Below are 111,288 nucleotides of genomic sequence, written 5' to 3'. Positions count from 1 at the left end.
ATCGGTGGCGTAGCGCAGGTTCTGGTTGACCTTGAGCACCGGCCCGCCGCCGACCTCGATCCGGTGCGCGGGCTCGTGCCGATCCGGATAGTTGGGGTGGGTGGCGTGGGCCATGTCGCCGGAGGCGACGACCGAACCGGCCAGCGCGGCGAGGTAGTCGGCACGACCACCGCCGCGGGCGAGCACGATCCGTTCCAGCACGGCGGGCAGCAGATCCGACTGCGCGCCCCGATCCGACTGGCTGCCGACCTCCTCGTGGTCGAACATCACCAGCACCGGCGTCGCGGCGCCGGGATCGTCGATGGCGGCGAGGAAGGCCTGCAGTCCCGCGTAGCAGGTGCCCTGGTTGTCCAGCCGGGGCGCGCTCACCAGGTCGTTGTCGCGTCCGACCAGCGTGCTCGGGGCCAGGTCGTGGGTCATCAGTTCCCAGCCGAGCACATCGGCGCCGTCGACGCCGGCCCGCTCGGCCACGAAGTCGAGGAACGACGCGGGCGCGTCACCGGTCCCCCAGATCGCGTTGACGTGCCGCTGCGGATCCAGGGTCACCCCGCGCCGGTCCTCGGACAGGTGGATGGCCAGCTGCGGTACCCGCAGGATCGGTTCGTCGACGCGCACCAGCACGTCCCGCATCCGCGCGCCCTCGCGCACGCTCAACCGCCCGGAGATCCCGAGTTCACGGTCCAGCCACGAGTTCAGCCACGCGCCGCCGTAGGGCTCGAGCCCGACCAGTTGCCAGCCCGAGCCTGCCAGGTCGGGGTGTTGCTTGACGCGCAGATTGGGACTGTCGGTGTGCGCGCCGACCACCCGGAACGGGTCGGTGGGCGCCGCGTCGTAGTCGGCCCACGCGATGAGCGAACCACCGCGCACCACATAGTGTTTCCCGCCCGCGCTCTCCCACGGCTGTGCCTCCGACAGCGGCGTGAACCCGTTCGCCGCCAATTCCTCGGCGACCGTCGCGCACACGTGGAAGGGCGACGGCGAAGCGTCGATGAAGGCGCACAGGCCACTCGCCGTGGCCGCGGTCAGAGATACGGGCATATTCGCGATCGTATCTTTCCCCTAGCCTGGAGTGGTGGGGACTGTGGACTTCGACCACCGCTCCGATGACGGCTGGGATTTCGCGGGTCCGGCCGCTGCCGTGCCGCCGGGCATCTCGATTATCGGGTACCGCGACACGGCCGGGACCGGCGTCGATCTGCGCGTGGCCGGGGCCGCGGTGGTCACCGTGCTGATCGAATTCGGCGAACGCGGATTGGTCGTCGACGATGTGTCCGGCACTCGGAACCTGGGCGGATTCGTCGCGGGAATGCCCATCGAACCCATGCGAATTCGTGGTGCGCGGGCGGCGTGTATCGAGGTTCGGCTCGCCCCGACCCTGGCGTATTCACTGCTCGGCGTCGCCCCCGCGGAATTGGGCCGTGGCGCACTCGACCTCGACGACCTGTGGGGCTCGCGCGCTCAGCGCCTCCGCGAGCGCCTCGCCGCCGCGCCGACCTGGGACGAGCGGTTCGAGTTGACGAAATCGTTTCTGACACAGGGCGATCGGCCCAGGCGAGTCGCCGACCCGGAGGTGCTCGCCTCCTGGGATCGCATCCTCAGCACCGGCGGCCGGGTACGCATCGGCGCGCTGGCCGAATCGCTCGGTTGGAGCCACAAGCGACTGTGGGCGCGCTTCGAGTCCCAGATCGGCCTGACGCCCAAGCGGGCGGCCATGCTGGTCCGGTTCCGAGCAGCGGTCGACGGCCTGCTGGCAGGCAGGCCCGCCGCCGAGGTCGCCGTGGAGTGCGGATACACCGATCAGGCGCATCTGTGTCGCGACGTGGCGATCTTCGCCGACCGGACACCGGGCGCGCTGGCGACGCACTATCTGCCCGACATCGCCAGGCACCGATACCGGGCATGGGGAAAATTCTTCCAATACCCGGCGGGAGCCACCGCCCGATAGTTGTGCCGTGACCACGACTTTCGATCCAGCAAAGCTCCAGATCGCCATGGAGACCATCCACCACGCGGGTCTGCCCGGCGTCTTCGCCGAGGTACGCGCCTGCGACGAGACCTGGCGCGGCGCCGCGGGCGTCGCCGATCTCGCCACCGGCCGCCCCGTCACGCCCGACCTGCGACACCGCGTCGGCAGCATCACCAAGACGTTCACCGCCGCCGCGGTCCTGCGCCTGGTGGAGGACGGCCTGCTGTCGCTCGACACGCCCATCGGGCACCACCTGCCGCACCTGGTGCCCGGCGACCGCGGCGCCGCGATCACGATCCGGATGTTGATCGACCACACCAGCGGCCTCGCCGACGTCCTGCCGCACGCCTACCCGTCCCTCGCAGCTTTCCCCGACCTGACGAAGACGACACCGGCCAGCCTCGACGACCATCGCTTCACCCGATTCGTCCCGGCCGACCTCATCGAACTCGGCGTCTCGGCGCCGGCCACGGGCGTGCCGGGCGGCCGACCCGGCGTGTACTCCAACACCAACTACCTGCTGCTGTGCGAACTCGTCACCGCCGTGACCGGACTGGACGCGCGGGAGTACATCGCCGCCGCCGTCATCGAGCCCGCCGGGCTGCGCGACACCGAACTCCCCACGGGCCCGGAGCTCGACGGACCGCATTCGCTGCACTACGAGTCCTGGTTCGGCATGATCGACCCACCGCGCGACTACAGCGTCTACGACATGTCCTGGGTGGGACCCGCGGCCTCGCTCATCTCTACCGTCGCGGATCTGAACCGCTTCTACCGGCTGCTGCTCGCCGGCGAGATCATCGGCGCGTCGTCGCTGGAACAGATGCGGCGCACCGGTCCGGTCGTCTCGTTCGAGGGCAAGATCATCGAGTACGGACTCGGCCTGCAGAAGATGACAGTGCCGGGGCACGGCGAATTCTGGGGCCACGAGGGTTCGGTCTGGGGCGGCGGTGCGCTGTCCTGGATCAGCGCCGACGGCACGCGCCAGCTGTCGCTCGCGGTGAACATGCAGCGCTGGAACAGTCTCGACGCCACGGGAAAACCACTGCCCCACCCCATCGACCACGCGCTGGGCGCCTTCGTCGAACTCGCGTTGAGCAGCTGATCCGGCGTTACAGGTCGGCGATGACAGCGAGCGCGGCGGCCAGCTCGCCGTAGCGGCGTACGCCCAGCCGCGCTCGCAATTCGTCCTCGGCGAGCTGTTCCTGCGTCCTGACCCGGTCGACCACTTTCGCGCCGAGACCGCTCAGACCGATCAGGATGCGGCGGCGGTCATCGGTCGCGGCGACCCGGAAGATCAGGCCGCGTTCGGCGAGATAATCGGCGTGCCGGGTGGCCGAAGACGGCGCCAAACGCGCGGCGGCCGCCAATTCGGACATGGTCATGCCGTCATCGGTGGAAAGCTGCGAAAGAATGGCCCAGTGATCGGCGGTGAGATTGTCGGCCGACAGCGCCGATTCCAGCCGGCGGACCCAGTTGCGTTCCGCCGAACGCAGCGCACCGTGCAGTGTGGAAGACCCACTTATGATGGACACCGATCGCATTTCCCACCTGCCGACATGATTTCAAAGCGATAGAGTACAGAATGCCAACGCGCGACGAGAGTCGGGACGAGACGATCGAGATTCTCTCGATCGTGCCGACGCAGGGCCCCGCGGGCATCATCGCCCCCTCCTGTACCGCCGCGATTTCCCTCGCCGTCGATGAAATCAATGGTGGCACAGGAATTCTGGGCCGCGAAATTCGGCTGACCACCATCGACGGCGGCCGTTCCCCGTATGCCGTCGCCGCCGAGGTGGAGGCATTTCTCGCGACCGGCATGGTCGGCGCGATCACCGGCTGGCACACCTCGGCGGTGCGCCGCGCGGTCGCCGACGCCGTCGACGGGCGGGTCCCCTACCTGTACGCGACCGACCACGAGGGCCTGCCCGACGAACGCCCCGGCGTCCTGCTGGTGGGCGAGCATCCCGATCACCAGACCGTGCCCGCCGTGGCGTGGATGGCGCGGGAACTGGGTGTGCGCAAGTGGGCGGTGATCGGCAACGACTACATCTGGCCCCGTCAGACGGTCAACGCGCTGCGCCGTGCGCTGCCCTCACCGGCCGATATCGTGCTCGAACAGTACGTCCCGCTCGGCACCCGGGATTTCCACGCGTTCCTGGACAGCCCCGCCCTCTTGCGCGCCGATGCGGTGCTCGTCCTGATGGTCGGCGCCGACACCGCCCGGTTCAACCGGCGATTCGCCGCGACCGGCCTGCCTGCGATCATGCCGCGCCTGAGCCCCGCCGTCGACGAGAACGTCCTGCTGAGCGCGGGGCCCGCCGCCAACGCCAACCTGTATGTCGCATCAAGCTTCTTCGTCGACGAGCGCACCGCCGACGGCCGCGATCGCCGGGCGCGCTACCGCAGACACCAGGGCGCGTTCGCCCCCGCGCTGACCACCTTCAGCAATTCCACGTACGAGGCGGTCCACCTGCTGCGCACCCTGGCCGACACGGTCGGCACCCTGGATGTGCCGACCATCGCGAGCCGCCTCGCCACCGGCATCATTCTGGACGGCCCGTCCGCCCGCAACGGCTTCCTCGGCAACCAAGCCGTCGGCCCGGCCCACCTCGCTCGCGCGGACGGCGTCGACTTCGACATCCTGGACCGGTTGCCCTAGTGACGACAACGCCCCGGCCTCATGGTGAGGTCGGGGCGTCGGTGGCGAGGGAGCGCCGGAAACTCAGGCTCCGACCAGGCTGTCGATGACGGAGTAGAACATGCCGAGACCGTCGTCGCTGGGGCCGGTGAGTGCCTCGGTCGCGTGCTCGGGGTGCGGCATCAGGCCGACGATCCGGCCGTTGGCCGAGGAGATGCCCGCGATCCCGCGCTGCGAGCCGTTCGGGTTGTCGCCGGCGTAGCGGAACACCACGCGGCCTTCGCCCTCGAGCTCGTCGAGCACCTGCGCCGAGGCCTGGTAGCGGCCCTCGCCCGACTTCAGCGGGATGAGGATCTGCGCGCCCTGCTCGTAGCGGGAGGTCCAGGCGGTGTTCGTCGCCTCGACCTGCAGCCACTCGTCGCGGCAGATGAAGTGCAGGCCCTCGTTGCGGGTGAGCGCGCCGGGCAGCAGGCCCGCCTCGCACAGCACCTGGAAGCCGTTGCAGATGCCGAGCACCGGCAGGCCCTGACCGGCGGCGCGCACGACCTCGCCCATCACCGGCGCGAACCGGGCGATGGCGCCGCAGCGCAGGTAGTCGCCGTAGGAGAAGCCACCGGGGACGATGACCGCGTCGACGCCCTTGATGTCGGCGTCGGCGTGCCACAGGCTCACGGCCTCGGCGCCGGCCAGCCGCACCGCGCGGGCGGCGTCGACATCGTCGAGCGTGCCCGGAAAAGTAATAACGCCGATACGCGCGCTCACTGGACCCGAACGACCTTCCAGTCCTCGATCACCGTGTTGGCCAGCAGCGCCTCGGCGATCTGCTCGAGCTGGGCGTCGGAGACACTCTCGTCGACCTCGAGCTCGAAGCGCTTGCCCTGCCGCACATCCGAGATTCCGGCGAATCCCAGACGCGGGAGCGCGCCGACCACGGCCTGTCCCTGGGGGTCCAGGATCTCGGCCTTCGGCATGACCTCGACCACGACTCGTGCCACGCGTTGCTCCTCATGTGGTGTGGGGGTTACGGAGAAATCCTAGTTGACCCGGCCGTCGTGCCCGCCTTCCGGGGTCGCCGCGGCTTAGCATCGGGGATATGCGCATCGCCCACTTCGGTCATTCCTGCATCCTCGTGGAACTGCACGGCACGAAAGTGCTCTTCGATCCGGGCACCTTCGCGCACGGCTTCGAGGGCATCACCGGACTGGACGCGATCGCGGTGACCCACCAGCATCCCGACCACATCGACCCGAACCGGATCGAGGCGCTGATCGAGGCCAACCCGACCGCGCGCCTGCTCTCGGACCCGCAGACCGCGCAGCAGCGCGCCGAGGGTTGGGAGCCGGTGTCGGCCGGCCAGGTGCTCGAACTCGGTGACCTGCAGATCACCGGTGGCGGCGGCAGGCACGCGGTGATCCACCCGGACATCCCGGTGATCGACAACACGGTCTTCCAACTCGGCACCGCCGCCGACCCGGCTCAGCTCGTGCACCCCGGTGACTCGCTGTGGGTGCCGCCGGTACCGGTCGGCGTGCTCGCCATCCCGGCCGCCGCACCGTGGATGCGGATCTGGGACGCCGTCGACTACCTGCGCGCGGTCAATCCACGGACCGCGCTGCCCATCCATCACGGCGTGATCGATCCGGCCGCGCACGGCATCTATTTCGGCAGGTTGACCGAGATGGCTCCGGCGGGCACCGAGTTCCGCGTCGTCGATCCGGAGAGCCAGGCCCAGTTCTGATCAGCGCCCGCGCCGATATCGTCCCGGCGCGATGCCGCGCTCCCGGGTGAACGCGCGGGAGAAGGTGTACTCGGAGGTGTAGCCGACCGCGGCGCCGACCTCGGCGACGCGCCGGTCGGTCTCCCGCAGGAGTTTGGCGGCCAGGCCGACCCTGACCCGGCTCAGGTAGGTCAGCGGAGGATCACCGACCAGCGTCTTGAATTCCCGCGCGAACGCGGGCCTCGACATGTGCACCTCGCGGGCCAGCCCCGCCACCGTCCACGGTCGCTGCGGCGCCTCGTGGATCAGTGACAGAGCGGCGCCGATCCGCGGGTCGCGGAGCGCGGTGAGCCACGACTGCGCGGTCGCGCCGTCCGCGGCGGCCAGCCACGCCCGGATCACCTGCACGAAAAGCACTTCGGTGAGCCGCGCGGCGACCGCGCGCGCACCGGGTCGCCCCTGTGTGCACTCCGCGGCGAGCAACCGGATCACCGCCTGCAGTTCCGGATCGGCGCTCATCCCGGGTATCCGGATCAGCGGCGGGAGCTCACCGAGCACCGGGTGTCCGGCGGCGTCGCCGTCGAATTCGAACTTGCCGCAGACGATCCGGGCGAGCGGCCCGGCGCCGCCGAGTTCGAGCACGCCGTCGCGGACCGGATGGGCCCGCTCGAGGTCGGCGTAGGGCAGCCCCGGATACCCCGGCTCGCCGGACAGGACGTGCGGTGCGCCCTGCGGCAGCAGCACCACGTCACCGGGCAGCAGTTGCCGCGGCGGCTCGTCGCGGTACCGCAACCAGCACGTGCCCTCGGCGATGAGATGGAACCCCGCCGTACCGGAACTCTCCACCGCACAACCCCATTCGGCACCCCGGCAACGCAGCTGAGTCAGCAGCACGCCCGCGAAACCCGTCGTCGACAGCACCTCGGCCAGCACATCCACGATTGCCAGATTAGCTCATGGAATCGTCGCGAGTGAGACGAAAGAGCAAGAATCACGCTACTTTCCGCCATTTCTATCCCGTTCCACAGCTCATACCGTTGTTCGCAACGGGCCACTCGGCTCGCAGCGACCACCGAGGAAAGCACGGACATGAACCACCTCTTCACCCCCTACGCGCTCGGCCCGATCCCCCTCGCCAACCGCGTCGTGATGGCCCCGATGACCCGGTCCCGCAGGCCCGACGAGGTGCCGGACGCAGGAACTGCCACGTACTACGCCCAGCGCGCCGGCGCGGGCCTGATGATCACCGAGGGCGTGTTCATCAGCCCCGAGGCGCGCGGCTACGGCGACGTCCCCGGACTGTGGACCGAACGGCAGGTCGCGGGCTGGGCGAATGTCACCGACGCGGTCCACGCCGCGGGCGGTCGCGTCTTCGCACAGCTCTGGCACGTCGGGCGGCTGTCGCACCGGTCGCTGCAACCCGGTGGCGGGGCCCCGGTCGGCCCGAGCACCACCAGGGCGGATGCGCGAGTGTGGCTGCGCGAGACCGGCATGACCGATGCCACGACCCCGCGCGCGCTCGAGACCGGGGAGATCCCGCGCGTGGTCGCCGATTTCGCGGCGGCGGCCGATCGCGCGATCCGCGCCGGCTTCGACGGCGTGGAAGTGCACGGCGCGCACGGCTTCCTGCTGGACCAGTTCCTCAACGCGCGGGTCAACGACCGCACCGATCGATACGGCGGGTCGATCGAGAACCGGGCGCGACTGCTGCTGACCACCCTCGACGCGGTCATCGCCAGGATCGGCGCGCACCGGGTCGGCGTGCGGCTGTCACCGTTCACCGTCGCCAACGACCTGCCCGCCGACGGCGAGACCGAGGCGATGTTCCGGTACCTCACCCCCGAGCTGGCCCGCCGCGGCCTGGCCTACACGCACCTGAGCGACCTGCACCTGTCCGGCGGACCCGATATCCCGGCCGCGTTCCTCGCCGGCTTCCGGGCCGCCTACGACGGCACGGTGATCCTGGCCGGTGGCCTGGACCGCGCTCGCGCCGAAGGCCTGCTCGACGCGGGCCTGATCGACCTCGCCGCGTTCGGAAAACCGTTCCTCGCCAATCCCGACCTCGTCGAGCGCATGCGGCGCGACCTACCGCTGGCGACCCCCGACCCCGCCACCTTCTACGGCGGGGACGCGACCGGCTACACGGACTATCCGCCCGCGCTCGTCGCGACGGCGGGCGCGGCTCACCGCGTGTAGCTGCTCAGGAACAGGGCCTCGGCCAGGGCCATGTGCTCGATCTCGCTCGGGTCGACGCTCTCGTTGGGGGCGTGGATCAGGCACTTGGGCTCCTCCACGCCGATCAGCATGATCTCCGCCTGCGGATAGGTGTCGGCGAAGACGTTGCACAGCGGGATCGAGCCGCCCTGGCCCTCGGTAGTCACCGCGCGGCCGTAGGAGGTCGCCATCGCCTGCTCGAGCGCCGAGCGCGCAGGCCCGTGCTCGGACGCGACGAACGGTTCGCCCAGCGCCTCGACCTCGATGTCGAGGCGAGCGTTCCACGGCACGTGCGCGCGCAGATGCTTCTCCAGCAGGTCGTAGGCCTGTTTGGGCTCGGTGCCGGGCGGGATCCGCAGGTTGAGCCTGGCCCGGCTGGTCGGCTGGATCGCGGCCGAGGACCCGACGACCGCGGGCACGTCCATGCCGAGCACCGTCAGCGCGGGCCGCGCCCACACCATGTCGGAGACGGTGCCGCTGCCGAGCAGGTCAACGCCGTCGAGCACGCCCGCGTCGGCGCGGAAGTCCTCGACGGGGTACTGCACGCCGGTCCACTTCTGGTCGTCGGTGAGACCGTCGATGGTGGTGTTGCCGTCGGAGTCCCGCAGCGAGGCCAGCAGCTGGATCATCGCCGCCAGCGCGTCCGGCGCCGGCCCGCCGAACATGCCGGAATGCATGGGCCCCCGCATCGTCTCCAGGGTGACCACCACATTCACGTTGCCGCGCAGCGTCTGGGTGAAGGTGGGCACGCCGACCGCGAAGTTGCCGCAGTCGGCGACCAGGATGACATCGGCGCTGAGCAGCTCGGGATTGGCGACGACGAATTTCTCCAGCCCGCCGGTGCCCTGCTCCTCCGAGCCCTCCGACACGACTTTGATCCCGATCGGGAAGTCCGGGCCGATCGCGCGCAGTGCCGTCAGGTGGGTGACGATATTGCCCTTGCAGTCGGCCGCGCCGCGCCCGTACCAGCGGCCGTCCTTCTCGGTGAGCGTCCAGACCGGCGTCTTCCATGCGGCGTCGTCGAGCGGGGGCTGCACGTCGTAGTGGCAGTACAGAAGGACGGTCGGGGTGCCGGGCGGGCCGGGCCGGTGCCCGATGACCGCCTTGCTCCCGTCCGGTGTCTCGTGCAGACCGACCTCGGTCAGCCCCGCCGCGGCGAAGGCGTCGGCCACCCAGCGCGCGGTCTGCTCGCACCCTTCGGCGGGGAACTGGCGAGGGTCGGCGACGGATTTCAGCGAAACGAGCTCGGTCAGGTCCTTTTTCGCCTGGCCCATCAGGCCGGCGATCCTGCCGCGCAGCGCGTCCACATCGGGGGCTTCGGTCATCGGTCCCGCCTCACTTCGTCGTGTCGTCCAGCTTCAGGGTGTCCAGATGAGAAAGGTAGTCCTGCAGGCGATCCGGGCAGTAGACGGCGATGGTGAGGCCGACGGCTTCGGCGGTGTCGCGCGGTCCGATCACCGGGCGCTGTCCCGGCCCGGACGCGCCGTTGCTCAGCGAGGCCTGGTATTTCGCCTTGATCAGTGGCGAGGCGGGGTCCTGGCACACCGAGCCACCGTCGTCGCCGAGCGCGTTGGCGATCACGTTCGGCTCCGGCGCCGGGAGCCCGGCGGCGAGCAGATTGTCGTGCAGCTGCTGGGCTTTGGTGTTCGCCTGGGTGTTCTCGCGAATCGCGGTGAAGGTGAACAGACCGGTCAGCGCGAACACCACGAGCAGCACACCCGCCGTGATGTAGATCCAGCGGCGCTTCTGTTCGGGAGCGTCTCCGGTCGTCATGCCTTCTCCCCTTCCGGAACGGCGAATTTCCAGCTGTCCCTGCGATTTCGGTAGAACAGATACGGAATGAGCAGACCGACGATGCCCATGCCGCCGCCGACGATGAGCACGTACACCCACGGGCTGCCCGCACCGAATTGCGAGGGCGGCACGAAGCCGATCGCGAAGGCGGCGATCGAGGACGCGGCGCCGAGCGCGCACAGCGCCAGCAGGGCGGGCGCTCGATAGCCGCGCGGATGATCGGGATCGTCTCTGCGCAATTTCGCCGCCGCCGCGAACATCAGCACGTACATGATCAGATACACCTGCGTGGTGATCACCGACAGAATCCAGTACGCGCTGGAGACATTCGGGATGAACGCGTACAGCAGCGCGATCAGGGTCGTGAAAATACCCTGGGCCACCAGCATGTTCTGCTGCACGCCGTGTTTGTTGAGCCGGGTCAGGATCGGCGGCAGATACCCCTCGCTGCGCCCGATCAGCAACAGCCCCTTGGACGGTCCGGCCAGCCAGGTGAGCATGCCGCCGAGCGCGGCCGCCACCAGCGCGATGCCGACGATCGGCGTGAGGAAGCCGACCCCGAAATGGCTGAAGAATCCGTCGAAGGCCTGCATCACACCAGCGGTGAGACTCAGGCTCGCCGACGGGACGACCCAGCTGATGGCCAGCGCGGGCAGAATGAAGATCACCAGCACCAGCCCCATGGCCAGGAACATCGCCTTCGGGAATTCCTTGGCCGGATTCCGCAGCGACGACACGTGCACCGCGTTCATCTCCATGCCCGCGTAGGACAGGAAATTGTTCACGATCAGCACCAGGCTGGCCAGGCCCGTCCAAGCCGGCAGCAGATGACTCGAATCCATCGGCGCCGCGGACGGATTGCCCTGCGCGAGAAACACCAGGCCGAGCACCACCAGCACCGTTCCCGGAATCAGCGTGCCGATCACCAGACCCATACTCGACAGGCCCGCCACCGTCTTGGTGCCCTGCGAGGACACGTACACGCCAGCCCAATAGACCGTGATGATCACGATCGCCACATACAGGCCGTTGGACGCCAGCGACGGATGGATGATGTAGGCGAAAGTGCTTGCCACATAGGCGAGCAGGCTCGGGTAGTAGAAGATCGTCATGGCGAACTGGCACCAGACCGCCAGAAAGCCGAGTGGTTTGTTCAACCCGTCGCCCACCCATTTGTAGACGCCGCCCTCCCAGCCCGACGCCAATTCCGCCGCGACCAGCGAGGTCGGTAGCAGGAAGAGAATCGCGGGAATCACATACAGGAAGACACAGGCCAATCCGTAGACGGCCATGGTGGGCGCCGAGCGGAGGCTGGCCACCGAACTCGTGGTCATCAGCGCCAACGTCACCCAGGACAGATACTTCGTCGTCGTCGCGGCTTTCGTCGCGGTGCCCGTCATCAACGCTGCCTCCTGCTGTGAAAATGCACAACCAACGGAAACCCTTGATCAACTGCTCAGCATAGTAACCGCTGAGCATCCTCCCGATACGCTCGAATCGAGCACTTTCGCGCCGAATCGTTGCAGAATTCCCTTGGAGCTAACACCTGGCAGTGCACTCTCTGACTGGAGCCCCCCATGGCCGAGAACCCGGACCCCCACGACCTTTTCAGCCTTCCCGGTTTCACCCGCCCCGCACCGCACGGCGGATTTCCCGCCTACGAACTCTTCCCCGAGGTCGCCTACGAGATCGTGCACGACGAACTGCTGCTCGACGGCGTCGCCCGCATGAACCTGGCCACCTTCTGCACGACCTGGATCGACGAACCCGCCCGCCGCTTGATGGCGGAATCGCTGGACAAGAACATCGTCGACAAGGACGAATACCCGCAGACCGCCGAGCTCGAGCACCGCTGCGTCCGGATGCTCGCCGACCTGTGGCACGCGCCCGACCCCGCGTCCACCCTCGGCACGTCCACCACCGGCTCCAGCGAAGCCGCGATCCTCGGCGGGCTGGCGGCGAAGTTCCGCTGGCGGGCGCGCGGCGGCACCGGCACCCCGAACCTGGTGAGCGGCCCGGTACAGGTGTGCTGGGAGAAGTTCGCCCGCTACTTCGACGTCGAGCTGCGGCAGGTGCCCCTGCGCGGTGACCGCTACACCCTGCATCCCGACGATCTGGCGACCCACTGCGACGCGAACACGATCGCGGTGGTGCCGACCTTCGGCCAGACGTTCACCGGTTTGTTCGAGGACGTCGCCGCGATCAGCGCGGCCCTCGACCGGCTCCACGCGAGCGGCGGGCCGGACATCCCGATCCACGTCGACGCGGCCAGCGGCGGCTTCCTCGGACCGTTCACGGCCCCGGATCTGGTGTGGGACTTCCGGTTACCGCGGGTGAAGTCGATCAACGCCTCCGGCCACAAGACCGGGCTCGCGCCGCTCGGCGTCGGCTGGGTGGTGTGGCGCGAGGCCGCCGATCTGCCGAGGGAACTGGTCTTCGACGTCGACTACCTCGGCGGCCACATGCCGACCTTCAACCTCAACTTCTCCCGGCCCGGCGGCCAGGTGATCACCCAGTACTACGACTTCATCCGGCTCGGCCGCGCCGGCTACACCCGCGTGCAGTCCGCGATCTATCTGGTCGCCCGGCATTTCGCCGAGGGGCTGCGCGCGCTGGGACCGTTCGAGCTGATCCACGCGGGCGAGCCCGAGCGGGGCATCACGGCGGTGGCGTGGCGGCTGGCCGACGGCGCCGACTACAACCTCTACGACCTGTCCGACCGGCTGCGGGTCCGTGGCTGGCTCATCGCCGCCTATCCGCTGCCCGCCGACCGGCAGGACGAGACCATCATGCGGGCGGTGTTCCGGCACGGTTTCACCGTCGACATGGTCCAGTTGCTGCTCGCCGACATCCGGCGCGGCCTGCGGCAGCTCTCGGACAACCCCCGGCGAACCCCGCTGACCAGAGCGGAAGCGGGCGGGTTCACCCACGACGCCAGGCCGGAGGTACCGGAACAAGGGCCACCGCCGCGCGCGTAATCGCCGATGCGCGCGGCGGTGGCGGTCAGGCAGCCTTGGCCACGGTGAACGGTTCCCAGCGGTACACGTCGCTGCGCGCGCCGTGGTAGAGCGCGAGGTCGACGGCGTCGAGCATCGCCTGGCGCGGGCCGGAGCGCTGCAACTGCGCGGCCGAGATCGCCAGGCGCAGGATGCCGCCCCGGCGGGCGGTACGGGCTGCGCCCATCACCAGCGCCCGGCACCACCACGGTTCGGCGCGGAAACCCTCGCCGATCCCGTACACCCTGGCCTTGCTGGTCGCGGCACGTTCGAGGTCGGTGATGGTGGTCAGGCCGAGCGCGAGCCGGAAGCCCACGTCGGGCAGGGCCGCCAGCGCGCCCGCCGAGGCGTCCCAGCGCGGCGCCGCGAACAGCCGGGTGCGCAGTTCCACCTGCTCCATCACCCGGTCGGCCGCCTTGAGCCGCAGCGTGGCCTCGTGCCGCGGCAGGCTCGCGAACTCGGCCCGCCTGCGCTTGGTGGCGGCCTGGTCGTACCCGTGCAGCACGATCGCGTCGCCCTCGTGCCGCCTGCCGCGCAGCCACGCCTGCGTCGCCGGATCGTCGACGAGCCGGTACTTGCCCTTCAACCGGGGCGCGACCAGCAGCGACAGCCGCACATCCCGCTGGTCCATCTCCGCCGCGAACTCGATCGCGGCGTCGCGCGTCGTGTCCCGGATCCCCGATACGGAAACGATCAGCTCAGCGTTCATGAACCAACGGTGTCAGCCCCAGGTGACACCCGCGTGCTCCACCGATGACGCCCCGACGAACATCACCGCACGCCTCTACGCGTCCGCCAGGCCCACCTTGTCGAGGACCCAGGCGTATTCGAAGGCGACTTCCTTCCACTTCTCGTAGCGGCCGCTCACGCCGCCGTGGCCCGCGCTCATCTCCGTCTTCAGCAGCAGTTCGCTGTCGCCGGTCTTGGTGTCGCGCAGCTTGGCGACCCACTTGGCGGGCTCCACGTACAGGACGCGGGTGTCGTTGAGGCTGGTGATGGCCAGGATGGCCGGGTAGTCCTTGGCCTCGACGTTCTCATACGGCGAGTAGGACTTCATGTACTCGTAGACGTCCTTGTCAGCCAACGGGTTTCCCCACTCGTCCCACTCGATCACCGTCAGCGGGAGCGAGGGGTCCAGGATCGAGGTGAGCGGGTCGACGAACGGCACGTTGGCCAGGACGCCCGCGAACAGTTCCGGCGCCAGGTTGGCCACCGCGCCGACCAGCAGGCCGCCCGCGCTGCCGCCGTCGGCGATCAGCCGGTCCGCGGCGGTCACGCCGGAGTCGATGAGATGCTGTGCGCAGGAGACGAAGTCGGTGAAGGTGTTCTTCTTGCTCAGCGTCTTGCCGTGCTCGTACCAGAGCCTGCCCATCTCGCCGCCACCGCGCACATGCGCCACCGCGAACACCATCCCGCGGTCGAGCAGCGAGAGCCGCGACACCGAGAACGACGGGTCGATGCTCGCCTCGTAGGAGCCGTACCCGTAGAGCAGCGTGGGCTTCGGGCCGTCGGCGGGCAGGTCGCGGCGCTTGATGATCGAGATCGGGATCCGGGTGCCGTCGGCGGCCACGGCCCAATCGCGGTGCTGTTCGTAATCTTTCGGCTCGTACCCGCCGAGGACGGGCTGTTCCTTGCGCAGCAGCAGCTCGCCGGTGGTCGGCACGTAGTCGAACACCTGCATCGGCGTGATGAACGAGGTGACGCCGACCCGCAGCGTCGGCTGCTCCCACTCCGGGCTGGAACCCGCTCCGGCGGAAAACAATTCGAGCCCGAAGTCGAGTTCGGTGAGCTCGCCGTAACCGTCGGCGGTGAGCGGCCACACCGACAGCCGGGGCAGCGCGTCGCGACGGTAGCTGAGCACCAGGTGGTTGGCGAAGGCGTCGATGTCCTCGAGCCGCACGTCCTCGCGGTGCCCGACCAGCACGGTCATGTCCGACGGATCGTCGGCGGGCGCCTCGGCCAGCACGAAGTTCTCCGCCTTCACGCCGTCGACCACGTCGTTGTGCAGGATCAGGAACCGGTCCGCGCCGCCGATCACCGCGTGTTCGGCCGAGTACTCGACGCCCTCGCGGCGTGGCAGCAGCACCCGGAACTCACCCTCGGGGTTGTCGGACTCGAGCACCCAGCCCTCGGTGGTGATCTTGGAGCCGAGCCAGATCATCAGGTACTTCTCGGAGCGGGTGGCGCCAACGCTCACCCAGTAGCGCTCGTCGGGCTCGTGGAACACCGTCACGTCGGCGTCGGACGCGGTGCCGACGCGGTGGCGCCACACCGTGTCGGGCCGCCAGGACTCGTCGACGGTCTGGTAGAAGATGTGCGTTCCGTCCAGCGACCAGGTCGCGCCGGGCGCCGCGCCCGCCACCTCGTCGGGCAGCAGTTCACCGGTGCGCAGGTCCTTGATGCGCAGGGTGTAGCGCTCGTCGCCGGTGCTGTCGACGGAGTAGGCCAGCAGGTTGCCGTCGTGGCTCAGCGAGAAGGCGCCGAGCGCGAAGAAGTCCAGGCCCTCGGCGAGCACGTTGCTGTCGAGCAGCACCTGCTCGCCCTCGATGACCGTGTCGACCTCGAGCTGCGGCGGCGTCCAGGCGTCGATCCCCTCGGCGTTCGCGTCGATCGGACAGCGGCAGTGCACCCCGTACTGCTTGCCCTCGAAGCTGCGCGAGTAGTACCAGTACTCGCCCAGCCGCGTGGGCACCGACAGATCGGTCTCCTGCGTGCGCGCCTTGATCTCGTCGAAGATCTTGTCCCGCAGCGGCTGCAGCTGGCCCGTCCGCGCCTCGGTGTACGCGTTCTCGGCCTCGAGATACGCGATGACCTCGGGATTCTCCTTGTCCCGTAGCCACTCGTACTCGTCGACGAACGTATCGCCGTGGTGCACCCGCTCGGTGGGCACCTTCTTCGCACTCGGCGCCGACACCGTCACATTCTCGCCAGCCATGCGCTCCACCGTAGCCGCAGCCGTGGTCACCGGCCCGCCAACTCGGCCGCGGCACGAACTCCGCTGTTCACTAGGTTGGACCGATGCGCACCGTTCTCGCCCGCCGTCTCGGTCTCGCCGTCGCGGCGATGTGGGTGGTCGCGCCGATCGCCTCGGCCGCCGCACCGCTCGGACCACTCGGTCCGCAGCCGCCGACGGCCGGCTTCACCAATGTGTTCCTGACCTGGGACGGACAGACCGAAACGCTGATCATCGACCCGTCGATCCAGGCCGAATCGGAACAGCTCGCGGTGGTGGTGCCGACTCCGGGCCCGGCGACCGTTGGGCCGGTCGAGTCGGGACTGTTCGGCGCGCTGTTCGATCTCACCGCGCCCGAGATCGTCGTGGAGCGGCACTGGTTCAGCTCCGCGGAATTGCCACCGGCCGAGCTGTACGTCACCGCTTTCGGCGGGATGTCGCCACCCGGCCCACCGACCGCCACCGGCTCGCTCGCCACCGTCGACACCTGGCTGTCGGAGCGCGACATCGCCGTCGACCCCGCGACGCGCGCAACGCTGGAGCAGTACGGCCGCGAGGGCTGGTCGTTCACCGCCATCCAGCTCGGTGCGGTCGAGCAGCGCGGGATCACCTTCGAGAATCCGGACGGACGCGTCTCCACCGAGCCGTTCCAGCTGCGCTTCGACACCGACCGGCTCATCTACCCCATGCGGGGCGACCGGGGCGCGACCGGCCCGATGGAGACCAAGATGCACGTGCTCGCCGATCATCGACTCACCCGCGGGGATGCCGACGCCAACCAGTACACCGTCGACATCGAGTTCGCCGGTCGCCTCGCGCCCACCGGACGAGCACTGCTCGACGACCCGATCCAACGGGGCGCCGACTACCTGACGGTCCTCACCACCACCGTCCCCGCCCCGTCGACGATCACCACCGATGCCACCTTCGTCCGCGCGGCGACCGACGAACCCTTCCGCCAGACAGTGACCCGCGTCGAGAACGTCGAGCTCTTCGGCGTGCCGCGCGGCTGGGTGTTCGTCGGCATCGGCCTCGCCGTGTGCGCCCTGCTCGGCGCCGTCGTGATCCGCCGCCACGCCGACCCAGACGCCTCGGCGACGTCCTGACTCGACACCGGCACTCGCCTCCGCGGACGCAGCGATCGGCTACTCTTCGCCTCGGCCGCCGCTGCCAGCAGGCGGCTGCGGTGGGTGTCACCCCGCGCGAGGGTGGGCGGAGATCGCCGAAGGCGTTGGGCGACCGGTAGTTCTCCGGATTGCCGCCGCCCCGGTCGTGCGGCCGCGGGTGTGGTGGCGCTGATGCCGGCGACGGCGGGGTCGTCGGCCCTGGTGGACCTCGCACTGATCAGCAGCGACCGGAATTGTTGGGCCGGTGGGTATTTCTACGGATTGCCAGGGCGCCGGGAAGACTTAACCTGCTGTCATGGGGATGCGTAACGCGGTTCGAGCACTCGTGGTGACCGCGGGGGTGGTGCTGGCGACGGGTGCGGTGGCGCTCATGCCGGCGACGGCCTGTGCGTGCGGTGGTGTGGTCGGCCGGGGTGACTCGGCGCAGGTCGACGGTGAGACCGCCGTGCTCGGCTGGGATGGGCGGCGCGAAACGGTGTTGATGCGCCTGGACATGCGATTCGACGGCGCAGATGCCGCTCTGATCATGCCGACGCCGACACCGGCGACCGTCATGGCGGGCAGTTCCGCCTCCTTCGCCGAGTTGTCGCGGCTCACCGCACCGGAGGTGGTCACCGATCGTCGCTGGTTCGGCGCCGACACCGGCGAGACCTCGGGCGCCGCGCCCGGCTCCGGCCCGGAGGTGCTCGGGCGGGTCCAGCTCGGACCGCTGGAGGCGACGACGCTGCGCGGTGGCGATCTGACCGGGGCCAGGGAGTGGCTCGACGCCAACGGCTATCAGCTCCGGCCGGAGGTCAGCGCGACCCTGGATCCCTATCTGCGGGAGGGCTGGTCGTTCGTGGCCATGCGCCTCACCAGCGCGACCCCGCTGTCGGGTGCGCTCGATCCGGTCCGCCTCACCTTCGACTCGGACCGGCTGGTCTATCCGATGCGCATGTCCGCCGCAGCGACCCGGCCACAGTCGGTGCACCTGTACGTGTTCGGCGACCACCGCGTCACCCGCACCGACCCGGACGCGGCGACGCAGTCGACGTTCACCGAATTCGCCGCTCCCGTAGGCGAACTCACCGACCCGGACCTGGTGTCGCTGGCCGCGGGGAAGAACTACCTCACCCAGCTCTCCGTGCGGATCACCCAACCGTCGGCCATCACCAGCGATTTCGTCCTCGGCGCCGCGCCGGACGACACGATCGTGCGCGACCGGGTGACGCGCCGCGAGTACGTCGAAATCCTCGGCTTCCCCGCGGGTTACGTGCTGATCGTCGTCGGGCTGTCGATCGTCGGTGTCGGCGCGGGCGCGGTGCTGCGCCGCCGATCGGCCCGGTGACGCGCGACGACCCGGCTCGTGGAGCCGGGTCGCCGGGACAGCGGTGTCAGGCGCCGAGCGCCGGGCCGATGGTCGGCCACGAGGCGTGCAGCGCGTCCTCCCAGTAGGACCACGAGTGGGTGCCGACCGGGTGCCAGTCGATCTTGGCGGGAATGCCTGCGGCGCGCAGCCGCTGTTCGAAGGCCACCATGCAGGTGTTGACGCCGAGTTCGATCGGACCACCGAGGAAGATGTTCTCCGCCAGCTGCGGCTTGAGCTCGGCCTCGTGCGGGCCGGGGATCCCGGTGCCGGTCGACATGTACAGGGCCTTGCCGCGCAGCCGCTCGGCCATCAGGGCCGGGTCGTGCGCGGCCCATTCGGGACTGCCCGGCGCGCCCCACATGTTGCCGGGGTTGCCGCCGCGGTTGGCGATGGAGAACATGATCGCGCCCGCCGCCATCGCACTGTCCGGGCACGCGCTGTACCCGGCGACCGCGCGGTAGAGGCCGGGGTGCCGGGCGGCCAGGATGTAGGCCGCGTTGCCGCCCATCGACAGGCCACCGATGCCGTTGACGCCGTTGCCGTTGAACTCGGCGTCGATCAGGCCGGGCAGTTCCTGGGTGAGGAAGGTTTCCCACTTGTACCGGCCGAAGCGCGGGTCGTCGGCGATCCAGTCGGTGTAGTAGCTGGCCTGGCCGCCGAGCGGCATCACGACGTTGACGTTCTTGCCACGGAAGAAGGCCTCCGCGTCGGTGGCGTTGGTCCAGGTGCTCTGGCCGATGCCGGGGTCCAGACCGTCGAGCAGATAGTAGGTCGACCGGGAACCGCCGCCCGCCGGGTGCAGCACCTGAAGGTCGATATTGCGGCCCATGGCGGGCGAGGTGACGGTGATGGCCGTCCGGGTGGAGCTGAGGTTGTTCATCCCGACGATCTGGGCCGCCGCCGCGGGGGCGGGGTGCACGATCGCGGGGCCGAGCAAGGCGATGGCGAATGCCAGCACTGAAGCAGCAACACCTGTACGACGCACAGTCCCACCCTCCATAACCGCATGCCAATGACAGTCCAAAGTAACCCACGGATGAACGATCAGAGAGCATTCGGCGATTTGGGCGTTTCGTCAGCAAACTCTCCGGTACGGGATGACCGGTTCGCCCGGAAGTCAGCGCGTGAGGGCGCCGCGAATGGACCCGGCGAGGTAATCGAGGTCGGCGCGCGGCGGTGAGGTCGGCCGCGCGCGCAGCCCGAATCCGTCGCCCGGCGTCCGCGGGATCACGTGCAGATGCACATGGAACACTTCCTGCCCGGCCGTCACGCCGTCGGCGAGAAAGAAGTTCACCCCGTCGGCGGCCACCTCGCTGGCGCGCAGCGCGGCGGCGATCCGCTGCCCCACCTGGAACAGCTTGCCGCCGAGCGCGGGATCGAGATCGGCCAGGCTCGGCGCGGCGACCTTGGGCACCACGAGCACGTGCCCCGGCGTCACGGGACGAATGTCCATGAAGGCCAGCACCTCATCGTCCTCGTAGACCTTGGAGGCGGGCGCCTGCCCGGCGATGATGTCGGCGAAGATCGTGTACGGATTCACTCGCGTACGGTAGCGAAACGCCGCCCGGGTACGCCGCGCGATCGCCCGCCGCCGGTGCTGCCACGGCGACAACGGCGGGCTGATCCGCATCGGGACTCAGAGAATCGGCGACGGCGTGTAGCGCGCGGCCTCCGGGTTGGCCTCGACCAGCTTCTGCACCTGCGCGATCACCTCGGACACCTGATCCGAGGCGGCGCCGATGAAGGCCGACTTGTCGGCCAGCGCGGCATCGAGCGCGGCGCGATCCAGCGGCATCCGGTCGTCGGTGGCGAGCCGGTCCAGCAGATCCGGTTCGCGGCCCTGCTCGCGCATGGCCAGTGCCACCGCGACCGCGTGCTCCTTGATGACCTCGTGCGCGGTCTCGCGACCGACACCCGCGCGCACCGCCGCCATCAGGATGCGGGTGGTGGCCAGGAACGGCAGGTACCGGTCGAGTTCACGCGCGACCACGGCCGGGTAGGCGCCGAACTCGGCGAGCACGGTCAGGAACGTCTCGGTCTGGCCGTCGATGGCGAAGAACGCGTCGGGCAGCGCGACGCGGCGCACCACCGAGCAGAACACGTCGCCCTCGTTCCACTGCGCGCCGGCGAGTTCGGCCGCCATCGAGCCGTAGCCGCGCAGCACGACCTGCAGCCCGTTGACGCGCTCGCAGGAGCGGGTGTTCATCTTGTGCGGCATCGCCGACGAACCGACCTGGCCGGGCTGGAAGCCCTCGGTGACCAGCTCGTGGCCCGCCATCAGCCGGATGGTGTGCGCGAACGAGGACGGACCAGCGCCCAGCTGCACCAGCGCGGACAGCACGTCGTGATCGAGCGAGCGCGGGTACACCTGGCCGACGCTGGTGAACACGTTCGCGAAGCCGAGGTGGGTGGCCACCTGCTGCTCGAGGGCGGCCAGCTTGCCCGCGTCACCGTCGAGCAGGTCGAGCATGTCCTGGGCGGTGCCCATCGGGCCCTTGATCCCGCGCAGCGGGTAGCGGTCGATCAGGTCGCGCAGGCGCGCGAGCGCGACCAGGACCTCGTCGGCGGCGGAGGCGAAGCGCTTGCCCAGCGTGGTGGCCTGCGCGGCGACGTTGTGCGAGCGGCCCGCCATCACCAGCGTCTGGTACTCGGCCGCCCGCTCGGCCAGCCGGGCCGCGGTGGCGACCCCGTGGTCGTAGACGTGCTCGAGCGAGAGCCGGATCTGCAGCTGCTCGACGTTCTCGGTGAGGTCGCGGCTGGTCATGCCCTTGTGCACGTGCTCGTGCCCGGCCAGGGCGTTGAACTCCTCGATCCGCGCCTTCACGTCGTGGCGGGTGACCCGCTCGCGTTCGGCGATCGAGGCCAGGTCCACGTGGGCGATCACGCGCTCGTAGTCCTCGATCACCCCGGCGGGGACGTCGATGCCGAGCGCCGCCTGCGCCCGCAGCACCTCGAGCCACAGCCGGCGCTCGAGCACGATCTTGTTCTCGGGCGACCAGAGCGCGACGAGCTCCGGGCTGGCGTAACGAGTGGCGAGGACGTTCGGGACAAGGCTCACGAACGCTCAGTCTAATTGGCGCGCGCGTTCCAGCTGCTGGGGCATCATGTTCGGCACGACAGGCGGGGCGACGATGTCGATCATCTCCAGCAGACCGGCCCGTGCGGGGCGGCGCGGTTCGGGATGACCCTCGATCAGCGCGGCCACGACGGCGCCGTCGACGACCGCGACCAGGCGGCGCAACTGCTCGGGGCGCACCACTCGATCGGAGCGGCGCAGCACGTCGGCGAGCAGTTCTTCGAGCTGGGTGCGTAGTCGGAGCTGGACCTCGCGTAACTCGGGGTGCCGAGCCGAGGCCACGGAGCGCTCGTAGCGGGCGATCAGCTGACCCCTGGCGTCGAGATCGCCGTCGTCGGGGCCGACGAGCAGGTCGAGGACGAGGTCGACCGTCGCCTCGGAGCCGCGGCGGCGGTGGCTGACCTCGCCGACGCGGCGGCGCATGGCGTCGAGTTCGATCGCGCCGCTGAACTCCACGGCGCGGGCGATCAGATCTTCCAGGGATGCGAAGTAGTAGGTGGTCGAGGCGAGCGGAAGATCGGCTCGCGACGCCACCGAGCGATGTCGCACCGCGTCGAAGCCGCCTTCGAGCAACAGTTCAGCCGCCGCCGCCACCAGGGCCTGGCGACGTCGTTCGCCTTTCGGGGTCGTCGCGGTGGTCACCGTGCCATCGTGCCAGTCATCATCAGTTCAACCGTGCGCAATCGTCATCGGGGAAACGCGGGAAATCGGGATAACTGAGTTTTACCGCATCCCGGCAAAGATGTGTTCGTACTAGGCAAAGTTGTTGTCGCACATCACTGTTGAGTCCAGACTGGTCAGTCCTTCAGAAACCTTCCCAACCGGTCGAGTGCTGCGGCGATGTCGTCGCCTGAGCCCGCGAAGGAGAAGCGAATCGTGCGAATGCCGTGCACGGTGTCGAAGTCGAGACCGGGGGCCAGCGCGACGCCGGTCTCGGCGAGCACGCGCTCACACCAGGCCAGCGAGTCATTGGTCAAGTGACCGATATCGGCGTAGGCGTAGAAGGCGCCGTCGGCGGGCGCGAGGTCGGTGATCCCGATGCTCGGCAGACCCTCCAGCAACAGGGCCCGGTTGCGCGCGTAGCGGCGCACGTGCCCGTCCAGCTCATCCTTGGCTTCCGCCCCGAACGCGTGCACCGCCGCGTACTGGGAGATGGCAGGCGGGCAGACCGTCATGTTCGAGGCCAGCCGCTGCAGGGCGGGCCGCAAATCGGCGGGTGCGAGCATCCAGCCCAGCCGCCAGCCCGTCATCGAGAAGTACTTCGACACCGAGCCGATCACCACCGCGGAGCGGGAGAACTCCCAGGCCGAGGCGGTCGGGGTCGAGTCGCCGAAGGTGATGCCGTGGTAGATCTCGTCGGAGATCAGCAGCGTGCCGTGCGCCTCGCACCAGCGGGCCAGCGCGGCCAGCTCGGCCGGATCGATCATGGTGCCGGTCGGGTTCGCCGGGCTCGCCACCACCAGGCCCGCCGGCGGCTCCGGTAGCGCCTCGAGCATGGCGACGGTCGGCTGGAAGCGGGTCTGCGGGCCGCAGTCGAGTTCCACGACCGTGCAGCCGAGCGCGGTGAGGGTGTTGCGGTAGGCCGGGTAGCCGGGCCTGGCCACCACGACGGTGTCGCCCGCGTCGAAGGCCGCCAGGAAGATCAGCGTGAACGCGCCGGAGGAACCGGTGGTCACCACGACCTCGTCCGGGTGCACGTCGTAGCCGTAGGTCTCGCTGTGATGCCCCGCGATCGCCTCGCGCAGCGGCAGGATCCCGAAGGTCTCGGTATAGCCGAGCAGCTCGTGGTCGATCGCGGCCCTGGTGGCCCGCAGCACCGGCGCCGGCGCCTGCGTCGAGGGCTGGCCCGCCGCGAGGACGAGCACGTCACCGTGCGTTCTGGCCCGCTCGGCCGCCGCCTTCCACACGTCCATCACGTAGAAGGGGGGAATGGTCGACCGGCGCGATTGTCTGGACACCCCGAAAACGGTAGAGCACCCGGATGCGCGCCTTCACCGATATGGTCGGCACAATGGCTCCGACAGCGAATACGCAGCCACCGACGCAGCAGGCGAGGCCGCGTCGGGGCCGGGGCGCGGGGGCAGCATGGAGTGGGTGAAGACGGCGCGGGCGCGCCGGCGCACGTCATCGACGGTCGACACCGCGGCGGCCGACGACATGTCCCCCGACGCCGAAACCACGACGGCACCGACCGAACCCCGGCACGGCCCCGCCGCGGAATCCGGCGTAAACGTCGACCGGGCACCGTCCTCGGATACAGACCCCACAGCCGACACCACACCACTCGCCGCGCACAGCGCGGGCGCGGACGCGGCGTCGACTGCCGGCGCCGCGCACGACACGACAGACCGCACCGAGGTCGACACGGCGACGACAGACACCACAACTCCCATCGCGCACCGCACCACCACGAACTCCGCCGCAGGCGCCGACCCGGCACCGACCTCGCATACATCGCTCACGGCCGACACCACATCTCCCGCCGCACACGGCACCGACCCTGCGGCGATCGCGGATGAGGGTGCCACGCCCGACACGGCAGCCCGCACCGAGGCCGACACGGCGGCCGACAGCTCGGTCGGCGACAGAACCACGGCCGACGACTCAGCCGGCGACGGGGCGGCATACGATGCCGCGGCGCACAGTGGTCCGCGGCGTCGGGTGTTCACCGCCAATGGGCATATCCTGCAAGCAGATTGGCGTGCGCAGTTGCGGCCCGAGATCGGTGTGCGTGAGCGGGCGCGCAGGTGGGTCACGGAACGTCCGGCGATCGGCGAGATCGCGGACGAGCTGCGCGCGGGCGAGGTGCGCAAGGTTTTCTGGATACGGCCAAGGGCGCTGACCGAGACGCTGTGGGAGCGGCGCCCGAGCCGGGAACGCGTGCGGCAGGTGCTGCTGGAGCGGCGGGTGCTGATCGCGGGGGTCGCGGTCGTCGCGGTGTTCGCCGCCGCCGACGCCCAGCGCGCCGACGTGCCGAGCGATCGACCGGTGGCGCTGGGCGAGGCGCAGCACGTCGCCATCGCCTACACCCCGCAGCTGCTGCCGAACCCGCAGTCGTCGAGCCGCCTGCTCGCCGCCATCGCCGCTGGCGAGAAGCGGCGCGAGGCCGCGGTGGTCGCCGCGGCGGCCCGCGCGACGCTGGAACGCGCCAAGGCCGAAGCCGCGGCCGCCGCCTCCGGCGAATGGCAGGACTGGATGGGCCAGCGCGCCCCCGTGGTCCCCGGCGTGCTGGTGCCGGGCTCGACCCCCTCGGGCGGCGGTTTCAGCCTGCCCGCCAAGGGCGCGTTCACCTCGGGCTTCGGCTCCCGCTGGGGCACCATGCACCGCGGCATCGATATCGCCGCCCCCATCGGCAGCCCCATCTACGCCGTCGCCGACGGCACCGTCGTCGAGGCGGGCCCGGCCCAGGGCTTCGGCCTGTGGGTCCGCATCCGCCACGACGACGGCACCATCAGCATCTACGGCCACATGTACGACTTCTTCGTCTCCCAGGGCGAACGCGTCCCCGCGGGCATGCAGATCGCCCGCATCGGCAACCGCGGCGACTCCACCGGCCCCCACCTGCACTTCGAGATCGTCCAGAACGGCCAGCACGTCGACCCCCAGGCCTGGCTGGCGCTACACGGCCTCAGCCTGACCTGAACCAACCCAGATGGCGACCATTCGCAACAAAGTCCTGGCTGCTGGAAATCCAGCCGCAAACAGGCTGACCCGGACCAGCCCATCACATGATTACGCGGTCGCGAACCGGAGAATCAGAAGTGCGCCCAGTCGGTCCCGCCACCCAACAATTATCTAACTGGACTTCCCCTCCCTAGCGGACCAGATGGCAAGCTCTCCCCCCGGCAGGCAGATAACTCGGTATCCATTCAGCCCTACGATCCCCCACGCTTCATAATGCTCGTCAACTGGAACGTTGAGCACTGCACCGGAGCTCAATTCGATACTCAAACCGTCGACTTCGCTCGCGTCGGCTCGCACCACTTTCGAGCCAACGATAGATTCAAGCTCCCCGCGTATCTCAACGTAGCTGTTGGATGGCGCACTCACCAGCCTCCCTTCTGCCGTGCGAACTGAAATTTCCCCCTCCACCTGCAGTTCATATTCAATTGGCGACCCGATTCGAATCGTTGCCGTAAAACCTAGCTCAACCTCTGAGATAGGTTTTCCAATGATTTCCAGTTGCAAATCCATAATCACCAACCTGAAGGTTTCGGGTACGTGCCATCAGAGTTCTTCGGTATGTGCGTGTCCGCGTTGCTCCCAGGACTTCCATCCAACTTTATCGGCTGGCCATGCTCGTTGTAGAAGCGAACATACCCGTTTGGATAGTCCTTTGTCGGCAGAGCGTCGCGGAATGTGTTCTGATTGAAGCTCGACCCCGGCTTCTGCCAAACCCAACCCTTCCCGTTATCCGCCAGCCGCACCTCCCAGTCATCAGGAACATGACTAGGACGCTTCGGGGAGCCTAGTTTGACTGCACGCTTGGCCAGATCGATTATACGCTGCAATTTCCCGCGAATGGTCGCCGGAGGTTTCTTCACCTTGATTGCCCGAAGAAGCTTGAAGGTGGCATAAATTCCCTTTATTTTTTCGGCGCAGGCTTGAACCTTGTCGTAGATCTTTTTAGCACGGTATGCGGCGACCGCAACAGCACCGTACCCCGCAGACAAGGCACCGGCGACCACCGAGATTATGACACCCTCAGCAGCATATTCGGCGATTTCCCTGGCCAGATCCTGAAGGAGTTTAGTCAACTCCTTGCGCATATCATCGATAGCAGTCTTTTGATCGCGACACGATTGCGCTATCTCCGCGAACAACGTGAGGATGTCCTCGGCCGCAGTCTTCATCTCCCGCAAGTCTTCGTCAATGAACGAAGCATCCTCTGCGGTAATAGCTTCAAAACACTTGGCTTGAGCTTCGATCCTGGCCGGTAGGTTCGCAGCTTTGCCTTTAGTTGCAAGTGACTCCCAGGTTGCGGCAGCCGCTAGCAACTTATCCGGGTCGCCGTCTGGGATGGTAACTCCAGCCTGCGCGGCGAGGTCGAAACCATCGTCTATGAGGCCGTTTCCCGGCCCTCCAGACGACGGTGGTGGGACCGGGCATGTACTCCAGGCTGGTGCGAATGGCGATGGTTGGATAGGTTCAGGTCGGCCATTACCTTTCGCGTAATCGGCGAGCGCATAGTTGTATCCGGCCTGCTGCAGAATTCCTGCATAGTTGTCGAGCGCCTGAATCATCGAACTCGCGAGACTGTAGGCTTCGCTAGCCATCTCGTCGTATGAGGCTGCCCATTCCTTACATTCTCCGACGCTTCCCCCCATATTCCCAGAGCCTGACAGTGCCGCCATCTGGGATTGAAAGTCCGCATGGAAGTCCACAGCCGCGGTATGGAGATTAGATGCGGCGCTGACATAGACGATTGGATCGACATTCAAGGTAGTCACGCTAGAGAATTCCCGCTGTCATAGATCTAACTATCGATTCGACAAGTAGGTAGCAGCGACACAGTTCTCAATTGGCCACAGATCTCGGCAGGGCGATCGGGTGAGGATCGAGAACAGCACCGTCCGCTTCAGCTACGATCGGCCGAGCATCGCCAAGTTCGTGGCGACGGCAGCGGAGTAGCGATCATGGGCTGCTTGCGCGGCTTGGCGCATAGCATCGATGCCCTCGGCGACATCTGTTGCGCCAGAGTGCCATTCACGATATGCCTGAGCTTGTGCATCGGCTGCCGCACCGCTCCAATTCTGCTGGACTGCAGCGATGCGCTGCTGCAGTCCATCGAGACTGTCGGAAAGGAATCCGACGAATCCTGATACGCGGGTGATGATCTGCTCGAGTTCGACGAGATCTACACGGAATTGCTGGGAGTTTTCGACCATCAGAACTCCGGTAGGTCAAGTGAAAGAGCCAGTGCGTTCGTGTTACTCGCCCATATCTGGTCTTGATCGTCCAATGTCTTGCTGGTAACGCCGAGCAATCCGGCTATATCTGAAAGAGCGTCGAGAACGGTGTCTGCGCCGTGTTTTGTCTCGGTCCACCCCGCTGAGAAGGAGTCGGCCGATACGCCGCGCCAAGTGCTCAGAAGCGTGGCGATATCGGCATCCAAGGACCTCAGCCCGTTGATCATGGATTCGGCAACTTGCTGCACAAACGTCCCGGCATCTGCGACTTCGTCGGGCACTATCGCGAAGCCGGCTTCTGATCCACTCGGTTCTGTAACCATACGTCCCCCTCCAGGTGTGACTACTGCTGGACGGTATCACGAGCGTGCGCACTCGCGATCGGGGAGCGATCATCCAGCCGGTCCGTCGGGATATGCATCGTTCGTCAACCCACCCGAGCGCGTGGCGGTCCCCCAGACTTCTCTACTCCGAATCGAATGCGACTCGCGCACCGCTCTTGCGCCAAGCACGCATCACGTCCCCGCTCACCGAAACACGGCACCAACACGTCGATCCCCAAGCTTGGCTCGCCTTCGACGACCTCAGCCTGACCTGAAACCTATCGACGACCGACATCCCCAGCATGCGGTAAACGACTCCGCGGCAACCGGCTTTGCAGGTCGTTGAAGGTCGCTGCGAGAGCCACCGGGCTGGTCAGCACAGGGGCGTCGGTGTGGGTGTGCCGATGACATACCGTCGGCCGGCTCAGTCGTGGCGGCACTCCTCGATTTCGGTGATGTGCTGCCAGTCCTTGTCGAAATGCACGATGCACCGAACTCTTCGGGCGCCCCCGGCGAGGAAGTCCTCGATGGTGGCCACCTGGGCTGAGGTCTCGCGTCGTGTCGACATGGCCTCAGCCCGGGTGAGCCTCGGCTGGCCCTTCACGGCCTCAGCCTGACCTGAGCGCCGGAACTACTCGGCCGCGACCGCCCGTTCCGGGATGACGACCTCGGTGGCGCCGATGTCGGTGCGGAAGTGGCTACCGGGGAGCTTGATCTGGGCCAGGCGCGTGTAGGCGCGTTCCCTGGCCTGGGCGAGGTCGGCGCCGACACCGACGACGTTGAGGACGCGGCCGCCCGCGGAGACCAGGGCCTTGTCCTCGCGCTGGCCGGTGCCCGCGTGCAGGACGAGGGTGTCGCCGTCGAGGCTGTCCTCGGCGCCGGTGATCACGTCGCCGGTGCGCGGGCGGGCCGGGTAGTTCTCGGCGGCGAGGACGACGGTGATCGCGGCGCCGTCCTTCCAGCGCGGCGGCTCGACCTCGGCCAGGCGGCCGGTGGCGGTGGCGTGCAGCAGCTCGGCGAACGGGCTGTCGAGCAGGGCCAGCACGGCCTGGGTCTCGGGATCGCCGAAGCGGCAATTGAATTCGACGACGGCGGGCCCGTTCGACCCGACCGCGAGCCCGGCGTACAGCAGGCCGGAGAACGCGCTGCCCCGGCGCACCAGCTCGGCCGCGACGGGCTTCACCACGTCCTCGACGATCTCGGTCAGCGTCTCGGCGGGCAGCCACGGCAGCGGGGTGTAGGCGCCCATGCCGCCGGTGTTGGGGCCGGAGTCGCCGTCGCCGACGCGCTTGTGGTCCTGCGCGGGCAGCAGCGGGACCACGGTCTCGCCGTCGACCAGACAGAACAGCGACACCTCTGGTCCGTCCAGGAACGATTCCAGCAGCACCGGATGGCCCTGTTCGAGCAGCTCGGCGCCGTGATCGCGGGCTGCGCGCCGATCGGCGGTCACCACCACGCCCTTGCCCGCGGCCAGGCCGTCGTCCTTGACCACCCAGGTCGGGCCGAAGCGATCGAGCGCCGCGTCCAGGTCGGCCGGGTTGTCGACGATCTCGCTGTGCGCGGTCCGCACGCCCGCCGCCGCCATCACGTCCTTGGCGAACGCCTTGGACCCCTCGATCCTGGCCGCGTCCGCGGACGGGCCGAACACCGGGAAACCGGCCGCGCGCACGGCGTCGGCGATGCCGAGCACCAGCGGCACCTCGGGCCCGATCACCACGAGGTCGGCGGCCACGTCGGTCGCGAGCGCGACGACGGCCTCTGCCGAGCAGGGGTCGACCTGGCGTAGTTCGGCCTGCTGGCCGATGCCGGGATTGCCGGGGGCCGCGATCACCGCCGTCACCGACGGATCCCGGCGCAGCGCCAGGACGAGGGCATGTTCACGGGCTCCGGAACCGATGACGAGTACGCGCACGGTCCACAGATTAGTCGCGCACTTCGCACGCACTTCGCACGCCCCGGCCTGCCATCGAGTCGCAATATCCGGTGACGGTGACCACGGTTCCCCTCCCCCGGCCCGCACCGGGAATTCACCCGCGCGGGGCACCCGCGGCGGGTTCGCTTGGGGGACAATGGGGTCGGCGGCACGTCACCGCCGGGAACGGGCGAGGGGAGAACGTCATGGGTCTGCTCGACGGGATGATGGGCAACGCGGGTCGCATCGACCCGGCCGCCGCCCAGCAGGAGTACGCCAAGCTGTTCGGCCAGGGTGAGCAGGTGTATTCGGCGTTCATCCTGGTCCGCGACGCGATGCTGTTCACCAATCGCCGTCTGATCCTGGTCGACAAACAGGGCGTCACCGGGCGCAAGGTGAGTTACCACAGCATCCCGTACCGCTCGATCACCCATTTCGCCGTCGAGACAGCGGGCACCTTCGACCTCGACGCCGAGCTCTACATCTGGATCGGCAGCGGCAACGAGCCGGTCAAGCAGCGGTTCAACCGCCAGGTCGACATCTACGAGGTCCAGGGCATCCTGTCGCATTTCGTCGGGATCTAGTTAGGCTCGCGGCTATGGCATCCGTCTTCAGCGCGATCATCGCAGGACAGCTCCCCGGCCGCTTCGTCTGGACCGACGACGAATTCGTCGCCTTCCTCACCATCGCCCCCGTCACCCAGGGCCACACCCTCATCGTGCCGCGCGCCGAGATCGACCAGTGGCAGGACGTCGACCCCGCCGTCATGGCGAGGATGACCGGCCTCGCCCAGACGATCGGTCAGGCCGTCCGCCTCGCCTTCGACGCGCCACGCGCCGGCCTGCTCATCGCCGGCCTCGAGGTCCCCCACCTGCACACCCACGTCTTCCCCGCCTACACCATGGGCGACTTCGACATCTCCGGCGCCGACACCGACCCCTCCCCCGAATCCCTCGACGAGGCCCAGTCCAAGATCAAGGCCGCCCTCCGCACCCTCGGCCACGAAGCCAACGTCCCCGCCTGAGCCGAGCGGGAACCGAACCGGCCCCGGCCGCGTCAAAGACTATCGAGTGGGTTGCGCGGAAAGGGAGAGACGATGCGACTGATCGGGTTGGCCGCCGGGGCCTGCGCCGTGCTGGTGCTCGCCGGGTGTTCCGAGGAGGTCAGTGGGCAGCCCGAGGTGAGTGGGGCGCCGTTGACGAAGGAGCAGTTGTTCGATCCGTGCACGGTGCCGGACGGGGCTTTGACCGCAGCCGGGCTGGACCCAGCGTCCAAGGACGACAACCTGTTCTCCGTGCCGCGCGCTGAATGGAAGGGATGTGGCTGGACTGCCGATGGGCACTTCATCTCCTTCATGTCCACGGTCTACACAATGGACGAGATTCGCGCGAACGATCGATACCACGACTTCAAAGAGGTGACTGTCGGCGATCGAAAGGCCTTGCAGTTCTACATCGGCACGGAGCAGCCTCCAGTCGAGTGCGAACTCGCGATCGAAACCGGCCAGGGAAGAGCGCTGATCAACGCGAGCAAGTTCGTCGACAGCAAGTCTCCGACAGATCCGTGCTCGTTGGCGAGCAACGCGGCTCCGCACTTCGTCGCGTATATCCCGCGATAGCCGCGGACACGTCGAGTCGAGGAAGGATCAGCAATGGCCGAGAACGTTCTGGCGAGAGAATTCCAAACATTGGCCGGTCAGGCGGCGGCGGGTCACCTGATCATCGAGGCCGATGCCGCCGAACGGTGTGCCAAGTGGTGTGACGACTACATCGCGGATCTGCGTGGGCTCTCGCTGCGAACCAGGAGGATGGTCGACGCCGATTCATTCGGTGACCTCGCCTCTGCCAAAGAGCTAGCCAAGAAGTTCGCCAACCTGGCCGAGGGCGGCGAAGGCTCCGGGTCCTACCTCGACGCCGCCACCAAGCACATCGAGATCCTCACCCAAATGGCCGACATGTACCGCAAAGCCGGTGCGGCGTACAAGAACTGCGACGAAGCGACGCAGCTGGCCATCAAGCAGCAGACGACCACGCTCGACTGACCTCAGGGGGAGACATGTCGCTCGGAGAGTTCCTGTCGGATCTCGCGAATCCGCGGACCACGATCCCGACGCTGGCGGGCCGCGTCGGTGAGCTGTTCGATTCCGACGTGAGCGCCACCGACTCGGAGCTCACCGCGCAGGCCGACGGCAACCGGGAACGTGCCGATCTCTACGCCGCCAACAGCGCGCTGGCCGCCGGGTTCACCGGCGAATACGATCCGCAGCGGCTCGGCGGCGTGATGGAGAGCTTCCACGACATGCCCCATTCGCGGATCATGCAGTTCGTCGACTCGATCGACATCACCCAGATGAGCACCAGCATCCAGGGCTGGACCCAGCTCGCCGACGACACCACCGCCAAGGCCACCACGTTCCACGACAATATCCAGAAGGAGATGGAGCGCGGGTGGGCGGGCAGCGCGGCGACCCAGGCGCTGGCCAGCACCAGGCAGTACCTCGCCGATATCCACAAGGTGGATCAGGCGGCGCGGCTCATCGCCAACAAGATGGCCGAAGCCCGGTCCGGGTTCCAGCAGGTGAAGTATTCGGTGCCGCACGAGTCGGAAAGCCAGTCCGATACCAAGATGGGCGTCATCGTCCAGATCCTGTCGCCGATGTCGGGCCTGGCGATGGACAGTGCGAGCACCGCGCGCGCCGAAGCCGCGCAGGCCGCGGCCCGCGAAGTGATGAACACCGTCTACCGGCCTGTCGCGCTGCAGTCCGACACCCAGGTTCCGAAGGTGCCCGCGCCGACGAAGCCGCAGTCCGGCAACCCGACCGACGACGGCACCACCTACCGGCCGAACGGCGGCACGACCGACGGCGGCACGAACGGCACCAACGGCACGAACAACGGGACCACCGACCCCGGCGACACGACGCCCGCGACCACGCCGACCGATCCGACGTCAGCGGACCCGGACGACACGACCGACGACACCTCCGCGACGGCCGACCCGGAGACAACCGAGAACCCGGACACCACCTCGCCCGCCGCGACTGATCCCGACAGCACCGCACCAGCCGCCACCACACCGACCGGCACACCCGGCGGCGGCACGCCCAGCGGCGGGTCTCCCGGCGGCGGCGCCCCGGGCGGCGGTGGTGGCGGGAGCCCGAGCGCGCCCGGTACGGGTACGGCCGTGCCCGGCGCCGGCGCGCAGAGCCCGCAGCGCGCCGGCACCGCGGGCACCCCCGGCACCGGGGCGGCCGGCCGCGCCGGCATGGGCGGCATGGGTGGGATGGCACCTGGCGCACGCGGCGGCAAGGACGACGAGGACGAGCACAAGGCCCCCGACTACCTGCGCGGGGTGCACGAGGAACTGCTCGGCCCCGACCGCCCGCACGTACCGCCGGTGATCGGCGGCGACGCATGACCGACGCCTGGGAACTGACCCCGTTCGAATTCTGGGTCGCCTGGGAAACACTCGGCCGCGACCGGATGCCGTGGCCGCTCACCTTCACCTCGGGCGTCGAAACCCAGGACGAGTTCGATCAGGAGTGCCGCCGCGCCGCGGACGCGTTGATCGCCAAGATCGGCTCCGACGAATCGCTCTATCACGCCCTGCACGCGCTGGCCCATCCCGAACTGCGCGTGGAACTCTTCGGTCATCGCTTCGACGGCCGCACGCGCATGGTCCGTGCCTGCGCGGCCACCGAGGCAGGCAACGGTGTCGTCGCCGCGCAGATCCCCGGCGCCGAATACGGCCAGGGCGCGAACATCCTGATCTATCTGCGGCCGGCGAAGACCATCACCCAGCGCCTGATCGCGGTCCTGCCCGCGATTCGGCCGGGCAGGCAGCAGGGCTTCAACGTCCACCGCGACGAGCTCACCGAACCCCAAGCCCCCGGCTCCCGCCGCACTCCCGGCGAACTGGCCACCCGCTTCCTGAAGCGCCCCTTCCGCACCTATGCCGAGTTCCGCGTCGATCTCGGCCCCGCCCTCGACGGCTGGAAAGAGGGCGGCACGCGCCTGCAGATCGTCGACTACATCGACGACGGCCGCTACCTGTTCCGCGAGGGCGAACGCGTCGAGGCCTTTCCCGTCACCTCGGCCCAGCTCGCCACCGAACTCGACCGTCTCATCGAGCAGGCGGTCGACCCGGCTCGCGAAAAAGCTTGGTAGACACAGTAAACGCACAACTTGGGGGGAACCATGTCGAACACCACCGAACCGAAGCGGACACCATTTCCGGTCTATCTGTTGCTCGCTGCTCTCGGATTCTGCCTGGGTTCCGCGACATTGTTCTTCGTCAGTCAGCCGATCAATGTCTTCGCCTATTGGCTCGGCTACGGCGAGCCGACGCAGGTGGTCGTCACCGAGGGATCAACAAGCTTCAGCATGGGCCGCGGCGACCCGGGCGAGGGCCGCGTGATCGCCGACGACAGCACAATTCGCCTCTACGGCGTGAGTGCGGGCGAGACGGTGACGGCCCGACCGCGCTTGATCGACATCGGCGCCAACTCCTACGCTTTCCACAGTCCGCTGTGGGCCGCGGCGGATCTGCTGTACCTGATCCCCACCGTCCTCTTCGGTTTCCCCTTCGCCCTGTTGATCCTCGGCATCATCGCGCCCGGCCGCCTGCGGGGGATCACCCGGTGGCTCGCCGAGCACGCGCCGAAACCGAAGCCGACGGACCCGTCGACGCGATAGGCGGGTGCTGCCGGGGCCGACGGTCAGGTCGGCGCGCGCTCGTCGTCGACCTGGTGGCACTACACCGTGCGGACTTCGACCATGCGGAGTTCGGCCGGGCGACCGTCCTCGCTCAGCGCGACCACCTCATAGGTGCCGATCTGATCGGCGATCCTGAATCCGCAGCGGTAGCCGATCGCGTTGATCGCATAGCCGGATCGCCCGGCGAGCGGACCGTCGAGGTGAAGGGCACGGCAGAAATCGAGCTTCGCTACGGGATCCACAACCAATGATCCCACGAGGAAACGGCCGAAGCCTCCGAACCGCGGCGGTTCGGAGGCTTCGGAAGCTGAGCCCCCTGTCAGGATTGAACTGACGACCTTCGCTTTACAAGAGCGGTGCTCTACCACTGAGCTAAGGAGGCGGGTGGGTGCGGCCCCGGAGGGCAGCGACCATCATAGCGGGGCGCGGCGGCCGCATGGCATCGGTAGGAGCCACGCGGCCGCGCGCTCAGCTGATGTCCCGGCGCAGTATCGGTGGGTACTGCTCAGGACTGGGCGCGGGCCGCATCGTCGGCGGCCATCGCGTCGCGCAGGCTCTTGGGACGCATATCGGTCCAGTTCTTCTCGACGTATTCGACGCACGCGGCCCGGCTCTCTTCGCCGAACACGACACGCCAACCCGCCGGGACCTCCGCGAACGCGGGCCACAGGGAGTGCTGCTCTTCGTCGTTGACCAGAACGAAGAAGCGGCCGTCCTCGTCGTCGAAGGGGTTGGTGCTCAATTTCACCTCACTGGATACTGGCGCTGTGTACGGGATCGCTCCGAGTGCGTACCCGGGCGTTGTGTCGACACTAGCAAGGCTGACGTTACGCGTTGGTGGTTACCTCAGCCTGAGCTGTCAAGCCGCGAAGAAATCGAGGAGGATCTTGTTGACCGCCTCGGGACGTTCCAGGTAGCCGTAGTGGCCGGTGTCGGGGATCTCCTGGTACCGGGCGCCCGGGATGGCGTCGGCGACCTCCCGCGACAGATAAGGCGGGATCATTCTGTCATCGGCGAAGCCGATTGCCAAGCACGGCACCGTGATCGCACGATAGGCGGCCACCCGGTCGAACTCGTGGTCCATCGCCCGCTGGGCCCGGATTCCGGGGGTGGCGGTTCCGCCGGTGAACTCGAACAGGTCGAGCCAGTCGCGGGCCGCGTTGGTGTCGGCCATCGTCGCGGGTGACAGATTCATCACCGCGGTCAGCGCGGCCTCGAACTTGGGCGGCAGCTTCACCCCGGCGGCGTCGAGATCCTGCTCACCGGCCGAGAGGGTCTTCTGGAACTGGTCGAGCCTGCCGTGCCCGGCCATGAAGACGGCCTTGCGCACCAGGTCGGGGCGGGCCAGCGCCAGCTCCTGGGCGACCCGCGCGCCCATCGAGGTGCCCGCGACCAGGGCCGGCCCCTCGTCGAGGAACTCGATCAGCGCGGCCGTGTCGGCGACCAGTTCCTCGATCCGGATGCCGCCCGCGCCCTCGTAGGACGGTGCGATGCCCCGGTTGTCGAAGACGCAGACGCGGTACCCGGCCGCGACCAGGGCGGGCACCTGATGCAGCTCCCATACCCGACCAGGCGACCCGGTGCCCATGATCAACACCACCAGCGGACCGCCGCCCTTGACGTCGGTGCCCTTGGTACGGTCGCCCTTGACCTGATAGTTCAGTGCGATGCCGTTCACCGTGGCCAGTGGCATGAAACAAACCTCTCTGCGGGGTCGAACTCTCCGATGCCCACGGTAACGGGACCGCCTCGACACTGCACCGGGGTGGGGTGATCGGGTCGGGAGTTCATCGGCCGTGCACCGGCGACCGATAGTATTGACTACTCGCACGCAGAGCGTTTGGAAACCGGGAGGACGTACCACTATGGCCGCCAAGAGCAGCGCCAACGACATCGCCGACGACGAGCTCGAGCCACTGGCCGACGAGACCGCTCGCCAGGCACAGCGCGTCGTCGCGGCGTATGCCGAAGACGCCGACGAGTGCCGGATGCTGCTGTCGATGCTCGGCATCGGCCCCAGCTGACCCTCCCCGACTACCACAACCTCAAAGCGGGACCCTGCGACGCACAAAGGATTGCGTGAGTGGACCAGATGATCGATAAACAGTCCAACGACCGTCCGTCCGAGAACAGCGAGTCCGTCGCGCCCGCACCGAGCGGTGCGGGTTCGGGCTTCGTGGTCGTCGCCAATCGGCTGCCGGTCGACCTCGAGCGCCTGCCCGACGGGACGACCCGCTGGAAGCGCAGCCCCGGCGGGCTGGTGACCGCGCTGGAGCCGGTCCTGCGCAGCAACAAGGGGGCCTGGGTCGGCTGGGCAGGCGTTCCGGACGTCGAGGTCCAGCCGATCATCGAGGACGGGCTGGAACTGCATCCGGTGCCGCTGACGGCGCAAGAGGTCGAGGACTACTACGAGGGGTTCTCCAACGGCACGCTGTGGCCGCTGTACCACGACGTGATCGTGCGCCCGGTGTACGACCGGGCATGGTGGGCCGCCTATGTCGAGGTCAACCGGCGTTTCGCCGAGGAGACCGCGAAGGTGGCCGCCGAGGGCGCGACGGTCTGGGTGCAGGACTACCAGCTGCAGCTGGTGCCCAAGATGCTGCGGATGCTGCGGCCCGATCTCACCATCGGCTTCTTCCTGCACATCCCGTTCCCGCCGGTGGAGCTGTTCATGCAGATGCCGTGGCGGACCGAGATCGTCGAGGGCCTGCTCGGCGCCGACCTGATCGGTTTCCACCTCCCCGGCGGCGCGCAGAACTTCCTCTACCTGGCCCGCAGGCTGGCCGGTCAGCCCACCTCACGCGGCACCATCGGCGTGCGCTCCAAGCTGGGCGTCGTCCAGGTCGGCTTCCGTACGGTGCGGGTGGGCGCGTTCCCGATCTCGATCGACTCCGCCGAGCTGGACGAGCACTCGCGGCGCCGGTCGGTGCGCGAGCGGGCGGCCAAGATCCGCGCCGAGCTGGGCAATCCGAAGAACATCATGCTCGGTGTCGACCGCCTCGACTACACCAAGGGCATCGACATCCGGCTCAACGCGCTGCAGGAACTGCTGGAGGAGGGCCGGGTCGACCCCGGCGAGACGGTGATGGTGCAGCTGGCCACACCGAGCCGCGAGCGCGTGCAGAGCTACATCAAGATGCGCGGCGACATCGAGCGCCAGGTGGGCCGGATCAACGGCGAGTTCGCCCGCGTCGGCTACCCGGTGGTGCACTACCTGCATCGCCCGATCCCCCGCGACGAACTGATCGCCTTCTTCGTCGCCGCCGACGCCATGCTGGTGACGCCGCTGCGCGACGGGATGAACCTGGTCGCCAAGGAGTACGTGGCCTGCCACAGCGACCTCAACGGCGCCCTGGTGCTGAGCGAGTTCACCGGCGCGGCGGCCGAGCTGCGCCAGTCCTACCTGTGCAACCCGCACGACCTGGACAGCGTGAAGGACGCCATCGTCGGCGCGCTCGACGACGACCGCGACACCAAGCGCCGCCGGATGCGCTCGATGCGCCGCCAGGTGCTCACCCACGATGTCGAGCGCTGGGCGCGGGCCTTCCTCGATTCGCTCTCGCACGGCAACATCGCCGGATCCGCCCTGCTCAGCGAGGACTCCGACGTCTTCGGCGAATCGCGCTGACGGCACACAGCAACCTCACAGCCATGGTCCAGCCACCTCCCAGCGGGGTGGTGGACCATGGGTTTCATGAGCGGTGTGCCTGAAGCACCCGAGGCGCGGGTGCTCGTCGTCGACGACGAACCGATGATCGTGGAACTGCTGGCGGTGAGCCTGCGCTACCAGGGGTTCGAGGTGGCCACGGCCGCCGACGGCGCCGAGGGCCTGGACAGGGCGCGCTCGTTCCGGCCGCAGGCGCTGATCGTCGACGTGATGATGCCCGGCATGGACGGCTTCGGCCTGCTGCGCCGGTTGCGCGCCGACGGCATCGACGCGCCGGTGCTGTTCCTGACCGCGCGCGACGAGGTCGAGGACAAGATCACCGGACTCACCCTCGGCGCCGACGACTACGTCACCAAGCCGTTCAGCCTCGAGGAGGTGGTGGCCCGGCTGCGGGTGATCCTGCGCCGTTCCGGCCAGGCGGCCGAGGCGCCCGCGAACACCCGGCTGCGCTTCGCCGACATCGAACTCGACGACGACACCCACGAGGTGTGGAAGGCGGGCGAGCCGGTGGCCCTGTCCCCCACCGAGTTCACGCTGCTGCGGTACTTCATGGTGAACGCGGGCAGTGTGCTCAGCAAGCCGCGCATCCTGGATCACGTGTGGCGCTACGACTTCGGTGGTGAGGTCGGGGTGGTGGAAACCTATGTCTCGTACCTGCGCAAGAAGGTGGACACCGGCGAGCAGCGACTGATCCACACCCTGCGCGGTGTCGGATACGTCATGCGGGAACCAGCGAAACGGTGAAGACCCTTCCGCGCGTTCACCTCTCGGCCATCCCACTTCGGGTGACCCTGGTCGTGACGCTGGTGCTGCTGGCCGGGCTCGGGCTGCTCGCCTCGGGCATCATCGTCACGAAGGCGATGGAGAACTCGCTGCGCAACCGCACCGACCAGCAGCTCACCGATGCCGCGATGGAATGGGAACGGCGGGTGGGCATTCCGACGCCGCTACCGACCCCGGCACCGGACACGCAGCCACCCGGCCGCTACTACGTGCACGCGCAGAGCGCGGACGGCACCAGGAACATCACCCTGGACAACGTCTTCGGTACCGACGCTCAGCCCGCGCTGCCCGATCCCCCCGCACCGGAACCCGTCACGGTCGGCTCGGTCGGCGATCCCTCCGAGCTGTGGCGGGTGCTGACGGTGCACGGCCCCCGCGCGAGCGCGACGGTCGCCTGGCCGCTGGCCGAGAACACCGAGACGCTGCGCCGACTCGTCGTGCTGCTGGTGATCGTCGGCGCCGTGGTGCTCACCGTGCTCGCGGTGGCCGCCTATTTCGTGGTGCGCGGCAGCTTGCGGCCGCTGCGGCGGGTCGAGGCGACCGCGGCCGCCATCGCCGGCGGCGAGTTGCACCACCGGATCCCGGTGCGCGGCAACGACACCGAGGTCGACCGGCTGTCGCGCTCGCTCAACAGCATGCTCACCCAGATCCAGCAGGCCTTCGCCGCCACCGCGGCCTCCGAGTCCGCCGCGCGGGAATCCGAGGCGCGCATGCGGCGCTTCGTCGCCGACGCCAGCCACGAACTCCGCACCCCGCTCACCACCATCCGTGGTTTCGCCGAGCTGTACCGGCAGGGCGCGACCGACGATCCCGCTTTGTTCATGAACCGCATCGAGCACGAGGCCCAGCGGATGGGTCTGCTGGTGGAGGACCTGCTGATGCTGGCCAGGCTGGACGCGCAACGCCCCGTCGACCTGCGGCCGGTCGACCTGCTCGCGCTGGCGGGCGACGCGGTGCACAGTGCCCGCGCGGTCGAGGCCGCCGCCGGCGAGCACCGCCCGATCACCCTCGAGATCGCCGAGGGCACCGGGACCCTGGAGATCCGCGGCGACGAGCACCGCCTCCGCCAGATCCTCACCAACCTGCTCAACAACGCGCGCACGCACACACCGGACGGCACCGCGATCACCGTCCGGCTCACCCCGGCCGCCGACGAGGTCCGCATGGAGGTCGCCGACACCGGCCCCGGCCTGAGCCCCGAGGAATCCGCCCGGATCTTCGAACGGTTCTACCGCGCCGACACCTCACGCGCCCGCAGCAGCGGCGGCACCGGCCTCGGCCTGTCCATCGTGGCCGCGCTGGTGGCGGCGCACCAGGGCACGGTGGAGGTCACGCCGACGCCGGGCGGCGGCGCGACGTTCATCGTCCGGCTGCCCAGGAACGACCGCGGCCCGGCCTGAGGACAGGCCGGACCGACGGACGGAGTGGCTCAGACCGGCGTCACCTGGGAGACCAGCCAGCGGTCACCGGACTTGTCCAGCGAGACCCGCACCCGGCTGCCCGAGGTACTGCCGTCCGGGGTGTCCTTGCTGGTGGTCAGCTGGTTCAGGTAGAGCAGCACCACGGCGTGCTCGGGCTCGGCGGAGACGACGCCCTCGGCCTGGGTGGTGGCCTTGACGGTGAGCTGCTTCTCCTTGGCGCCGGGCGCGATGGCTTCCTTGATCAGCTTCAGGTAGTCGTTGCGGAAGGTTTCGGTCAGCCCGTCGGCCGCCTTCGGCAGTTCGGTGTCGACGGTGGCGGGCTCGTAGGTGAACATGGCGCTCACGGTGCGGCTGGCCGTGCTCATCGCGTCGGAGCGGGCCTGCTCGGTCCGGTCGTGCTGCCAGAGCTGATAGCCGCTCACGCCGAGCACGATCGCGGCGATCAGGCCGAGGGCGGCCAAGCCGCCGAAGACGATCTTCAAACGCTGGCTCATCCGACGAACTCCACCTTCGACACGGTCATTCCGGAGTCGGCGTTCGTCACCGTCACCCGGAACCGGTACTGCCTGGACTGCGGTTCGGGCGAGCCGTTGTTGCTCACCGTCTGCTTGGCGGCGACGAGCACCTGCGCGGATTCGGCATCCGCGGTGACGATGCCCGACTCGACCACCTCGCCGGTGGAGACCACGTTCGCCTGCTTGACGACCTCCATGAACGGATCGACACGGCCGTCGAACTCGGTCTTGAAGTCACCGGAGGCCACCGACAGGATCCGGTCGATGTCCTCCTTGGCCGTCTGCGCGCGGATCGTGGTGAGGTTCAGCACCGCCTGGCGGGCGGTCTCGGTGTACTGCGCGCGCAGGTCCTCGTCCTTGTTCACCGAGTAGGCGGTGAACGCGGCGAAACCTGCGCCGACGACCAGGGCGAGCACGAGCACGATCGCCGCCGCCAGCGCCAGGACGGTTCCGCGCTTGCGCGGTGCCGGGTCGTCGGTGGACTTGTCCAGGTCGACCGGTTCGCTCGCGGTGAGTTTCCCGGTGGCATCCGCGGGCTCGGCGTCGGTGAGCTTCACGGTGGCGTCGGCGGACTTCACGCCGGGCTTGGCGAGCTGCACCGTCGTGTCGTCGGTCTTGGCCAACTTCACCGTCGCGCCCTCGGACTCGGCGGTCGGCTCGACGAGCTTGACCGTCGCATCCTCGGTCTTCGCGGGCGCGTCGGTGACCTTCACCGTCACATCGGCGACCGCCGCCGGTGATACGGTTTCGCTCTTGCTGATGGTGACCGTTCCGGCTGCCGTCTCCTCGACCGGCGGACCGGCCGTGCGCGCGGCCCGCCGACGTGGGCGGCGGTTGTCGTTGTCGTTCATCGTTGCTGTTCCTCCAACATCGCCTGCCAGCTGGCCGGCACGGTGCCCGAGCCGTCCGCGGCGATGTCACCTTGGCGGTACGTGCGTCCGTCGGTGCCCAGATAGGCGCCTGTCGACGGATCATAGGGGCGCGCTGCGGCGGGGGTCACACCGCCCGTCGATGCGCCTGCCGGTGCCGACGCCGGAGCGACGGGCTGAACCGGGCCGAACGGCGGGTTGTTGCCTTCCGGCACATACCCGGTGCGGCACAGTTCGGGAGTGGGGGCCCGGCGGCCGGGGAACTCCATGCACGGCGTGTTGCGGATGCCGCGCACCGCGATGTTCGAGTCCTGCGGCACCTTGCAGTACAGCCCGGGTGGGGTGTCCATCGGGGTCAGGTCGCTCGGCTCGCGCCACTGGTCGGCGGGCAGGAAGCCGGTGGTGCAGGCGGGCGGGTCGTTGAGAACGGTCATGAAGTCGACCATCACGCCGTACTTCGCCGGCCCGCGGATGGCGGTGCGCAGCGCGGCGATCAGCGGCGGGAACACGACCATGAGCTGTTCGAGGCTCGCGTTGTAGGTCACGCCCACCTGCCCGAGGCTCACCAGATTGCTGGCGAGCAGCGGCAGCGTTGGCCGCAGCGACTGGAACTGGTTGCTCACCGTCTCCATCGCGGCGGGGCTGTTGTCCAGCAGGCTGCGCAGCGCGGGATCGTGCTCGCGCAACTGGTCGGTGACCATGGCCAGATCCGCGGTCCAGGAACGGATGTCGTCCGCGGAGCGGGTCTGGGTGTCCAGCAGCGGACCGATCTGGTCGAGCAGTTTCTTGGTCGGCTCGATATCGGTTTCGGCCTGCTGCACCAGCAGCGCCGCCGAGTCGATGAACCGCTGCAGATCGGGCCCCGCGCCGTTGAAGGCGAGGAACGCCTCGTCGATCACCTGACGCAGGCGGGTGTCGGCGACCGTCGCGAGCAACTTGTCGGCCTGGTCCAGCATCGCGCCCACGTCCTGGGGCAGGTGCGTGCGCTGCTCGGGGATCACCGAGCCGTCGCGCAGATGCCCGTCGGACGGCTGCTCACTGGGCACCAGGTCGACATACTGCTCGCCGATGGCGGAGACACTGCGCACCCAGGCGCTCGAATCGGCGGGCACCTTGTAGTCGCTGTCGATCGACAGATCCGCTTCGACGCCCGCCGTCGTCAGCCGCACCGCCTCGACCTTGCCGATGTTCTGGCCGCGGTAGGAGACATTGGCCGTGGGATAGAGCCCACCGGTGGCCGCCAGCTGCACGGTGACCGCGTACCGGCCGATCCCCAGCATCGCGGGCACCTGTAGATAGGTACCGCCCATGACGACGAGCCCGATCACGGTGAGCACCGCGAAGATCGCGAGCTGGACTCGCACGAACCGGGTGAGTGTCATCGACCCGCCCCTTCCTGACCGGGCAGCGGCGCGGTGATACCGGGGATGGCGGGCAGGCCGGGAATGGCGGGCAGCCCGGGAATACTCGGCGCGGGCGCGGGGGCCTGCGGGGGCGCGAACGGGTCGGCCGTGTCGGTGGCGGTCGACGGCGCGAACGAACCGACGACACCCTCGACACCACCGAAGCGACCGCCGAGCGGGGTACCGGTGAGCCAGTTGCTGTCGAGCCGGCTGGCGGTCAGGTCGAACGTGATGAACAGGTTCATGTAGTCGCCCATGATCGCGTTGTCGATGTTCCTGATCGGGAAGGGGAACGTCGGCAGGATGCCCAGCGCCTGGATCAGATTGTTTCCGGTGTCGGCCAGCGTCTTCAGGACGGGTCCGAGGCTGCGCAGGTTGGCCACCAGGTTGTCGCCGCTGGCCTGGATGAGCCGTTCGCTGACGTCGCCGAGCTCACCGAGGGCGGTGATCGCCGCGGTGATGTTCGCCGACCGGTCGGCCAGGGCGGTGAGCGCGGGATGGATCTGTTCGATCGCCGCGGCGATCACGTCCTTCTGGCCCGCCAGCTTGACCGCGAGCTGGTCGAGGCCCTCCATCGCGGCGATGATGCTGCCGGTCTGGCGTTCCAGGCCGGTGGTCAGCTCGTTGAGTTGCGGGAGCAGGTCGGCGATCTCGGCCTCGCGGCCGTTCACCATCGCGTTCAGCTCGGTGGTGATCGTCTCCAGCTGCGCGATACCGCCGCCGTTGAGCACCACCGACAGCGAGGACAGCACCTGCTCGGTGGTCGGATAGGCGCCTGCCCGGTCCAGCGGGATGACGTCGCCGTCGCGCAACTGCCCCTGTGGTGCGCCGGTCGACGGCGGGGCCAGCTCGACGTGGTTGCTGCCGAGCAGACTGGTCTGGCCGATCTTGGCGACCGCGTTGGCGGGCAACCGGACATCGGGATTGAGCGAGACCGTCACCAGCGCGTGCCAGCCCTCGACCTCGATCCCGGTGACGTTGCCGACCTCGACGTCGTCCACCCGGACCGGCGAATTCCGGGTCAGGGTGGTGACATTGGGCATCTGGATGCGCACGGTGTACGAGCCGGGCATGCGCCCTTCCGAGCCCGGCATGGGCAGGGAGTTGAGCCCGTCGAACTGACAGCCGGTGGTGCCGAGCGCGACGGCGACGCCGACGGCCAGCCCGGCGAGTGTGCGTTGCCGCCTCATCGCTGTCCTCCTGGAACGGCAAGCCCGGCAAGACCTTCGGGCACGGTGATGGGAGCGGCGGCGGGAGCCTGGGTCGGCTGACCCGCGCCGGCCAGGCTCGGGTCGCTGTACACCAGCTGCTCGGGGAAGGCGGTCACGCCGCTGGCGGGGTTGGTCATGAGCGGCACGTAGTTCATCGCCAGGGAACTGATCACCGGTGCCAGGAACTCCGCGCACAGATCCGCGGACCGGTCGGAGTTGTTGTTCTCGAGCGCCCGGATCGAACCGCACAGGAAGCTCAGCGGGTTGGCCGAGTTGTTCAGTGCGACAGCGCCGGTGAGCGAACCCTGCGCGGGCTTGTAGAGCTGGTAGAAGTTCACCATCGCGGTGGGGCCGGAGTGCAGCACCTGCTCGATCTGGGGCCGCTTGTCGACCAGCGTCTGGGTGACATCGGCGAGCTTCTCGACACCTTCGGTCAGTTCGCCGCCGGTGCCGTCGAGGAAACGCTTCACATCGGCGAGCGCGATGTCGAGGCTGTCCAATCCGGCGCCCAGGTCTTCCGACGCGCCGGCCAGGACCGAGGACACCGACGCCAGCCTGCCGCTGAACTGCACGATCTGCTCGTTGCTCGCCGAGAGCACCTCGACGAACTTCTGCAGATTGCGGATGGTGCCGAACAGGTCGGTCCGCCCGTCCGAGAGGGTGGTCAAGGTCGCGGACAGCTCGCGCAGGGTGTCGCGGAACTTCTGCCCGTTGCCGTCGAGGTTGTCGGCCGCGGTGTCGACGAAGCGGCCGAAGGAGCCCTGCTTGTCGTCACCGACCGGACCGAGCGCCGCCGAGAGCTTGGTCAGTTCGGCCTTGATCTCGTCCCACTCCACCGGCACCGCGGTCCGCTCGAGCGGAATCTGCGCGCCGTCGACCAGTTTCGGTCCGCCGCTGTAGGCGGGCGCGATCTGCACGAAGCGGGCCGACACCAGCGACGGCGCGATGATCACGGCGCGCGCGTCGGCGGGCAGGTCGACGCTGCTGTCGATGCTCATCGTCACCCGCACCTGGCCCTGGCCGGGTTCGATCGAGTCGATGCTGCCGACGGTGACGCCGAGCACCCGCACCTCGTCGCCCTCGTAGAGGCCGGTCGTCGAGGTGAACGCCGCGGTCACCTTGTTCTTGCCGCCACCGGTGACGAGGTAGAGACCCACCGCCACCAGCGCCGCGATCACCACCACCGCCACCGCGATCGTCCAGCGCGGCAACCCGCGCACCTGCTGGGTCAAGCTCATCGCGGGGGATCCTCCTCGGCAGGAGCGATGTACGGCGTCCTCGGGTTGGTGAAGATGTCGATCAGGTCCTGCGGCACCTGTTCGGGCCAGACCAGCGCGTCGACGAGCGGGCGCAGTTCGGTACTGGTCGCGTTCACCACGTAGGCGTTGAACCACGGCCCGTTGCCGACCTGCTCACCGAGCGCGGCGGCATAGGGGCCGAGGCCGTCGAGGGCCTCGTTGAGGTTCTGCTCGTTGCGCTGGAGCAGCGCGAGCACCGAGTTCAGGCGGTCCAGCGTCGGCCGCATCTGCGGCTCGTTGTCCGCGACCAGGCCCGAGAGCTGCCTGGCCACATCGTCGACGTAGACGACGAGCTGGTTGATCGCGGCCCGGCGCCGGTCGAGCTCGCCGAGCAGCTCGTTGCCGTCGAGGAGCAGCGTGTTGAGCTGGGTGCTGCGGTCGGCCAGGATCTTGGTGACGTTCTGCGCCCTGGCCAGCAGATCGGTCAGCGCCTGATCGCGCGCGTTGATGCTGCGCGAGAGAGCCGTGACACCGTCGAGCGCGTTGCGCAGCGGGCCCGGTGTCTCGGCGAAGGCCGCCGACAGGGTGTCGAGCGTCTTGTCGACCTGTTCCAGATCGAGATCGCGCACGGTGCCGCCGAGATCGCTCAGCGCCTCGTTGAGCGAGTAGGGCGAGGTGGTGCGCTCGACCGGAATCGTGTCGCGGGTGCCGATCGCGCCGGGACCACTCGGGACCACGTCCAGCGACTTGCGGCCAAGAACGGTGTTGGTCTTGATCGCGGCGGTCGTCTTCTCCCCCAGCACGATCGACTCGTCGAGGTCGAACTTCACCAGGACCTTGGCACCGTCCAGGCTCACCTCCCGTACCTCGCCGGAACGCACGCCGGCCACATGCACCGGGTCGCCGGGGACGAGGCCGCCCGCGTCCAGGAAGTTCGCGGTGAAGGTCGCGCCCGAACGGATGAAGGGCAGTTCGGTGAATTGCAGTGTCGCGAGCGAGATCGTCACCGCCAGCACCACGCCGACGATGCCGATCGTCGCCGCCGACGATTTGTTCTCATTCATTGGGCGTGCACCTTCCGGTCGCCTGCAGACCCGGCGCGTGCACTTCCATCGGCAGCCCGTTGGGGCCGGTGACCAGGAAGTTGGTGCCGCAGATGTACAGCTGCAGGAAGGAGCCGTAGGCACCGATCCGGATGAGCTTCTTGTAGGTGTCCGGCAGTTTCCCGAGCACCCACTCGATGTGATCGGAGCCCTCGTCCAGGTTCGTGGCGAGCCTGCCGGTCTGCTCGATGGTGTTGCGCAGATCAGGACGGGCCTGCACGAGCAGGTCGTTGACCTCCTGCGTCGCGCCCGCGATCCGCGGCAACGCGTTGCCGATCGGGTCGCGCTGCGCGGACAGGTCGCTGACCAGGCGCTGCAGTTCCTCGATGGTGGTGGCGAACTGGTCGCCACGATCGCTGATGGTGGCGAGCACGGTGTTCAGGTTGTCGATCACGCTGCCGATCAGCGCGTCCCGGTCGGCCAGGGTCTTGGTGAAGCTGCCACCGCTGTTCAGCAGCGAGACGAGCGTGCCGCCCTGACCCTGGAAAATCTGCAACAGCGCCGCGGTGAGATCGTTCACCTGCGCGGGGTCGAGTCCACGCAGCAGCGGCTTGAAGCCGCCGAGCAGCAGATCCAGATCCAGGGCGGGCTGGGTCTGCTCGCGGCCGATGGTGTCGCCGTCGGAGAGCCGCCGAGCCGAGCCGGGGCCCTCCAGCAGTTCCAGGTAGCGGTCGCCGACGAGGTTCTCGTACTTGATCGCCGCGCGGGTGCTTGCCAGCACGGCGTACTTGGTGTCGACATCGAACTCGACGTGGGCGAGGTTGTCGTCGCCGACCTTCACCGAGGTCACCGACCCCACCGGCACACCGGCGATGCGCACCTTGGCGCCGGGCAGCATGCCCGAGGAACTGGTGAACACCGCGCGATAGCCGTTCTCGCTGGAGAACCGCGCCTGACTCAAGACGATCGCCAGGCCGGCGAACACCAGCGTCATCACCACGGTGAAGATCGCCAGTTTGATCGTCGTTGCCGTGTTCCTCACCGCGTCACTCCCGGCAGTCCGTCCAGCAGCAGCTGGAACACCTTTGGCACACCGTGGAATTCGTGCTGGGTGTTCGGCGTGTACACCGCACCCTCGCTGGTGTCGGTCACCAGATAGTCCGAATGACTGTCCGGCACCCGGTCCACCACGCCCTCGCAGCGCGGGCCACCGGTGGCGTTCACCTTGGGCAGGTCCTTCGGGTAGGTGTAGGGCTCGGCGCCGAGCATGAAGCTGGCGTTCATGCCGACACCAGGCAACAGCCCGCCCATCATGTCCTCGGCGATCGGCATCAGCGGGCCGAGTCCGTCGATGACGCAGCCCAGCGCGGGCGCGTACTCGAACAGCAGGCCCGTCGTCGGCCGCAGCAGGTCGAGCGCGGTCACCAGATCGTGCTCGTTCTCGCGCAGCACCGAGCCGACAGTGTCGGACAGCCCGATCACGTTCACGAGCACGTTGTCGAGCTGGCCCTGCATCTCGGAGATGGTCCGCGAGGTGCCGGTCGCGTTGTCCACGGTGCGCAGCAGCGGGTCGGTCACCTCCCCGTAGAGGCCGGTCACCGCCGCGGTCTTGTCCAGGTCGGACTGCAGCGTCGGCAGGTACGGATTGAGTTCGCGCAGATAGCGATCCGAGCGCACCAGCAGGTCGCCCATCTTGTCGCCGCGGCCCTCCAGCGCCGTGCCGAGCGCGGTCAGCGTCGCGTTCAATTTCTCCGGCTCCACCTGGGCGAGCACGTCGGACAGGTGCTGGAACAGCGTGTTGAACTCGACCGTCACCGAGCTCACCGAGACGGTGCTGCCGGGCGCGAGCGCCTTGGCCGCGGGCTGCTCAGGGACGATGAAGTTCACGTACTTGGCGCCGAACACCGTGGTCGACCGGATGTCGACGCCGGCATTGGCGGGCACCAGCTTCAGCTGATCGGGGTCGACCTCGAGGCGCAGCTGGGCACCGTCGTTGCGCAGGGCGATATCGGTGACCCGGCCGATCTCGACTCCGCGCACCTTCACCTTGGCGTCGGGATCGAGGACCAGACCCGTGCGTGGCGTATCCACCAGCACCACGGCGGTGTTGGTGAACGCGCCCTGGAACAGTGCGATCGCGAGCGAGGCACCGGCGACGAGCAGGCCGACCAGCGCGAGGGCGGCGAGCTTGCGCCCGAGCCCACCCTGCAGTGCGGCAACGAACCTATTGGTATCCATCGCGCTATCCCGAGAGGTGGAAGTTGCCGGAGGTGCCGTAGATGGCCAGCGAGATCAGCAGCGTCACAGTGACGACCGCGACCAGCGATGCCCGCACCGCGTTACCCACCGCGATACCGACGCCCACCGGCCCACCCGCGGCGGTGAAGCCGAAGTAGGTGTGGATCAGCATGACGGCCAGCGCCATGACGATCGCCTGCGCGAACGACCACAGGATGTCGCTCGGAATGAGGAACGTCGAGAAGTAGTGGTCGTAGACGCCCGCCGACTGCCCGTAGATCACGACCGTCGCGAAGCGGCTGGCCAGGAAGGAGGCGATCACCGCGAGCGCGTAGAGCGGCACGATGGCGATCAGCCCGGCCAGCACCCTGGTGCCGACCAGGAACGGCACCGGCCGGATGGCCATGGACTCGAGCGCGTCGATTTCCTCGGCCACGCGCATCGCGCCGAGCTGAGCGGTCGCGCCCGCGCCGATCGTGGCGGCCAGGCCGATACCGGAGATCACCGGCGCCGCGATGCGGACATTGATGAAGGCGGCGAAGAAGCCGGTCAGCGCCTCGACGCCGATATTGCCGAGCGAGCTGTAGCCCTGCACGGCGATGGTGCCGCCGGCCATCAGGGTCAGGAAGCCGACGATGACGACGGTGCCGCCGATCACCGCCAACGCGCCACTGCCCATGCTGATCTCGGCGATGAGCCGAATGGTCTCGGTGCGGTAGTGCACCAGCGCGCGCGGCACCGAGCCGAGCGCCTTGACGAAGAAGATCGCCTTCTCACCAAGGGAATCCACGGATTTCGACGCGCGGTCGAAGCGGCGGACAGTGCGCGGGAACTTGCTGCGAACAATGAATGCCATTTCGGTCACCGCACCGTGAATTTCAGGCCGATCGCGGTGACGACCACATTCACCACGAACAGCGCCATGAAGGCGAATACCACCGTTTGGTTGACCGCGTCGCCGACACTCTTCGGTCCGCCTTTCACCTGCAGCCCGAGATAGCAGGCGACCATTCCCGCGATCAAACCGAACAGGCCCGCCTTCACCTCGGAGATGATCAGCTCGGGCAGATTCGTCAGCAGCGGAATGCCATTGACGAACGCGCCGGGGTTCACCCCCTGCAGGAAGACCGAGAACGCGAAACCGCCGACGATACCGACCGTACAGACGAGGCTGTTGAGCATCAGCGCCACGAACATGGACGCGAGCACGCGCGGCACGACCAGCCTGCTGATGGGGTCGATGCCGAGCACCTTCATCGCGTCGATCTCTTCGCGAATCGTGCGTGCGCCGAGGTCGGCGCAGATCGCGGTGGCGCCTGCGCCCGCCACGATCAGCACGGTGACGATGGGCCCGACCTGCGTGACAGCGCCGAACGCGGCGGCCGCGCCGCTGAGGTCGGCGGCGCCGATCTCGCGCAACAGGATGTTGAGCGTGAACACCACCAGCACCGTGAACGGGATCGCCACCAGCAGGGTCGGCACGATCGAGACGCGGGCGACGAACCACGACTGATCGATGAACTCGCGCCATTGGAACGGGCGACGGACGGCGGCCTTGGCCACGTCCGCGCCGAGTTCGAAGAATCCGCCGACCGCCCGCAACGGGACAGCAAGGAGGTCGTTCATGCGAATTCCTCCTTCGTCGACGGGCGGATCGTGTGACCCGCGTACCCGTACTTCACCGCCACCCCGTTCTGAAGACTGCCCAAACACTAGAACATGTTCCTGTTGATGTCTGGCGTTTGGAAAGACTTTTACCAGTACATTTTCAAGAAAATTGGCACCGAAACTGAAACGTGTGCTGACCGGATACGTTTCACCTCCTGTGAGCCGTCACACACCTCGACGCTCATGTCTACCAATAGCTGGACCGGCGTTCAACACAACACGACAGACATGAGGGCCGGAGGTTGCGGCGGGCCAACATCTGGCAAACCGCGGTGCCGGAAATCAGCCCAGATCGCGGAGCGCGCGCGCCGAGAAAGTATGGTCGGCGGGGCGTTCGGAGAAGTAGCCGGACAGCGTCGTGGCGAGGTCGGCGTCGGACCATTCCGCGCCCGCCGCGTCGAAGCGCTGCTCGACCTCGGGCGCCGCCATGAGGGCGACCATCGGGCCGTAGACGACGAACACCTGCCCGTTCACCGCGTCGGCGGCCGGTGAGGCCAGGTAGGCGACGAGCCGGGCGACATGCTCGGGCGCGAGCGGGTCGACCGTGCCCTCGGGGGCCTCGGAGAAGACGGCCTCGGTCATGGCGGTCCTGGCCCGCGGGCAGATCGCGTTCGACCGGACGCCGAACCGGGAGAGCCCACGCGCGGCCGAGAGCGTCAGCGCGGTGATCCCCGCCTTCGCGGCGCCGTAGTTCGCCTGCCCCTCCGGTCCGAGCAGGCCCGCCTCCGAGGAGGTGTTGACCAGCCGGCCGTAGACCGGCTCGCCCGCGGCCTTCGACGCCGCGCGCCAGTAGGCGCCCGCGTTGCGCGACAGCAGGAAGTGGCCGCGCAGGTGCACCGCGATCACCGCGTCGAAGTCCTCGTCGGACATGTTGAACAGCATGCGGTCGCGGGTGATGCCCGCGTTGTTGACGACGATGTCGAGGCCGCCGAGGGATTCCTGGGCGGTCGCGATGAGCGCGTCGGCCGTCGACCGCTCGGCGATGCTGCCGCCGACGAACTCCGCCTTGCCGCCGAGTTCGCGAATCGCGGCGATGGTCTCGGCCGCCGCGTCCTCGGTGAGGTCGTTGACGACGACCGCCGCGCCCGCCGCCGCCAGGGCGAGGGCCTCGGCCCGGCCGAGCCCGGCGCCGGCGCCGGTGACGATGGCGACCCGGCCGTCCAGTGAAGTCTGCATCACACTCATCGGGCCGACTTTAGAACGTGTTGCACTTTACGACAAGTGCCGATCACGCCAACTTCAACGCGGCCTTCGGACACTGCGCCACCGCCTCCTCCGCATCGGCCACCCGATCGGGGTCGACCTCGGCATCGGCGACGTGCAGGTTGTCGTCGTCATCGAGTTCGAACATGTCAGGGGCGATTCCAACGCACACGCCGTTCGCTTCGCACCGGTCGAAATCGACGATGATCTTCATGAGAACTTCCTTCCATGCGGTCTCGGCGACCCTAACCCGGACAGGACTGTCCACGGAGCGGAACCGGCGCCGATTCACTGTCAATACTGGAACATGTTCCAGTTCATATGCAATGATCGGTTTCGGCGGGGCGTACCCCCTCTGCCCCGCCACCGCCCGTTTCGCAGCAGATACCGAGGTAGAACCCATGCGCGTCGCGTATACGCCGCAGCAGGAAGAATTGCGCGCCGAGCTGCGCGAGTACTTCGCCCGCCTGATGACGCCGGAGCGGCGCAAGGCGCTGAGCCTGCAGACCGGCGAGTACGGCGAGGGCGATGTCTACCGCGAGGTCGTGCGTCAGATGGGCCGCGACGGCTGGCTCACCCTGAGCTGGCCCAAGGAGTACGGCGGCCAGGATCGCACGACGATGGATCAGCTGATCTTCGTCGAGGAGGCGGCCATCGCCGGCGCGCCGGTCCCCTTCCTCACCCTGAACTCGGTCGCGCCGACGATCATGCAGTACGGCACCGAGGAGCAGAAGAAGTTCTTCCTGCCCAAGATCGCCTCGGGTGAACTGCACTTCGCCATCGGCTACTCCGAGCCGGGCGCCGGCACCGACCTGGCCTCGCTGCGCACCGCCGCCGTGCGCGACGGCGACGACTTCGTGATCAACGGCCAGAAGATGTGGACGAGCCTGATCGCCTACGCCGACTACATCTGGCTGGCCGTGCGCACCGATCCGACGGCCAAGAAGCACAAGGGCATCACGATGTTCATCGTGCCCACCGATGTCGAGGGGTTCTCCTGGACGCCGGTGCACACCATGGCCGGGCCCGACACCAGCGCCACCTACTACCAGGACGTGCGCGTGCCCGCGTCGTCGATGGTCGGTCCGGAGAACGGCGGCTGGTCGCTCATCACCAACCAGCTCAATCACGAGCGGGTCGCGCTCACCTCGGCCGGTCCGCTCTCGCTCGCGGTGAACCAGACGGTGCAGTGGGCCCGCGAGACCACCGGCCCCGACGGCAAGCGGGTCATCGATCAGGAGTGGGTGCGCCTGAACCTGGCACGCGTCTACGCCAAGGTCGAATACCTCAAGCTGCTGAACTGGGAGATCGCCAGCCGCGCCGACCAGGGCGGCGAGGCGGCGCCCAAGCCGTGGGACGCCTCCGCGTGCAAGGTCTACGGCACCGAACTGGCCACCGAGGCCTACCGCCTGCTCATGGAAGTCGTCGGCGCACACGGTTATCTGCGCCAGGACTCCCCCGGCGCCGCGATGCTCGGCAGGCTCGAGCGGATGCACCGGGCCGCGCTGATCCTCACCTTCGGCGGCGGCACCAACGAGGTGCAGCGCGACATCATCGCCATGACCGCCCTGCGCCAGCCCGCCGCCGCCCGCTGATCTCGAAAGCCGGTATCTCCTCATGGATTTCACACCCACCGAAGCGCAGACCGACCTCGCCCGGCTGACCGGCGAGATCTGCGCCAAGCTCGTCACCGCCGACCGCCTGCGCGAACTCGACGTCCAGGGCCGTTACGACGAGCAGCTGTGGAAGTCGCTCGCCGAGACCGGCGTGCTCGCCGCCGCCCTGCCGGAAGACCTGGGCGGCAGCGCTTTCGGCACGCTCGAACAGTCCGCGATCCTGCGCGAGCTGGGCCGGGTCGTCGCCGCGGTGCCCTACCTGTCCTCGATCGTGCTCGGCGCCGGCGCGCTGGCCCGCTTCGGCGATGCCGAGCAGCGTCAGCTGGCCGCCAGGGCGGGCACCGGCGAGGTCGTGCTGACGGCCGCGCTGGCCGAGGAACTGCGCGCCACCACCGACGCGCCGGCCATCCGCGCCGAAGCCGCCGGCGACGCGTGGACGCTGACCGGTTCCGCGACCACCGTCCCCTACGCGGACCGGGCAGAACGGATCCTGGTGCCCGCCAGCGTGTCCGGTCGTCCCGCCGTGTTCGTCGTCGATCCCGAGCACGCCTCGGTGACCAGGACCGCGCAGCAGGTCGTCGACCTGAGCCCTGAGTTCGTCGTCGATTTCGCCGCCACCCCGGCCACGCTGCTCGGCACCGTCGAGTCCGGCGCCGACATCCTCACCTGGCTGCGCGAGCACGCCTGGCTCGGCCTGTCGGCCCTGCAACTGGGCACGCTGGAGCGCGCGCTCGAGATCACCGCCGAGCACACCCGCACCCGCGAGCAGTTCGGCAAGGCCATCGGCTCGTTCCAGTCGGTCGCCCAGCGCCTCGCCGACGCCTACATCGACATCGGCGGCCTGCGCCTGACCGTCACCCAGGCCGCCTGGCGCCTGAGCGAGGGCCTGCCCGCCGCCGAGTCCGTGCACATCGCCAAGTTCTGGGCGGCCGACGCGGGCCACAAGGTCGCCCACACCGTCGTCCACGTGCACGGCGGCCTCGGCATCGACCGCGACCACATCACCCACAACTACTTCACCGCCGCCAAACACAACGAATTCGCCCTCGGCGGCGCCACCCCCCACCTGCTCGCCCTCGGTGCCGAACTGGCGAGCTGAGCACCGGCTTCGCGAGCACGGTGGGCCGGGCTGATTCGATCAGCCCGGCCCACCGTTCGTGTACCCAGGATGAGTCGTGGGACTCCAGTGCCCCCGCCCACGATCTACCGCGCGAACCGGACGAGTTCCTTCGCGATGGCGGGCACGTCGAGCTGCCCCTGACAGACCGCGAGTACGAATGCCTCGGCCCGGTCCACGTCGAACGTCTCGTCCAACGGACAACCGTTGAGGTGCACGAACACCCACGTCGCATACCAGGCGATCCGCTTGTTCCCGTCGACCAGTCCGTGATTGCGGGCCAGCGACTCCATCAGGGCGGCGGCCTTCTGCCACAGATCCGGATAGGCGTCCTGGCCGAACACGCTCGACTGTGGCCGTGCGAGCGCGGAATCGAGCAGTCCGTAATCACGGACATCCGGCGTGCCGAGCCGAGCCGCCAATGCCAAAAGCTCGGGCAGGGCCAGATACTGCATCACGCGAGCCTGCGGTTCAGTTCTTCGCTCACTCGCAGGACATGGTCGGCGGCCTCGTTGAACAGCCGCGAACGCTCGTTGATCGCCGCGATGACGGCATCGTGGGCGAACTGCTGCATGCTCCGCCCTTCGGCTTCCGCGCGCTGACGAAGCGCGTCCAGCTCTTCCTCGGTGAATCGCACATTCAGTCCGGCCATATCCCGGATGGTACCGCGCGGTACCGCGTACAACCAGCGTTATCAGTCGCCGGGAGCCGAGGTGAGGTAGCCCTGAATGACCGGGGCGACGTCAGCGACGATGGCGTCGGGGCGCATCGCCACGACCGGGGGTAAGCGCAGGATGTAGCGGCACAGGGCGAGGCCGAGGAGCTGGGTGACCACCAGGCCGCCGCGGCGGGGAGCGTCGGCGGGGTCGCCGAAGCGAAGGACCGCGGGCAGGACCTGTTCGGCGAAGATCGAGCGCACGCGGTCGGCGACCTTGTCGTCGGTGATCGCCGAGCGCAACAGGATCAGCATGACCGCGTTGTCGTGGCCCTCCCAGATCGCCAGAAAGCGCCGCACCAGCAGCTCACCGAGGGAGTCGGGGTCGGCGGCGGCCAGGTCGGGCAGGTCGAGGTCGATCTGCACGGCCGCGGCGAAGAGGCCCTCTTTGTTGCCGTAATAGCGCATCACCATGGACGGGTCGATCTCGGCGTCGGTGGCGATGGCGCGGATGGTCGCCTTCGCGTAACCGTCGACGGCGAAGCGCGCGCGGGCGGCGTCGAGGATGACGGCCTTCGTGGCGTCGGAGCGGCGGACCGGGGAGTTCTGCTCGGCGGACTTCATGCCAACAAGTGTAGGCCAACAACTGTTGACATCGCGAGCGCCTGCCGCTTATCGTTATGCCTACAAGCGTTGGCAAACAAGCGTTGACCAGGAGTCGCAGATGTCCGCCACCCAGCTCCCCGCAACCACTTCCGTCGTCATCGTCGGCGCGGGCCCGGCCGGCCTCACCGCCGCGATCGTGCTCGCCGAGGCGGGTATCGACCATGTCCTCATCGATCGGCTGAGCGAAGGCGCCAATACCTCGCGCGCCGCGGTGATCCACGCCAGGACACTCGAGGTGCTGGCAGGCCTCGGCATCGCCGACGAGCTCGTCGCACGCGGCATCAAGGTGCCGACCTTCAAGGTGCACGACGGCGCGAAGACCCTGGCCACCATCGAATTCGGCGAGCTGCCGACCGAATTCCCCTACACGCTGATGATTCCGCAGGACGTCACCGAGCAGATCCTGCTCGACCGGCTGCACCGTGCGGGCGGCAGCGTGCACCGGCCGCTCACCGTCACCAGCGTCGACGACGACAAGGCCGGCGTCACAGTCGAATACACCGATGCCGAGGGCACGCCGGGCACCATCACCGCCGACTACGTGATCGGCGCAGATGGCATGCACAGTGTGGTGCGCGAAGAGGTGGGTATCGGTTTCACCGGCGACACCTATCCCGCGTCGTTCATCCTCGCCGATGTGCGGATGACCTGGCCGACGCCGCGAACCGAAGTGTCGCTGCACCTTTCGCCCGAGGGCGTCACCGTGGTCGCGCCGCTGCCGGACACGGCGCAGGAGCGCTACCGCGTGGTCGCCACCGTCGACGACGCGCCGGAACATCCCACCCGCGCCGACATCCAAGCTCTTCTCGACGCGCGCGGCCCGGCAGGGGCCGTCCACGTCGACGAGGTGCTGTGGAGCTCACGGTTCCGCGTGCACCACCGCGTCGCCGACCACTACCGCGCGGGCCGCGTCCTGCTGGCGGGCGACGCGGCGCACGTGCACAGCCCGGCGGGCGGCCAGGGCATGAACACCGGTATCCAGGACGCCGCCATGCTGGCCGACCTGCTCGCGAAAGTGGTGCGGGGCGAGCCGGATTCGCTGCTCGACGAGTACGAGACGGTCCGCAGGCCGGTGGCCCTCGATGTCGTCGCCTTCACCGACCGGATGACCAGGATGGCCACCCTGCAGTCGGCGCCGGCCCGGGTCGCGCGCAACACCGCGATGCGCCTGCTCACCGGAATCCCCGCGATCCGCGGCAAGCTCGCCCACCAACTCGCCGAGCTGGCCAACCGCTGAACCGGAACGGGCCCTCCCGGCGGTATCGCCGGAAGGGCCCGTTGTCGTTGTGCCGCTACGCGGAACCCGCTTCGGCGTGCTCGTCGGCAGGCCGGGTCTCGGTCTGCTCCTTGGCCCAGCGGTAGTCGGGCTTACCCGCGGGTGAGCGCTTGATCTCGTCGACGAACCAGAGGCTGCGCGGCTGCTTGTACGACGCGATCTCCTGCGTCAGCACCGGCTTCAGATCCGCCAGGGTGGGCCGCTTGTCGTCGCGGCACTGGACGACGGCGACCACGCGCTGGCCCCAGCGGGCGTCCTCGACGCCGACGACGAGGGCGTCGAAGACGTCGGGGTGGGCCTTGAGGGCGCCCTCGACCTCTTCGGGGTAGATCTTCTCGCCGCCGCTGTTGATGCTCACCGAACCGCGGCCGAGCATGGTGACGGTGCCGTCTTCCTCGACGCGCGCGAAGTCGCCCGGGATCGCGTAGCGCGTCCCGTTGAACTCCTTGAACGTCGCGGCCGACTTGACCTCGTCCTTGTAGTAGCCGAGCGGGATGTGGCCGCTGCGGGCGAGCAGGCCGACGACACCGGAGCCCGGTTCGACCGGGTTGCCCTGCTCGTCGAGCACCTGGGTGGCCGCGTCGATCTTCACGCGCGGGCCGCCGGTGTGGGTCTGGCCCTTGGCGATCGTCGCGAGACCGCCGAAGCCGGTCTCGGAGGAGCCGATGGAATCGGTGAGCAGGCGGTTGGGCAGCAGCTCGAGGAACTTGTCCTTGAGCGGCGGGGAGAACAGCGCCGCGCTGCTGGCCAGCACATACAGTGACGAAAGATCGTAGGGCTCACCGGTTTCCGGGTTGCCCTCCTCGAGCGCGTCGAGCATCGGGCGGGCCATCGCGTCGCCGGTGATGAAGATCAGGTTGATCTTGTGCTTGTCGACAGCCTGCCAGACGCCGTGGCCGCTGAACTCGGGGATCATCACGGCCTTGCCACCGCCGAACAGGCTGTGGAAGGTGGCCCACTGCGCGCCGCCGTGGATCATCGGCGGGATCGGGAACCGCACCATCTGCGGGTTGGCCGCGCCGACCTTGGCCAGCTCCCACTCGTCCTTGACGTACTCGCCGGTGATGAAGTTGATGCCGGCGCCGAGCACCCGCCACACGTCTTCGTGGCGCCACATGACGCCCTTCGGCAGGCCGGTGGTGCCGCCGGTGTAGAGCATGTAGATGTCGTCGGGCGAGCGCTCGCCGAAGTCCCGCTCGCCGGAGGAAGCGGCCAGCGCCGCCTCGTACTCGACGGTGCCGGGCGCCGTCGGACCTTCGGTGCCGTCCTCGACGACGAGCACCGTCTTCAGCGCGGGCACCTTGGGCAGCACCGCCTGCACCCTGTCGGTGTAGCGGCGCTCATGGATCAGCGCCACCATGTCGGAGTTGTCGAAGATGTGCAGTAACTCGTTCTCGACGTAGCGGTAGTTGACGTTGATCATCACCGCCCGCGCCTTGAAGATCGCGACCATCGCTTCGACGGCCTCGACGGTGTTCCTGGAGTAGATTCCGACTTTGTCGCCGGGTTTCACACCCTGTTCCAGCAGGTAGTGGGCCAGCTTGTTGGCCCGCTCCTCCAGTTCGGCGTAGGTCGACTCACGATGTTCGCCGACCAGCACGATCCGGTCGGGCATCAGGTCGACGGCGTGTTCGACGAGATCGGCTATGTTGTAGCTCACAGAGACAAAAATAGAACGTGTTACTGTTTCTGACAAGACTGAACGTCAGGAGACATCGAAATGGCCCACTGTCTGGTCGAGAAGCGAGACCACGTCCTCATCGTCACCATGAACCGCCCCGAGGCGCGCAACGCCCTCTCCGGCGAGATGATGGCGATCATGCGCGACGCCTGGGACCAGGTGGATAGCGATCCCGACATCCGCGTCGCGATCCTCACCGGCGCGGGCGGGGCCTTCTGCGCGGGGATGGACCTGAAGGCGATGAGCTCCCAGCATCCCGGGGACACCGCTTCCGCCGGTAGCTGGGACCCGGCTTACCTGCCCGCGCTGCTGAAGGGCAGGCGACTGGCCAAGCCGCTGATCGCGGCGGTCGAGGGCCCGGCCATCGCCGGCGGCACCGAGATCCTGCAGGGCACCGACCTGCGCGTGGCCGGCGAAAGCGCGAAATTCGGTGTCTCCGAAGCCCGTTGGGGACTGTTCCCGCTGGGCGGTTCCGCGGTGCGGCTGGCCAGGCAGATCCCGTACACCGTCGCCGCCGATCTGCTGCTGACCGGTCGGCACATCACCGCCGCCGAGGCCAAGGAGATCGGCCTGATCGGCCACGTGGTCCCCGACGGCACCGCACTCGACAAGGCCTTGGCGCTGGCGGGCCAGATCGCCGACAACGGCCCGCTCGCCGTCCAGGCGATGCTGCGCACACTGCGCGAAACCGAGGCGATGCCGGAGAACGAGGCATTCCCGATCGAGGCGAAGATCGGCATCGAGGTGTTCAAGTCCGCCGACGCCAAGGAAGGCCCGCGCGCCTTCGCCGAGAAGCGCAAGCCCAACTTCACCGGTTCCTGACACACCGACGGCCGGCGCCGGGCTCTGTGCCCGGCGCCGCCGCCTCAGGAGATTCGTCAGTCGCCGATGAACATGAGATAGCCGTTCTCTCGGATCGCAACCTCGGCAAGCCGACGAAGTTGCTCGACCGCTTGACGTTGCGCAAGCGTCTCGACATCGATCTCCGCGAGCTGGTCGAGAATTATCATCAGTTGCCACCGGTTGAACATCGTGTCGGCGTGCCGGTCGATCCCGCGAAGCAAGCACGTCTTGGGCTGCGCAGCGCAGAGGAAATACAAGGTGTTTTCTGCATCGTCGGAAAAGCGTTGCTCGACCTTGTGATTCATGTCCTGTATTGCTATTCCGAGACCCATTTTACCAGCTACCCTTCTTTGACAGGATACATCGTACGGACCGTGCCAAAACGGTCCTGAATTACCACGTACTTCCTCGTTGGAACGCCTCCCCCTTCACTGATGGAGGCATTTCCGACATAACGATCAGGCACAACCACCTCACGCCGATATGTTCCATCACCTTGAGGTATCGGCGGCGAACTCTTAGCAGCATCGACGAGTGCGTACGGATCTTCATTCGCCTTGAAAGTCCCCTTGTCGACGGCGTTCTCAGAACCGCCAGGGTAGTGCTTTCTGCGCACATACTCTTCGGATACATTGGTTAGCACAGGAGGTGGGACGGCGTCGGCATCGCCTGCGCCATCGCCCGAACCTGAACTATCGTCTTCCATATCAATAGGGAGTGCGGCAATTTCCTTGAGGCGTTGCGCGTGCGGCACTAGATCAGGGATTTTGAGAAACGGCTTGCTGCTCACATGCAAGTGAAACTCACTGGACTCCACCGGATCATATATCATCTCTTTGAGATCATCGCTGAAGATCGGCGCGGAGCACTCCAGAAATATGAAGGTATCGAAGATGGTCACTCTATTGCTATCTCTGGACTCCAGTTTTTGCTTGAGGGTCGTGCGCAGCGATTCCAGCTTTTGCTGATAGCTTTCGATAGCGGCCTGAACGATCTTGGCGGCGTCAACCATACCCGTTGCCGCAAGCTCCAGTGTCTTCAGCCGATCCCGAACTTCGTTTACGCTGTCCTCCGTGGAATATTCAAAGGTACGCGATATCGCGCTGATCCCGTCGGGAGCTGTTGTCACCTCACCATTCAGTCCACAATTCAACCAGCCGTCGCACCGGGCAAGAAGGAGCTTGCTCGTATCTCCGTTCGGAATGGCCTCGACTTTGGACGGTCCGACTCCGTCGACCTGTAGCCCATCACCGTTCGCGCCTCTCGCCACATGCGCAGCCGCGTAAGGATTGCCAACAGACGGAGTCGGCGTCGGACGATCAGGATGCGGGATCGTCTGATTGATAACGTCCCAGTTGTATGCGTTCGCCATAAGAATATCGCCGTAGTGGTTGAGCGCCTCGACCATCAATGTCGTTGTCGACATCCATGAGGAACAAGCTTCTTCATACGCAGAAATCCACGCCGCTGTGAAATGATAGTCGCCCGCCATCCCAACGCACGATGAAGTAAGAATTCGATGAAGTTGCCCCTGCTGAGCAAATATCTTGGATGCTATTCGGTGGCATTCCGAAGCCGCATAACGGAAATCGACGGCCTCGATTTCCCATCCCATCAGATTTTTGACATTCTGATATTCATCGCCTGCACTCTCAAGAACCCCGCCCGGCGCCGACCGATTTCCTCGCCAGCATACTGAACTCCCGTTACGAATTCCCTAGCCGCAGTGACCCATTCGCCCTGCGCAGCCTCGAACGCATCTGCCGCGGCACCGCTCCAACTACTGGATTGCAGCGTCGCCATCTTGGCGTCGTAAGCGTCCAGCTGCTCACTGAGAAATCCTGCGAGCCCAATGAGTTTCGTCGACACCTGCTCTAGATGATCGACATCGACGGTAAATCTGCTGCCGCCCATCTTCAGTCCAGGTTCAGGGAGCTGAAGCTGTCGGCATTGGTGTCGTCTTGCCGCGTAAAGGTCGAAGCGACAATGTTCAACGACTCCGCCAGATCGTTCAGCGAACCCAGCAGCTGTGGACTCTGGTCGTATACCAGCGCCCATTTCTTCGCGAAGTTCTCCGCCGCTGTTCCAGTCCAGGTCTTGCCCATCTCGTCAATTTCCCGCACTGCGGTTTCGAGTGAGGATTCGAAGACCTGAGCTAGGTTGGTCAGATACCGACCAACCTCGCCGATCTCTGCTGGAACAGCGAAGATACTCGACCCTGGTTCGCCCTGAATAGCAGTCACTTTGCCCTCCCGCCCTGTTGTTTCGTGGGTAAGAGTAGTCGAAGCCCGCCAGATCGGCCCGGCCGCCCGCAGCGCCCTGAACAAGCGAAGACGCCGAGAAGCGCAAGCCGAACTTCACCGGTTCCTGACACGCCACAGGGCGCCGGGCTCACGCCCGGCGCCCTGTTGGTAATGGGCCTTACTCCCCCGGGTAGTTCATGAAGAACGGCTCCCATTGGTGGCCGTCGGGGTCGATGAAGGTGCGGCCGTGCATGCCGACCTGGGCCTCCTGGGCGCGCTTGTCGTCGTTGGTCTCCTCGGTGCCGCCCGCGGCCAGCGCGGCCTCGGTGAGCGCGTCGACCTCCTCGGCACTGGCCAGCGACAGCGCGTACGCCGCCCCGATCGCGCCGGCGGTGTCGGCGATCGGGCGCTTGCTGAAGTTGGTGAAGAAGTCCTTGGTCAGCAGCATCAGGCAGATGTTGTCGTCGACGACGATGCAGGCCGCGTTCTGATCGGTGAAGTCCTCGTTGACCTTCCAGCCCAGTGCCTCGTAGAAGCCCTTCGACCGGGCCAGGTCGGCGACGGGAAGGTTGATGAAGATCATCTTGCTGCTCATGGTCTGAACCTCTTTCGTCAAGCGTCTGTGCTGTCTCGTTCATGTAGACGCCGCCGTGGCAGCCGATTCATCGGTCGATCGCGACATTCGCGAAATTCATCGGATCGAAATCTTCCCCTGTCGGGTGTCGGACCCCTGTGGCATCGTGAGGAACTATGAGCGACGCCACAACCGCCACCACCGGCCCCGACCCCGAGGTCCTGGCCCAGTTCGAGACGCACCGGCGCGAGTTGTGTGCGTACGCCTACCGCATGCTGGGCTCCTCGTTCGAGGCCGAGGACGCGGTGCAGGAGACCTTCACCCGCGCCTGGCGTTCCTACGATTCGTTCGAGGGACGCGCGAGTCTGCGCTCGTGGCTGTACAAGATCGCCACGAACATCTGTCTGGACATGCTGGACCGGCCGCAGAGCCGGGCGCGGCCGATGGATCTCAACGGCCCCGGCAGACCCGATTCGCCCCTGCCGCCGCCGCAGCCGGACTACGTGTGGATCGAGCCGATCCCGAACGGGCTCGCCTTCGGCGCCGACCCGGCCGAGCACGCCTCGACCAAGGACACGCTGCGCCTCGCCTTCGTCGCCGCCTGCCAGCACCTGCCCGCCACCCAGCGCGCGATCCTGATCATGCGCGAGGTGCTGCGGTTCTCCGCGAGCGAGACCGCCGAGGCGCTGATGATGTCGCCCGCATCGGTGAACAGCGCGTTGCAGCGCGCGCGGGCCACCATGTCGAAGGTGCAGCCTGCCGTCACCGACGGCTTCGACGAGTCGGATCCCGAGCAGCGCAAGCTCATCGACGATTTCGTGAAGGCCTTCGAGGCCTACGACATGGACGCGCTCACCACGCTGCTCAAAGCCGATGTGGCGCTGTCGATGCCGCCCTTCGATCTCTGGATCTCCGGGCCGGAGAATGTGGCCGCGTTCATGCTCAGCACCGGCAGCGCGTGCCGCGATTCGCGCATGGTTCCGCTGGAGGGCGCCAACGGGCTGCCCGCCTTCGGGCACTACAAGCCGAGCGGGGAGCCGGGCGTCTGGGTGCCGTGGTCGATCACCGTGCTCGAGCTCGAGGGCGACACCATCTCGGGCCTGAACTTCTTCCTGGATACGCAGAAGTTGTTCCCGCTCTTCGGGCTCGCGCCGGAGTGGCGCGAAGCCGTCTGAGCGGGAACAGCTTTCACAGCAGGCGGCGCTTGTACAGCTTGCCGTTGGGATCGCGGGGCAGCTCCGCGCGGAACTCCACCGTGCGGGGCAGCTTGTACTTGGCGAGCTGACCGGCCGCGAACTCGAGGATCTCGGCGGTGAGCGCGTCGTCGCCCGCGGTGCCCTCGACCGGCTGGACGAACGCCTTGACCTGCTGGCCCCAATCCGGGTCCGGCACACCGAGAACCGCCACGTCGGCCACCTTCGGGTGGCTCATCAGCACGCCCTCGATCTCGGCCGGGTAGATGTTCACGCCGCCGGACAGGATCAGGTCGGAGCGGCGGTCGCAGAGGAACAGGTAGCCGTCCTCGTCCAGGTAGCCGATGTCGCCGACGGTGAACAGGTCACCGACGCGCGACTCCTCGGTCTTCTCCTTGGCGTGGTGGTACTCGAAGCTGGAGGCGCCCATCTTCATGTAGACCATGCCCTCTTTACCGGCGGGCAGTTCCGAACCGTCGGTCTCGTCGAGGATCTTGATGACCGACCACGGCCACGCCTTGCCGACCGAGCCGGGCTTGTTCAGCCATTCGGTCCCGTTGATCACCGTGCCGCCGCCCTCGGTGGCCGCGTAGTACTCGGTGACGACCGGACCCCACCAGTCGAGCATCTGCCGCTTGGTCTGCTGCGGGCACGGCGCCGCGCCGTGCACCATGCTGCGCAGGGAGGACACGTCGTAGCGGGCGCGCACCTCCTCGGGCAGCGCGAGCAGGCGGTGGAACTGGGTCGGCACCATGTGGCTGTGGGTCACCTTGTGCCGCTCGATCAGCGCGAGCATGTCCTCGGGATCCCACTTGTCCATGAGGACCAGCTTGTGGCCCATCTGGATCGAGATGGTCGAGAAGTTCAGCACGGCCGTGTGGTAGAGCGGCGAGCCGCAGATGTGCACGTGGTCGTCGTAGGGAGCGAGCTCGAACAGGGCGAAGAAGGCCTTGTTCGGCGCGGGAACCTGGTCGGGATCGGCGCCGGTCAGCGGGCGGCGAACACCCTTGGGGCGCCCCGTGGTTCCCGAGGTGTAGAGCATCGGCGCGCCGACCGAGCGCTCGTCGGGGCGGCCGGTGTCGGCGGCGCCGAGCCACGAGACGGGCCGGAAGCCCTCGATGGTGCCCGCCGAGAAGCGGGCGTCGGCGGGCAGTTCGGCGAGTTCGGCGGCCTCGGCGGCGGTGGCGGCGAACCGCTCACTGGCCAGGAAGGCCGAGGCCTCGCTGTCGCCGAGGATGTAGGCGATCTCGGGCGCGGTCAGGTGCCAGTTGACCGCGACGATGTAGAGCCCCGCCTGATAGGCGGCGAAGTACGCCGCGATCGCCTCCACACCGTTGTGCAGCATGCTGACGACGACGTCGCCGGTGCGCAATCCGATGCCGCGTAGCCCGTTCGCGTAGCGGTTGGCGAGGGTGGCCAATTCTCGATAGCTGATCTCCCTGCCGTCCGGGTCGACGACGGCGATCCGCTCGGGATCGGCCGCGGCGATATTCCACAGTCCGAGGACTTCCGTTGTCTGCTGGCTGCTCACCCCATCGAATTTAGAACGTGTTCTAGGTCGATACAAGGGTTTGGAGCCGACGCATCTGATCGACGTCCGAAACCGAGATCAGCATCATCGTCACGCCGGCGTCCTCCCATTCCTTCAGGCGCGCGCGCACATGCTCCTCGTTGCCGAAGATCGCGGTGTCGGTGATCAGCTCGTCGGGCACCGCCGCGGCCGCCTCGGCCTTGCGGCCCGCCTGGAACAGCGCCGAGATCTCGTCGACCTCCTCGGCGTAGCCCATCCGCTTGTAGACCTGGGCGTGGAAGTTCAGCTCGGGGGCGCCCATGCCGCCGATGTAGAGCGAGGTCACCCAGCGCATCCGCTCGATCTCGCCGGCCGGGTCGTCGGTGAGGACCACCTGCGCGCTCGCCGCGATCTCGAAATCGGCCCTGCTCCGCCGGGCGCCCGCCCGCGCGAAGCCCTCGTCGAGCCATTCGTTGTACATGCCCGCCAGCCGAGGGGCGTAGTAGATCGCGAGCCAGCCGTCGGCGATCTCGGCGGTCTGCGCGACGTTCTTCGGACCCTCCGCACCCAGCCAGATCGGCAGGTCGGCGCGCAGCGGATGCACGATCGGCTTGAGCGGTTTGCCGAGGCCGGTCGCGCCGGGGCCGGTGTAGGGCAGGCCGTAGTGCTTGCCGTCGGAGGTCACCGGCGCCTCGCGGGCCAGCACCTTGCGCACGATGTCGACGTATTCGCGCGTGCGCCGCAGCGGCTGGGCGAACGGCTGCCCGTACCAGCCCTCCACCACCTGCGGGCCGGAGACGCCGAGACCGAGGATGGCCCGGCCGCCGCTGAGGTGATCGAGGGTGAGCGCGTGCATCGCCGCCGCGGCAGGCGTGCGCGCCGACAGCTGCGCGACCGAGGTGCCCAGGCGCACCCGCTCGGTCTTCGAGCCCCACCAGGCCAGCGGAGTGAAGGCGTCCGAGCCCCAGGACTCGGCCGCGAACACGGCGTCGAACCCGGTTTCCTCGGCCGCGACGACGAGCTCACCGGCGTTCGCCGGGGGCTGTGCGCCCCAGTATCCGAGTTGCAGTCCGAATTTCATGACCGACGCCCTTTCCGGCGAATCCTTGCCAGCAGAATAAGAACCTGTTCTACTCGATATCGTGACCCAGGGGAATACCGCAGTGGAAGTATTGAGTGCACCCCTACGGGTGCAGTTCGACTACACCAGGTCCGTCGGACCTGTCATCGGCGCCTTTCTGACCGGACTGCGCGAACGCCGGATACTCGGCGTCCGCGGCAGCGACGGCCGGATTCTGGTGCCCGCGCAGGAATACGACCCGATCACCTCGGCCCCGCTGGCCGAGCTGGTCCAGGTCGAGCCGACCGGCACGGTGAAGTCGTGGACATGGGTGGCGGAGACGCTACCGGGGCAGCCGTTCGATCGGCCGTTCGCCTGGGCCCTGGTCCAGCTCGACGGCGCCGACACGGCCATGTTGCACGCGCTGGACGTGACCGACCCGAGCCAGGTGAGCACCGGCATGCGGGTGCGCGTGCGCTGGGCCGACGAGCGCACCGGCACGATCCAGGACATCGCTTGTTTCGAGCCGGGTGAGGCAGCCGAGGCCGTCGCGCCCGCCGAGGACACCGCCGAGCCGGTGACGATCCTGACCACGCCCGTGGACATGAGCTACAAGCACACGGCCTCCCCGCAGGAGAGCGCTTACCTGCGCGGACTCGCCGAGGGCAAGCTGATCGGCGGCCGCTCCGAGGCGGGCGGGCGGGTGTACTTCCCGCCGCGCGGCGCCAACCCGACCGACGGCACGCCCACCGACGATCTGGTCGAGCTGCCCGACAAGGGCACGGTGACCACCTTCTGCATCGTGAACGTGCCGTTCCTCGGCCAGCGGATCAAGCCGCCGTACGTGGCCGCCTACGTGCTGCTCGATGGCGCCGACATCCCGTTCCTGCACCTGGTTCTCGGCTGCGAGGCGTCCGAGGTGCGGATGGGCATGCGGGTCGAGGCCGTGTGGAAGCCGCGCGAGGAGTGGGGCCACGCGCTGGCCAACATCGACCACTTCCGCCCGAGCGGCGAGCCCGATGCCCCGTACGAGTCCTACCAGCACCACCTCTGAGAGGCGACGTGAGTACACCAGAAATCGCGGTGGTCGGGTTCGCCCACGCACCGCACGTGCCGGAGACCTTCGGCACCACCAACGGCGTCGAGATGCTCGTGCCATGTTTCCAGCAGCTCTACGCCGATCTCGGCATCACCAAGTCCGACATCGACTTCTGGTGCTCGGGCTCCTCGGATTACCTGGCGGGACGGGCGTTCTCGTTCATCTCGGCGGTCGACGCGATCGGCGCGGTGCCGCCGATCAACGAGTCGCACGTGGAGATGGACGCCGCGTGGGCGCTCTACGAGGCGTGGGTGAAGCTGGTGTCCGGCCAGGCGCAGACCGCGCTGGTCTACGGCTTCGGCAAGTCGTCGGCGGGCACTCTGCGCCAGGTGCTGACCAGGCAGCTCGACCCGTATCTGGTCGGCCCGCTGTGGCCCGACGCCGTCTCGGTCGCGGGCCTGCAGGCACGCGCCGGCCTGGACGCGGGCCGCTGGACCGAGCGGGAGATGGCCGCCGTCGCCGGTGGTGACATCGAATCCCTGCTCGCCGCACCGTATGTCGCCGACCCACTGCGCGCCCATGACATCGCGCCGATCACCGACGGCGCGGCCGCGGTGGTGCTCGCGGTCGGCGATCGGGCCAGGGAGCTGTGCGAGCGCCCGGCGTGGATCACCGGCATCGCGCACAACATCGACGCCCAGGCGCTCGGTGGCCGGGATCTGACCCGCTCGCCCTCCACCACCAGGGCGGCCGCGGCCGCGACCCGTGGCGACACCAGCTTCGACCTGGCCGAACTGCACGCGCCGTTCAGCCATCAGCAGCTGATCCTGGCCGAGGCGATCGGCCTGTCGCCCGAGACCCCGGTCAACCGGTCCGGTGGCGCGCTCGCGGCCAACCCGATGTTCGCGGCGGGTCTCGAGCGCATCGGCAACGCCGCCGAGGCCATCTTCTCCGGTACCGCCAACCGGACCCTCGCTCATGCGACCAGCGGCCCCGCGCTGCAGCAGAACCTGGTCGCCGTTCTGGAATCGGAGGCACGATGAGCTTCCCCGCGGCGGTGCTCGGCACCGGCCAAACTCATCACGTGACGAAGCGCACGGACGTGTCCATGGCTGGCATGTGCCGTGAGGCGATCGATCGCGCGCTCGAGGACTCGGGCCTGACCATCGACGACATCGACGCCGTCGTCGTCGGCAAGGCACCCGACTTCTTCGAGGGCGTGATGATGCCCGAGCTGTATCTCGCCGAGGCACTCGGCGCCATCGGCAAACCGCTGCTGCGCGTGCACACCGCGGGCTCGGTCGGCGGGTCGACCGGTGTGGTCGCCGCCAACCTGGTGCAAGCGGGCGTGCACGGCAAGGTCCTCGCGATCGCGTGGGAGAAGCAGTCGGAGTCGAACGCCATGTGGGCGTTGTCGATTCCGGTGCCGTTCACCATGCCGGTCGGCGCCGGTGCGGGCGGCTACTTCGCCCCGCACGTGCGCTCCTACATCCGCCGCTCCAACGCACCGACCCACATCGGTGCCATGGTCGCGGTGAAGGACCGGCGCAACGGCGCGAAGAACCCACTCGCGCACCTGCACCAGCCCGACATCACCCTGGAATCGGTGCTCGCCTCCCAGATGCTGTGGGACCCCATCCGTTTCGACGAGACCTGCCCCTCCTCCGACGGCGCCTGCGCACTGGTGATCGGCAATGCCGAGGCCGCCGCGGCGGTCGAGGCACAGGGCAAGAAGGTCGCCTGGGTGCACGGCACCGCGATGCGCACCGAGCCGACCACCTTCTCCGGACGCGACCAGGTCAATCCGCAGGCGGGTCGCGACGCGGCCGCCGCGCTGTGGAAGTCGGCCGGGATCACCGACCCGCGCGACGAGATCGACGTCGCCGAGATCTACGTGCCGTTCTCCTGGTTCGAGCCGATGTGGCTGGAGAATCTCGGCTTCGCCGCGGAGGGCGACGGCTGGAAGCTCACCGACAAGGGCGAGACCGAGATCGGCGGCCGCATCCCGGTGAACCCGTCCGGCGGCGTGCTCTCCTCCAACCCGATCGGCGCCTCCGGCCTGATCCGCTTCGCCGAGGCGGCCAAGCAGGTGATGGGCCGTGCGGGCGCGTACCAGGTCGAGAACGCCCGTAAGGCGATGGGCCACGCGTACGGCGGTGGCTCCCAGTACTTCTCGATGTGGGTCGTGGGAAGCGAGCGGCCGGAATGAAGTTCACCCTCGGAGTGGCCCTGAGCCCGCTCGACCAGCTCACCGAGCTGGCCAAGACAGCGGAGGAATGCGGCTTCGCCTCCATCGGCCTGCCGGACTCGCTGTTCTACATGAAGTCGCAGTCCGCCGACTATCCGTACACCCCGGACGGCAGCCGCTTCTGGGGTCCGGACACGCCCTGGGTCGATCCGCTGATCGCGGCCGCGTCCATGGCCGCGGTGACCACCGACCTGCGGTTCTACACCAACGTCCTCAAGCTGGGCTCGCGCAATCCCCTGCTGCTGGCCAGACAGGTCGGCTCGATCGCCAACATGTCGGGCAATCGCTTCGGCTTCGGCATCGGAATCGGCTGGGCGCCCGAGGAATTCGAATGGTGCGGGGTGCCGTATGCCCGCCGTGGCGCCAGGGTCGACGAGATGATCGAGGTCATCCGGCTCGTCCTGGACGGCGGCATGGTCGAATTCCACGGCGAGTTCTTCGACTTCGACGAGCTGCAGATGAGCCCGGCGCCGAGCGAGCGGGTGCCGTTCTACATCGGCGGGCACACCGGTCCGGCGCTGCGCCGGGCCGCCCGCATCGGCGACGGCTGGACCTCGGCGATGATGAAGTTCGACGATCTGGTCGCCACCATCGGCACCCTGCGTGACCTGCGCGCCGAGTACGGGCGGTCCGAGGTGCCCTTCGAGATCCAGTCGGTCTGCATCGACAAGTTCGGCCGCGAGGGGTACCAGGATCTGGCCGATGCAGGCGTCACCGACAACATCGTGGTGCCCTGGCTGTCGGACGGCATCGGGTTCGACGGCGAGCTCGAGGCCAAGCAGGACTCGCTGCGCAAGTTCGCCGAGAAGTACATCGCCGATCCCATCGTCGCGAGGACCGCCGCATGAGCGAGACAGTTGTCGATCGTTCCGCGCGCGCTGCCGGCCTGGCCTCCCAGGCCGCGGTGCGGGCCAAGGACAAGGCGGCCTGGGTCGCCCTGTTCGCCGCCGACGGCATCGTCGAAGATCCGGTCGGCCCTTCGGGTTTCGATCCCGAGGGCGTCGGTCACCGCGGCCACGAGGCGATCGGCGCGTTTTGGGACAAGGCCATCGGGATGACCGATTCGATCGAGTTCCTCTTCGAGGACTCGTTCGCCTGCGGCACCGAGATCGCCTTCACCGGCATGATCCGCACGACCATGGCCGGCCACGTGATCGACGCCGAGGGCGTGTTCACCTACAAGGTCGACGCCGAGGGCAAGATCGCCGCGCTGCGCGCCTTCTGGGAGGTGGATCGCGCCATGGCGACCACCCGCCCGGTGTCCTGACGCGCCGACGAATCAGCCCCGGTACCGCTTCGGTACCGGGGCTGATTCCTTTCTGCGTCCTACCGGAGACTCAGTGGGCGACCGGGCAGCCCTTGGTCTTGTAGTCGACCGGGAGCTCCTTGATGCCGTTGAGCCAGCCCGAGTGCAGGCGCTTCGGCTTGCCGATCTTGGTGATGTCGGGCAGGTGGTCGGCGATCGCGTTGAAGATCAGGTCGATCTCGAGCCGGGCCAGGTTCGCGCCGACACAGAAGTGCGCGCCGGTGCCGCCGAAGGACAGGTGCTGGTTGTCCTTGCGCATGATGTCGAACTTCTCCGGGTTCTCGAAGACGTCCTCATCGAAGTTGGCCGACCGGTACAGCATCACCAGACGCTGCCCCTTCTTGATCTGCACGCCGTTGAGCTCGGTGTCCTCGAGCGCGGTGCGCTGGAAGGAGGTGACCGGGGTGGCCCAGCGGATGATCTCGTCCACCGCGCTGGCGGGCCGCTCCTTCTTGAACAGCTCCCACTGGTCGGGGTTCTCCATGAACGCGATCATGCCGTGGCTGATGGCATTGCGGGTGGTCTCGTTGCCCGCGACCGCGAGCACGATGACGAAGAAGCCGAACTCCTCCGCGGTGAGCGCCTCACCGTCGACATCGGCCTCGATCAGCGTGGTGACCAGGTCGTCGGCCGGGCAGGCCTTCCTGGCCTCGGCCATCTGGTAGGAGTAGCCGAGCAGCTCCATCGACGCCTGCACGGGGTCGACATCGACATTGTCGGGATCGTCGTAGCCGGTCATGTCGTTGGACCACTCGAAGACCTTCATCCGGTCCTCCTGCGGCACGCCGATCAGCTCGGCGATGGCCTGCAGCGGCAACTCACAGGCGACCTGGGTGACGAAGTCGCCCGCGCCCGATTCGGCGGCGGCCTTCACGATCTTCTCGGCGCGCGCCGAGAGCTCGGCGCGCAGGCCGTTGACCGCGCGCGGGGTGAAGCCCTTGGCGATCAGCTTGCGGAGCTTGGTGTGCTCCGGCGCGTCCTTGTTGAGGATGACGAAGCGCTGCAGTTCGATCTGCTCGCGCTTGATGTCGTCGTTGAAGCGCGGGATCGCGGTGTTCTCGTAGGTGGAGAAGACATCGCTGCGACGGGAGACCTCCTTCACGTCGGCGTGCTTGCTCACCACCCAGAAGCCGTCGTCCTGGAACCCGCCGACATCTGGCGACTTGGGGTTCCACCAGATCGGGGCGGCCCGCCGCAACTCGGCGAACTCCTCCGTCGGAACACGCTCGGCGTAGATAGCGGGATCGGTAACGTCGAACCCGTCCGGCAGGTTCGGCCGGCCCGTGGCGTGCCCGGGGCTGGCTTGTGCGGTGCTCGGATCTACCACCAGATGTCTCCTTCGACAAACTGAAACACGTTCTACAATCATTCAAGCACAGCGGCTGCCGTGACGAAAGAACCTCGCGGTTTTACCCTGGGCTAGAGATCAGAACTTGTTGCAGTTACGAGGGAGAATCAGATGGGAACACCCGTCATCGTCGAAGCCGTGCGGACCCCGATCGGCAAGCGGCGCGGGCAACTGTCGGGACTGCACGCCGCCGAACTGCTCGGCCTGGCCCAGCGCGGCCTGCTCGACCGGGCCGGGATCGACCCGGCCGACGTCGAGCAGGTGATCGGTGGCTGTGTCACCCAGGCGGGCGAGCAGTCCAACAACGTCACCCGCGTCGCGTGGTTGCACGCGGGCCTGCCGTGGCAGACCGGCGCCACCACCATCGACGCCCAGTGCGGCTCGGCCCAGCAGGCCAACCACCTCGTCGCCGGGCTCATCGCGACCGGCGCGATCGATGTCGGCATGGCGTGTGGCGTCGAGGCGATGAGCCGCGTGCCGCTCGGCGCGAATGTGGGCACCGAAGCTGGCCCGCGCAGGCCCGCGTCGTGGTCGATCGATTTGCCCGACCAATTCGGCGCCGCCGAACGAATTGCGCGCAGGCGCGGGATCACTCGTTCGGATATCGATGAATTCGGCCTGCGTTCACAACAATTGGCGGCGCGGGCATGGGCCGAGGGACGTTTCGATCGCGAGGTTCTTCCGGTGTCGGCGCCGGTGCTCGACAGCGAGGGAAATGCCACCGGCGAGAAGCTCGAGGTGACCCGCGATCAGGGTCTGCGCGCCACCACGCTCGAGGGCCTGGCCGCGCTGAAGCCGGTGGTCGCCGACGGCATCCACACCGCGGGCACCTCCTCGCAGATCTCCGACGGCTCGGCCGCGGTGCTGCTCATGGACGAAACCGTCGCGCGCGACAAGGGTTTGCGGCCGCGGGCGCGCATCCGCACCCAGGTCCTCGTCGGCGCCGAGCCGGAGTTCCACCTCGACGGTCCGGTGCAGGCGTGCACCCGGCTGCTCGAGCGCTCCGGAATGAAGATTTCGGATATCGACCTTTTCGAGATCAATGAAGCATTCGCCTCCGTCGCACTTTCTTGGGCTGCTGTACACCAGCCGGACATGGACCGGGTAAATGTCAACGGCGGTGCGATCGCAATCGGGCATCCGGTCGGCTCCACCGGTTCTCGGCTCATCACCACCGCTTTGCACGAGCTCGAACGCACCGGCAAGGGCACGGCGATGGTGCTCATGTGCGCCGGTGGCGCACTCGCGACCGGAACGATCATCGAGCGCCTGTAGACTGGCGGCACTGAAACCGGGCGCCCAGGTTGAACATTCATCCCCGGGCGCCCGGAACGTGTCGTACGCCACACAATCCAGGGGACGCGGGGGAACATGAAACATCAGCTAACATTGAGCTACTATCGACCTATGGTTGAAGAACCCCGCGACGGGCACGAACCCCGGCCCCCCTGCGCTCCACAAGAGTCGTTGGCGTGACCCGCAAACGCGACCGCCGACGCCCCTGCACGCAGGTGAGCGTCGGAAACCGTAGAGAAATCCCGAATCAGGCGTAGGTTTTCAGTTACTGAGCCGCTAATATCAATGATACGTATCCGAGATAACGACTGTTAGTACAGTGAAGGGAATTGGGCGGCTCACAATGGCTGATTTCGCGGCGCGGCTGAACAAGCTGTTCGAAACCGTGCATCCCCCGGGGCGCAAGCCGCACACCAACGCAGAGGTTGCGGCTGCGCTGACTGCCTCCGGGCATCCGATCTCGAAGCCGTATCTCTCGCAGCTGCGGTCGGGACAACGAACCAACCCGTCCGACGAGACGGTGGCCGCCCTGGCGAAGTTCTTCAAGGTCAAGCCTGACTACTTCTTCAACGACATCTACGCGGCCAAGATCGATCACGACCTGGAGCTGCTCGCGCAGCTGCAGGGTTACGGGCTGCGTCGACTGTCCAGCAGGGCATTCGACCTCTCGGAAGAATCACAGAATCTGCTCACCTCGATGGCGGAGAAGTTGCGGGCCAGCGAAGGCTTGCCCGAAATTCCTCCGGACGGAACAGAATAGGAACACGAAGCAAGGCCGGATACGTGCACAGCGAACGGGCCTGAGCCGGTGGGAATCCACCTCTCAGGCCCGTTCGCTGTCTGGTGAGGTCAGGCGGCGGCGTTCTGGGGCGCGCCCTCGGTCGCCACGGCGGTCTCGTACTTGCTCGCGATGGCCAGCACCCAGCCACGGGGGCTCACCCCGGGCGGCGGCGCGATCCAGCGAGCGTCGACGAACAAGTCCCCCAACGGATTTCGGGCCCACTCGGCCACCACCGCCGCGCGCTCGTGCACCGAGGCGGGTGGCTCACCCGCGGCCGGGATGACGATGCCGCTGCCGGAGAGCAGGTACAGCGCGTCCATCACCTGGGCCACGTGGTCGGAGGCCTTGAGCTGCGTGGAGGTGGCGTTCTGCTCGGGCGCGACCACCTCGGGGAAGCGCCCGACCATCAGCTTGTGCAGCGGCCGGATCCGGCGCAGCAGCATCCTGGCCCGCCACCACAGCTCGATCACGATCGACACGGCGCCGAGCGCGATCAACAGGCTGGCGATCTCCCACGCCTGCCATCCCCACAGCGGCTGACCGGGGGGCGTCGGCTCGGCGTCCTGGAGGGCGCGGCCCGCGTTGGCGACCGCGAGCACCGCGACCAGCGCTGTGCCCGCGGTGTAGATCGCGATGCCGCGGCCGAGCGTCGTCCAGTCCAGATTGCGCAGACCGGTGGTGACGATGAAGACCGCGCCGAGCGCGACGACGATCCAGCCGAAGGTGAACGACCAGGCCAGCGTGATGACGATGGCGAGCGCGCCGATGCCGTACACCACCATCGCGATCTGGCGCAGATTGCGGCGCGAGACCACCGGCCACGCGGCCGAGGCCACCACCGAGGTGGCGGTCGTGAACAGGATCCAGGCCGAGTCGACGATGCCGGTGGACAACCACCCGCTGCGCACCCCGCCGGGGAGCAGATTGTCGATGGCCACCGCGATGTCGGGGATGGCGACGGTCGACGCGAGCGCCACGGCGGACACCGCGACGACGATCGCCACGCGGGCGGTCGTCGCCGGCTTCACCAGCACGCGGCCCACTCGCGCACCCGCGGCAACCCAGACCAGCAGGGCTGTCAACCAGAGTGTCATCCGAGTGCCTCATCGAATCGAAGGACCGAGACGCCTGCGCCCCGGTTGTTGAACACGCGCAGCCGGGTCATGAGCATGGCCGCGAAGGTCTCGGCCTCCCACTCCGCGAGGTCGTCGGCGCCGTCGTCGACGATCTGCGCGTGCGCGCGCTGACTGAGCATGTAGGCGATCAGGTCGTCGCTGACCTCGAGGGTGGTCTCCACCGCGGGAGCGCCCTCGTGATCGAAGACGATGTGCCCGAGTTCGTGCGCGAGGGTGTGGTCGCGGCTGGGCAGGGCGTCGGCGAGGACGATGATGTCGCGCTCGGGGTAGAAGCGACGCTGGCCGCACACGCCTGGCCCCAATTGCGCACTGGTGATCTCGATTTCGCGCTGACGTTCCAGCGAGATCGCCGCGACCACCTCGTCGAGGGTGGTCGCGTCGGAGTCGGCGGCCACCGCGCACACCGCGTCGACCGCGGCGGCGACGCGGCGATAGGACCTCGAGGTGCTCTGGGTCTTGCTCTTACTCATCGAAGATCCCCTCACGACCTCGGTCCGAAGAATTCGGCACGCGCCGCGTTCACCCGGGCCTGGGCTGCCGCGGCACCTTGGAAACTCACTGCGCCCGAACCGGTTCCGGCCAGCGCGAGCGCGATCAGGCCACCGATCACCGACAGCAGTTCCGGCTCGGGCAGGCCGCCGTTGTCGCTGGTCGGCTTGACCTCGTGGTTCGGCTTGGCCGCCGGGGCCGGAGCGGCCGCGGCCGGTGGAGCCGGAGCCGCGGCGGCGGGCGGCGCGGCGGCCGGAGCGGGTGCTGCCACAGCGACATTGGGCACCGACGGCATCGACGGCGCCGCAGGTGACGGCGGAATCGCGATCGACGGGAGCGCGGGCGCCGCGGGTGGCGTCGGCACCTGCAGGAGCAGCAGGAGCAGCAGCGGCGAGGCCGAACCCACCGCCGCGGAACCGACGGCGGCCGACCCGACCGCGGCCGAACCCACTGCGGCGGAACCGGTTCCGGCCAGCGCCGAGCCGAGGCCGAGCAGCGCCGACCCGGTCCCGACACCGGCCGAGCCGACCGCCGCGGAACCGGTGCCGAGAAGGGCCGCACCGGCGGCGGAGCCGGTACCGAGCACAGCGGCGCCGGCGGCCGAACCGGTACCCAGAACAGCGGCACCGGCGGCGGAACCCGTCGCCAGTACGCCGGCCGCACCGGCCGAGCCGGTACCGAGGACAGCGGCGACACCGGCCGAGCCGGTACCGAGGATGGCGCCGACGCCGGCCGAACCGGAGCCGAGGAGCAGGCCGAGGCCCGCCGAGCCGGTACCGAGCACAGCGGCGCCCGCGGCGGAGCCCGCGCCCGCGGCGGCCGAACCGGCGGCCGCGGAGCCGGAGCCCGCGACTTCCTTCTTGGGAATCTGCTGGCTGGGCTGGCCGGGGATCGTCAGCGGCTGCCACTCGTCGGTGCCGGCGACCTCGCCGCCGGTCTGCGGCGCGGGAGCCGGTTCGGTGGTCTCCGGGAGGTTGTCGACCTGGCCGCCGCCCGCGGAGCCGCTGGGGAGCCGCAGCTCGCCGGGCTTCACCGGGTCCTGGCTGTTGCCGCCGTGACCGTTGCCGCCGGTGTTGTCGTCACCGAGCCCACTGCTGCCGCTGCCCGGCGCCTGAGCGGCGGGAGTCGGTGGCTTTTCCGGCGCGGCGACGGCGACAGCCGGCCCGAGTAGAGCGGAACCGGCCAGCACGCTCGCAGCGGCAAGTACGCGCAACATGCGACCAACGGCCATGCGCTTGTCATCCCCTTAGTAATTCAGCGCAGCATTACCCCCGGTCGCGACACATTCCGGGATCGACGAACAGTAGCCCATAGTAAACCCACGGCCTCGATGCCGCAGAAGCGATCAGGAGTCGTCCAGCCCCCTGAACGCTGTTGACATGACAAAAGCGCAGGCCGAGGAGCTTCCCCCGGCCTGCGCTCAACATGTTTGCTATGCGCCGTACACCGGCTCCGGCGGAGTGCTCTTCTCGATCAGTTCGGCCACCACGGGCCCCAGCTCGGCCGGGTTCCACCTGGCGCCGCGATCGACCGGGGCACCGTGCCGCCAGCCCTGCGCCAGGGCCACCTTGCCGCCCTCGACCTCGAACATCCGGCCGGTCACGCCCGCCGACTGGGTGCTGCCGAGCCAGACCACGATCGGCGAGATGTTCTCCGGCGCCATGGCGTCGAAGCCTGATTCGGGCGCGGCCATGGTGTCGGCGAACACGGTCTCGGTCATCCTGGTGCGGGCCGCGGGGGCGATCGCGTTGACGGTCACGCCGTAGCGGCCGAACTCGGCCGCGGCGGTGAGGGTGAGCCCGGCGATGCCGGCCTTGGCCGCACCGTAGTTGCCCTGGCCGACACTGCCCTGCAGGCCGGCACCCGAGCTGGTGTTGATCACACGGGCATCCACGGGACGCCCGGCCTTCGCCTCGCCGCGCCAGTACTCGGCCGCGTGCCGCATGGTGGCGAAGTGGCCCTTGAGGTGCACGCGGACCACCGCGTCCCACTCGTCCTCGCCCAGGTTGACCAGCATCCGGTCGCGCACGAAGCCGGCGTTGTTCACCAGCACGTCGAGGCCACCGAAGGTGTCGACGGCCTGCCGGATCAGGCGGCGGGCGCCCTCCCAATCGGCGACGTCGTCGTAGTTGGCCACGGCTTCGCCGCCCGCCGCGACGATCTCGTCGACCACCTGCTGCGCCGGGGTCTCGGTGGTCGCGGCGCCGTCGAGCGCGGTGCCGACATCGTTGACCACCACGCGCGCGCCCGCCGCGGCGAAGGCGAGGGCGTGCGCACGGCCGATCCCCCGGCCCGCGCCGGTGACGATGACGGTGCGGCCTGCGCAGATCAACTGCTGGTCGTCCATGGGGTAGCTCCTGTATCTCTGGCGGCTGGCGCCGCGGGTTTCGGCCTCGTGACCTCGCATCCGAGAGGCGATACTGCGCCTTCGGCGTTACGTCTCGCCCCTCGGATGCGAGGCGGCCGAAACCGTGGTGGTTGGTGTGTCGATGTCTGGTCGGTGGGTCAGCGGTTCGTGTTGGCGGCGTCCAGGAAGGCGGGGCGTTCGCCGCCACCGTGGACGAGCAGGGTGGCGCCGCTGATGTGCGCGGCGAGGGGCGAGGCGAGGAACAGCGCGGCGCTGCCGACGTCGGCGGGGCTGGCCAGGCGGCCGAGCGGGACGGTCGCCGCCACCGCGGCCACCCCGTCGGCGTCGCCGTAGTGCAGGTGGCTGAGCTCGGTCTCGACCGGGCCGACGACGACGGAGTTCAGCCGCACCTTGGGCGCCCACTCGACGGCCAGCGAGCCTGCCAGGTTGTCCAGGCCCGCCTTGGCCGCGCCGTAGGCGGCCGTACCCGGCGAGGGCCGGTGCCCGCTGACGCTGGTGATCATCACGATCGAGCCGCCCGTGTCCTGCTTCTGCATCACCGCGTTGGCCTGCTGCGAGATCAGCAACGGCGCGAGCAGGTTCAGCTCGACGATCTTCTGATGGAACTTCGGGCTGGCGGCCTCGGCCATGGCGAAGGGGGCGCCGCCCGCGTTGTTCACCACGTGGTCGATCCGGCCGTACTCGTCGAGGATCCGCTCGAACATCGCCGCGACGGCGTCGGGGTCGCGCACATCGCAGGTGAAGTGCGCGGTGGCGCGCTCACCCACCGTGATCGGCTCGTCGGCCGGGCGGCGGGCACAGGTCAGCACGGTCGCGCCCGCGGCGAGGAAGGCCCGGCTGATGCCGGCGCCGACACCGCGGACGCCGCCGGTCACCAGAACGATCTGCGCGGAAAGGTCGATTTCTACAGCCACCGTGCTAACCTACCAAGCAATTGCTTGCTTTGTCTCGGGTATGCCGAGGCGCGCACGATGGGACTTGCGATGGGGATTAACCGTCACACCGAAACCGAGGGCGTCGAAGTCGTCACCGTCGACTACCCGCCGGTCAACGCACTGCCGTCGGACGGCTGGTTCGCGCTGGCCGACGCGATCAGGGACGCGGGACGTGATCCGGGCACCCGGGTGGTGGTGCTGCGGGCCGAGGGGCGCGGCTTCAACGCCGGCGTCGACATCAAGGAGATGAACGCCGACAGCGGGCACACCGCGCTGATCCGCGCCAATCACGGCTGCTTCGACGCGTTCGCCGCCGTCTACGACTGCCAGGTGCCGGTCGTCACCGCCGTCAACGGTTTCTGCCTCGGCGGCGGCATCGGCCTGGTCGGCAACTCCGATGTCATCGTCGCCTCCGACGATGCCACCTTCGGCCTGCCCGAAGTGGATCGTGGCGCACTCGGCGCCGCCACCCACCTGGCCCGCCTGGTCCCCCAGCACCTGATGCGGACCATGTTCTACACCGCGGGCAAGCTCACCGCCCAGCAGCTGCACCACTACGGCTCGGTCTACAAGGTGGTCCCGCGCGCCGAACTCGACGCCGCCGCGATGGAGGTCGCCAAGAACATCGCGAACAAGGACGGCCGCGTGATCCGGGCCGCCAAGCGCGCGCTCAACGGCATCGACGTGCAGGACGTGCACCGGTCCTACCGCTACGAGCAGGGTTTCACCATGGAGCTCAACCTCGCGGGCGTGGCCGACGAGATCAGGGCGCGTTTCGACGACGATCTCGCCGCGCAGAAGAAGGAGAACTAGAAAGCCATGCGCGACAAGCGAATGACGCTCGACGAGATCGTCGGCGAGCTGCGCAGCGGGATGACGATCGGCATCGGCGGCTGGGGCTCCCGGCGCAAGCCGCTGGCGCTGGTGCGCGCGCTGCTGCGCTCCGACGTCACCGATCTGACCGTTGTCACCTACGGCGGTCCCGACCTGGGCCTGCTGTGCTCGGCGGGCAAGGTGCGCAAGGCCTACTACGGCTTCGTGTCCCTGGACTCGGCCCCCTTCTACGACCCGTGGTTCGCCAAGGCGCGCACCGAGGGCGCCATCACCGTGCGTGAGATGGACGAGGGCATGGTCAAGTGCGGGCTGCAGGCCGCCGCCGCGCGCCTGCCGTTCCTGCCGATCCGGGCCGGCCTCGGCTCGGCGGTGCTCGACTTCTGGGAGGGCGAGCTGAAGACGGTCGCCTCCCCGTATCCGACCGACGGCAGGACCGAGACGCTCGTGGCGATGCCCGCGCTGAATCTCGACGCCGCGTTCGTGCATCTCGACCTGGCCGACAAGCACGGCAACGCCGCCTACACCGGCGTCGACCCCTACTTCGACGACCTGTACTGCCTGGCGGCCGAGCGTCGCTACGTCTCGGCCGACCGCATCGTGGAGACCGAGGAACTGGTGAAAGCCGTTCCGCAGCAGTCGATCATCCTCAACCGGATGATGGTCGACGGTGTCGTCGAGGCGCCGGGCGGGGCGCACTTCACCTTCGCGGGCGGCTACGGCCGCGACGAGAAGTTCCAGAAGCACTACGTGGAGGCCGCGAAGACGCCGGAGGCGTGGGCCGAGTTCAAGGCGCGGTATCTCGACGTGTCCGAGGACGAATACCAAGCAGCCGTCGCGGCTTTCGCTGAGGAGCAGAAGCAATGACCATTACTCGCGCTGAGGTTTGTGTCGTCGCGGCCGCGGAGATCTTCCGCGGCGCGGGCGAGATCATGGCGAGCCCGATGTCGACGGTCACCACCATCGGCGCCCGGCTGGCCCGCCTCACCTTCGAACCCGACCTACTGCTCTCCGACGGCGAGGCGCTGTTCTTCGCCGAGGTTCCGGCCATCGGCGCCAAAGCGCCTGTCGAGGGCTGGATCCCGTTCTCCAAGGTGTTCGACGTGGTCGCCTCCGGGCGCAGGCACGTGGTGATGGGCGCCAACCAGCTCGACCGGTTCGGCAACCAGAACCTGTCGGCCTTCGGTCCGCTGCAGCAGCCGACCCGGCAGATGTTCGGCGTGCGCGGTGCGCCGGGCAACACCATCAACCACGCCACCAGCTACTTCGTGCCCCGGCACAACAAGCGGGTGTTCGTCGACCAGGTCGACATCATCTCCGGAATCGGTTACGACCGTATCGAACCCGAGAACCCGGCCTACCGCTTTCACCACCTGCACCGCGTGGTGACCAACCTGGGCGTGTTCGACTTCAACGGTCCCGACCACACCCTGCGCGCGCTGTCGCTGCACCCGGGCGTGAGCGCCGACGAGGTCGCCGAGAACACCTCCTTCGAGGTCGCCGAGCTGGGCACCGCGGGCGAGACCAGGCTGCCCACCGAGGAAGAGCTGCGGATCATCCGAACCGTGCTCGACCCCAAGGGCTTCCGGGAGAAGGAAGTGGCGGCGTGAGCGCGCGGCTGCGGACTCCGCTGACCGAACTGGTCGGCATCGAGCACCCGGTCGTGCAGACCGGCATGGGCTGGGTCGCCGGTCCGCGCCTGGTCGCGGCCACCGCCAACGCGGGCGGACTCGGCATCCTGGCCTCGGCCACGATGACCTTCGAGGAGCTCGAGGCGGCGATCGCCAAGACCAAGTCGCTCACCGGCAAGCCCTTCGGCGTGAACATCCGGGCCGACGCGACCGACGCCACCGAGCGCATCGACCTGCTCATCCGCGAGCAGGTCAAGGTCGCCTCCTTCGCGCTCGCGCCGAAGAAGGATCTGATCGCCAAGCTCAAAGACGCGGGCGTGGTGGTGGTTCCGTCGATCGGCGCGGCCAAGCACGCGGTGAAGGTGGCGTCCTGGGGCGCCGACGCGGTGATCGTGCAGGGCGGCGAGGGTGGCGGCCATACCGGCCCGGTCGCCACGACCCTGCTGCTGCCCTCGGTGCTCGACGCGGTCGACATCCCCGTGGTCGCCGCCGGCGGCTTCTTCGACGGTCGCGGCCTGGCCGCCGCGTTGTCCTACGGCGCGGCCGGTGTCGCGATGGGCACCCGCTTCCTGCTCACCCAGGAGAGCACCGTGCCCGAGGCCGTCAAGCAGGAGTACCTGGCCCGCGGCCTGCAGGACACGGTGGTGTCGGTGAAGGTCGACGGCATGCCGCACCGGATGCTGAACACCGAACTGGTCGAGCGGCTGGAGCATTCCGGCGGCTGGCGCGGCCTGTCGGCGGCGGTCGGCAACGCCGCCAAGTTCAAGTCGATGACCGGCATGAAGTGGTCGACGCTGATGCGCGACGGCCTGGCCATGCGCAAGACCAAGGACCTCAGCTGGTCGCAGGTCGTGATGGCGGCGAACTCGGCCATGCTCACCAAGGCCGGACTGGTCGAGGGCCGCACCGACGCGGGCGTGCTGCCCGCCGGGCAGGTCACCGGCATCATCGACAGCCTGCCGACCGTGGCCGAGCTGATCGAGCAGATCGTCACCGACGCCGTCGCCAGGATCGACGCGGTCGCGGCCCTGCGCGGCGAACCCGCCACCGAGTCCCGCTGACCGCGGGCATCCAGACCCGCCCCGTCTGACGGCCCAGAGCCAACCGTCAGTCGAACCGGGGCGAACCGGACACCGGACCAGGCGCCACCCACAAGGTGCGCGACTGGTCCGGTGTTCTTTTCTCAGGACGCGAGTACGGTGAACTGGACGCTCGCGGGCAGGTGCGCCAGGGGTGTGGTGCGCACGCTCGCCTCGACCCGGCCCGGGCCGGTGGGCAGCTTCACCCCGACCGCGGGACCGGTCTGGCCCGACGGACCACCGACGACGACGGTCGCCGCCGATCCGCTCGCGCCGGTGTCGAGATTGCGCCACTCGACCGTCGCGGTCACCGTGCAGCCGCTCTCGTGCGAGCCCGGCGTCGCGCTCCAGAAGGTGCCGCGCAGGTAGACGGCCGCTTCGCCCGGCGCGCTGTAATCGCTGGGGCCGGGCAGGGCGGTGCCGTCGATCTGGCCCGCGCACGTCCAGCCGGTGGCCAGGGTGTAGGTGGGTGGGATGGTCGTCGCCGCCGAGGCGGGCGAGGTCGTGCCGAGCAGCAGGCCGGCGGCGGCGGTCGCCACAATGCCGGCGCGGCCGAGGTGCGGATGCATCACGTCGTCCCTTCGTTGCCGAGCGGATTCGGTTCAGCCTGGCACTCTCCCGCGCCGAGCACCAGCACCTCAGCGCGGACGCACCTCGACGCGGTTGTCGTGGAACACCGCGCCGCCGGCGTAGTCGGCGTCGCGTTCGGCGATCGTCGCGTTGACCGTGGCGCCGTTGGTGAACTTGGCCCAGCGGCCCTTGGTCGTGGCCGCGACGCCGGGGCGGACCCGGTCGGACAGCTCGGCCACGGCCTCGAACTCGCCGCGTGAGTTCGACACCAGCACCGGGGCGCCGTCGGCGATGCCGCGGGCGGCCGCGTCGTCGGGGTGCAGCGTGATCGTGGATTCGCCCGCGCGGCGGCGCAATTCGGGGTTGGCGCCGAAGGTGGTGTTCAGGAAGTAGTGCGAGGCGGCCGAGATCAGGACCAGTCCGTCGCCGGGGTCGGCGGGCGGGGTGTACGCCGGGAACGGGTCGTGGCCCGCGAGTTCGGCTCGGGCGGAGACGAACTGGAGCTTGCCCGCGGGCACCGGACCGGCCTGGATCTTGAGGAAACCGTCGGCGCGCAGGCGGTCGAGGTCGTGGCCCTTCAGCAGTTGCTTGGCCAGTTCCTCGTCGGAATCGTAGAGGGCCGGTTCGGTGAGCCCGAGCCTGCGCGCGAGTCTGCGGAAGGTTTCGGTGGTGGACAGGCATTCGCCCGGCGGTTCCACGGCGGGTTCGTTCCACACCAGGTACAGATGTCCGTAGCCGGCGATCACGTCGAGATGCTCGGGCTGCATGGTGGCGGGCAGCACGATGTCGGCGTAGTCGACGGTGTCGGTGGCGAAGTGCTCGAGCACCACCGTGAACAGGTCCTCGCGCGAGAGGCCCTCGATCACCCTGCGCTGGTCGGGATTCGAGCCGACCGGATTGGCCGCGATCACGAACAGCGCCTTGACCGGCGGGTCGTCGGTGTCGAGCAGGGCCTCGCCGAGCCTGGTCATCGACAGGGTGCGCACCGGGTGTGGCAGCAGATCGTCGCGGAGCAGCGCGGCGTCGTCGAGGCGGAAGTGTCCGCTGGTCGAATAGTGCAGTCCCCCACCGCGAATCGCCCAGTCGCCGGTGACTCCGGGCAGGCAGGCCAGCACCCGCAGCGCCATCCCGCCGCCCGCGTGGCGCTGCATGCCCTGCGAGGCGCGGATGGCGGTCGGCCTGGTGCGCGCGATGCGTTCGCCGAGCGCGACGATCTGTTCCCGCGGCACACCGGTGATCTCCGCGGTGCGCTCGGGGGTGAATTCGGCGATGCGGTCCCGGAATTCGGGCCAGCCCTCGGTGTGCTCGGCGATGAACTCGTCGTCCTGCGCGCCGAGCGAGACGATCACGTGCAGCAGGCCGAAGGCCAGCGCGGCGTCGGTGCCGGGCAGCGGCGCGAGATGTTCGTCGCAGCGTTCGGCGGTCTTGGTCCGCACCGGATCGATCGACACCAGGTAGGCACCGCTGTCCTGCACGAACTTCCACACATGGTGGCCCGAGGTGAGCGGATTGGTGCCCCACAGCAGGATCAGTTTCGCGTGCGCGAGGTCCTCGGGGTCCATCCCGCCGGAGGTGCCGAGGGTGTAGCGCAGACCGGCGCTGCCCGCGACCGAGCAGATCGTGGGGCGGTGGTGGGAGGCGCCGAGCACATTGAACAGGCGACGGCCCGGATATCCCTCCATGCCCTGGATGTAGCCCAGGCTGCCGGTGCCGTGGAACGGCCAGATCGCCTCGGCGCCGAACTCGTCGATGACGCCGGTGAGCCGGGTGGCGATCTCGTCGAGCGCCTCGTCCCAGCTGATCCGTTCGAATCGGCCCGACCCCTTGGGCCCGACCCGGCGCAGCGGATAGCGCAGCCGGTCCGGGGCACCGACCTGCTCCAGGTAGCGGTTCACCTTCACGCACAATGCGCCGCGCGTGACCGGATGATCCTTGTTCCCCCGCAGGCCGGTGGCGACGCCGTCCTCGACGGACACCACCCACGAGCACGCGTCGGGGCAGTCGAGTGGGCACGCTCCGAGCACCTTCACCCGACCCATCGTAAGCGGGCACACCGACATCCCGCCCACCACGCTCGGCCGTAACATCGCTCGCCGGAAATGTGATGTAAATCACGTAAGAGTGGTTTCGCGGACGCGTGGCACCACAAGGTATCGATTTGCGCGGAGGCCCTGCCGCAGGTCGGGGCATCGTGCCCCCACGCTTGGTGGGAGGTAGGAGATGATCGGGAAGAAATTGATGGTGAGCGCGTCGGCGGCAATGCTGCTCGGCGCGGGGGTGGTGATGGGCGCATCGCCCGCCCAGGCGCAATGGCAGCCGGGATGCTCGGCACATCCGGTCAACAACAGTGCGGCGTACTCGCAGTGCTATTGGCCGGTTCGACATCAGGTGCGCATCGAGTGCAGGCACTGGTGGGGCTGGTTCGGCAGCAGCTGGGCCACCTACGAGCGCCGCGGCAACATGGCGTGGAACGGGCAGCAGTCCTGGGCCCACTGCGACACGCCGGGCACTCTCCAGCGCTGGGATGTCGTGACCTATTGGTGGTGAACGAGAAACGGGTCGGCCGAAAGGGGCCGACCCGTAACCCTCATTCGGTCTTGATGACCGGGTTGAGAATCCCGCAGACCTTCCAGCCGCCGTCTTCCTGGATCAGGTCATACGTCGCGGTCGAGGTGGTCTCGTTTCCGAGAAGCTCCATGCTCATCGACACCGTGAAGGTCCCGGAATCGCTTCCGGACGGCACATCCACGCTCTTCAAGGTCGATGTGACTTTCGGAAGACCGGTATCGCCGGACGGTAGCCCGGTGGGCGTAGTCTGGCCGTCTTTCCTCGAGATCGGGCCTCTATCTGAGACACACACGAGATCGTCGATCTCGCCCGTCCCGTCGACCCACGCCTGCGCCGCCTCGCGCGGGGTGTCGTAACCACCACCACCGATCGAACCGCCGCCGGGACCGAACAGGAAGTACCCGCCGACAGCCGCCGCGATCAGGACGACCGCGCCACCGACGAAGAGCGCGATCTTGCCGCCGCTACCGCCGGACGGACGCGGCGGCTGACCGTAACCACCCGGCGCACCGTAGTGCGGCCCACCCTGCGGATACGGCTGACCCGGCATCGGCCGCCCCTGCGGGTAGGGCTGACCGGGCATCGGCGGGTACTGCTGAGCCTGCGGATACGGCTGACCCGGATACGGCTGACCGGGCGGCATCGGCTGACCCGGCCGACCTTGATACGGGTTGGGCGGTTGTGGGTGACCCATTCGGAATTCCTGCTCCTGCTCTCACGAGTGACACCCAGATCCGGCACCACTTCAGCTCATGGCTTACCCACTGCGCCAACGTGTTATCGCGGCAGTCCAGGGATGAGCAACGTTCCAGTGTCGGTGACCGATCGAGCGCCCGCAAGTGCGGAAACCGCCGTATATCGCACAACGGCCCGGCGCCGGAAAACTCCGGCACCGGGCCGTGGTCGGCTCCGCGGCGAATTACCCTGCGGCGCCGAGGCGTTCGATGATGGTGACGTTCGCCGTGCCGCCGCCCTCGCAGATGGTGAGCAGACCGTAGCGGCCGTTCACCCGCTCCAGCTCGTTGAGCAGGGTCGCGAACAGCTTGGCGCCGGTCGCGCCGAGCGGATGGCCGAGCGCGATCGCGCCGCCGTTGACGTTGACCTTCGCCGGGTCGGCGCCGATCTCCTTGATCCAGGCCAGCACCACGGGCGCGAAGGCCTCGTTGATCTCGATGACGTCGATGTCGTCGATGGTGAGCCCGGTCTTCTCCAGCGCCCACTGGGTCGCCGGAATCGGCGCGCTCAGCATGAAGATCGGGTCGGCGCCCCGCGCGCTGACGTGATGGATGCGCGCCCGCGGGGTGAGCCCGTACTCCTTGACGGCCCATTCCGAGGCGAGCAGCGTCGCGCTCGCGCCGTCGGAGATCTGGCTGGCCACCGCGGCCGTGAGCGGGCTGCCCTCGCCGAGCGGCTGCAGGCTCGCCATCTTCTCCAGGCTGGTCTCGCGCGGACCCTGGTCGACGGTGAAGTCACCGACCGGCACGATCTCGTTGTCGAAGCGGCCCGCCGCGATGGCGGCGCGGGCGCGCTCGTGGCTGCGCAGCGCCCACTGCTCCATGTCCTCGCGAGTGATGCCCCATTTCTCGGCGATCAGCTCGGCGCCACGGAACTGCGAGACCTCGCCGGTGCCGTAGCGCTCGTCCCAGCCGGTCGCGCCGACGAACGGCGACTCGAAGCCGTACTCCTTGCCCGCCAGCATGGCGGCCGAGATCGGGATGGCGCTCATGTTCTGCACGCCACCGGCCACGATCACCTCGGCGGTGCCGCTCATGATGGCCTGGGCGCCGAAGTTGATGGCCTGCTGGCTGGAGCCGCACTGCCGGTCGACGGTGACGCCGGGCACCGACTCCGGGTAGCCGGCGGTCAGCCACATGGTGCGGCCGATGTTGCCCGCCTGCGGGCCGATGTTGTCGACGCAGCCGACGATCACGTCGTCGACGACGGCGGGATCGATGCCGGTGCGCTCGATCAGTCCGCGCACGGCGGCGGCGCCGAGGTCGGCCGGGTGCACACCGGCCAGCGCGCCACCGCGCTTGCCGACCGCGGTGCGGACCGCGTCGACTACATAGGCTTCCCGCAGCGGGGTGTACGGGCGGCGCTCGGTCATGGGAACTCCTACTTCGCTGTGCTCGCGGGCACGGTGAGCCCGTCGAGCACGATGGTCAGATATTGCTGGGCAAGGCTTTTCACGGCGATGGTGCCGCCGGGGGTGTACCAGCGCACCGCGACCCACACGGTGTCGCGCAGGAAGCGGAACGCCAGTTCCACGTCGAGTTCGGGCCGGAAGCTGCCGTCGGCGACGCCGGCGGTGAGCACTCGGTGCCACAGATCCCGGAACTCGGTGTTGAAGTCGCGGATGTAGCCGAATCGTTCGACGTCGCGCAGGTTCTTGGCCTCGGCCTGGTAGATGGCGACGGCGGCGTGGTGCCGATCGAAGGACTCGTAGGAGGCCAGCACCAGGGCCTCCAGGGTCTCGCGCGAACTCAGGCCCGCCGCCGCGATCTCGCGGTAGCGGCCGAACAGGTCGTCGAGGAAGCCGCGCAGGATCTCGTCGACCATCGACTCCTTGGAGTCGAAATGGTGATAGAGGCTGCCCGAGAGGATCCCCGCCGAGTCGGCGATGTCGCGCACGGTGGTGGCACGCAGGCCACGCTCGGCGAACAGGTCGGCGGCCAGGCCGAGCAGTTCCTCGCGGCGGGTGCGTTTCACGGTGTCGGGTGCGGTCACGGTGTCATTCCTCCATACTCGGGCGCCCGATCATCATGCGCGTTGACTGCTCACCGAGACCACCTCGCCGGTCAGGTACGAGGTGTAGTCGCTGGCCAGCATGGCGATGGTCGCGGCGACCTCCCACGGCTCGGCCGCGCGGCCGAAGGCCTCGCGCTCGCTGAGCGCGTCGAGCAGCTCGGTCGAGCTCACCTTGTCCAGGAACGGGTGCCTGGCGATGCTCGGCGCGACGGCGTTGATCCGCACCCCGAACTCCGCGGCCTCGACCGCGCTGCACCTGGTGAGCGCCATCACGCCCGCCTTGGCGGCGGCGTAGTGCGCCTGGCCGTGCTGCGCGCGCCAGCCGAGCACGCTGGCGTTGTTGACGATCACGCCGCCGTGGCCCGCCGAGCGGAAGTAGCCGAGCGCGGCCCTGGTGCAGCGGAAGGTGCCGGTCAGGGTGATGTCGAGGACCTGGTCCCACTGCTCGTCGGTCATGTCGACGACCGGGGTCTCGCCGCCGAGTCCGGCGTTGTTGACCATGATGTCGATCCGGCCGAGCTCCTTCGCGGACGCGGTGAGCAGCTCGTTCACCTGCGCGGTGTCGCGCACGTCGCAGACGACCGCGCCGACCTTGCGCTCGGGGAACTCCTTGGCCAGCAGCTCGGCGGTCTCGGTGAGCCTGCGCTCGTGCCAGTCGGAGACGACGACGTCGGCGCCCTCTTCCAGCAGCCTGCGCGCGGTGGACGAACCGATGCCGGTGCCCGCGGCGGCGGTGATGACGGCCTTGCGACCGGTCAGCAGGCCGTGGCCGGGAATGGACGGGGGCGGGACGGACAGTGGGCCGGTCACGGGCGAGCCTCTCGCGGCAGGCCGAGCACACGCTCGGCGATGATGTTGCGCTGCACTTCGTTCGAACCTCCGTAGATCGTGTCGGCGCGGCTGAACAGGTACAGCCGCTGCCATGCGGTCATGTCGTCGGGCCCGAGGACCAGCCCGGCGGCGCCCTGCACCGCCATGGCCAGTTCGCCGAGTCCGCGATGCCAGTTGCCCCACAACAGCTTCGACACCGACGCGCCGCCCGCGTCGTGGGTGTCCTCGCTCATGGTGCGCAGCGCGTGCGCGCGCAGCACCCGCAGGCCGACCCAGGCGCTGTCGATGCGGTCGGCGATCAGCGGGTCGTCCGCCGCGCCGGTGCGCCGGGCCAGTGCCTCGATGTCGGCGAGCTCGCGGGCGAAGCGGATCTGCTGGCCGAGCGTCGAGATGCCACGCTCGAAGGTCAGGGTGCCCATGGCGACGCGCCACCCGTCGCCCGGCTCGCCGACGACCAGGCCGGCCTCGGTGACGGCGTCGTCGAAGAACACCTCGTTGAATTCGGAGGTGCCGGTGAGCTGTTCGATCGGGCGCACCTCGATGCCCGGCTGGTTCATCGGAACCAGCAGGTAGGACAGGCCCTTGTGCCTGCTCGAGCCCTTCTCGGTGCGCGCGATGACGAAGCACCAGTCGGCGACGTGCGCGAGCGAGGTCCAGATCTTCTGGCCGTTGATCACCCACCTGTCGCCGTCGAGGCGGGCGGTCGTGCTCACCGCGGCCAGGTCGGAGCCCGCGCCCGGCTCCGAGTAGCCCTGGCACCACAGCTCGCCGACCGAGCGAACACCGGGCAGGAAGCGCCGCTTCTGCTCCTCGGTGCCGAAGGCGAGCAGGGTCGGGCCGAGCAGTTCCTCGCCCACGTGGGAGACCCGCGCCGGCGCGTCGGCCTTGGCGTACTCCTCGTGGAAGATCACCTGCTGGCGCACGCTGGCACCGCGGCCGCCGTATTCGACCGGCCAGCCGAGGCAGGTCCAGCCCGCCGCGGCGAGGTGCCGGTCCCAGGCCAGCCGCTCCTCGAAGAACTCGTGCTCGCGCCCGGGGCCACCGGTGCCACGCAGGTCACGGAACTCTCCGGACAGGTTTTCGGCCAGCCAGTCGCGTATTTCCGCGCAAAACTCCGCGTCGGAGGTCGCGGTATCGGAATCTGAGGTCTGGATCACGCCCACGTCGGTAGGATAACCTACCAAGCACTTGCTTTGTTAGCCGATTGGTGAGGACCCCGTGACACCCCCTGCACAGACCACCCCGCAGGCACTGCGTGACGTCGCCGCGGCGTACCAGGACGAACCGGCCCTGATCGACGGCGCGACCCGCCTGACCTGGGGCCAACTGCTCGACCAGGTCCGGATCGCGGCGCGCGCGCTGATCGCCCGTGGCATCGATTCCGGCGACCGGGTCGCCATGTGGGCGCCCAACACCCATCACTGGGTCGTCGCCGCCCTGGCCGCGCATTCCGTCGGCGCCGCGCTCGTGCCGCTCAACACCAGGTACATGGCGGCCGAGGCGGCCGACGTGCTGCGCCGGGTCGACGCGAAGGCACTGTTCGTCGCGGGCCCGTTCCTCGGTAGGGACCGGGCCGCCGAACTGCTCGCCGAGGCACCGGACCTGGCCATCGACACCGTCGTGGTGATCCCGGTCGAGGACGACTCCGCGCACGCCTCGACGCTCGCCTGGCCGGCACTGCTCGAGCTCGCCGAGACGGTGCCGGCGGAGACCGGCGAGGAACGCGCCGCCGCCGTCTCCCCCGACGACATCTCCGACATCCTGTTCACCTCCGGCACCACCGGCCGCAGCAAGGGCACGCTCGTCGCGCACCGGCAGGCGCTCGGCGTCGTGCGCGGCTGGGTCGAGTGCTCGACGCTGCGCGCGGGTGACAAGTACCTGATGATCCCGCCGTTCTTCCACAACTTCGGCTACAAGGCGGGCATTCTCGCGTGCCTGGTCACCGGCGCGACGATCGTGCCGCAGGCCACCTTCGACGTGCCGGCCACGCTGGCGATGATCGAGTCCGAGCGGATCACCGTGCTCACCGGTCCGCCGACGATCTACCAGACCATCCTCGAGCACCCGAAGCGCGGCGACCACGACCTGAGCTCGCTGCGCGTCGCGGTGACCGGCGCCGCGACCGTGCCGGTGGTGTTGATCGAGCGGATGCGCGACGACCTCGAGTTCGAGGTGGTCATCACCGCCTACGGCCTGTCCGAGTCGGCCGGTTTCGGCACCATGTGCAGGCCCGAGGACGACGCGGCCACCATCGCCAACACCTGCGGCGGCCCCATCGCCGACTTCGAACTGCGCCTGTCCGAAGCGGGCGAGGTGCTGCTGCGCGGCCCGAACGTGATGCTCGGCTACCTCGACGATCCCGAGGCCACCGCCGAGGCCATCGACGCCGACGGCTGGCTGCACACCGGCGACATCGGCATCGTCGACGAGCGCGGCTATCTCAAGATCACCGACCGGCTCAAGGACATGTACATCACCGGCGGGTTCAACGTGTATCCCGCCGAGATCGAACAGACCCTGGCCCGGCTCGACGGCGTCGCCGAGTCGGCCGTCATCGGCGTGCCCGACGAGCGGATGGGCGAGGTCGGCAAGGCCGTCGTCGTCCGCAAGGCCGGCTCGACGCTGACCGCCGAGGAGGTGCTCGCCTTCGCGGCGAGCAAGCTGGCCAATTTCAAGGTGCCCCGGCTCGTGGAGTTCCGCGACCAGCTGCCCTACAGCGCGGCGGGCAAGGTGCTCAAGCGCGAGCTACGTGAGGAGAAGTCGTGAGTCCGGAAACCGAGACCGAGGTCGTCACCTACGAGGTGCGCGGCGCGGTCGCCGTCGTCACCATGAACCGGCCCGAGTTCCGCAACGCGCAGAACTCGAAGATGACCTACGCCCTCGACGCCGCCTTCCAGCGCGCCGTCGAGGATCCCGAGGTCAAGGTGATCGTGCTGGCGGGCAACGGGAAACACTTCAGCGCGGGCCACGACATCGGCACGCCGGGGCGCGACCACGACGTGCACTACGACAACAAGGCCGTGCTGTGGTGGGACCATCTCGACCGTCCCGGCGGCGATCAGCGCTTCGCCCGCGAGTCCGAGGTGTACCTGGGCATGTGCCGTCGCTGGCGCGAGATCCCCAAGCCGATGGTAGCGATGGTGCAGGGCGCCTGCATCGCGGGCGGGCTGATGCTGGCCTGGGTGTGCGACCTGATCGTCTGCTCCGACGACGCGTTCTTCTCCGATCCCGTTGTCCGGATGGGCATTCCGGGTGTGGAGTACTTCGCCCACCCGTGGGTGATGGGGCCGCGCGCGGCCAAGGAATTCCTCTTCACCGGTGACCGGTTCGACGCCGCCCAGGCCAAGGAGTGGGGCATGGTCAACCGCGTCGTGCCGCGCGCCGAACTCGAGGCCGAGACGATGACGCTGGCCGAGAAGATCTCGGCCATGCCGCAATTCGGCCTCGCGCTCACCAAGAAGGCCGTCAACCAGGCCGAAGACCTGATGGGCCTGCGCAGCGGAATGGACTCGGTCTTCGGGCTGCACCATTTCGCGCACGCCCACAACGCCGAAGTCGGCGCCGACTCGCTCGGCGGGATGAACGCCCGCTCGATGAAGGAAATTTCATGAATCTCGATATCGACCCGGCAGTCCGGGAGTTCCAGCTGGAGGTGCGCGAGTTCCTCGCCACCAACGTCCCCCGGGAACCGCTGCCGTCGATGGACACCAAGGCGGGTTTCGAAGCACATCGCGAGTGGGAGGCCACGCTGGCCGACGCGCGCCTGTCGGCGGTGTCCTGGCCCGCCGAGTACGGCGGGCGTGACGCCTCCATCCTCGAATGGGTGCTCTTCGAGCAGGAGTACTACGCGGCGGGCGCGCCCGGCCGGGTGAGCCAGAACGGCATCTTCCTGCTGGCCCCGACCCTGTTCGAGCACGGCACCCCCGAACAGCTCGCCCGGTTCCTGCCGCGGATGGCCCGCGCCGACGACATCTGGGCCCAGGCGTGGTCGGAGCCCGAGTCGGGCAGCGACCTGGCGAGCCTGCGCTCGACCGCCCGGCGCACCGAGGGCGGCTGGCTGCTCAACGGCCAGAAGACCTGGAGTTCGCGTGCGGCGTTCGCGGATTGGGGCTTCGGCCTGTTCCGCAGCGACCCGGCGGCGCAGCGCCACCACGGCCTGACCTACGTGATGTTCCCGCTCACCGCCGAGGGCGTGAGTGTGCGCCCGATCCCGCAGCTCGACGGCGAGCCCGGCTTCGCCGAGATCTTCCTCGACGACGTGTTCGTCCCCGATTCCGACGTGATCGGCGGGGTCAACGAGGGCTGGCGCGTGGCCATGGCCACCTCGAGCAACGAGCGCGGCCTCTCGCTGCGCAGCCCCGGCCGCTTCAGCGCGACCGCGCAGCGCCTGATCGACCTGTGGTCCGAGACCGCCGAGCCCACCGACACCGCCGCGCGCGACGCCGTGGTGGACGCGTGGATCGGTTCGGAGGCCTACCGGCTGCACACCTTCGGCACCGTCACCCGGCTCACCGACGGCGGTCAGCTCGGCGCGGAGTCCTCGATCACCAAGGTGTTCTGGTCCGAGCTCGACATCGCCATGCACGAGACCGCGCTCGATCTGCTCGGCCCCGCCGCCGAGCTCAGCAGCAAGTGGACCGACGGCTACCTGTTCTCGCTGTCCGGCCCGATCTACGCCGGTACCAACGAGATCCAGCGCAACATCATCGCCGAGCGCATCCTCGGCCTGCCGCGGGAGAGCAAGCGATGAGCTCCCGCCCGATCACAGGAGGCTCGCGATGAGATTCGCGCTCAGCACCGAACAGCTCGACTTCGCGGCCGAGCTGCGCAAGATCCTCGAGGCCGGGCAGGTGCCCGCCGCCGTGCGCGCCTGGTCCGCCGGTGACACCGACAAGGGCCGCGCCCTGCTGCGCCAGCTCGCCGAGATGGGCGTCTTCGGCCTCATCGTCGACGAGAAGTACGACGGCGCCGACGCCACCCCGGTCGACCTGGTCGTCGCCCTGATCGAAACAGGGCGCGCCGCGCTGCCGGGCCCGGTGATCGAGTCCGCCGCCGTGATTCCCGCTCTGCTGCAACGTCTTCCCGACGCGGGCACCGCGCAGCAGAGGCTGCCCGCCTTGGCGAGCGGCGAATCGCTTGGCACCATCACCTTCGTCGATCCGCAGCGCGGCATCGCCCTCGACGCGGCGGCGGCCGATGTGGTGCTGCTCGCGGCGGGCGGTCGCCTCGCGCTCGGCCACAGCGCGGCGGACGCGCCCGGCGAGGTCAGCGCTACGGCCGCGCTCCACCAGGCCGATGTCGCGGAGCCGCTCAGCTCGATCGACCCGGCGCGCAAGCTTTTCCGCGTCGCCACCGGCACCACCCTCGCCGAGGGTGACGAGGTCGCGGCCGCGCTCGATCACGCCTTCGACGTCGGCGTGCTCGCCTGCGCCGCCCAGCTGCTCGGCGCGGGCCGGGCGATTCTCGAGCAGACCACCACCTACGCCAAGCAGCGCAAGCAGTTCGGCCGGGTGATCGGCGAGTTCCAGGCCGTGAAGCAGCAGCTCGCCGATGTGCTGATCGCGCTGGATCTGGCCGAGCCGCTGGTCTACCGCGCGGCGCTCACGCTGGATTCGGCCGATCGCGCCCGCGATGTGTCGGCCGCGCTCGTGGCCTGCGGCGACGCGGCACATCGCGCCGCGCGTGTCGGCCTCCAGGTGCACGGCGCCATCGGCTACACCGCCGAATGCGATCTGTCGCTGTGGCTCACCAGGGTTACCGCCCTGCGCACCGCCTGGGGCACCGCCGATTTCCATCGGGGCCGCATCGCGACCGCGCTGCGCGAGCCCGCCGCGGTCTGAGGGAGGAGTCTCATGTCATCGAACGAACTGCTCGAATTCAGGACCAGCGTGCGCGCGCTGCTGAGCAAGCACGCGACGCCCGCCGCACTCCGTGCCGCCATGGACACCGAGCTCGGGTACGACCCGAAGCTGTGGGCCATGCTGTGCGAGCAGGTGGGTGTCGCCGCGTTGGCGGTGCCGGAGGAGTGGGGCGGCGCCGGTGCCGGGCTGGTCGAATCACTCATGGTGGTGGGCGAACTCGGCGCCACGCTGGCCGGTGTCCCGATGCTCGGTTCCGCCGTCCTCGGTGTGCAGGCGATTCTGCTCGCCGGCGACGAGCAGGCCTGCGAACGCCTGCTGCCGGACCTGGCCGAGGGTTCGCGGACGGCGGCGCTGTGCTGGGCCGACGCGGCGGGCTGGGACTCCTCCGGCGTCCGGTCCGCCGACGGAAAGCTCGACGGCACAGCGCATTACGTGCTGCACGGGGCACAGGCACAGCTCCTGCTCGTGCTCACCGAGGAGGGCCTGTTCGAGACCACACCCGAGGCGGCGGGCGTCACTGTGACGCCGACGCCCGCCCTCGACCCCACCCGCAAGCTGGCCTCGATCACCTTCACCGGCACCCCCGCCACCCGGATCGGCACGGGCGACCCGGCCGCGCTGCGCACCCGCTTGCGCGAGATCGCCTGGGCCGCCGTCGCGGCGGAGCAGGTCGGCGCGGCAAGGCGCTGCCTGGACATGACGGTCGAGTACACCGCATCGCGCGTGCAGTTCGGCAGGCCGATCGGCAGCTTCCAGGCGCTCAAGCACCGGATGGCCGACATGTACGTGCTGGTGGAGTCGGCGGAGTCCACGGCGCTGGCGGCGGCACAGGCCCTCGCCGAGGACAGTGCGAGCGTGGCCGAGGACGTCTACGTGGCGCGCAAGCACTGCACGGAGACCTTCTCGCACGTCGCCGCGGAGACCATCCAACTGCACGGCGGCATCGCCATCACCTGGGAACACGACGCGCATCTCTACTTCAAGCGCGCACACGCCACCGCCGAACTGTTCGGCACCGGCCGCCGCCCGGTGGCGGCGTAGCCGCAGGTCAGAACCACTTCCGAAGCCCCGGTCGCCCCTTCGGCGGCCGGGGCTTCGGCGTGTGTGCGCCGTTTCACCGCACAACCCTGGTATTAGATAGTTAGCTTATGCAATAATATGGGGCGTGCAGCAGACAGAGCAGCCCTCCCCGGACGACATCGTGGTCGATCTCCTGGTGACTGCCGGTCGGCTCACCCGGCTCGCCGGGGCGATCAGTGATGACGACCTGCCCCGCGCGGTCCTGCGCGCCCTCGCCGTACTCGACGAGCACGGCGGCATGCGGGTCAGCGAGTTCGCCCGGATCGATCGATGTTCCCAACCGGCGGCAACGGCGCTGATCGGCCGACTCGTCGCCGACGGACTCGCTTCCCGCACGAAGGACCCGCAGGACTCCAGGGCGGTTCTCGTCGAACTGACCCCGGCGGGCCGAACCCGCCTCACCCAGGCCAGGCGCTCCTTCGCGGCCGCCGTGGCCCCCGGCCTCACCGATTTCGACCTCGATCGGCTGATCCGCCTCGACACCGACATGAACGACCTGCTGACAGCCCTGCGTGCGGTTGCCCGCGGTCACCAGTAACCATCAGGAGCGCTAGTGAGCATCCCCGAGTTGACTCGCGCCGACGACGACACCGCCGCCGCCACCTCGACCGGACAACCCAAGGCCGTCTGGGCCGTCGCCTTCGCGAGTGTCATCGCGTTCATGGGCATCGGTCTGGTCGACCCCATTCTCAAGCCGATCGGCGAACAGCTGCACGCGAGCCCCTCGCAGGTCTCGCTGCTGTTCACCAGCTACATGGCCGTCACCGGCGTCGCCATGCTGGTCACCGGCGTGATCTCCAGCCGCTTCGGCGCGAAGAAGACGCTGCTGTCCGGCCTGGCGATCATCATCGTGTTCGCCGCGCTGGCAGGCAGTTCGAGCACCATCGGCGAGATCATCGGCTTCCGCGCGGGTTGGGGACTCGGCAACGCGCTGTTCATCGCGACGGCGCTGGCCACCATCGTCGGCGCGGCCAGCGGCGGCGTGGCCAAGGCGATCATCCTCTACGAGGCCGCGCTCGGCATCGGCATCGCGACCGGACCGCTGCTGGGCGGGCTGCTCGGCGGAATCAGCTGGCGCGGACCGTTCTTCGGCGTCTCGGTGCTGATGACCATCGCCCTCGTCGCGATCGTCGTGCTGCTGCCCGAGATGCCCAAACCGGCCAAGCCGACCTCGATCACCGCGCCGTTCAAAGCCCTGCGCCACAGGGGCCTGCTGACCGTCAGCATCACCGCGCTGCTCTACAACTTCGGCTTCTTCACCCTGCTCGCCTACACCCCGTTCCCCCTGGACATGGGCACCTACGCGATCGGCTTCATCTTCTGCGGCTGGGGCATCCTGCTGGCGGTGGCCTCGGTGTTCTTCGCGCCGAAACTCCAGGCGCGCTTCGGCACCCTGCCGATGATGGCGGTCTCGCTGGCGCTGTTCGCCGCCGACCTGGCCGTGATGGGCCTGTTCGCCGAGCACAAGATCGTGCTGATCGTCGGCGTCGTGATCGCAGGCCTGTTCCTCGGTGTGAACAACACCCTGATCACCGAGGCCGTGATGATCTCGGCGCCGGTCGAGCGCTCCACCGCCTCGGCGGCCTACAGCTTCGTCAGGTTCGCCGGCGGCGCCGCGGCGCCGTGGGTGGCGGGCAAGCTCGGCGAGCACAGCATCTCGCTGCCCTTCTGGCTCGGTGCCGCGTGCACCGCCGCGGGCGTGGCGGTGCTGCTGCTCGGCCGTGGCGCCCTGGCCCATATCGACGACCACGACCCGGCCCCGCACAGCGTCGAGGAGGCCCAGGCCATCACCGTCGGCGACTGACCGGTCCCCGCCGAACCGCTCCCCTGCTCTGAGCAGCGGGAGCGGTTTTCGTCGGCGCGGGTGTCACCCGTCCGGCGTAGCGTCGAGGTCATGAGCGACGACAAGCGCGGGCGGGTCAGGACCGAGCGGGGCCAGAAGCGGGTGCGCGCCTATCTCGGCGGCCGGCTGGTGGCCGATACGCTGCGGCCGTTGCTGGTCTGGGAGATTCCCTACTATCCGACCTACTACGTCCCGCTGACCGATGTCCGGGCCGATCTGGAACCCAACGGAGCCGACGAGCACTCCCCCAGCCGGGGCGAGGGCACGGGCTACGACGTGGTGGTCGACGGCACGCGAGCCGAGGGCGCGGCGCTGCGCTACCCGGACTCACCGCTGCCGGATCTGAAAGACGCTGTGCGCCTGGACTTCGACACCTTCGATTGGTTCGAGGAGGACGAGCCGATCTTCGTCCACCCGCGCGATCCGTATGCGCGGGTCGACATCCTCGGCAGCTCACGGAATGTGCGCGTCGAGATCGACGGCGTCACCGTCGCCGACTCGTCCTCACCGCGCATCCTGTTCGAAACCGGTTTGCCCGCACGGTATTACCTGCCGCTGCCCGATGTCCGGATGGATCTGCTCAGCCCGTCCGACACGCACACCAGCTGCCCGTACAAGGGCACCGCCGACTACTGGAACGTGCGGGTCGGGGACAAGGAGTATCGCGACATCGTCTGGATCTACCGCACGCCGCTGCCGGAGAGTCAGAAGATCGCGGGCCTGGCCTGCTTCTACAACGAGAAGGTCGACATCTACCTCGACGGCGTCCGCCAGGACCGCCCCGACTCTCCGTTCAGCTGACTATTCGAGCACCTCGATGACGCCCTCGTCGACCGCCCACTTGATCGACTTCTCCAGCGAGGGACACGAATCCGGCCTGCCGGGCCGCGGGCCCTTCGCGTTGAGCGCCGCGAAGACCGGGCAGTGCGTCTCGGGCGGTTCGGTCCACTGCACCGAGGTCTGGTGCGCGCTGGACTTGCGCACCAGCACCTCCGACGAGCAGGCCTGACACCGCAGCGGTGTCAGGCCGTCGTCCAGATAGCGCTGCTTGTCGACCGTGGTCTGGGCCCGCACCGCGGCCTGCCGCGCCGGCTGATCGGCGAAGTCGGGGGCTTTGGCCCAGGTGGGTGGAGTCGATGCGCGCTGCTTCGACTCCGGCGAACCATGTGGATTGCCCGACCCCGGTAACATGGCTACACGCCCGCTTCCTCGGACTCGGCCCGGCGGCGCAGGTTCTCCGCCACCTCGGCCTCCCACGCCTCGTTCGCCTTGGTCGTGTCGACCTCGAACTCGAAGCGCTGCGTCATCTTGTCGGTGACATCGGCGACGTCCACGTAGAACTGGTCGTACCAGCGGCGCAGCTGGTAGACCGGGCCGTCCTCCTCGCACAGCAGCGGATTCTCGACCTTGGACTTGTGCTTCCAGATCTCGACGTCCTGCAGGAAGCCGTCGCCGAAGAAGGTGGTCATGGTCTGCGCCAGTTTGGTGGCGGTCGCGTCGTCGATGCCCTTGGGCTTCTCGACCGTCAGGCCCCACTGCAGCACGAACGAGTCCTGGCTGACCGGGTAGTGGCAGTTGATCAGCACGACCTTCATCTCGTACCCGCTGTAGATGTTGATCAGCGGGTTGATCATGTAGGACGGGCCGAAGTACGACGCCTCGGACTTCAGCAGCGTCTCACCGCCGTGCTTGGCCGCCATGCCCACGTCCGGGCGACCCTTGGTCTCCAGGAACTGGGTCGCCACATGGCCTTCGAAGACGTTCTTGAAGTACGTCGGGAAGGCGTAGTGGATGTAGAAGAAGTGCGCCATGTCCACGACGTTGTCGATGATCTCGCGGCAGTTGGCGCCCTCGATCAGCAGCGAGTTCCACGTCCAGTCGGTCCAGCCGCTGTCGTGGGTCTCGCTCGGGTTGCCCTCGGCGTCGGTGTACACGCCCTCGATGTGCGGGATCGTGACCTCCGGGGGCGGCTGATTGCCCTCGTGGTCGTGCCAGACGAACAGCTGGCCGTTGCGCTCGAGCGTCGTCCACTTCCTGGTGCGGGCCAGGGGCGGCACGCGGCGGCCGTAGGGGATCGACGTGCACTTGCCGCTGGCGCCCCAGCGCCAGTCGTGGAACGGGCAGGCGATGTCGTCGCCCTTCACCGTGCCCATGCTCAGGTCGCCGCCCATATGCCTGCAATAGGCGTCGAGCACGCGGATCTCGTCGTTGGTGTCGGTCCAGACCACGAGCTTGGTCCCGAAGATCTCGACCGCGTGCGGCTTACCGTCACGGAACGTCTTCGCGAGGCCGACACAGTGCCAGCCGCGCGCAAACCTTGTCGGCGTTGTGCCGACATCGAGTTCCCTCACCTTGGGGTTGACTGCCATCCCGAACCCTCCTTGTTCACTAGAACACGTTACAAAACGAGGCCGCTTCACGCCAGCTGTCCAGCGAACTTCGCTCCACGCCCTTGTTATATCCGAGGTGGGGCTATGTTCTCGACAGAAATGAGAACCTGTTCTAATCTCAGAGTCGAACAAGAACCGGTTGTCGATCCGACAAGGCAGGAGCGGGCTCCGAAATGACGCAAGAAGTGACCGAACGGGTCGAGGCACTGCTGCCGACACTGCGTGAACGTGCGCAGGAGGCCGAGGACCTGCGCCGCATTCCCGACGAATCCATGAAGGCGCTGCAGGAGACCGGCTTCTTCCGGCTGCTCCAGCCCAAGCAGTGGGGCGGCCACGCCGCCGACCCGGTGGTCTTCTACGACACCGTGCGCAAGATCGCCAGCGCCTGCGGCTCCACCGGTTGGGTCGCCGGCATCATCGGCGTGCACAATTGGCACCTCGCGCTGTTCGATCAGCAGGCCCAGGAAGACGTCTGGGGCGAGGACACCGATGTGCGCATCTCGTCCTCCTACGCCCCGATGGGCGCGGGCCAGGCCGTCGACGGCGGCTACATCGTGCGCGGTTCGTGGGCCTGGTCCTCGGGTTCCGATCACGCCACCTGGGCGGTGCTCGGCGGTCCGGTGATCAAGAACGGCAAGCCCGTCGACTTCGGCTCCTTCCTGATCCCGCGCTCGGACTACCGCATCGATGACGTCTGGAACGTCGTCGGCCTGCGCGGCACCGGCTCCAACACCGTCGTGGTCGAGGACGTCTTCGTCCCCACGCACCGGTTCCTGAGCTTCCGCGCGATGAGCGAGGGCCGCGCACCCGGCCTCGCACAGAACCCCGACGCCGTCTACAAGATGCCGTGGGGCACCATCCACCCGACCACCATCTCCGCGCCGATCGTCGGCATGGGCTACGGCGCCTACGAGGCGCACGTCGAGCACCAGGGCAAGCGCGTGCGCGCGGCCTTCGCCGGAGAGAACGCCAAGGACGATCCGTTCGCCAAGGTGCGCGTGGCCGAGGCGGCCAGCGACATCGACGCCGCGTGGCGTCAGCTCTCGGGCAATGTCGCCGAGGAGTACGCGCTGCTGCAGGCCGGCCAGGAAGTGCCGTTCGACCTGCGCGTGCGCGCCCGCCGCGACCAGGTCCGCGCGACCGGCCGGGTGATCGCCTCGATCGACAAGCTCTTCGAGTCCTCGGGCGCGACCGCCCTGGCCAACGGCACACCGCTGCAGCGCTTCTGGCGTGACGCGCACGCCGGGCGAGTGCACGCGGCCAACGATCCCGAGCGCGCCTACGTCATGTACGGCACGCACGAGTTCGGTCTGCCCGTCACCGACGCCATGGTGTAGCCGATGACCCAGACCGCTGAACTCACCTATGCATCGACCTCCCGCTACGCGCAGGTCACCCCCGAGCTGAAGCTGCACTACCACGAGGCGGGCGTCGGCAACGGCCCCACGATCGTGCTGCTGCACGGCGGCGGCCCCGGCGCCTCGGCGTGGTCGAACTTCGCCCGCAACATCCCGGTGCTGGCCGAGAACTTCCACGTGATCGCGCTCGATCAGCCCGGCTTCGGCAGGTCCGACAAGCCGGTCGACCACCCGCAGTACTTCGTGCACGCGTCCACCGCGCTGCTCGCGCTGCTGGACCACCTGCAGATCACCGACCGCGTGCACCTGCTCGGCAACTCACTCGGCGGCGGCACCTCGGTGCGCTTCGCCCTCGACAACCCCAAGCGCGCTGGCAAGCTCGTGCTGATGGGCCCCGGTGGGCTGAGCACCAACCTGTTCGCGCCCGATCCGACCGAGGGTGTCAAGCTGCTCTCGGCCTTCAGCTACGCGCCGACCAGGGAGAACCTGGAGAAGTTCCTGCGGATCATGGTCTTTGACCAGTCGCTGATCACCGAGGAACTGATCGACGAGCGCTTCGCCCTGGCGAGCACCCCCGAATCGCTGGCCGCCGTGCGCGCGATGGGCAAGTCCTTCGCCGGCGCCGACTTCGAGAAGGGCATGCTGTGGCGTGACGCGTACAAGCTGCGCCAGCCGGTACTGCTCATCTGGGGTCGCGAGGATCGGGTCAACCCGCTCGACGGCGCGCTCGTCGCCACCAAGGTGATCCCGCGCGTGCAGTTGCATGTGTTCGGTGGCTGCGGCCACTGGGCCCAGCTGGAGAAGTTCGACGAGTTCAACCGGCTCACCCTCGATTTCCTCGGAGACAAGCAATGAGCATTCGTGCCCTGGGCTACATGCGCATCGAGGCCACCGACATGGCGGCCTGGCGCGAGTACGGCCTCAAGGTGCTCGGCATGATGGAGGGCTCCGGGAACAATCCCGACGCGCTCTACCTGCGCATGGACGATTTCGCCGCCCGGCTGGTGATCGTCCCCGGCGAGCAGGACCGCCTTCTCGTCTCGGGCTGGGAGGTCACCGACGCGCGTGGCCTGCAGCAGCTGCGCGAGACCCTGGACAAGGCCGGGGTCGACTACACCGAGGGCACCAAGGAAGAACTGGGCGAGCGCCGCGTCGAGGGCATGATCCGGTTCCAGGATCCCTCGGGCAACACCCTCGAGGCGTTCTACGGCGCGCAGTACCTGGGCCGCCGCTTCGTGAGCCCCTACGGCCACAAGTTCGTCACCGCCGAGCAAGGTCTCGGCCACGTGGTGCTGACCTGCACCGACGATGCCGCCGCCCAGGCGTTCTACCAGGACGTGCTCGGTTTCCGGCTGCGCGACTCCATGCGCCTGCCCCCGCAGATGGTCGGCCGTCCCGCCGACGGCGATCCGGCCTGGCTGCGCTTCTACGGCTGCAACCCGCGCCACCACGCGCTGGCGTTCCTGCCGCTGCCGAACCCGACCGGCATCGTGCACCTCATGGTCGAGGTGGAGAACTCCGACGATGTCGGCCTCTGCCTGGACCGCGCCCTGCGCAAGAAGGTGAAGATGTCGGCCACCCTCGGCAGGCACATCAACGACAAGATGCTGTCCTTCTACATGAAGACCCCGGGCGGCTTCGACATCGAATTCGGCTGCGAGGGACTGGAAGTCGACGATGACGACTGGGTCGCCCGCGAATCCACCGCGGTCAGCCTGTGGGGCCACGACTTCACCGTCGGATTCAAGCAGGACTAGGGAATGGCGGCGACGGACATGACCGAACAGACACCGGCGATCGACGGCCGGCAATTCCGTAACGTGCTGGGGCAGTTCTGCACCGGCATCACCGTGATCACCGCGCTCGATCCCGAAGGGGAGCCGATCGGGTTCGCCTGTCAGTCCTTCGCCGCGCTCTCCCTCGATCCGCCGCTCGTGCTGTTCTGCCCCACCAAGGGGTCGCGCTCGTGGGCGGCGATCGAGGCGGCGGGCAAGTTCTGCGTGAACGTGCTCGCCGAGGAACAGCAGCCGACCTGCGCGCGCTTCGGTTCCCGCGAGGCCGACAAGTTCGCCGGAGTCCCTTGGCACACTTCGGATCTCGGCGTGCCCGTGCTCGACGATTCGCTGGCCACCATCGAGTGCACGGTCGACTCCGTGGTCGACGGCGGTGACCACTACATCGTGATCGGCCGCGTCCAGTCGCTCGCGGAATCCGCGACGACCAACGGCCGCCCGCTGCTGTTCTACCGCGGCCAGTACACCGGCATCGAGCCGGACAAGACCACGCCCGCACCCTGGCGCGCGGACCTGGACCACTTCCTCACGACGACCAGCCTCGACACCTGGTTGTGAGTCTCGGTAGCCCCGTTCGTCTTCCGGCGAACGGGGTCATGGACCGGTGCGGAGCACGAGCCCAGTTGCAGCACGGCCGATTCCTGGGTACGCCCGATTCCGCTGCATGGAGGGACCCGAGCGCATGAAGCCTGCCTCCACGGCGCGGCTCAGTGGGCGGCGAGCAATGCGGTGAGAAGCGCGGATGAGAGTGTCGCCGTGTTGGTTTCGGGGGACGACCAGCTGCGGGTGGTGATCGTCATCGCGGTCGGGTCGGGGTGGCCGATGCAGTGTGGGGCGAAGGCAGTGAAGAAGCGGTCCGGGTCGAGCAGGGTCTCGGGGGCGTGCACGCCCGGATTCGGGGCGGCGGCCATGAGCAGAGCGCCGACAGCCAGTGGGACGCCGGTGTTCTCGGCCATCGACAGGCCGGGGACCTGGCACAGGGCGGTGGCCGCCGTCGCGGGTGCGCCGTCGCGCAGGCCGGTGGCGAGCGCGAACAGCGGCGGGAGGCCACCAGCGGCGACGAGCGTCGCCGGGTCGGCGGGGAGCAGTCACTCGACGCGGACGGCGAGGCGGGCCGCCCGGTCGAGCGTCAGCAGGCGGTGATCGATGGACCAGCGCAGCGCGCGCAAGGCGGCCGTGGTCGGGCGATCGGCGACGACCACCGAGGTCGCGGCGCGCAGGCCGGGAAAGGCCAGCGGCAAGGTGATCGCCTCCGGGTGCCCGAAGCTGCGGCCCTCGCCAGTGCCGAGGCCGGGGTAGTCGAGCCGGAAACGTTCCAGCGCAGGGCGTTCGGTGCGCTCGCCGTTGCGCGTCACCGGGATGTTCCCGCTGATCTGACGCATGCCGTGGACGACCGCGGCCGTCGGGCCCGCGGTTTCCGCTTCGGTGTGGGCCGAGTGGATGTTCCAGCCGGTGACCAGGGAGTCGACTTCGTCGAGTTCGGCACCGGCCCGCACCGCGAGCAGGTTGGCGACGCCGGGGCTGGCGCCCATGCCGAGTAGCGCGGTCACGCCTGCCGCCTTGGCCCGCGCGTCCAGTTCCAGCATGTCGACGGTCGGTTGCGGGTCGTCGCAGATGTCGATGTAGTCGCAGCGCGCGTCGATCGCGGCGGACAGGATCGGTGGGCCGAAGCGGAAGTACGGGCCGACCGTGTTCACCACGAGGTCCGCCTCGCGCAGTGCCCGCGTCAGCGCCGGACCGTCGGTCACGTCGAGGCCGCGCGCGTCGGCGTCCAGCTCCGCGGCGACCTTGCGTGCCGCTGCCTCGTCCCGATCGGCGATCGTCAGGGTGCTCACCCCGCTGTCAGCTCGTAGGATCCGCGCCGCGACCCGGCCCATCTCCCCTGCCCCACCCAGTGCCAGAACTCGCATGTCGGCCTCCCCTTGAATATATTGACTAACATGACAGTAAATAAAGTCGGCCGCCCGAGCAAGGCCAAGGAGCGGGGCGCACAGATCCTGCGGGCCGCGCGCTCGGTGGTCGCGGCCGACGGATTCGCGAACACGACGCTGTCGCGCGTCGCCGCGGCGGCGGGCGTGCAGAGAACCCTCGTGCTGCACTACTTCGGCAGCAGGGACGGACTCATGCAGGCGTTCATCACCGACGCCGTGGCGGAGTACGGCGACACCCTGTTGCGCCTGGGCGCCGACTCCCCGATCGAGGATCGGGTGGCGCGGATGTTCGAGCCGGGCGCCTACGCGCAACGCGACGACCTGGTCGTGTGGTGTGAGCTCGTCGCTCTCGCCGCCCGCGAACCGGTTGTCCGCCAACGACTCACCGAACTCTGGAACGAACGCTGGCTACCCGGCCTGGAGCACCAACTCGGTACCGCCTACCCGGCGGCATCGCCCGAACAGGTCTCCGCCACCGCCTACGCCCTCGCCTGCCTCTTCGAAGCCCACTGGGCCTTCCACCTCCAGGGCGTCGACCGCACCGAGCACGCCAAGCAGGGTGCCCGCACCTTGCTGACCGCCCTCGCCATCGCCTGATTCTCCGGACAACGTCGCGAGAAAACTGCTCATTTGATGAGCACTTTGGCGAGCAGGATGGTTCTCATGAACGCGAGCATCGAATTCATCACCTGCGTCGACGCCGCCGAATGGGAGACGTGGCTGGCCGACAACCACGCCGACGCGGGCGAAGTATGGGTACGAATCGCCAAGAAGGGCGCCCCCGAGCCCTCGGTGACGATCACCGAGACGCTCGCCGGCGCCCTCTGCTACGGCTGGATCGACAGTCATCGCCGCACCCTCGACACCCACCACTACCTGCAGCGCTACTCCCCCCGCCGAGCCCGCAGCCCCTGGTCGCAGGTCAATGTCGAGAAAGCCGAAGCGCTCATCGCAGCAGGACGGATGCGCCCCGCCGGTTTCGCGGCGATCGAGGAAGCGATAGCCGACGGCCGCTGGGCCGGCGCCTACGAACGCCAGCGCACCGCCGAAACCCCACCCGACCTCCTCGCCGCCCTCGACGCCACCCCCGCCCGCCGCACCGCCTACAACGCCCTGAGCCGCTCCGAGCAATACCGACTCTTCCTCCCGATCCTCAAAGCCACCGACCCCACCACCCGCGCGAACCGAATCACCCAGGCGATCAAGACCCTGTGACCACACCCTGGCGAGTCGCCCGGTGTCCAGGTCCGTTCGGCCTCGCCGACGACCGAGCTCCGCCCACCCGGCGGTGGCGGCGTGGAGCGGGCGTGCATGCCGTCGCTGTTGCCCCACGCACCGGTGAGCGCGTCGACGGCCAGTGACGCTGTCGTGGCTGCTACGCAACCTGCCCACTCACAACCCGCCTCGTGGCCATGGCCCGCGCACGCTCCGTGTCCAAGGCCCGCGCAGCACCCGGCGACCACAGCTCGCACGCAACACCCAGCGACCACAGCACCCAGCGACCAACGGCTGGCGCAGTACTCGGCGACCAAGCTTCCGCTCAGCGACCAAGGTCCGCACGCCCGGCATGGAGCGACGATGTGGCGCTGGAACCGGTCGACGCCGTATCGCCGCGCCATTAATCCAGGGGGATGGCGTCCCGGCAGCTGAGCGGAGGCCACCCGGTGGTCACACCTCTTTGACGAGTACCGCGCGGGTGTAGAGGAGTGAAAATCCTCGGCCCTGGACGTTTCGCTGGGATTTGGAGCCGGGCTGGGTGGTGACGACCGCGAGGTCGCAGCCTTCTACAGCGGCTTCGGTCAATCGGGCGGACAGGAGGGCGGTCTGGACGCCGTGTCGCCGGTGCGCGACCAATGTCGACGCGCCCGCGAGGGACGCGATGCCGGCCGCGACGCGCATGTTCGCCGCGCCGGCCGGTGCGCCGTCGCGATAGGCGATATAGATCCGGGTGTCGTTGTCGGAAGCCATGTCTCGCATGACCGCAGCGAGTGCGTCGCGCGGGAATTCCTCATGCGCGGGGAGCCCGTCCTCGTCGGGATGGGCGAAGCCGTCGACGGCCACATCGAGCCACGTGTCGAAACCGTCCTCGTCGGCCCGCCGAACCTCGACGCCGGCCGGGGCCGCCCAGGTTCGCCCTGCGAGTTCGATTCCGAGCACGTCCTCGAACGACATGAGCCGGTATCCGCGCCCGGTGAGCTCCGCTCCGATCCGCGGATCCGCCAGATGCGCCAATTCGACCTGCACCGGAATTCCCACCGCCGCGTACGCCGCCTCGACGTCGTCCCACTCGGTCGAAGACGGAATTTCGCCGAACCCGATCCCGACGACCTTGTTCAACGGCGATCCCGGCTCCGCGAAACAGGCGGCCCCGCCACCGAACTCGCGAACGAACCCGCCGGCTCCGCGCGTTTTCGCCGCACGCACCGCCCCGACAATGGCGTCGACCTCGGCCCGCTCGATCCGAGCCCCGATCTCGCCCCCACAGAAAAACGTGCCCATCGCGCTTTCGCTCATCCCTCACTTATATCCTCCCCGTCCAGCGGTTTTCCCAGGTGGACAGTTGATCACCACGCCCTGGTGGCGGACCGTTCTCGGCCGATGCCGCCACCCTGCCCCTCCGACACAAACCCGCTGGTCAAGCGATCAGCACGCTCTGGTGACTCATCGGGTATTCGGCGGCGGCGATGTTCGGAACCCGATGGATCGATCCGGATCTTCCCGCGGAGATCGCGGTGCCTTCCTATCGACGGCCGCCCGCATGGATCAGGACTCGGCAGGTCCGCATAGCCGAGCACGAACTATGCGTTGTCGACGGATTTCCGGTGACGACTCCGAGTCGCACCGCGTTCGATCTCGCTCGAAATCTCGCGCCGGAGAACTCGCTACCGATACTCGACGCCCTTTGTCGGGCAACGAAACTCGCTCTCGACACCGTGACCGCTTTCGCCGCGGAACACCTGGGTGAGCGCGGTTGCGTGCGGATTCGCGAGATCATGCCGCTCGTCGACCCCGGGGCGGAATCGCCGCCGGAATCGCTGACGAGATTGTCGATCGTCCGAAGCGGGCTCCCGGCACCGGAGACCCAGATCGTGGTTCGCGACGAGGCCGGCGATTTCGTCGCCCGCCTCGACATGGGCTGGCGACAATGGCGGGTCGGCGTCGAATACGACGGCGCCCACCATTGGACCGATCCGGCCCAAAGGACGAAGGACATAGATCGCTCGGCGATCCTCGCCGACCTCGGCTGGCGAATAATCCGCGTGAGCGCGAGCCTCCTCTACCGCCGCCCCCACATCTTCCTCGACCGCATCCACTCAGCCCTCGCCGCGCGCGGCGCCCTAATCATGGACGGTTGATCACCACGCTCTGGTGGCGGCATCGGCCGAGAACGGTCCGCCACCACGGCGTGGTGATCGAGTGTCCAGCTGGTGGTATGGCGAACGGCGTGCCGGGGGCACGCCGTTCGGGGGAGGTCAGGCTGGGGTGGTGGCTTCGCGTTGGAGTTCCAAGGCGATGTCGATGAGCTGGTCTTCTTGGCCGCCTACGAGTTTGCGCTGGCCTGCTCGGACGAGCATTTCGGCGGCGGAGACGTTGTAGCGCTCCGCTTGGCGTTCGGCGTGGCGGAGGAAGCTGGAATAGACGCCGGCGTAGCCCATCATGAGAGCCTGACGGTCGAGCAGGCATTCGGTCGGCATGGCCGGGCGGACAACATCCTCCGCGGCGTCGGTCACGGCGAAGAAGTCGACGCCGGTCTTGATCCCGAGCTTGTCGCAGACGCCGATGAACGCTTCCACCGGAAGATTGCCCGCGCCCGCGCCGAAGCGCCGGGCCGAGCCGTCGATCTGGGTCGCGCCCGCGCGCACCGCGTAGACCGAATTCGCCACGGCCAGGCCAAGATTCTCATGGCCGTGGAAACCGACCTGGGCGTCGTCGCCGAGTTCGGCGACCAGGGCCGAGACCCGGTCCGACACCTGTTCGAGGACGAGCGCGCCCGCCGAGTCGACGACGTAGACGCATTGGCAGCCCGCGTCGGCCATGATGCGGGCCTGCTTGGCCAACTTCTCCGGGGTGGTGGAGTGGGCCATCATGAGGAAACCGACGGTCTCCAGGCCGAGTTCGCGCGCGAGCCCGAAATGCTGGATCGAGACGTCGGCCTCGGTGCAGTGGGTGGCGATGCGGCAGATGCTCGCGCCGTTGTCCTGGGAGATCTTGATGTCTTCTTTCACACCCACACCCGGCAGCATGAGGAAGGCGATCTTGGCCTGCTTGGCGGTTTCCGCGGCGGCCTTGATCAGTTCCTGCTCAGGGGTTTTGGAGAACCCGTAGTTGAACGAGGAACCACCGAGACCGTCACCGTGGGTCACCTCGATGACGGGAACACCCGAACCGTCGAGTGCGGCAACGATATTGCGCACCTCGTCCACGGTGAACTGGTGCCGCTTGTGATGGGAACCGTCACGCAGCGAGGTGTCGGTGACGCGCACATCGAGTTCGCCCGAGAAGGGCTTCAGGATATTTGTCATGGTCGAATCTCCTTACACCCGAGCCGAGATGATCTGGTCGGCCACCACATCACCCACACGGGTGGCGGCGGCGGTCATGATGTCGAGATTGCCCGCGTACGGGGGCAGGAAATCGCCGGCGCCTTCGACCTCGACGAAGATCGACACCTTCGCCATCCCACCCGAAACCACCGACGGATCATCGAACTGCGGATCGTTGAGCAACCGGTAACCGGGCACGTATTCCTGGATCGACTTCTCCATCGCGAAAATACTCGCCGCGATCGCGTCACGATCGGCGTCTTCGGGGATCGCGCAGAAAATGGTGTCCCGCATGATCATCGGCGGCTCGGCCGGATTCAAGATGATGATCGCCTTACCCCGCTGCGCCCCACCGATGGTCTCCACACCCTTGGAGGTGGTCTTGGTGAACTCGTCGATATTGGCGCGAGTCCCCGGTCCGGCCGACACCGACGACACCGACGCCACGATCTCGGCGTAGGCCACCGGCACCACCCGGGATACGGCCGCGACCATCGGAATGGTGGCCTGACCACCGCAGGTGATCATGTTGACATTCGGTGCATCGCGCAGCGAGTCCAGATTCACCGGCGGGATCACCGCCGGACCGACCGCGGCCGGGGTCAAATCGACCGCACGAATACCAGCGGCCGCATATTTGGGGGCGTACTCGCGGTGGACGTAGGCGGAGGTGGCCTCGAACAACAGGTCGGGTTTCTCCTCGAGCGCGAGTAGCCAGTCCGCGCCCTCAGCCGAGGTCTCCAGACCGAGTCCACGGGCCCGCTTCAACCCTTCGCTGTCGGGGTCGATGCCGATCATCCAACGGGGTTCGATCTTGTCCGAGCGCAGCAGCTTGTAGAGCAGGTCGGTGCTGATGTTGCCGGACCCCACGATCGCGGCGGTGACTTTGCTGGTCACAGT

119 protein-coding genes and 1 tRNA gene (1 of these 120 only partly in view) are annotated in these 111,288 nt (G+C 68.3%); 52 read left to right on the top strand and 68 right to left on the bottom strand.

All coding sequences use genetic code 11. The features are described from left to right. Positions 1-1,038, bottom strand: partial view of a M18 family aminopeptidase gene (locus tag AB0H56_RS24220; protein ID WP_357167361.1) — the 5' portion only. Its footprint begins 255 nt before the window's first position; only the first 1,038 of its 1,293 coding nucleotides appear in the window; the start codon lies at positions 1,036-1,038; the stop codon falls past the left edge of the window. A gap of 34 nt (positions 1,039-1,072) precedes the next feature. Between AB0H56_RS24220 and AB0H56_RS24215 the strand changes: the two genes are divergently transcribed. Beyond that, complete coding sequence (locus AB0H56_RS24215; protein ID WP_357167359.1) at positions 1,073-1,945, top strand: helix-turn-helix domain-containing protein; 873 nt, start codon at positions 1,073-1,075, stop codon at positions 1,943-1,945. Between the two features lie 7 nt (positions 1,946-1,952). Next, positions 1,953-3,071 (top strand): serine hydrolase domain-containing protein, encoded by a 1,119-nt coding sequence (locus AB0H56_RS24210; protein ID WP_357167358.1) that lies wholly within the window; start codon positions 1,953-1,955, stop codon positions 3,069-3,071. Between the two features lie 7 nt (positions 3,072-3,078). Here the strand turns inward: AB0H56_RS24210 and AB0H56_RS24205 are convergent, their stop codons facing one another. Then, complete coding sequence (locus AB0H56_RS24205) at positions 3,079-3,510, bottom strand: MarR family transcriptional regulator (RefSeq protein ID WP_232996383.1); 432 nt, start codon at positions 3,508-3,510, stop codon at positions 3,079-3,081. Positions 3,511-3,551: 41 nt separating this feature from the next. On the opposite strand from AB0H56_RS24205, the gene AB0H56_RS24200 reads away from it, so the two are divergent. After that, positions 3,552-4,628 (top strand): substrate-binding domain-containing protein, encoded by a 1,077-nt coding sequence (locus AB0H56_RS24200; protein ID WP_357167355.1) that lies wholly within the window; start codon positions 3,552-3,554, stop codon positions 4,626-4,628. A 63-nt stretch (positions 4,629-4,691) separates the two neighbouring features. Here the strand turns inward: AB0H56_RS24200 and purQ are convergent, their stop codons facing one another. Together purQ and purS are read right to left on the bottom strand one after the other, a co-directional pair. After that, a complete protein-coding gene (gene purQ / locus AB0H56_RS24195) occupies positions 4,692-5,369 on the bottom strand; it encodes a phosphoribosylformylglycinamidine synthase subunit PurQ (protein ID WP_357167354.1) in 678 nt (225 codons plus the stop codon). Further along, complete coding sequence (gene purS / locus AB0H56_RS24190) at positions 5,366-5,602, bottom strand: phosphoribosylformylglycinamidine synthase subunit PurS (RefSeq protein ID WP_357167352.1); 237 nt, start codon at positions 5,600-5,602, stop codon at positions 5,366-5,368. The genes purQ and purS overlap by 4 nt, the downstream gene beginning before the upstream one ends. Before the next feature lie 98 nt (positions 5,603-5,700). Between purS and AB0H56_RS24185 the strand changes: the two genes are divergently transcribed. Next, entirely contained in the window at positions 5,701-6,345 is a 645-nt protein-coding gene (locus tag AB0H56_RS24185; protein ID WP_357167350.1) for an MBL fold metallo-hydrolase, read from the top strand. On the opposite strand, the gene AB0H56_RS24180 is transcribed toward AB0H56_RS24185, so the two are convergent. After that, entirely contained in the window at positions 6,346-7,263 is a 918-nt protein-coding gene (locus AB0H56_RS24180) for an AraC family transcriptional regulator (RefSeq protein ID WP_357167348.1), read from the bottom strand. Positions 7,264-7,413: 150 nt separating this feature from the next. On the opposite strand from AB0H56_RS24180, the gene AB0H56_RS24175 reads away from it, so the two are divergent. Further along, positions 7,414-8,520 carry an alkene reductase gene (locus AB0H56_RS24175; protein ID WP_357167346.1) on the top strand — a complete coding sequence of 369 codons (1,107 nt, stop codon included), beginning with the start codon at positions 7,414-7,416 and terminating at the stop codon, positions 8,518-8,520. Here AB0H56_RS24175 and AB0H56_RS24170 read toward each other — a convergent pair. From AB0H56_RS24170 to AB0H56_RS24160, 3 genes are read right to left on the bottom strand one after another with little or no spacing between them, the layout of a single operon-like run. Then, positions 8,508-9,863 carry a dipeptidase gene (locus tag AB0H56_RS24170; RefSeq protein WP_357167344.1) on the bottom strand — a complete coding sequence of 452 codons (1,356 nt, stop codon included), beginning with the start codon at positions 9,861-9,863 and terminating at the stop codon, positions 8,508-8,510. The two genes, AB0H56_RS24175 and AB0H56_RS24170, sit on opposite strands and share 13 nt — an antisense overlap. A gap of 10 nt (positions 9,864-9,873) precedes the next feature. Beyond that, positions 9,874-10,311 carry a hypothetical protein gene (locus tag AB0H56_RS24165; RefSeq protein WP_357167342.1) on the bottom strand — a complete coding sequence of 146 codons (438 nt, stop codon included), beginning with the start codon at positions 10,309-10,311 and terminating at the stop codon, positions 9,874-9,876. Then, positions 10,308-11,732, bottom strand: coding sequence for an APC family permease (locus tag AB0H56_RS24160; protein ID WP_280341367.1), 1,425 nt, complete (start codon positions 11,730-11,732; stop codon positions 10,308-10,310). The genes AB0H56_RS24165 and AB0H56_RS24160 overlap by 4 nt, the downstream gene beginning before the upstream one ends. Before the next feature lie 177 nt (positions 11,733-11,909). Here AB0H56_RS24160 and AB0H56_RS24155 point away from each other — a divergent pair, with 177 nt between their 5' ends. Then, positions 11,910-13,310 (top strand): glutamate decarboxylase, encoded by a 1,401-nt coding sequence (locus AB0H56_RS24155; protein ID WP_357167340.1) that lies wholly within the window; start codon positions 11,910-11,912, stop codon positions 13,308-13,310. 25 nt (positions 13,311-13,335) lie between these two features. Here the strand turns inward: AB0H56_RS24155 and AB0H56_RS24150 are convergent, their stop codons facing one another. Together AB0H56_RS24150 and AB0H56_RS24145 are read right to left on the bottom strand one after the other, a co-directional pair. Next, the gene (locus AB0H56_RS24150; protein ID WP_357167338.1) at positions 13,336-14,037 is read right to left on the bottom strand and encodes a DUF2334 domain-containing protein; all 702 of its coding nucleotides are present in this window, start codon (positions 14,035-14,037) and stop codon (positions 13,336-13,338) included. A 75-nt stretch (positions 14,038-14,112) separates the two neighbouring features. Next, the gene (locus AB0H56_RS24145) at positions 14,113-16,263 is read right to left on the bottom strand and encodes a S9 family peptidase (protein ID WP_357167336.1); all 2,151 of its coding nucleotides are present in this window, start codon (positions 16,261-16,263) and stop codon (positions 14,113-14,115) included. 83 nt (positions 16,264-16,346) lie between these two features. Here AB0H56_RS24145 and AB0H56_RS24140 point away from each other — a divergent pair, with 83 nt between their 5' ends. Next, the gene (locus AB0H56_RS24140) at positions 16,347-17,387 is read left to right on the top strand and encodes a DUF2330 domain-containing protein (RefSeq protein WP_357167334.1); all 1,041 of its coding nucleotides are present in this window, start codon (positions 16,347-16,349) and stop codon (positions 17,385-17,387) included. A gap of 316 nt (positions 17,388-17,703) precedes the next feature. Further along, on the top strand, positions 17,704-18,735 hold the full coding sequence (locus tag AB0H56_RS24135) for a DUF2330 domain-containing protein (protein WP_357167332.1): 1,032 nt from the start codon (positions 17,704-17,706) through the stop codon (positions 18,733-18,735). 46 nt (positions 18,736-18,781) lie between these two features. Here the strand turns inward: AB0H56_RS24135 and AB0H56_RS24130 are convergent, their stop codons facing one another. The 5 genes from AB0H56_RS24130 to AB0H56_RS24110 all read right to left on the bottom strand — a co-directional run bounded on the left by AB0H56_RS24130 (position 18,782) and on the right by AB0H56_RS24110 (position 23,790). Next, positions 18,782-19,714, bottom strand: coding sequence for an alpha/beta hydrolase family protein (locus tag AB0H56_RS24130; RefSeq protein ID WP_280217781.1), 933 nt, complete (start codon positions 19,712-19,714; stop codon positions 18,782-18,784). 159 nt (positions 19,715-19,873) lie between these two features. Next, the gene (locus AB0H56_RS24125) at positions 19,874-20,296 is read right to left on the bottom strand and encodes an HIT family protein (protein WP_357167330.1); all 423 of its coding nucleotides are present in this window, start codon (positions 20,294-20,296) and stop codon (positions 19,874-19,876) included. A 96-nt stretch (positions 20,297-20,392) separates the two neighbouring features. Then, positions 20,393-21,814 carry an adenylosuccinate lyase gene (purB, locus tag AB0H56_RS24120; RefSeq protein WP_357167328.1) on the bottom strand — a complete coding sequence of 474 codons (1,422 nt, stop codon included), beginning with the start codon at positions 21,812-21,814 and terminating at the stop codon, positions 20,393-20,395. A 6-nt stretch (positions 21,815-21,820) separates the two neighbouring features. Further along, complete coding sequence (locus AB0H56_RS24115) at positions 21,821-22,474, bottom strand: TetR family transcriptional regulator (RefSeq protein ID WP_357167326.1); 654 nt, start codon at positions 22,472-22,474, stop codon at positions 21,821-21,823. Between the two features lie 155 nt (positions 22,475-22,629). Continuing rightward, a complete protein-coding gene (locus tag AB0H56_RS24110; RefSeq protein ID WP_357167324.1) occupies positions 22,630-23,790 on the bottom strand; it encodes a pyridoxal phosphate-dependent aminotransferase in 1,161 nt (386 codons plus the stop codon). An 892-nt stretch (positions 23,791-24,682) separates the two neighbouring features. On the opposite strand from AB0H56_RS24110, the gene AB0H56_RS24105 reads away from it, so the two are divergent. Next, a complete protein-coding gene (locus AB0H56_RS24105; RefSeq protein ID WP_357167508.1) occupies positions 24,683-25,474 on the top strand; it encodes a M23 family metallopeptidase in 792 nt (263 codons plus the stop codon). A gap of 153 nt (positions 25,475-25,627) precedes the next feature. Here AB0H56_RS24105 and AB0H56_RS24100 read toward each other — a convergent pair whose 3' ends face one another. The 6 genes from AB0H56_RS24100 to purD form a co-directional block, all read right to left on the bottom strand. Further along, the gene (locus tag AB0H56_RS24100) at positions 25,628-26,026 is read right to left on the bottom strand and encodes a DUF6188 family protein (protein WP_357167322.1); all 399 of its coding nucleotides are present in this window, start codon (positions 26,024-26,026) and stop codon (positions 25,628-25,630) included. Between the two features lie 2 nt (positions 26,027-26,028). Beyond that, a complete protein-coding gene (locus AB0H56_RS24095; protein WP_357167320.1) occupies positions 26,029-27,273 on the bottom strand; it encodes a hypothetical protein in 1,245 nt (414 codons plus the stop codon). A gap of 141 nt (positions 27,274-27,414) precedes the next feature. Next, entirely contained in the window at positions 27,415-27,720 is a 306-nt protein-coding gene (locus AB0H56_RS24090) for a WXG100 family type VII secretion target (RefSeq protein WP_357167318.1), read from the bottom strand. Further along, a complete protein-coding gene (locus tag AB0H56_RS24085; RefSeq protein ID WP_357167316.1) occupies positions 27,720-28,064 on the bottom strand; it encodes a WXG100 family type VII secretion target in 345 nt (114 codons plus the stop codon). Before AB0H56_RS24085 ends, AB0H56_RS24090 begins: the two co-directional genes overlap by 1 nt. A gap of 424 nt (positions 28,065-28,488) precedes the next feature. Further along, on the bottom strand, positions 28,489-28,632 hold the full coding sequence (locus tag AB0H56_RS24080) for a hypothetical protein (protein ID WP_357167315.1): 144 nt from the start codon (positions 28,630-28,632) through the stop codon (positions 28,489-28,491). A 63-nt stretch (positions 28,633-28,695) separates the two neighbouring features. Further along, positions 28,696-29,976 carry a phosphoribosylamine--glycine ligase gene (gene purD / locus AB0H56_RS24075; RefSeq protein ID WP_357167313.1) on the bottom strand — a complete coding sequence of 427 codons (1,281 nt, stop codon included), beginning with the start codon at positions 29,974-29,976 and terminating at the stop codon, positions 28,696-28,698. A gap of 206 nt (positions 29,977-30,182) precedes the next feature. On the opposite strand from purD, the gene AB0H56_RS24070 reads away from it, so the two are divergent. The 7 genes from AB0H56_RS24070 to AB0H56_RS24040 all read left to right on the top strand — a co-directional run bounded on the left by AB0H56_RS24070 (position 30,183) and on the right by AB0H56_RS24040 (position 34,670). Then, positions 30,183-30,560 (top strand): PH domain-containing protein, encoded by a 378-nt coding sequence (locus AB0H56_RS24070; RefSeq protein WP_110037428.1) that lies wholly within the window; start codon positions 30,183-30,185, stop codon positions 30,558-30,560. 14 nt (positions 30,561-30,574) lie between these two features. Beyond that, positions 30,575-31,000 (top strand): HIT family protein, encoded by a 426-nt coding sequence (locus AB0H56_RS24065; protein ID WP_110037429.1) that lies wholly within the window; start codon positions 30,575-30,577, stop codon positions 30,998-31,000. Between the two features lie 72 nt (positions 31,001-31,072). Continuing rightward, the gene (locus tag AB0H56_RS24060; RefSeq protein WP_357167310.1) at positions 31,073-31,594 is read left to right on the top strand and encodes a DUF3558 domain-containing protein; all 522 of its coding nucleotides are present in this window, start codon (positions 31,073-31,075) and stop codon (positions 31,592-31,594) included. A 33-nt stretch (positions 31,595-31,627) separates the two neighbouring features. Next, complete coding sequence (locus AB0H56_RS24055; protein WP_357167309.1) at positions 31,628-32,017, top strand: hypothetical protein; 390 nt, start codon at positions 31,628-31,630, stop codon at positions 32,015-32,017. 14 nt (positions 32,018-32,031) lie between these two features. Continuing rightward, the gene (locus AB0H56_RS24050; protein WP_357167307.1) at positions 32,032-33,393 is read left to right on the top strand and encodes a hypothetical protein; all 1,362 of its coding nucleotides are present in this window, start codon (positions 32,032-32,034) and stop codon (positions 33,391-33,393) included. Next, positions 33,390-34,142: an ESX secretion-associated protein EspG gene (locus AB0H56_RS24045; RefSeq protein ID WP_357167305.1), complete on the top strand. Its 753-nt coding sequence runs from the start codon at positions 33,390-33,392 to the stop codon at positions 34,140-34,142. The genes AB0H56_RS24050 and AB0H56_RS24045 overlap by 4 nt, the downstream gene beginning before the upstream one ends. A 30-nt stretch (positions 34,143-34,172) precedes the next feature. Then, complete coding sequence (locus AB0H56_RS24040; protein ID WP_357167303.1) at positions 34,173-34,670, top strand: hypothetical protein; 498 nt, start codon at positions 34,173-34,175, stop codon at positions 34,668-34,670. 59 nt (positions 34,671-34,729) lie between these two features. Here the strand turns inward: AB0H56_RS24040 and AB0H56_RS24035 are convergent, their stop codons facing one another. From AB0H56_RS24035 to AB0H56_RS24020, 4 genes are all read right to left on the bottom strand, one after another. Beyond that, a complete protein-coding gene (locus tag AB0H56_RS24035) occupies positions 34,730-34,933 on the bottom strand; it encodes a hypothetical protein (RefSeq protein WP_357167301.1) in 204 nt (67 codons plus the stop codon). Positions 34,934-35,001: 68 nt separating this feature from the next. Continuing rightward, positions 35,002-35,073 (bottom strand) — tRNA-Thr (locus AB0H56_RS24030). Between the two features lie 123 nt (positions 35,074-35,196). After that, a complete protein-coding gene (locus tag AB0H56_RS24025; RefSeq protein ID WP_022565839.1) occupies positions 35,197-35,433 on the bottom strand; it encodes an MbtH family protein in 237 nt (78 codons plus the stop codon). Between the two features lie 117 nt (positions 35,434-35,550). Then, positions 35,551-36,384 carry an alpha/beta hydrolase gene (locus tag AB0H56_RS24020; protein ID WP_110037435.1) on the bottom strand — a complete coding sequence of 278 codons (834 nt, stop codon included), beginning with the start codon at positions 36,382-36,384 and terminating at the stop codon, positions 35,551-35,553. A 172-nt stretch (positions 36,385-36,556) separates the two neighbouring features. Here AB0H56_RS24020 and AB0H56_RS24015 point away from each other — a divergent pair, with 172 nt between their 5' ends. The 4 genes from AB0H56_RS24015 to AB0H56_RS24000 all read left to right on the top strand — a co-directional run bounded on the left by AB0H56_RS24015 (position 36,557) and on the right by AB0H56_RS24000 (position 40,541). Next, positions 36,557-36,715, top strand: a complete 159-nt coding sequence (locus AB0H56_RS24015; protein ID WP_019044795.1) for a hypothetical protein — start codon at positions 36,557-36,559, stop codon at positions 36,713-36,715. A 68-nt stretch (positions 36,716-36,783) separates the two neighbouring features. Next, complete coding sequence (locus AB0H56_RS24010) at positions 36,784-38,319, top strand: trehalose-6-phosphate synthase (RefSeq protein ID WP_357167299.1); 1,536 nt, start codon at positions 36,784-36,786, stop codon at positions 38,317-38,319. 66 nt (positions 38,320-38,385) lie between these two features. Next, a complete protein-coding gene (locus AB0H56_RS24005; RefSeq protein ID WP_357167297.1) occupies positions 38,386-39,102 on the top strand; it encodes a response regulator transcription factor in 717 nt (238 codons plus the stop codon). Positions 39,103-39,143: 41 nt separating this feature from the next. Then, entirely contained in the window at positions 39,144-40,541 is a 1,398-nt protein-coding gene (locus AB0H56_RS24000) for a HAMP domain-containing sensor histidine kinase (protein WP_357167295.1), read from the top strand. Between the two features lie 29 nt (positions 40,542-40,570). Here the strand turns inward: AB0H56_RS24000 and AB0H56_RS23995 are convergent, their stop codons facing one another. The 12 genes from AB0H56_RS23995 to AB0H56_RS23940 form a co-directional block, all read right to left on the bottom strand. Further along, the gene (locus AB0H56_RS23995; RefSeq protein WP_357167293.1) at positions 40,571-41,056 is read right to left on the bottom strand and encodes a h domain protein; all 486 of its coding nucleotides are present in this window, start codon (positions 41,054-41,056) and stop codon (positions 40,571-40,573) included. Then, positions 41,053-41,928, bottom strand: a complete 876-nt coding sequence (locus tag AB0H56_RS23990) for a hypothetical protein (protein ID WP_357167292.1) — start codon at positions 41,926-41,928, stop codon at positions 41,053-41,055. The genes AB0H56_RS23995 and AB0H56_RS23990 overlap by 4 nt, the downstream gene beginning before the upstream one ends. After that, on the bottom strand, positions 41,925-43,328 hold the full coding sequence (locus AB0H56_RS23985; RefSeq protein WP_357167290.1) for an MlaD family protein: 1,404 nt from the start codon (positions 43,326-43,328) through the stop codon (positions 41,925-41,927). Before AB0H56_RS23985 ends, AB0H56_RS23990 begins: the two co-directional genes overlap by 4 nt. Then, positions 43,325-44,539, bottom strand: coding sequence for an MCE family protein (locus tag AB0H56_RS23980; protein WP_357167288.1), 1,215 nt, complete (start codon positions 44,537-44,539; stop codon positions 43,325-43,327). Before AB0H56_RS23980 ends, AB0H56_RS23985 begins: the two co-directional genes overlap by 4 nt. Beyond that, entirely contained in the window at positions 44,536-45,798 is a 1,263-nt protein-coding gene (locus tag AB0H56_RS23975) for an MCE family protein (protein WP_357167286.1), read from the bottom strand. The genes AB0H56_RS23980 and AB0H56_RS23975 overlap by 4 nt, the downstream gene beginning before the upstream one ends. After that, positions 45,795-46,862 carry an MCE family protein gene (locus AB0H56_RS23970; protein ID WP_357167284.1) on the bottom strand — a complete coding sequence of 356 codons (1,068 nt, stop codon included), beginning with the start codon at positions 46,860-46,862 and terminating at the stop codon, positions 45,795-45,797. Before AB0H56_RS23970 ends, AB0H56_RS23975 begins: the two co-directional genes overlap by 4 nt. Next, a complete protein-coding gene (locus tag AB0H56_RS23965) occupies positions 46,855-47,883 on the bottom strand; it encodes an MCE family protein (protein ID WP_357167282.1) in 1,029 nt (342 codons plus the stop codon). Before AB0H56_RS23965 ends, AB0H56_RS23970 begins: the two co-directional genes overlap by 8 nt. Beyond that, positions 47,880-49,079 carry an MCE family protein gene (locus AB0H56_RS23960; protein ID WP_357167280.1) on the bottom strand — a complete coding sequence of 400 codons (1,200 nt, stop codon included), beginning with the start codon at positions 49,077-49,079 and terminating at the stop codon, positions 47,880-47,882. Before AB0H56_RS23960 ends, AB0H56_RS23965 begins: the two co-directional genes overlap by 4 nt. Positions 49,080-49,083: 4 nt before the next feature. Further along, on the bottom strand, positions 49,084-49,935 hold the full coding sequence (locus tag AB0H56_RS23955; RefSeq protein WP_357167278.1) for an ABC transporter permease: 852 nt from the start codon (positions 49,933-49,935) through the stop codon (positions 49,084-49,086). Between the two features lie 5 nt (positions 49,936-49,940). Further along, positions 49,941-50,705 carry an ABC transporter permease gene (locus AB0H56_RS23950; RefSeq protein ID WP_110037446.1) on the bottom strand — a complete coding sequence of 255 codons (765 nt, stop codon included), beginning with the start codon at positions 50,703-50,705 and terminating at the stop codon, positions 49,941-49,943. A 324-nt stretch (positions 50,706-51,029) separates the two neighbouring features. Next, a complete protein-coding gene (locus tag AB0H56_RS23945; RefSeq protein ID WP_357167276.1) occupies positions 51,030-51,932 on the bottom strand; it encodes a 3-oxoacyl-ACP reductase in 903 nt (300 codons plus the stop codon). A 43-nt stretch (positions 51,933-51,975) separates the two neighbouring features. Continuing rightward, positions 51,976-52,164, bottom strand: coding sequence for a ferredoxin (locus tag AB0H56_RS23940; protein ID WP_280340003.1), 189 nt, complete (start codon positions 52,162-52,164; stop codon positions 51,976-51,978). A gap of 187 nt (positions 52,165-52,351) precedes the next feature. Between AB0H56_RS23940 and AB0H56_RS23935 the strand changes: the two genes are divergently transcribed. Continuing rightward, positions 52,352-53,545, top strand: coding sequence for an acyl-CoA dehydrogenase family protein (locus tag AB0H56_RS23935; RefSeq protein ID WP_357167274.1), 1,194 nt, complete (start codon positions 52,352-52,354; stop codon positions 53,543-53,545). Between the two features lie 22 nt (positions 53,546-53,567). Further along, positions 53,568-54,665 carry an acyl-CoA dehydrogenase family protein gene (locus AB0H56_RS23930; protein ID WP_357167272.1) on the top strand — a complete coding sequence of 366 codons (1,098 nt, stop codon included), beginning with the start codon at positions 53,568-53,570 and terminating at the stop codon, positions 54,663-54,665. Between the two features lie 104 nt (positions 54,666-54,769). Here the strand turns inward: AB0H56_RS23930 and AB0H56_RS23925 are convergent, their stop codons facing one another. Genes AB0H56_RS23925 through AB0H56_RS23915 form a run of 3 tightly spaced genes read right to left on the bottom strand, consistent with a single transcriptional unit; the run spans position 54,770 to position 55,962 of the window. Further along, positions 54,770-55,138 (bottom strand): Fic family protein, encoded by a 369-nt coding sequence (locus AB0H56_RS23925; RefSeq protein ID WP_357167270.1) that lies wholly within the window; start codon positions 55,136-55,138, stop codon positions 54,770-54,772. Further along, positions 55,138-55,335, bottom strand: coding sequence for an Arc family DNA-binding protein (locus AB0H56_RS23920; protein WP_280338823.1), 198 nt, complete (start codon positions 55,333-55,335; stop codon positions 55,138-55,140). The genes AB0H56_RS23925 and AB0H56_RS23920 overlap by 1 nt, the downstream gene beginning before the upstream one ends. A gap of 42 nt (positions 55,336-55,377) precedes the next feature. Beyond that, the gene (locus AB0H56_RS23915; protein WP_357167268.1) at positions 55,378-55,962 is read right to left on the bottom strand and encodes a TetR family transcriptional regulator; all 585 of its coding nucleotides are present in this window, start codon (positions 55,960-55,962) and stop codon (positions 55,378-55,380) included. Positions 55,963-56,062: 100 nt separating this feature from the next. Between AB0H56_RS23915 and AB0H56_RS23910 the strand changes: the two genes are divergently transcribed. Next, complete coding sequence (locus AB0H56_RS23910; RefSeq protein ID WP_357167266.1) at positions 56,063-57,241, top strand: FAD-dependent monooxygenase; 1,179 nt, start codon at positions 56,063-56,065, stop codon at positions 57,239-57,241. Between the two features lie 55 nt (positions 57,242-57,296). Here the strand turns inward: AB0H56_RS23910 and AB0H56_RS23905 are convergent, their stop codons facing one another. Continuing rightward, positions 57,297-58,940 carry an acyl-CoA synthetase gene (locus AB0H56_RS23905; RefSeq protein WP_357167265.1) on the bottom strand — a complete coding sequence of 548 codons (1,644 nt, stop codon included), beginning with the start codon at positions 58,938-58,940 and terminating at the stop codon, positions 57,297-57,299. Positions 58,941-59,000: 60 nt separating this feature from the next. Between AB0H56_RS23905 and AB0H56_RS23900 the strand changes: the two genes are divergently transcribed. Further along, positions 59,001-59,783, top strand: coding sequence for a crotonase/enoyl-CoA hydratase family protein (locus AB0H56_RS23900; protein ID WP_280338816.1), 783 nt, complete (start codon positions 59,001-59,003; stop codon positions 59,781-59,783). A gap of 56 nt (positions 59,784-59,839) precedes the next feature. Here the strand turns inward: AB0H56_RS23900 and AB0H56_RS23895 are convergent, their stop codons facing one another. The 5 genes from AB0H56_RS23895 to AB0H56_RS23875 all read right to left on the bottom strand — a co-directional run bounded on the left by AB0H56_RS23895 (position 59,840) and on the right by AB0H56_RS23875 (position 62,642). Beyond that, positions 59,840-60,109 (bottom strand): hypothetical protein, encoded by a 270-nt coding sequence (locus AB0H56_RS23895; protein WP_357167263.1) that lies wholly within the window; start codon positions 60,107-60,109, stop codon positions 59,840-59,842. 35 nt (positions 60,110-60,144) lie between these two features. Continuing rightward, positions 60,145-61,419: a hypothetical protein gene (locus tag AB0H56_RS23890; protein ID WP_357167261.1), complete on the bottom strand. Its 1,275-nt coding sequence runs from the start codon at positions 61,417-61,419 to the stop codon at positions 60,145-60,147. After that, positions 61,419-61,718: a WXG100 family type VII secretion target gene (locus AB0H56_RS23885; RefSeq protein ID WP_357167259.1), complete on the bottom strand. Its 300-nt coding sequence runs from the start codon at positions 61,716-61,718 to the stop codon at positions 61,419-61,421. The genes AB0H56_RS23890 and AB0H56_RS23885 overlap by 1 nt, the downstream gene beginning before the upstream one ends. A 2-nt stretch (positions 61,719-61,720) precedes the next feature. Then, positions 61,721-62,047 carry a WXG100 family type VII secretion target gene (locus tag AB0H56_RS23880; RefSeq protein WP_357167257.1) on the bottom strand — a complete coding sequence of 109 codons (327 nt, stop codon included), beginning with the start codon at positions 62,045-62,047 and terminating at the stop codon, positions 61,721-61,723. 178 nt (positions 62,048-62,225) lie between these two features. Then, positions 62,226-62,642 carry a VOC family protein gene (locus AB0H56_RS23875; RefSeq protein WP_357167255.1) on the bottom strand — a complete coding sequence of 139 codons (417 nt, stop codon included), beginning with the start codon at positions 62,640-62,642 and terminating at the stop codon, positions 62,226-62,228. Between the two features lie 155 nt (positions 62,643-62,797). Here AB0H56_RS23875 and AB0H56_RS23870 point away from each other — a divergent pair, with 155 nt between their 5' ends. Next, on the top strand, positions 62,798-63,796 hold the full coding sequence (locus AB0H56_RS23870; RefSeq protein WP_357167253.1) for a sigma-70 family RNA polymerase sigma factor: 999 nt from the start codon (positions 62,798-62,800) through the stop codon (positions 63,794-63,796). A 13-nt stretch (positions 63,797-63,809) separates the two neighbouring features. On the opposite strand, the gene AB0H56_RS23865 is transcribed toward AB0H56_RS23870, so the two are convergent. Beyond that, positions 63,810-65,345 carry an acyl-CoA synthetase gene (locus tag AB0H56_RS23865; RefSeq protein ID WP_357167251.1) on the bottom strand — a complete coding sequence of 512 codons (1,536 nt, stop codon included), beginning with the start codon at positions 65,343-65,345 and terminating at the stop codon, positions 63,810-63,812. A 22-nt stretch (positions 65,346-65,367) separates the two neighbouring features. Further along, positions 65,368-66,405, bottom strand: a complete 1,038-nt coding sequence (locus AB0H56_RS23860) for an LLM class F420-dependent oxidoreductase (RefSeq protein WP_357167249.1) — start codon at positions 66,403-66,405, stop codon at positions 65,368-65,370. A 61-nt stretch (positions 66,406-66,466) separates the two neighbouring features. On the opposite strand from AB0H56_RS23860, the gene AB0H56_RS23855 reads away from it, so the two are divergent. Genes AB0H56_RS23855 through AB0H56_RS23835 form a run of 5 tightly spaced genes read left to right on the top strand, consistent with a single transcriptional unit; the run spans position 66,467 to position 70,938 of the window. Then, entirely contained in the window at positions 66,467-67,438 is a 972-nt protein-coding gene (locus AB0H56_RS23855) for an OB-fold domain-containing protein (protein WP_357167247.1), read from the top strand. Positions 67,439-67,446: 8 nt separating this feature from the next. Continuing rightward, a complete protein-coding gene (locus AB0H56_RS23850; protein ID WP_357167245.1) occupies positions 67,447-68,466 on the top strand; it encodes a thiolase domain-containing protein in 1,020 nt (339 codons plus the stop codon). Further along, positions 68,463-69,632, top strand: coding sequence for a thiolase domain-containing protein (locus AB0H56_RS23845; protein WP_357167243.1), 1,170 nt, complete (start codon positions 68,463-68,465; stop codon positions 69,630-69,632). The genes AB0H56_RS23850 and AB0H56_RS23845 overlap by 4 nt, the downstream gene beginning before the upstream one ends. Next, positions 69,629-70,519 carry a TIGR03619 family F420-dependent LLM class oxidoreductase gene (locus AB0H56_RS23840; RefSeq protein ID WP_357167241.1) on the top strand — a complete coding sequence of 297 codons (891 nt, stop codon included), beginning with the start codon at positions 69,629-69,631 and terminating at the stop codon, positions 70,517-70,519. Before AB0H56_RS23845 ends, AB0H56_RS23840 begins: the two co-directional genes overlap by 4 nt. Beyond that, complete coding sequence (locus tag AB0H56_RS23835; RefSeq protein WP_357167239.1) at positions 70,516-70,938, top strand: nuclear transport factor 2 family protein; 423 nt, start codon at positions 70,516-70,518, stop codon at positions 70,936-70,938. The genes AB0H56_RS23840 and AB0H56_RS23835 overlap by 4 nt, the downstream gene beginning before the upstream one ends. Positions 70,939-71,008: 70 nt before the next feature. Here AB0H56_RS23835 and AB0H56_RS23830 read toward each other — a convergent pair whose 3' ends face one another. Then, entirely contained in the window at positions 71,009-72,304 is a 1,296-nt protein-coding gene (locus AB0H56_RS23830) for a cytochrome P450 (protein WP_357167238.1), read from the bottom strand. 132 nt (positions 72,305-72,436) lie between these two features. On the opposite strand from AB0H56_RS23830, the gene AB0H56_RS23825 reads away from it, so the two are divergent. Next, positions 72,437-73,600: a steroid 3-ketoacyl-CoA thiolase gene (locus tag AB0H56_RS23825; RefSeq protein WP_357167236.1), complete on the top strand. Its 1,164-nt coding sequence runs from the start codon at positions 72,437-72,439 to the stop codon at positions 73,598-73,600. A 364-nt stretch (positions 73,601-73,964) separates the two neighbouring features. Continuing rightward, a complete protein-coding gene (locus AB0H56_RS23820) occupies positions 73,965-74,381 on the top strand; it encodes a helix-turn-helix domain-containing protein (protein WP_019044759.1) in 417 nt (138 codons plus the stop codon). 89 nt (positions 74,382-74,470) lie between these two features. Here the strand turns inward: AB0H56_RS23820 and AB0H56_RS23815 are convergent, their stop codons facing one another. From AB0H56_RS23815 to AB0H56_RS23795, 5 genes are all read right to left on the bottom strand, one after another. After that, entirely contained in the window at positions 74,471-75,496 is a 1,026-nt protein-coding gene (locus AB0H56_RS23815) for a hypothetical protein (RefSeq protein ID WP_357167234.1), read from the bottom strand. Further along, positions 75,493-76,008, bottom strand: a complete 516-nt coding sequence (locus AB0H56_RS23810) for an ImmA/IrrE family metallo-endopeptidase (RefSeq protein WP_019044757.1) — start codon at positions 76,006-76,008, stop codon at positions 75,493-75,495. Before AB0H56_RS23810 ends, AB0H56_RS23815 begins: the two co-directional genes overlap by 4 nt. 11 nt (positions 76,009-76,019) lie before the next feature. Then, positions 76,020-77,258 (bottom strand): hypothetical protein, encoded by a 1,239-nt coding sequence (locus tag AB0H56_RS23805; protein ID WP_357167232.1) that lies wholly within the window; start codon positions 77,256-77,258, stop codon positions 76,020-76,022. 201 nt (positions 77,259-77,459) lie between these two features. Further along, positions 77,460-78,374, bottom strand: coding sequence for an SDR family oxidoreductase (locus AB0H56_RS23800; RefSeq protein WP_357167230.1), 915 nt, complete (start codon positions 78,372-78,374; stop codon positions 77,460-77,462). 158 nt (positions 78,375-78,532) lie between these two features. Next, a complete protein-coding gene (locus tag AB0H56_RS23795; RefSeq protein ID WP_357167228.1) occupies positions 78,533-79,309 on the bottom strand; it encodes an SDR family oxidoreductase in 777 nt (258 codons plus the stop codon). Positions 79,310-79,378: 69 nt separating this feature from the next. On the opposite strand from AB0H56_RS23795, the gene AB0H56_RS23790 reads away from it, so the two are divergent. From AB0H56_RS23790 to AB0H56_RS23775, 4 genes are read left to right on the top strand one after another with little or no spacing between them, the layout of a single operon-like run. After that, positions 79,379-80,143 (top strand): enoyl-CoA hydratase family protein, encoded by a 765-nt coding sequence (locus AB0H56_RS23790; protein ID WP_357167226.1) that lies wholly within the window; start codon positions 79,379-79,381, stop codon positions 80,141-80,143. Positions 80,144-80,149: 6 nt separating this feature from the next. Then, complete coding sequence (locus AB0H56_RS23785) at positions 80,150-81,028, top strand: CoA-transferase (protein WP_357167224.1); 879 nt, start codon at positions 80,150-80,152, stop codon at positions 81,026-81,028. Continuing rightward, entirely contained in the window at positions 81,025-81,771 is a 747-nt protein-coding gene (locus tag AB0H56_RS23780) for a CoA-transferase (RefSeq protein ID WP_357167222.1), read from the top strand. Before AB0H56_RS23785 ends, AB0H56_RS23780 begins: the two co-directional genes overlap by 4 nt. Then, positions 81,768-82,853 (top strand): nitronate monooxygenase, encoded by a 1,086-nt coding sequence (locus tag AB0H56_RS23775; RefSeq protein WP_357167220.1) that lies wholly within the window; start codon positions 81,768-81,770, stop codon positions 82,851-82,853. The genes AB0H56_RS23780 and AB0H56_RS23775 overlap by 4 nt, the downstream gene beginning before the upstream one ends. 122 nt (positions 82,854-82,975) lie before the next feature. Here the strand turns inward: AB0H56_RS23775 and AB0H56_RS23770 are convergent, their stop codons facing one another. Continuing rightward, positions 82,976-83,440 carry a hypothetical protein gene (locus tag AB0H56_RS23770; protein WP_357167218.1) on the bottom strand — a complete coding sequence of 155 codons (465 nt, stop codon included), beginning with the start codon at positions 83,438-83,440 and terminating at the stop codon, positions 82,976-82,978. Between the two features lie 69 nt (positions 83,441-83,509). Continuing rightward, the gene (locus AB0H56_RS23765; protein ID WP_357167216.1) at positions 83,510-85,480 is read right to left on the bottom strand and encodes a molybdopterin-dependent oxidoreductase; all 1,971 of its coding nucleotides are present in this window, start codon (positions 85,478-85,480) and stop codon (positions 83,510-83,512) included. Between the two features lie 181 nt (positions 85,481-85,661). On the opposite strand from AB0H56_RS23765, the gene AB0H56_RS23760 reads away from it, so the two are divergent. Beyond that, entirely contained in the window at positions 85,662-85,988 is a 327-nt protein-coding gene (locus tag AB0H56_RS23760) for a hypothetical protein (protein ID WP_110037475.1), read from the top strand. Positions 85,989-86,028: 40 nt separating this feature from the next. Here AB0H56_RS23760 and AB0H56_RS23755 read toward each other — a convergent pair whose 3' ends face one another. The 5 genes from AB0H56_RS23755 to AB0H56_RS23735 all read right to left on the bottom strand — a co-directional run bounded on the left by AB0H56_RS23755 (position 86,029) and on the right by AB0H56_RS23735 (position 90,751). Next, positions 86,029-86,559: a hypothetical protein gene (locus tag AB0H56_RS23755; protein ID WP_357167213.1), complete on the bottom strand. Its 531-nt coding sequence runs from the start codon at positions 86,557-86,559 to the stop codon at positions 86,029-86,031. 369 nt (positions 86,560-86,928) lie between these two features. Next, on the bottom strand, positions 86,929-88,089 hold the full coding sequence (locus tag AB0H56_RS23750; protein ID WP_357167506.1) for an acetyl-CoA C-acetyltransferase: 1,161 nt from the start codon (positions 88,087-88,089) through the stop codon (positions 86,929-86,931). Positions 88,090-88,124: 35 nt separating this feature from the next. Continuing rightward, positions 88,125-88,736 carry a TetR/AcrR family transcriptional regulator gene (locus AB0H56_RS23745; protein WP_280217347.1) on the bottom strand — a complete coding sequence of 204 codons (612 nt, stop codon included), beginning with the start codon at positions 88,734-88,736 and terminating at the stop codon, positions 88,125-88,127. A 33-nt stretch (positions 88,737-88,769) separates the two neighbouring features. Then, positions 88,770-89,567 carry an SDR family oxidoreductase gene (locus tag AB0H56_RS23740; RefSeq protein WP_357167211.1) on the bottom strand — a complete coding sequence of 266 codons (798 nt, stop codon included), beginning with the start codon at positions 89,565-89,567 and terminating at the stop codon, positions 88,770-88,772. After that, positions 89,564-90,751, bottom strand: a complete 1,188-nt coding sequence (locus AB0H56_RS23735) for an acyl-CoA dehydrogenase family protein (protein WP_357167209.1) — start codon at positions 90,749-90,751, stop codon at positions 89,564-89,566. Before AB0H56_RS23735 ends, AB0H56_RS23740 begins: the two co-directional genes overlap by 4 nt. A gap of 55 nt (positions 90,752-90,806) precedes the next feature. On the opposite strand from AB0H56_RS23735, the gene AB0H56_RS23730 reads away from it, so the two are divergent. The 8 genes from AB0H56_RS23730 to AB0H56_RS23695 all read left to right on the top strand — a co-directional run bounded on the left by AB0H56_RS23730 (position 90,807) and on the right by AB0H56_RS23695 (position 99,173). After that, positions 90,807-92,354 (top strand): FadD3 family acyl-CoA ligase, encoded by a 1,548-nt coding sequence (locus AB0H56_RS23730; RefSeq protein ID WP_357167207.1) that lies wholly within the window; start codon positions 90,807-90,809, stop codon positions 92,352-92,354. Then, positions 92,351-93,199 carry an enoyl-CoA hydratase gene (locus AB0H56_RS23725; RefSeq protein WP_357167205.1) on the top strand — a complete coding sequence of 283 codons (849 nt, stop codon included), beginning with the start codon at positions 92,351-92,353 and terminating at the stop codon, positions 93,197-93,199. The genes AB0H56_RS23730 and AB0H56_RS23725 overlap by 4 nt, the downstream gene beginning before the upstream one ends. Further along, the gene (locus tag AB0H56_RS23720) at positions 93,196-94,338 is read left to right on the top strand and encodes an acyl-CoA dehydrogenase family protein (RefSeq protein ID WP_357167203.1); all 1,143 of its coding nucleotides are present in this window, start codon (positions 93,196-93,198) and stop codon (positions 94,336-94,338) included. The genes AB0H56_RS23725 and AB0H56_RS23720 overlap by 4 nt, the downstream gene beginning before the upstream one ends. A 28-nt stretch (positions 94,339-94,366) precedes the next feature. Further along, positions 94,367-95,428 carry an acyl-CoA dehydrogenase family protein gene (locus tag AB0H56_RS23715; RefSeq protein ID WP_357167201.1) on the top strand — a complete coding sequence of 354 codons (1,062 nt, stop codon included), beginning with the start codon at positions 94,367-94,369 and terminating at the stop codon, positions 95,426-95,428. 12 nt (positions 95,429-95,440) lie between these two features. Further along, positions 95,441-96,490 (top strand): acyl-CoA dehydrogenase family protein, encoded by a 1,050-nt coding sequence (locus tag AB0H56_RS23710; RefSeq protein WP_357167199.1) that lies wholly within the window; start codon positions 95,441-95,443, stop codon positions 96,488-96,490. 124 nt (positions 96,491-96,614) lie between these two features. Continuing rightward, on the top strand, positions 96,615-97,067 hold the full coding sequence (locus tag AB0H56_RS23705; protein WP_357167197.1) for a MarR family transcriptional regulator: 453 nt from the start codon (positions 96,615-96,617) through the stop codon (positions 97,065-97,067). Positions 97,068-97,082: 15 nt separating this feature from the next. After that, entirely contained in the window at positions 97,083-98,333 is a 1,251-nt protein-coding gene (locus AB0H56_RS23700) for an MFS transporter (RefSeq protein ID WP_357167195.1), read from the top strand. Between the two features lie 90 nt (positions 98,334-98,423). Further along, a complete protein-coding gene (locus AB0H56_RS23695) occupies positions 98,424-99,173 on the top strand; it encodes a DUF427 domain-containing protein (protein WP_357167193.1) in 750 nt (249 codons plus the stop codon). Here AB0H56_RS23695 and AB0H56_RS23690 read toward each other — a convergent pair whose 3' ends face one another. Continuing rightward, on the bottom strand, positions 99,174-99,563 hold the full coding sequence (locus tag AB0H56_RS23690) for a hypothetical protein (protein ID WP_357167190.1): 390 nt from the start codon (positions 99,561-99,563) through the stop codon (positions 99,174-99,176). Between the two features lie 2 nt (positions 99,564-99,565). Next, complete coding sequence (locus AB0H56_RS23685) at positions 99,566-100,741, bottom strand: Rieske 2Fe-2S domain-containing protein (RefSeq protein WP_357167187.1); 1,176 nt, start codon at positions 100,739-100,741, stop codon at positions 99,566-99,568. Positions 100,742-100,935: 194 nt separating this feature from the next. On the opposite strand from AB0H56_RS23685, the gene hsaA reads away from it, so the two are divergent. From hsaA to hsaB, 4 genes are read left to right on the top strand one after another with little or no spacing between them, the layout of a single operon-like run. Then, the gene (gene hsaA / locus AB0H56_RS23680) at positions 100,936-102,099 is read left to right on the top strand and encodes a 3-hydroxy-9,10-secoandrosta-1,3,5(10)-triene-9,17-dione monooxygenase oxygenase subunit (RefSeq protein WP_110037491.1); all 1,164 of its coding nucleotides are present in this window, start codon (positions 100,936-100,938) and stop codon (positions 102,097-102,099) included. A 3-nt stretch (positions 102,100-102,102) separates the two neighbouring features. Further along, the gene (hsaD, locus tag AB0H56_RS23675) at positions 102,103-102,975 is read left to right on the top strand and encodes a 4,5:9,10-diseco-3-hydroxy-5,9,17-trioxoandrosta-1(10),2-diene-4-oate hydrolase (RefSeq protein WP_357167183.1); all 873 of its coding nucleotides are present in this window, start codon (positions 102,103-102,105) and stop codon (positions 102,973-102,975) included. After that, entirely contained in the window at positions 102,972-103,877 is a 906-nt protein-coding gene (gene hsaC / locus AB0H56_RS23670) for an iron-dependent extradiol dioxygenase HsaC (protein ID WP_280217141.1), read from the top strand. The genes hsaD and hsaC overlap by 4 nt, the downstream gene beginning before the upstream one ends. Positions 103,878-103,895: 18 nt before the next feature. Beyond that, positions 103,896-104,471, top strand: coding sequence for a 3-hydroxy-9,10-secoandrosta-1,3,5(10)-triene-9,17-dione monooxygenase reductase subunit (gene hsaB, locus AB0H56_RS23665; protein ID WP_357167179.1), 576 nt, complete (start codon positions 103,896-103,898; stop codon positions 104,469-104,471). A 149-nt stretch (positions 104,472-104,620) separates the two neighbouring features. Here the strand turns inward: hsaB and AB0H56_RS23660 are convergent, their stop codons facing one another. Next, positions 104,621-104,869: a hypothetical protein gene (locus AB0H56_RS23660; RefSeq protein WP_357167176.1), complete on the bottom strand. Its 249-nt coding sequence runs from the start codon at positions 104,867-104,869 to the stop codon at positions 104,621-104,623. 132 nt (positions 104,870-105,001) lie between these two features. Beyond that, entirely contained in the window at positions 105,002-105,823 is an 822-nt protein-coding gene (locus tag AB0H56_RS23655) for a saccharopine dehydrogenase NADP-binding domain-containing protein (protein WP_357167173.1), read from the bottom strand. 30 nt (positions 105,824-105,853) lie between these two features. On the opposite strand from AB0H56_RS23655, the gene AB0H56_RS23650 reads away from it, so the two are divergent. Continuing rightward, complete coding sequence (locus AB0H56_RS23650; RefSeq protein WP_357167170.1) at positions 105,854-106,441, top strand: TetR/AcrR family transcriptional regulator; 588 nt, start codon at positions 105,854-105,856, stop codon at positions 106,439-106,441. A gap of 66 nt (positions 106,442-106,507) precedes the next feature. Then, entirely contained in the window at positions 106,508-107,059 is a 552-nt protein-coding gene (locus AB0H56_RS23645; protein ID WP_357167167.1) for a YdeI/OmpD-associated family protein, read from the top strand. Between the two features lie 453 nt (positions 107,060-107,512). Here AB0H56_RS23645 and AB0H56_RS23640 read toward each other — a convergent pair whose 3' ends face one another. After that, the gene (locus AB0H56_RS23640; RefSeq protein ID WP_357167164.1) at positions 107,513-108,358 is read right to left on the bottom strand and encodes a GNAT family N-acetyltransferase; all 846 of its coding nucleotides are present in this window, start codon (positions 108,356-108,358) and stop codon (positions 107,513-107,515) included. Between the two features lie 479 nt (positions 108,359-108,837). Here AB0H56_RS23640 and AB0H56_RS23635 point away from each other — a divergent pair, with 479 nt between their 5' ends. Then, positions 108,838-109,200, top strand: coding sequence for a DUF559 domain-containing protein (locus AB0H56_RS23635; RefSeq protein ID WP_357167161.1), 363 nt, complete (start codon positions 108,838-108,840; stop codon positions 109,198-109,200). 117 nt (positions 109,201-109,317) lie between these two features. Here AB0H56_RS23635 and dmpG read toward each other — a convergent pair whose 3' ends face one another. Then, entirely contained in the window at positions 109,318-110,367 is a 1,050-nt protein-coding gene (gene dmpG, locus AB0H56_RS23630; protein ID WP_232996288.1) for a 4-hydroxy-2-oxovalerate aldolase, read from the bottom strand. Between the two features lie 12 nt (positions 110,368-110,379). Beyond that, positions 110,380-111,285 carry an acetaldehyde dehydrogenase (acetylating) gene (locus AB0H56_RS23625; protein ID WP_357167504.1) on the bottom strand — a complete coding sequence of 302 codons (906 nt, stop codon included), beginning with the start codon at positions 111,283-111,285 and terminating at the stop codon, positions 110,380-110,382. Positions 111,286-111,288 lie beyond the last annotated feature (3 nt).

It is taken from the genome of Nocardia sp. NPDC050717 (assembly GCF_040654275.1).
Taxonomy (GTDB): domain Bacteria; phylum Actinomycetota; class Actinomycetes; order Mycobacteriales; family Mycobacteriaceae; genus Nocardia.
This window is presented reverse-complemented; position numbering and strand designations above follow the sequence as displayed.

Coding starts and splice junctions, on each gene's coding strand:
- AB0H56_RS23820 (WP_019044759.1), top strand. CDS start 73,965: ATGGCTGATTTCGCGGCGCGGCTGAACAAGCTGTTCGAAACCGTGCAT.
- hsaB (WP_357167179.1), top strand. CDS start 103,896: ATGACCGAACAGACACCGGCGATCGACGGCCGGCAATTCCGTAACGTG.
- AB0H56_RS23990 (WP_357167292.1), bottom strand. CDS start 41,928: ATGAACGACAACGACAACCGCCGCCCACGTCGGCGGGCCGCGCGCACG.
- AB0H56_RS23765 (WP_357167216.1), bottom strand. CDS start 85,480: ATGGGTCGGGTGAAGGTGCTCGGAGCGTGCCCACTCGACTGCCCCGAC.
- AB0H56_RS23985 (WP_357167290.1), bottom strand. CDS start 43,328: ATGACACTCACCCGGTTCGTGCGAGTCCAGCTCGCGATCTTCGCGGTG.
- AB0H56_RS23870 (WP_357167253.1), top strand. CDS start 62,798: ATGAGCGACGCCACAACCGCCACCACCGGCCCCGACCCCGAGGTCCTG.
- AB0H56_RS24100 (WP_357167322.1), bottom strand. CDS start 26,026: ATGGATTTGCAACTGGAAATCATTGGAAAACCTATCTCAGAGGTTGAG.
- AB0H56_RS24045 (WP_357167305.1), top strand. CDS start 33,390: ATGACCGACGCCTGGGAACTGACCCCGTTCGAATTCTGGGTCGCCTGG.
- AB0H56_RS24070 (WP_110037428.1), top strand. CDS start 30,183: ATGGGTCTGCTCGACGGGATGATGGGCAACGCGGGTCGCATCGACCCG.
- hsaD (WP_357167183.1), top strand. CDS start 102,103: ATGACCCAGACCGCTGAACTCACCTATGCATCGACCTCCCGCTACGCG.
- hsaA (WP_110037491.1), top strand. CDS start 100,936: ATGACGCAAGAAGTGACCGAACGGGTCGAGGCACTGCTGCCGACACTG.
- AB0H56_RS24010 (WP_357167299.1), top strand. CDS start 36,784: ATGATCGATAAACAGTCCAACGACCGTCCGTCCGAGAACAGCGAGTCC.
- AB0H56_RS24150 (WP_357167338.1), bottom strand. CDS start 14,037: ATGAACGCTGAGCTGATCGTTTCCGTATCGGGGATCCGGGACACGACG.
- AB0H56_RS23805 (WP_357167232.1), bottom strand. CDS start 77,258: ATGGCCGTTGGTCGCATGTTGCGCGTACTTGCCGCTGCGAGCGTGCTG.
- AB0H56_RS24145 (WP_357167336.1), bottom strand. CDS start 16,263: ATGGCTGGCGAGAATGTGACGGTGTCGGCGCCGAGTGCGAAGAAGGTG.
- AB0H56_RS24160 (WP_280341367.1), bottom strand. CDS start 11,732: ATGACGGGCACCGCGACGAAAGCCGCGACGACGACGAAGTATCTGTCC.
- AB0H56_RS23960 (WP_357167280.1), bottom strand. CDS start 49,079: ATGGATACCAATAGGTTCGTTGCCGCACTGCAGGGTGGGCTCGGGCGC.
- AB0H56_RS24155 (WP_357167340.1), top strand. CDS start 11,910: ATGGCCGAGAACCCGGACCCCCACGACCTTTTCAGCCTTCCCGGTTTC.
- AB0H56_RS23995 (WP_357167293.1), bottom strand. CDS start 41,056: ATGAGCCAGCGTTTGAAGATCGTCTTCGGCGGCTTGGCCGCCCTCGGC.
- AB0H56_RS23890 (WP_357167261.1), bottom strand. CDS start 61,419: ATGGGATGGGAAATCGAGGCCGTCGATTTCCGTTATGCGGCTTCGGAA.
- AB0H56_RS24080 (WP_357167315.1), bottom strand. CDS start 28,632: ATGTCGACACGACGCGAGACCTCAGCCCAGGTGGCCACCATCGAGGAC.
- AB0H56_RS23945 (WP_357167276.1), bottom strand. CDS start 51,932: ATGAGTGTGATGCAGACTTCACTGGACGGCCGGGTCGCCATCGTCACC.
- AB0H56_RS24015 (WP_019044795.1), top strand. CDS start 36,557: ATGGCCGCCAAGAGCAGCGCCAACGACATCGCCGACGACGAGCTCGAG.
- AB0H56_RS23815 (WP_357167234.1), bottom strand. CDS start 75,496: ATGACACTCTGGTTGACAGCCCTGCTGGTCTGGGTTGCCGCGGGTGCG.
- AB0H56_RS23790 (WP_357167226.1), top strand. CDS start 79,379: ATGGGGATTAACCGTCACACCGAAACCGAGGGCGTCGAAGTCGTCACC.
- AB0H56_RS23955 (WP_357167278.1), bottom strand. CDS start 49,935: ATGGCATTCATTGTTCGCAGCAAGTTCCCGCGCACTGTCCGCCGCTTC.
- AB0H56_RS23835 (WP_357167239.1), top strand. CDS start 70,516: ATGAGCGAGACAGTTGTCGATCGTTCCGCGCGCGCTGCCGGCCTGGCC.
- AB0H56_RS24170 (WP_357167344.1), bottom strand. CDS start 9,863: ATGACCGAAGCCCCCGATGTGGACGCGCTGCGCGGCAGGATCGCCGGC.
- AB0H56_RS23720 (WP_357167203.1), top strand. CDS start 93,196: ATGAATCTCGATATCGACCCGGCAGTCCGGGAGTTCCAGCTGGAGGTG.
- AB0H56_RS23930 (WP_357167272.1), top strand. CDS start 53,568: ATGGATTTCACACCCACCGAAGCGCAGACCGACCTCGCCCGGCTGACC.
- AB0H56_RS24060 (WP_357167310.1), top strand. CDS start 31,073: ATGCGACTGATCGGGTTGGCCGCCGGGGCCTGCGCCGTGCTGGTGCTC.
- AB0H56_RS23845 (WP_357167243.1), top strand. CDS start 68,463: ATGAGCTTCCCCGCGGCGGTGCTCGGCACCGGCCAAACTCATCACGTG.
- AB0H56_RS23645 (WP_357167167.1), top strand. CDS start 106,508: ATGAACGCGAGCATCGAATTCATCACCTGCGTCGACGCCGCCGAATGG.
- AB0H56_RS24205 (WP_232996383.1), bottom strand. CDS start 3,510: ATGCGATCGGTGTCCATCATAAGTGGGTCTTCCACACTGCACGGTGCG.
- AB0H56_RS23840 (WP_357167241.1), top strand. CDS start 69,629: ATGAAGTTCACCCTCGGAGTGGCCCTGAGCCCGCTCGACCAGCTCACC.
- AB0H56_RS24165 (WP_357167342.1), bottom strand. CDS start 10,311: ATGACGACCGGAGACGCTCCCGAACAGAAGCGCCGCTGGATCTACATC.
- AB0H56_RS24085 (WP_357167316.1), bottom strand. CDS start 28,064: ATGGTTACAGAACCGAGTGGATCAGAAGCCGGCTTCGCGATAGTGCCC.
- AB0H56_RS24175 (WP_357167346.1), top strand. CDS start 7,414: ATGAACCACCTCTTCACCCCCTACGCGCTCGGCCCGATCCCCCTCGCC.
- AB0H56_RS23770 (WP_357167218.1), bottom strand. CDS start 83,440: ATGCATCCGCACCTCGGCCGCGCCGGCATTGTGGCGACCGCCGCCGCC.
- AB0H56_RS23810 (WP_019044757.1), bottom strand. CDS start 76,008: ATGAGTAAGAGCAAGACCCAGAGCACCTCGAGGTCCTATCGCCGCGTC.
- AB0H56_RS23800 (WP_357167230.1), bottom strand. CDS start 78,374: ATGGACGACCAGCAGTTGATCTGCGCAGGCCGCACCGTCATCGTCACC.
- AB0H56_RS23935 (WP_357167274.1), top strand. CDS start 52,352: ATGCGCGTCGCGTATACGCCGCAGCAGGAAGAATTGCGCGCCGAGCTG.
- hsaC (WP_280217141.1), top strand. CDS start 102,972: ATGAGCATTCGTGCCCTGGGCTACATGCGCATCGAGGCCACCGACATG.
- AB0H56_RS23940 (WP_280340003.1), bottom strand. CDS start 52,164: ATGAAGATCATCGTCGATTTCGACCGGTGCGAAGCGAACGGCGTGTGC.
- AB0H56_RS24200 (WP_357167355.1), top strand. CDS start 3,552: ATGCCAACGCGCGACGAGAGTCGGGACGAGACGATCGAGATTCTCTCG.
- AB0H56_RS24005 (WP_357167297.1), top strand. CDS start 38,386: ATGAGCGGTGTGCCTGAAGCACCCGAGGCGCGGGTGCTCGTCGTCGAC.
- AB0H56_RS23900 (WP_280338816.1), top strand. CDS start 59,001: ATGGCCCACTGTCTGGTCGAGAAGCGAGACCACGTCCTCATCGTCACC.
- AB0H56_RS23710 (WP_357167199.1), top strand. CDS start 95,441: ATGTCATCGAACGAACTGCTCGAATTCAGGACCAGCGTGCGCGCGCTG.
- AB0H56_RS23715 (WP_357167201.1), top strand. CDS start 94,367: ATGAGATTCGCGCTCAGCACCGAACAGCTCGACTTCGCGGCCGAGCTG.
- dmpG (WP_232996288.1), bottom strand. CDS start 110,367: ATGACAAATATCCTGAAGCCCTTCTCGGGCGAACTCGATGTGCGCGTC.
- AB0H56_RS23640 (WP_357167164.1), bottom strand. CDS start 108,358: ATGAGCGAAAGCGCGATGGGCACGTTTTTCTGTGGGGGCGAGATCGGG.
- AB0H56_RS24090 (WP_357167318.1), bottom strand. CDS start 27,720: ATGGTCGAAAACTCCCAGCAATTCCGTGTAGATCTCGTCGAACTCGAG.
- AB0H56_RS23860 (WP_357167249.1), bottom strand. CDS start 66,405: ATGAAATTCGGACTGCAACTCGGATACTGGGGCGCACAGCCCCCGGCG.
- AB0H56_RS23895 (WP_357167263.1), bottom strand. CDS start 60,109: ATGAATCACAAGGTCGAGCAACGCTTTTCCGACGATGCAGAAAACACC.
- AB0H56_RS24140 (WP_357167334.1), top strand. CDS start 16,347: ATGCGCACCGTTCTCGCCCGCCGTCTCGGTCTCGCCGTCGCGGCGATG.
- AB0H56_RS23760 (WP_110037475.1), top strand. CDS start 85,662: ATGATCGGGAAGAAATTGATGGTGAGCGCGTCGGCGGCAATGCTGCTC.
- AB0H56_RS23825 (WP_357167236.1), top strand. CDS start 72,437: ATGGGAACACCCGTCATCGTCGAAGCCGTGCGGACCCCGATCGGCAAG.
- AB0H56_RS23975 (WP_357167286.1), bottom strand. CDS start 45,798: ATGAGCTTGACCCAGCAGGTGCGCGGGTTGCCGCGCTGGACGATCGCG.
- AB0H56_RS24040 (WP_357167303.1), top strand. CDS start 34,173: ATGTCGAACACCACCGAACCGAAGCGGACACCATTTCCGGTCTATCTG.
- AB0H56_RS23950 (WP_110037446.1), bottom strand. CDS start 50,705: ATGAACGACCTCCTTGCTGTCCCGTTGCGGGCGGTCGGCGGATTCTTC.
- AB0H56_RS23690 (WP_357167190.1), bottom strand. CDS start 99,563: ATGTTACCGGGGTCGGGCAATCCACATGGTTCGCCGGAGTCGAAGCAG.
- AB0H56_RS23635 (WP_357167161.1), top strand. CDS start 108,838: ATGCCGCTCGTCGACCCCGGGGCGGAATCGCCGCCGGAATCGCTGACG.
- AB0H56_RS23915 (WP_357167268.1), bottom strand. CDS start 55,962: ATGAAGTCCGCCGAGCAGAACTCCCCGGTCCGCCGCTCCGACGCCACG.
- AB0H56_RS23925 (WP_357167270.1), bottom strand. CDS start 55,138: ATGCAGTATCTGGCCCTGCCCGAGCTTTTGGCATTGGCGGCTCGGCTC.
- AB0H56_RS23970 (WP_357167284.1), bottom strand. CDS start 46,862: ATGAATGAGAACAAATCGTCGGCGGCGACGATCGGCATCGTCGGCGTG.
- AB0H56_RS23785 (WP_357167224.1), top strand. CDS start 80,150: ATGCGCGACAAGCGAATGACGCTCGACGAGATCGTCGGCGAGCTGCGC.
- AB0H56_RS23885 (WP_357167259.1), bottom strand. CDS start 61,718: ATGGGCGGCAGCAGATTTACCGTCGATGTCGATCATCTAGAGCAGGTG.
- AB0H56_RS23695 (WP_357167193.1), top strand. CDS start 98,424: ATGAGCGACGACAAGCGCGGGCGGGTCAGGACCGAGCGGGGCCAGAAG.
- AB0H56_RS23910 (WP_357167266.1), top strand. CDS start 56,063: ATGTCCGCCACCCAGCTCCCCGCAACCACTTCCGTCGTCATCGTCGGC.
- AB0H56_RS23755 (WP_357167213.1), bottom strand. CDS start 86,559: ATGCCGGGTCAGCCGTATCCGCAGGGTGGGCCGCACTACGGTGCGCCG.
- AB0H56_RS23875 (WP_357167255.1), bottom strand. CDS start 62,642: ATGAGCAGCAAGATGATCTTCATCAACCTTCCCGTCGCCGACCTGGCC.
- AB0H56_RS24050 (WP_357167307.1), top strand. CDS start 32,032: ATGTCGCTCGGAGAGTTCCTGTCGGATCTCGCGAATCCGCGGACCACG.
- AB0H56_RS23685 (WP_357167187.1), bottom strand. CDS start 100,741: ATGGCAGTCAACCCCAAGGTGAGGGAACTCGATGTCGGCACAACGCCG.
- AB0H56_RS23780 (WP_357167222.1), top strand. CDS start 81,025: ATGACCATTACTCGCGCTGAGGTTTGTGTCGTCGCGGCCGCGGAGATC.
- AB0H56_RS23920 (WP_280338823.1), bottom strand. CDS start 55,335: ATGGCCGGACTGAATGTGCGATTCACCGAGGAAGAGCTGGACGCGCTT.
- AB0H56_RS24020 (WP_110037435.1), bottom strand. CDS start 36,384: ATGCCACTGGCCACGGTGAACGGCATCGCACTGAACTATCAGGTCAAG.
- AB0H56_RS24065 (WP_110037429.1), top strand. CDS start 30,575: ATGGCATCCGTCTTCAGCGCGATCATCGCAGGACAGCTCCCCGGCCGC.
- AB0H56_RS24185 (WP_357167350.1), top strand. CDS start 5,701: ATGCGCATCGCCCACTTCGGTCATTCCTGCATCCTCGTGGAACTGCAC.
- AB0H56_RS23980 (WP_357167288.1), bottom strand. CDS start 44,539: ATGAGGCGGCAACGCACACTCGCCGGGCTGGCCGTCGGCGTCGCCGTC.
- AB0H56_RS24135 (WP_357167332.1), top strand. CDS start 17,704: ATGGGGATGCGTAACGCGGTTCGAGCACTCGTGGTGACCGCGGGGGTG.
- AB0H56_RS23660 (WP_357167176.1), bottom strand. CDS start 104,869: ATGGCCGAGAACACCGGCGTCCCACTGGCTGTCGGCGCTCTGCTCATG.
- AB0H56_RS23650 (WP_357167170.1), top strand. CDS start 105,854: ATGACAGTAAATAAAGTCGGCCGCCCGAGCAAGGCCAAGGAGCGGGGC.
- AB0H56_RS23655 (WP_357167173.1), bottom strand. CDS start 105,823: ATGCGAGTTCTGGCACTGGGTGGGGCAGGGGAGATGGGCCGGGTCGCG.
- AB0H56_RS24055 (WP_357167309.1), top strand. CDS start 31,628: ATGGCCGAGAACGTTCTGGCGAGAGAATTCCAAACATTGGCCGGTCAG.